Annotated in this window: 110 protein-coding genes and 1 pseudogene (1 of these 111 only partly in view); 34 read left to right on the forward strand and 77 right to left on the reverse strand. The window is 69.0% G+C overall.

All coding sequences use genetic code 11. From position 1 onward, the window contains the following. Positions 1-580: 580 nt before the first annotated feature. Positions 581-1,060, reverse strand: coding sequence for an RrF2 family transcriptional regulator (locus tag ACIA58_RS38430; RefSeq protein ID WP_396408800.1), 480 nt, complete (start codon positions 1,058-1,060; stop codon positions 581-583). Between the two features lie 461 nt (positions 1,061-1,521). Beyond that, complete coding sequence (locus ACIA58_RS38435) at positions 1,522-2,460, reverse strand: tyrosine recombinase XerC (RefSeq protein WP_396408801.1); 939 nt, start codon at positions 2,458-2,460, stop codon at positions 1,522-1,524. Between the two features lie 136 nt (positions 2,461-2,596). Between ACIA58_RS38435 and ACIA58_RS38440 the strand changes: the two genes are divergently transcribed. Beyond that, the gene (locus ACIA58_RS38440; protein ID WP_396408802.1) at positions 2,597-4,231 is read left to right on the forward strand and encodes an APC family permease; all 1,635 of its coding nucleotides are present in this window, start codon (positions 2,597-2,599) and stop codon (positions 4,229-4,231) included. 136 nt (positions 4,232-4,367) lie between these two features. Here the strand turns inward: ACIA58_RS38440 and dprA are convergent, their stop codons facing one another. From dprA to ACIA58_RS38510, 14 genes are all read right to left on the reverse strand, one after another. Beyond that, positions 4,368-5,588 carry a DNA-processing protein DprA gene (dprA, locus tag ACIA58_RS38445; RefSeq protein WP_396408803.1) on the reverse strand — a complete coding sequence of 407 codons (1,221 nt, stop codon included), beginning with the start codon at positions 5,586-5,588 and terminating at the stop codon, positions 4,368-4,370. Further along, a complete protein-coding gene (locus ACIA58_RS38450) occupies positions 5,585-7,162 on the reverse strand; it encodes a YifB family Mg chelatase-like AAA ATPase (RefSeq protein ID WP_396408804.1) in 1,578 nt (525 codons plus the stop codon). The genes dprA and ACIA58_RS38450 overlap by 4 nt, the downstream gene beginning before the upstream one ends. Further along, a complete protein-coding gene (locus ACIA58_RS38455) occupies positions 7,162-7,518 on the reverse strand; it encodes a YraN family protein (RefSeq protein ID WP_396408805.1) in 357 nt (118 codons plus the stop codon). The genes ACIA58_RS38450 and ACIA58_RS38455 overlap by 1 nt, the downstream gene beginning before the upstream one ends. Positions 7,519-7,594: 76 nt before the next feature. After that, on the reverse strand, positions 7,595-7,918 hold the full coding sequence (locus ACIA58_RS38460) for a DUF2469 domain-containing protein (RefSeq protein ID WP_012922325.1): 324 nt from the start codon (positions 7,916-7,918) through the stop codon (positions 7,595-7,597). Next, entirely contained in the window at positions 7,915-8,616 is a 702-nt protein-coding gene (locus ACIA58_RS38465; protein WP_396408806.1) for a ribonuclease HII, read from the reverse strand. The genes ACIA58_RS38460 and ACIA58_RS38465 overlap by 4 nt, the downstream gene beginning before the upstream one ends. 51 nt (positions 8,617-8,667) lie before the next feature. Beyond that, the gene (gene lepB / locus ACIA58_RS38470) at positions 8,668-9,432 is read right to left on the reverse strand and encodes a signal peptidase I (RefSeq protein ID WP_396408807.1); all 765 of its coding nucleotides are present in this window, start codon (positions 9,430-9,432) and stop codon (positions 8,668-8,670) included. Next, on the reverse strand, positions 9,429-10,058 hold the full coding sequence (gene lepB / locus ACIA58_RS38475; RefSeq protein ID WP_396408808.1) for a signal peptidase I: 630 nt from the start codon (positions 10,056-10,058) through the stop codon (positions 9,429-9,431). The genes lepB (ACIA58_RS38470) and lepB (ACIA58_RS38475) overlap by 4 nt, the downstream gene beginning before the upstream one ends. Positions 10,059-10,203: 145 nt before the next feature. Beyond that, positions 10,204-10,563: a 50S ribosomal protein L19 gene (rplS, locus tag ACIA58_RS38480; protein WP_396408809.1), complete on the reverse strand. Its 360-nt coding sequence runs from the start codon at positions 10,561-10,563 to the stop codon at positions 10,204-10,206. Between the two features lie 205 nt (positions 10,564-10,768). Next, on the reverse strand, positions 10,769-11,965 hold the full coding sequence (gene trmD / locus ACIA58_RS38485) for a tRNA (guanosine(37)-N1)-methyltransferase TrmD (protein ID WP_396408810.1): 1,197 nt from the start codon (positions 11,963-11,965) through the stop codon (positions 10,769-10,771). Beyond that, complete coding sequence (rimM, locus tag ACIA58_RS38490; protein ID WP_396408811.1) at positions 11,955-12,497, reverse strand: ribosome maturation factor RimM; 543 nt, start codon at positions 12,495-12,497, stop codon at positions 11,955-11,957. Before rimM ends, trmD begins: the two co-directional genes overlap by 11 nt. Before the next feature lie 226 nt (positions 12,498-12,723). Next, the gene (locus tag ACIA58_RS38495; protein ID WP_396409292.1) at positions 12,724-12,975 is read right to left on the reverse strand and encodes an RNA-binding protein; all 252 of its coding nucleotides are present in this window, start codon (positions 12,973-12,975) and stop codon (positions 12,724-12,726) included. 5 nt (positions 12,976-12,980) lie between these two features. Further along, positions 12,981-13,544, reverse strand: a complete 564-nt coding sequence (gene rpsP, locus ACIA58_RS38500; RefSeq protein WP_396408812.1) for a 30S ribosomal protein S16 — start codon at positions 13,542-13,544, stop codon at positions 12,981-12,983. 176 nt (positions 13,545-13,720) lie between these two features. Next, a complete protein-coding gene (locus ACIA58_RS38505) occupies positions 13,721-15,073 on the reverse strand; it encodes a 6-phospho-beta-glucosidase (RefSeq protein ID WP_396408813.1) in 1,353 nt (450 codons plus the stop codon). Next, positions 15,070-15,822: a DeoR/GlpR family DNA-binding transcription regulator gene (locus ACIA58_RS38510; RefSeq protein WP_396408814.1), complete on the reverse strand. Its 753-nt coding sequence runs from the start codon at positions 15,820-15,822 to the stop codon at positions 15,070-15,072. Before ACIA58_RS38510 ends, ACIA58_RS38505 begins: the two co-directional genes overlap by 4 nt. Before the next feature lie 126 nt (positions 15,823-15,948). Between ACIA58_RS38510 and ACIA58_RS38515 the strand changes: the two genes are divergently transcribed. From ACIA58_RS38515 to ACIA58_RS38530, 4 genes are read left to right on the forward strand one after another with little or no spacing between them, the layout of a single operon-like run. After that, positions 15,949-16,914 carry a carbohydrate kinase family protein gene (locus ACIA58_RS38515; protein ID WP_396408815.1) on the forward strand — a complete coding sequence of 322 codons (966 nt, stop codon included), beginning with the start codon at positions 15,949-15,951 and terminating at the stop codon, positions 16,912-16,914. A gap of 4 nt (positions 16,915-16,918) precedes the next feature. Further along, on the forward strand, positions 16,919-18,217 hold the full coding sequence (locus ACIA58_RS38520; protein WP_396408816.1) for an ABC transporter substrate-binding protein: 1,299 nt from the start codon (positions 16,919-16,921) through the stop codon (positions 18,215-18,217). Continuing rightward, a complete protein-coding gene (locus tag ACIA58_RS38525) occupies positions 18,214-19,158 on the forward strand; it encodes a carbohydrate ABC transporter permease (protein ID WP_396408817.1) in 945 nt (314 codons plus the stop codon). The genes ACIA58_RS38520 and ACIA58_RS38525 overlap by 4 nt, the downstream gene beginning before the upstream one ends. After that, a complete protein-coding gene (locus tag ACIA58_RS38530) occupies positions 19,155-19,982 on the forward strand; it encodes a carbohydrate ABC transporter permease (protein ID WP_396408818.1) in 828 nt (275 codons plus the stop codon). Before ACIA58_RS38525 ends, ACIA58_RS38530 begins: the two co-directional genes overlap by 4 nt. On the opposite strand, the gene ACIA58_RS38535 is transcribed toward ACIA58_RS38530, so the two are convergent. Both ACIA58_RS38535 and ACIA58_RS38540 read right to left on the reverse strand, forming a co-directional pair. Beyond that, entirely contained in the window at positions 19,948-22,116 is a 2,169-nt protein-coding gene (locus ACIA58_RS38535) for a caspase domain-containing protein (protein WP_396408819.1), read from the reverse strand. The two genes, ACIA58_RS38530 and ACIA58_RS38535, sit on opposite strands and share 35 nt — an antisense overlap. Continuing rightward, positions 22,079-22,462, reverse strand: coding sequence for a hypothetical protein (locus ACIA58_RS38540; RefSeq protein WP_396408820.1), 384 nt, complete (start codon positions 22,460-22,462; stop codon positions 22,079-22,081). The genes ACIA58_RS38535 and ACIA58_RS38540 overlap by 38 nt, the downstream gene beginning before the upstream one ends. A 128-nt stretch (positions 22,463-22,590) precedes the next feature. Between ACIA58_RS38540 and ACIA58_RS38545 the strand changes: the two genes are divergently transcribed. Both ACIA58_RS38545 and ACIA58_RS38550 read left to right on the forward strand, forming a co-directional pair. After that, on the forward strand, positions 22,591-22,785 hold the full coding sequence (locus tag ACIA58_RS38545; protein ID WP_141852289.1) for a hypothetical protein: 195 nt from the start codon (positions 22,591-22,593) through the stop codon (positions 22,783-22,785). 19 nt (positions 22,786-22,804) lie between these two features. Then, a complete protein-coding gene (locus ACIA58_RS38550) occupies positions 22,805-24,157 on the forward strand; it encodes a flotillin family protein (RefSeq protein WP_396408821.1) in 1,353 nt (450 codons plus the stop codon). A 48-nt stretch (positions 24,158-24,205) separates the two neighbouring features. Here ACIA58_RS38550 and ACIA58_RS38555 read toward each other — a convergent pair whose 3' ends face one another. The 9 genes from ACIA58_RS38555 to ffh all read right to left on the reverse strand — a co-directional run bounded on the left by ACIA58_RS38555 (position 24,206) and on the right by ffh (position 35,212). Next, positions 24,206-25,324, reverse strand: a complete 1,119-nt coding sequence (locus ACIA58_RS38555) for a S1 family peptidase (RefSeq protein WP_396408822.1) — start codon at positions 25,322-25,324, stop codon at positions 24,206-24,208. A gap of 103 nt (positions 25,325-25,427) precedes the next feature. Then, on the reverse strand, positions 25,428-26,120 hold the full coding sequence (locus ACIA58_RS38560) for a hypothetical protein (RefSeq protein WP_396408823.1): 693 nt from the start codon (positions 26,118-26,120) through the stop codon (positions 25,428-25,430). 67 nt (positions 26,121-26,187) lie between these two features. After that, the gene (locus ACIA58_RS38565) at positions 26,188-26,826 is read right to left on the reverse strand and encodes a response regulator (protein ID WP_396408824.1); all 639 of its coding nucleotides are present in this window, start codon (positions 26,824-26,826) and stop codon (positions 26,188-26,190) included. Then, complete coding sequence (locus tag ACIA58_RS38570) at positions 26,817-28,049, reverse strand: sensor histidine kinase (protein WP_396408825.1); 1,233 nt, start codon at positions 28,047-28,049, stop codon at positions 26,817-26,819. The genes ACIA58_RS38565 and ACIA58_RS38570 overlap by 10 nt, the downstream gene beginning before the upstream one ends. 60 nt (positions 28,050-28,109) lie before the next feature. Beyond that, on the reverse strand, positions 28,110-29,462 hold the full coding sequence (locus tag ACIA58_RS38575) for an N-acetylmuramoyl-L-alanine amidase (RefSeq protein WP_396408826.1): 1,353 nt from the start codon (positions 29,460-29,462) through the stop codon (positions 28,110-28,112). A gap of 110 nt (positions 29,463-29,572) precedes the next feature. Continuing rightward, the gene (locus ACIA58_RS38580; protein ID WP_396408827.1) at positions 29,573-30,658 is read right to left on the reverse strand and encodes an amidohydrolase family protein; all 1,086 of its coding nucleotides are present in this window, start codon (positions 30,656-30,658) and stop codon (positions 29,573-29,575) included. Positions 30,659-30,682: 24 nt separating this feature from the next. After that, positions 30,683-31,867 carry a lytic transglycosylase domain-containing protein gene (locus ACIA58_RS38585; RefSeq protein WP_396408828.1) on the reverse strand — a complete coding sequence of 395 codons (1,185 nt, stop codon included), beginning with the start codon at positions 31,865-31,867 and terminating at the stop codon, positions 30,683-30,685. Between the two features lie 225 nt (positions 31,868-32,092). Next, positions 32,093-33,445, reverse strand: coding sequence for a lytic transglycosylase domain-containing protein (locus ACIA58_RS38590; RefSeq protein WP_396408829.1), 1,353 nt, complete (start codon positions 33,443-33,445; stop codon positions 32,093-32,095). A 201-nt stretch (positions 33,446-33,646) separates the two neighbouring features. Continuing rightward, positions 33,647-35,212, reverse strand: a complete 1,566-nt coding sequence (gene ffh / locus ACIA58_RS38595) for a signal recognition particle protein (RefSeq protein ID WP_396408830.1) — start codon at positions 35,210-35,212, stop codon at positions 33,647-33,649. Positions 35,213-35,319: 107 nt separating this feature from the next. Here ffh and ACIA58_RS38600 point away from each other — a divergent pair, with 107 nt between their 5' ends. The 3 genes from ACIA58_RS38600 to ACIA58_RS38610 all read left to right on the forward strand — a co-directional run bounded on the left by ACIA58_RS38600 (position 35,320) and on the right by ACIA58_RS38610 (position 38,072). Further along, a complete protein-coding gene (locus ACIA58_RS38600; protein WP_396408831.1) occupies positions 35,320-35,766 on the forward strand; it encodes a hypothetical protein in 447 nt (148 codons plus the stop codon). Beyond that, complete coding sequence (locus tag ACIA58_RS38605; RefSeq protein WP_396408832.1) at positions 35,759-36,811, forward strand: hypothetical protein; 1,053 nt, start codon at positions 35,759-35,761, stop codon at positions 36,809-36,811. The genes ACIA58_RS38600 and ACIA58_RS38605 overlap by 8 nt, the downstream gene beginning before the upstream one ends. A gap of 352 nt (positions 36,812-37,163) precedes the next feature. Beyond that, entirely contained in the window at positions 37,164-38,072 is a 909-nt protein-coding gene (locus ACIA58_RS38610) for an arginase family protein (protein ID WP_396408833.1), read from the forward strand. Here the strand turns inward: ACIA58_RS38610 and ACIA58_RS38615 are convergent. From ACIA58_RS38615 to ACIA58_RS38630, 4 genes are read right to left on the reverse strand one after another with little or no spacing between them, the layout of a single operon-like run. Further along, complete coding sequence (locus ACIA58_RS38615; RefSeq protein WP_396408834.1) at positions 38,038-39,054, reverse strand: DUF2332 domain-containing protein; 1,017 nt, start codon at positions 39,052-39,054, stop codon at positions 38,038-38,040. The two genes, ACIA58_RS38610 and ACIA58_RS38615, sit on opposite strands and share 35 nt — an antisense overlap. Positions 39,055-39,064: 10 nt before the next feature. Continuing rightward, positions 39,065-41,323: a [protein-PII] uridylyltransferase gene (locus ACIA58_RS38620; protein WP_396408835.1), complete on the reverse strand. Its 2,259-nt coding sequence runs from the start codon at positions 41,321-41,323 to the stop codon at positions 39,065-39,067. A gap of 11 nt (positions 41,324-41,334) precedes the next feature. Then, positions 41,335-41,673 carry a P-II family nitrogen regulator gene (locus tag ACIA58_RS38625; protein WP_344188166.1) on the reverse strand — a complete coding sequence of 113 codons (339 nt, stop codon included), beginning with the start codon at positions 41,671-41,673 and terminating at the stop codon, positions 41,335-41,337. Beyond that, the gene (locus ACIA58_RS38630; RefSeq protein WP_396408836.1) at positions 41,670-43,040 is read right to left on the reverse strand and encodes an ammonium transporter; all 1,371 of its coding nucleotides are present in this window, start codon (positions 43,038-43,040) and stop codon (positions 41,670-41,672) included. Before ACIA58_RS38630 ends, ACIA58_RS38625 begins: the two co-directional genes overlap by 4 nt. A gap of 377 nt (positions 43,041-43,417) precedes the next feature. On the opposite strand from ACIA58_RS38630, the gene ACIA58_RS38635 reads away from it, so the two are divergent. After that, positions 43,418-43,981 carry a TetR/AcrR family transcriptional regulator gene (locus ACIA58_RS38635; RefSeq protein ID WP_396408837.1) on the forward strand — a complete coding sequence of 188 codons (564 nt, stop codon included), beginning with the start codon at positions 43,418-43,420 and terminating at the stop codon, positions 43,979-43,981. Here the strand turns inward: ACIA58_RS38635 and ACIA58_RS38640 are convergent. Genes ACIA58_RS38640 through ACIA58_RS38650 form a run of 3 tightly spaced genes read right to left on the reverse strand, consistent with a single transcriptional unit; the run spans position 43,910 to position 46,608 of the window. Continuing rightward, positions 43,910-45,160 (reverse strand): hypothetical protein, encoded by a 1,251-nt coding sequence (locus ACIA58_RS38640; protein WP_396408838.1) that lies wholly within the window; start codon positions 45,158-45,160, stop codon positions 43,910-43,912. The genes ACIA58_RS38635 and ACIA58_RS38640 overlap by 72 nt on opposite strands. Beyond that, positions 45,157-45,600: a sigma factor-like helix-turn-helix DNA-binding protein gene (locus tag ACIA58_RS38645; protein ID WP_396408839.1), complete on the reverse strand. Its 444-nt coding sequence runs from the start codon at positions 45,598-45,600 to the stop codon at positions 45,157-45,159. Before ACIA58_RS38645 ends, ACIA58_RS38640 begins: the two co-directional genes overlap by 4 nt. A 48-nt stretch (positions 45,601-45,648) precedes the next feature. Continuing rightward, entirely contained in the window at positions 45,649-46,608 is a 960-nt protein-coding gene (locus ACIA58_RS38650; RefSeq protein ID WP_396408840.1) for an NAD(P)/FAD-dependent oxidoreductase, read from the reverse strand. Between the two features lie 73 nt (positions 46,609-46,681). On the opposite strand from ACIA58_RS38650, the gene ACIA58_RS38655 reads away from it, so the two are divergent. The 5 genes from ACIA58_RS38655 (at position 46,682) to ACIA58_RS38675 (ending at position 50,629) form a co-directional block, all read left to right on the forward strand. Further along, positions 46,682-47,266, forward strand: coding sequence for a helix-turn-helix domain-containing protein (locus ACIA58_RS38655; RefSeq protein ID WP_396408841.1), 585 nt, complete (start codon positions 46,682-46,684; stop codon positions 47,264-47,266). 12 nt (positions 47,267-47,278) lie between these two features. Beyond that, the gene (locus ACIA58_RS38660) at positions 47,279-48,238 is read left to right on the forward strand and encodes an asparaginase (RefSeq protein WP_396408842.1); all 960 of its coding nucleotides are present in this window, start codon (positions 47,279-47,281) and stop codon (positions 48,236-48,238) included. A gap of 186 nt (positions 48,239-48,424) precedes the next feature. After that, the gene (locus tag ACIA58_RS38665; protein ID WP_396408843.1) at positions 48,425-48,814 is read left to right on the forward strand and encodes a group 1 truncated hemoglobin; all 390 of its coding nucleotides are present in this window, start codon (positions 48,425-48,427) and stop codon (positions 48,812-48,814) included. 7 nt (positions 48,815-48,821) lie between these two features. Beyond that, entirely contained in the window at positions 48,822-49,967 is a 1,146-nt protein-coding gene (locus ACIA58_RS38670; RefSeq protein WP_396408844.1) for a globin domain-containing protein, read from the forward strand. Then, complete coding sequence (locus ACIA58_RS38675; protein ID WP_396408845.1) at positions 49,964-50,629, forward strand: DivIVA domain-containing protein; 666 nt, start codon at positions 49,964-49,966, stop codon at positions 50,627-50,629. Before ACIA58_RS38670 ends, ACIA58_RS38675 begins: the two co-directional genes overlap by 4 nt. On the opposite strand, the gene ACIA58_RS38680 is transcribed toward ACIA58_RS38675, so the two are convergent. From ACIA58_RS38680 to ACIA58_RS38710, 7 genes are all read right to left on the reverse strand, one after another. After that, the gene (locus ACIA58_RS38680) at positions 50,622-51,833 is read right to left on the reverse strand and encodes an RNA polymerase sigma factor (RefSeq protein ID WP_396408846.1); all 1,212 of its coding nucleotides are present in this window, start codon (positions 51,831-51,833) and stop codon (positions 50,622-50,624) included. The genes ACIA58_RS38675 and ACIA58_RS38680 overlap by 8 nt on opposite strands. After that, complete coding sequence (locus ACIA58_RS38685; protein WP_396408847.1) at positions 51,811-52,218, reverse strand: YciI family protein; 408 nt, start codon at positions 52,216-52,218, stop codon at positions 51,811-51,813. Before ACIA58_RS38685 ends, ACIA58_RS38680 begins: the two co-directional genes overlap by 23 nt. A 74-nt stretch (positions 52,219-52,292) precedes the next feature. Next, positions 52,293-53,501 carry a signal recognition particle-docking protein FtsY gene (gene ftsY, locus ACIA58_RS38690; protein WP_396408848.1) on the reverse strand — a complete coding sequence of 403 codons (1,209 nt, stop codon included), beginning with the start codon at positions 53,499-53,501 and terminating at the stop codon, positions 52,293-52,295. Between the two features lie 43 nt (positions 53,502-53,544). Continuing rightward, entirely contained in the window at positions 53,545-55,182 is a 1,638-nt protein-coding gene (cydC, locus tag ACIA58_RS38695; RefSeq protein WP_396408849.1) for a thiol reductant ABC exporter subunit CydC, read from the reverse strand. Further along, positions 55,179-56,804, reverse strand: coding sequence for a thiol reductant ABC exporter subunit CydD (gene cydD / locus ACIA58_RS38700; protein WP_396408850.1), 1,626 nt, complete (start codon positions 56,802-56,804; stop codon positions 55,179-55,181). The genes cydC and cydD overlap by 4 nt, the downstream gene beginning before the upstream one ends. Continuing rightward, a complete protein-coding gene (cydB, locus tag ACIA58_RS38705; RefSeq protein WP_396408851.1) occupies positions 56,801-57,790 on the reverse strand; it encodes a cytochrome d ubiquinol oxidase subunit II in 990 nt (329 codons plus the stop codon). The genes cydD and cydB overlap by 4 nt, the downstream gene beginning before the upstream one ends. 10 nt (positions 57,791-57,800) lie before the next feature. Further along, complete coding sequence (locus ACIA58_RS38710) at positions 57,801-59,204, reverse strand: cytochrome ubiquinol oxidase subunit I (protein ID WP_396408852.1); 1,404 nt, start codon at positions 59,202-59,204, stop codon at positions 57,801-57,803. Positions 59,205-59,286: 82 nt separating this feature from the next. On the opposite strand from ACIA58_RS38710, the gene ACIA58_RS38715 reads away from it, so the two are divergent. Together ACIA58_RS38715 and ACIA58_RS38720 are read left to right on the forward strand one after the other, a co-directional pair. Continuing rightward, a complete protein-coding gene (locus ACIA58_RS38715) occupies positions 59,287-59,679 on the forward strand; it encodes a BlaI/MecI/CopY family transcriptional regulator (protein WP_396408853.1) in 393 nt (130 codons plus the stop codon). After that, positions 59,676-60,581 (forward strand): M56 family metallopeptidase, encoded by a 906-nt coding sequence (locus ACIA58_RS38720; protein WP_396408854.1) that lies wholly within the window; start codon positions 59,676-59,678, stop codon positions 60,579-60,581. Before ACIA58_RS38715 ends, ACIA58_RS38720 begins: the two co-directional genes overlap by 4 nt. On the opposite strand, the gene ACIA58_RS38725 is transcribed toward ACIA58_RS38720, so the two are convergent. The 5 genes from ACIA58_RS38725 to ACIA58_RS38745 all read right to left on the reverse strand — a co-directional run bounded on the left by ACIA58_RS38725 (position 60,574) and on the right by ACIA58_RS38745 (position 64,232). Beyond that, the gene (locus ACIA58_RS38725; RefSeq protein ID WP_396408855.1) at positions 60,574-61,143 is read right to left on the reverse strand and encodes a dihydrofolate reductase family protein; all 570 of its coding nucleotides are present in this window, start codon (positions 61,141-61,143) and stop codon (positions 60,574-60,576) included. The two genes, ACIA58_RS38720 and ACIA58_RS38725, sit on opposite strands and share 8 nt — an antisense overlap. 166 nt (positions 61,144-61,309) lie before the next feature. Then, a complete protein-coding gene (locus ACIA58_RS38730) occupies positions 61,310-62,401 on the reverse strand; it encodes a threonine aldolase family protein (RefSeq protein ID WP_396408856.1) in 1,092 nt (363 codons plus the stop codon). A 31-nt stretch (positions 62,402-62,432) separates the two neighbouring features. Beyond that, positions 62,433-63,125, reverse strand: coding sequence for an anti-sigma factor family protein (locus ACIA58_RS38735; RefSeq protein WP_396408857.1), 693 nt, complete (start codon positions 63,123-63,125; stop codon positions 62,433-62,435). Next, on the reverse strand, positions 63,122-63,652 hold the full coding sequence (locus ACIA58_RS38740; RefSeq protein WP_396408858.1) for a sigma-70 family RNA polymerase sigma factor: 531 nt from the start codon (positions 63,650-63,652) through the stop codon (positions 63,122-63,124). Before ACIA58_RS38740 ends, ACIA58_RS38735 begins: the two co-directional genes overlap by 4 nt. Before the next feature lie 46 nt (positions 63,653-63,698). Beyond that, positions 63,699-64,232 (reverse strand): hypothetical protein, encoded by a 534-nt coding sequence (locus tag ACIA58_RS38745; RefSeq protein ID WP_396408859.1) that lies wholly within the window; start codon positions 64,230-64,232, stop codon positions 63,699-63,701. An 85-nt stretch (positions 64,233-64,317) separates the two neighbouring features. Here ACIA58_RS38745 and ACIA58_RS38750 point away from each other — a divergent pair, with 85 nt between their 5' ends. After that, the gene (locus ACIA58_RS38750; RefSeq protein WP_396408860.1) at positions 64,318-64,641 is read left to right on the forward strand and encodes a nuclear transport factor 2 family protein; all 324 of its coding nucleotides are present in this window, start codon (positions 64,318-64,320) and stop codon (positions 64,639-64,641) included. On the opposite strand, the gene smc is transcribed toward ACIA58_RS38750, so the two are convergent. The 10 genes from smc to ACIA58_RS38800 all read right to left on the reverse strand — a co-directional run bounded on the left by smc (position 64,638) and on the right by ACIA58_RS38800 (position 76,295). Next, complete coding sequence (smc, locus tag ACIA58_RS38755; RefSeq protein WP_396409293.1) at positions 64,638-68,210, reverse strand: chromosome segregation protein SMC; 3,573 nt, start codon at positions 68,208-68,210, stop codon at positions 64,638-64,640. The genes ACIA58_RS38750 and smc overlap by 4 nt on opposite strands. 274 nt (positions 68,211-68,484) lie before the next feature. Continuing rightward, positions 68,485-68,640, reverse strand: coding sequence for a hypothetical protein (locus ACIA58_RS38760; protein WP_233715190.1), 156 nt, complete (start codon positions 68,638-68,640; stop codon positions 68,485-68,487). 188 nt (positions 68,641-68,828) lie between these two features. Beyond that, positions 68,829-69,683 (reverse strand): bifunctional DNA-formamidopyrimidine glycosylase/DNA-(apurinic or apyrimidinic site) lyase, encoded by an 855-nt coding sequence (gene mutM / locus ACIA58_RS38765; protein ID WP_396408861.1) that lies wholly within the window; start codon positions 69,681-69,683, stop codon positions 68,829-68,831. A 13-nt stretch (positions 69,684-69,696) separates the two neighbouring features. Further along, a complete protein-coding gene (gene rnc, locus ACIA58_RS38770; RefSeq protein WP_396408862.1) occupies positions 69,697-70,428 on the reverse strand; it encodes a ribonuclease III in 732 nt (243 codons plus the stop codon). Between the two features lie 14 nt (positions 70,429-70,442). Continuing rightward, on the reverse strand, positions 70,443-70,634 hold the full coding sequence (gene rpmF, locus ACIA58_RS38775) for a 50S ribosomal protein L32 (protein ID WP_130387616.1): 192 nt from the start codon (positions 70,632-70,634) through the stop codon (positions 70,443-70,445). A gap of 62 nt (positions 70,635-70,696) precedes the next feature. Then, entirely contained in the window at positions 70,697-71,218 is a 522-nt protein-coding gene (locus ACIA58_RS38780; RefSeq protein ID WP_396408863.1) for a YceD family protein, read from the reverse strand. Positions 71,219-71,347: 129 nt separating this feature from the next. Continuing rightward, positions 71,348-71,815 carry a pantetheine-phosphate adenylyltransferase gene (coaD, locus tag ACIA58_RS38785; RefSeq protein ID WP_396408864.1) on the reverse strand — a complete coding sequence of 156 codons (468 nt, stop codon included), beginning with the start codon at positions 71,813-71,815 and terminating at the stop codon, positions 71,348-71,350. Between the two features lie 12 nt (positions 71,816-71,827). Then, positions 71,828-72,388 carry a 16S rRNA (guanine(966)-N(2))-methyltransferase RsmD gene (gene rsmD / locus ACIA58_RS38790; protein ID WP_396408865.1) on the reverse strand — a complete coding sequence of 187 codons (561 nt, stop codon included), beginning with the start codon at positions 72,386-72,388 and terminating at the stop codon, positions 71,828-71,830. Further along, positions 72,385-74,631, reverse strand: coding sequence for an ATP-dependent DNA helicase RecG (gene recG / locus ACIA58_RS38795; protein ID WP_396408866.1), 2,247 nt, complete (start codon positions 74,629-74,631; stop codon positions 72,385-72,387). Before recG ends, rsmD begins: the two co-directional genes overlap by 4 nt. After that, on the reverse strand, positions 74,628-76,295 hold the full coding sequence (locus ACIA58_RS38800) for a DAK2 domain-containing protein (protein ID WP_396408867.1): 1,668 nt from the start codon (positions 76,293-76,295) through the stop codon (positions 74,628-74,630). Before ACIA58_RS38800 ends, recG begins: the two co-directional genes overlap by 4 nt. 127 nt (positions 76,296-76,422) lie before the next feature. Between ACIA58_RS38800 and ACIA58_RS38805 the strand changes: the two genes are divergently transcribed. Beyond that, positions 76,423-77,430, forward strand: a complete 1,008-nt coding sequence (locus ACIA58_RS38805; RefSeq protein ID WP_396408868.1) for an SAM-dependent methyltransferase — start codon at positions 76,423-76,425, stop codon at positions 77,428-77,430. Between the two features lie 502 nt (positions 77,431-77,932). Here ACIA58_RS38805 and rpmB read toward each other — a convergent pair. From rpmB to ACIA58_RS38830, 5 genes are all read right to left on the reverse strand, one after another. After that, positions 77,933-78,154, reverse strand: a complete 222-nt coding sequence (gene rpmB, locus ACIA58_RS38810; protein WP_130449155.1) for a 50S ribosomal protein L28 — start codon at positions 78,152-78,154, stop codon at positions 77,933-77,935. Positions 78,155-78,226: 72 nt separating this feature from the next. Then, on the reverse strand, positions 78,227-80,215 hold the full coding sequence (locus ACIA58_RS38815; RefSeq protein ID WP_396408869.1) for an aldo/keto reductase: 1,989 nt from the start codon (positions 80,213-80,215) through the stop codon (positions 78,227-78,229). Positions 80,216-80,247: 32 nt separating this feature from the next. Continuing rightward, positions 80,248-81,075, reverse strand: a complete 828-nt coding sequence (locus ACIA58_RS38820; RefSeq protein WP_396408870.1) for a carbohydrate ABC transporter permease — start codon at positions 81,073-81,075, stop codon at positions 80,248-80,250. After that, the gene (locus ACIA58_RS38825; RefSeq protein ID WP_396408871.1) at positions 81,065-82,093 is read right to left on the reverse strand and encodes a carbohydrate ABC transporter permease; all 1,029 of its coding nucleotides are present in this window, start codon (positions 82,091-82,093) and stop codon (positions 81,065-81,067) included. Before ACIA58_RS38825 ends, ACIA58_RS38820 begins: the two co-directional genes overlap by 11 nt. Position 82,094: 1 nt before the next feature. Continuing rightward, entirely contained in the window at positions 82,095-83,375 is a 1,281-nt protein-coding gene (locus ACIA58_RS38830) for an ABC transporter substrate-binding protein (RefSeq protein ID WP_396408872.1), read from the reverse strand. A 119-nt stretch (positions 83,376-83,494) separates the two neighbouring features. On the opposite strand from ACIA58_RS38830, the gene ACIA58_RS38835 reads away from it, so the two are divergent. From ACIA58_RS38835 to ACIA58_RS38845, 3 genes are all read left to right on the forward strand, one after another. After that, positions 83,495-84,115 carry an HAD family hydrolase gene (locus ACIA58_RS38835; protein ID WP_396408873.1) on the forward strand — a complete coding sequence of 207 codons (621 nt, stop codon included), beginning with the start codon at positions 83,495-83,497 and terminating at the stop codon, positions 84,113-84,115. A gap of 87 nt (positions 84,116-84,202) precedes the next feature. Beyond that, the gene (locus ACIA58_RS38840; RefSeq protein WP_396408874.1) at positions 84,203-85,849 is read left to right on the forward strand and encodes a GxGYxYP domain-containing protein; all 1,647 of its coding nucleotides are present in this window, start codon (positions 84,203-84,205) and stop codon (positions 85,847-85,849) included. 123 nt (positions 85,850-85,972) lie between these two features. Then, positions 85,973-89,119 (forward strand): DUF222 domain-containing protein, encoded by a 3,147-nt coding sequence (locus tag ACIA58_RS38845; RefSeq protein WP_396408875.1) that lies wholly within the window; start codon positions 85,973-85,975, stop codon positions 89,117-89,119. 575 nt (positions 89,120-89,694) lie between these two features. Here ACIA58_RS38845 and ACIA58_RS38850 read toward each other — a convergent pair. The 6 genes and pseudogenes from ACIA58_RS38850 to ACIA58_RS38875 form a co-directional block, all read right to left on the reverse strand. Continuing rightward, entirely contained in the window at positions 89,695-89,928 is a 234-nt protein-coding gene (locus ACIA58_RS38850) for a peptidoglycan-binding protein (protein WP_396409294.1), read from the reverse strand. A 142-nt stretch (positions 89,929-90,070) separates the two neighbouring features. Continuing rightward, positions 90,071-90,433 (reverse strand): annotated as a pseudogene (locus ACIA58_RS38855) (CHAP domain-containing protein); the annotation flags it as partial. A 199-nt stretch (positions 90,434-90,632) separates the two neighbouring features. Further along, positions 90,633-91,115 carry a GNAT family N-acetyltransferase gene (locus tag ACIA58_RS38860; protein ID WP_396408876.1) on the reverse strand — a complete coding sequence of 161 codons (483 nt, stop codon included), beginning with the start codon at positions 91,113-91,115 and terminating at the stop codon, positions 90,633-90,635. Positions 91,116-91,241: 126 nt separating this feature from the next. Continuing rightward, positions 91,242-92,084 carry an SMP-30/gluconolactonase/LRE family protein gene (locus ACIA58_RS38865; RefSeq protein ID WP_396408877.1) on the reverse strand — a complete coding sequence of 281 codons (843 nt, stop codon included), beginning with the start codon at positions 92,082-92,084 and terminating at the stop codon, positions 91,242-91,244. 38 nt (positions 92,085-92,122) lie between these two features. After that, positions 92,123-93,409, reverse strand: a complete 1,287-nt coding sequence (locus ACIA58_RS38870) for an MFS transporter (RefSeq protein WP_396408878.1) — start codon at positions 93,407-93,409, stop codon at positions 92,123-92,125. Then, positions 93,406-94,026 (reverse strand): HAD-IA family hydrolase, encoded by a 621-nt coding sequence (locus ACIA58_RS38875; RefSeq protein ID WP_396408879.1) that lies wholly within the window; start codon positions 94,024-94,026, stop codon positions 93,406-93,408. Before ACIA58_RS38875 ends, ACIA58_RS38870 begins: the two co-directional genes overlap by 4 nt. Positions 94,027-94,090: 64 nt before the next feature. Between ACIA58_RS38875 and ACIA58_RS38880 the strand changes: the two genes are divergently transcribed. Beyond that, complete coding sequence (locus ACIA58_RS38880; protein ID WP_396408880.1) at positions 94,091-95,248, forward strand: ROK family protein; 1,158 nt, start codon at positions 94,091-94,093, stop codon at positions 95,246-95,248. Here ACIA58_RS38880 and ACIA58_RS38885 read toward each other — a convergent pair. Genes ACIA58_RS38885 through ACIA58_RS38895 form a run of 3 tightly spaced genes read right to left on the reverse strand, consistent with a single transcriptional unit; the run spans position 95,245 to position 97,677 of the window. Continuing rightward, positions 95,245-95,898 (reverse strand): DinB family protein, encoded by a 654-nt coding sequence (locus ACIA58_RS38885; RefSeq protein ID WP_396408881.1) that lies wholly within the window; start codon positions 95,896-95,898, stop codon positions 95,245-95,247. The genes ACIA58_RS38880 and ACIA58_RS38885 overlap by 4 nt on opposite strands. Beyond that, on the reverse strand, positions 95,895-96,713 hold the full coding sequence (gene thiD, locus ACIA58_RS38890) for a bifunctional hydroxymethylpyrimidine kinase/phosphomethylpyrimidine kinase (RefSeq protein WP_396408882.1): 819 nt from the start codon (positions 96,711-96,713) through the stop codon (positions 95,895-95,897). Before thiD ends, ACIA58_RS38885 begins: the two co-directional genes overlap by 4 nt. Before the next feature lies 1 nt (position 96,714). Continuing rightward, the gene (locus ACIA58_RS38895; protein ID WP_396408883.1) at positions 96,715-97,677 is read right to left on the reverse strand and encodes a thiamine-phosphate kinase; all 963 of its coding nucleotides are present in this window, start codon (positions 97,675-97,677) and stop codon (positions 96,715-96,717) included. A 156-nt stretch (positions 97,678-97,833) separates the two neighbouring features. On the opposite strand from ACIA58_RS38895, the gene ACIA58_RS38900 reads away from it, so the two are divergent. From ACIA58_RS38900 to ACIA58_RS38915, 4 genes are all read left to right on the forward strand, one after another. After that, entirely contained in the window at positions 97,834-98,067 is a 234-nt protein-coding gene (locus ACIA58_RS38900; protein ID WP_198682133.1) for an Lrp/AsnC family transcriptional regulator, read from the forward strand. A gap of 30 nt (positions 98,068-98,097) precedes the next feature. Beyond that, positions 98,098-98,553 carry a DUF3515 domain-containing protein gene (locus tag ACIA58_RS38905; RefSeq protein ID WP_396408884.1) on the forward strand — a complete coding sequence of 152 codons (456 nt, stop codon included), beginning with the start codon at positions 98,098-98,100 and terminating at the stop codon, positions 98,551-98,553. A gap of 121 nt (positions 98,554-98,674) precedes the next feature. Continuing rightward, entirely contained in the window at positions 98,675-99,091 is a 417-nt protein-coding gene (locus ACIA58_RS38910; RefSeq protein WP_396408885.1) for a YciI family protein, read from the forward strand. Between the two features lie 193 nt (positions 99,092-99,284). Further along, positions 99,285-100,487, forward strand: coding sequence for an RNA polymerase sigma factor (locus ACIA58_RS38915; protein WP_396408886.1), 1,203 nt, complete (start codon positions 99,285-99,287; stop codon positions 100,485-100,487). Between the two features lie 115 nt (positions 100,488-100,602). Here ACIA58_RS38915 and ACIA58_RS38920 read toward each other — a convergent pair whose 3' ends face one another. Beyond that, complete coding sequence (locus tag ACIA58_RS38920) at positions 100,603-101,736, reverse strand: D-alanine--D-alanine ligase family protein (protein WP_396408887.1); 1,134 nt, start codon at positions 101,734-101,736, stop codon at positions 100,603-100,605. 58 nt (positions 101,737-101,794) lie between these two features. Continuing rightward, a complete protein-coding gene (locus ACIA58_RS38925) occupies positions 101,795-103,012 on the reverse strand; it encodes a cytochrome P450 (RefSeq protein ID WP_396408888.1) in 1,218 nt (405 codons plus the stop codon). 108 nt (positions 103,013-103,120) lie between these two features. On the opposite strand from ACIA58_RS38925, the gene ACIA58_RS38930 reads away from it, so the two are divergent. Then, complete coding sequence (locus tag ACIA58_RS38930) at positions 103,121-103,756, forward strand: TetR/AcrR family transcriptional regulator (protein WP_396408889.1); 636 nt, start codon at positions 103,121-103,123, stop codon at positions 103,754-103,756. Further along, on the forward strand, positions 103,746-104,849 hold the full coding sequence (locus tag ACIA58_RS38935; RefSeq protein ID WP_396408890.1) for a trans-sulfuration enzyme family protein: 1,104 nt from the start codon (positions 103,746-103,748) through the stop codon (positions 104,847-104,849). The genes ACIA58_RS38930 and ACIA58_RS38935 overlap by 11 nt, the downstream gene beginning before the upstream one ends. A gap of 9 nt (positions 104,850-104,858) precedes the next feature. On the opposite strand, the gene ACIA58_RS38940 is transcribed toward ACIA58_RS38935, so the two are convergent. Together ACIA58_RS38940 and ACIA58_RS38945 are read right to left on the reverse strand one after the other, a co-directional pair. Next, entirely contained in the window at positions 104,859-106,040 is a 1,182-nt protein-coding gene (locus ACIA58_RS38940) for an MFS transporter (protein ID WP_396408891.1), read from the reverse strand. After that, on the reverse strand, positions 106,037-106,774 hold the full coding sequence (locus ACIA58_RS38945; protein ID WP_396408892.1) for a DeoR/GlpR family DNA-binding transcription regulator: 738 nt from the start codon (positions 106,772-106,774) through the stop codon (positions 106,037-106,039). Before ACIA58_RS38945 ends, ACIA58_RS38940 begins: the two co-directional genes overlap by 4 nt. 76 nt (positions 106,775-106,850) lie before the next feature. Here ACIA58_RS38945 and ACIA58_RS38950 point away from each other — a divergent pair, with 76 nt between their 5' ends. Both ACIA58_RS38950 and ACIA58_RS38955 read left to right on the forward strand, forming a co-directional pair. Further along, on the forward strand, positions 106,851-108,032 hold the full coding sequence (locus ACIA58_RS38950; RefSeq protein WP_396408893.1) for an MFS transporter: 1,182 nt from the start codon (positions 106,851-106,853) through the stop codon (positions 108,030-108,032). 112 nt (positions 108,033-108,144) lie between these two features. Beyond that, positions 108,145-108,687, forward strand: a complete 543-nt coding sequence (locus ACIA58_RS38955; RefSeq protein ID WP_396408894.1) for a GNAT family N-acetyltransferase — start codon at positions 108,145-108,147, stop codon at positions 108,685-108,687. Here ACIA58_RS38955 and ACIA58_RS38960 read toward each other — a convergent pair. Beyond that, complete coding sequence (locus ACIA58_RS38960; RefSeq protein ID WP_396408895.1) at positions 108,650-109,336, reverse strand: FadR/GntR family transcriptional regulator; 687 nt, start codon at positions 109,334-109,336, stop codon at positions 108,650-108,652. The two genes, ACIA58_RS38955 and ACIA58_RS38960, sit on opposite strands and share 38 nt — an antisense overlap. Before the next feature lie 81 nt (positions 109,337-109,417). On the opposite strand from ACIA58_RS38960, the gene ACIA58_RS38965 reads away from it, so the two are divergent. Beyond that, positions 109,418-110,599 carry an MFS transporter gene (locus tag ACIA58_RS38965; RefSeq protein WP_396408896.1) on the forward strand — a complete coding sequence of 394 codons (1,182 nt, stop codon included), beginning with the start codon at positions 109,418-109,420 and terminating at the stop codon, positions 110,597-110,599. Positions 110,600-110,602: 3 nt separating this feature from the next. On the opposite strand, the gene ACIA58_RS38970 is transcribed toward ACIA58_RS38965, so the two are convergent. Continuing rightward, a complete protein-coding gene (locus tag ACIA58_RS38970; protein WP_396408897.1) occupies positions 110,603-111,610 on the reverse strand; it encodes a sugar phosphate isomerase/epimerase family protein in 1,008 nt (335 codons plus the stop codon). 9 nt (positions 111,611-111,619) lie between these two features. Continuing rightward, positions 111,620-112,726 carry a Gfo/Idh/MocA family protein gene (locus ACIA58_RS38975; RefSeq protein WP_396408898.1) on the reverse strand — a complete coding sequence of 369 codons (1,107 nt, stop codon included), beginning with the start codon at positions 112,724-112,726 and terminating at the stop codon, positions 111,620-111,622. Between the two features lie 75 nt (positions 112,727-112,801). Between ACIA58_RS38975 and ACIA58_RS38980 the strand changes: the two genes are divergently transcribed. Further along, positions 112,802-113,083: the beginning of an ROK family protein gene (locus ACIA58_RS38980; RefSeq protein WP_396408899.1), read on the forward strand. 834 nt of this gene lie beyond the right edge of the window; the window shows 282 of its 1,116 coding nt (coding positions 1-282); the start codon lies at positions 112,802-112,804; the stop codon falls past the right edge of the window.

A 113,083-nucleotide genomic window follows, 5' to 3' on the forward strand; every position in this document is an offset into this window, starting at 1 on the left:
GCCGCCTCCGCCTGCCCCTTGGCCTGCCGCCTCCGCCTGCCCCTTGGCCTGCCGCCTCCGCCTGCCCCTTGGCCTGCCGCCTCCGCCTGCCCCTTGGCCTGCCGCCTCCGCCTGCCCCTTGGTCTGCCGCCCCACCTGCCCCTTGGCCAACTGTCTCCGCCTGCCCCGCCACATAGAAGCCTGCCGTGCCGCGCCGCCTGCCGCCCGGCCTGGCCCGCCTGCCGCCCCGTGCCGCCTGCCTTGGCCCGCTGGCTTGGCCCACCTGGCTGCCTAGCCCACTACCTCCGCCCACCCTGCTGGGCCCCCACTACCTCCGCCCACCCTGCTGGGCCCCCACTACCTCGCCCACCCTGCTGGCCCGCTTGGCCCGTCTGGCCTGCCCGCCGCGCTGCCAGCGCCTGCCCTGGTGGCCCCTACTTCGGCCGCCCTGCTGGCACCATCTCCTGGCCAGCCCTGCCGCCTGCCCTGCCGGCTCCACTACCTCGCCCGCCGTGCCGGCCCTGCTACCTCCGCGCTCTGCTGGCCCCGCTACCTACAACTGACCCGCCCGGTCCGCTGCCCGTGCTCGCCGGAAGGGCGGTTAGCTGCCGGGGACGCGGGCCTGCCAGGCGTCCTCGTCGCGGGAGCGGCGCTCGACGCCGGCCGGGAGTTTGTTCTTCGCGAGATCGACCAGGGTCGTGTTCTCGAGTACGTCCCGCAGGCTGGCACGCGCCGCGATCCAGACCCGTTGGAGGACCACTGCATGTTCGTTGTAGGACACGCTCTCCGGCCGGACACCGGAGATGCTCACGATCGGACCGTCGACCGCGCGCATCACGTCGGCCACGGAGATCTCGTTCGGGTCGACGGCGAGCCGCCATCCACCCGACTGCCCGCGCTGGCTGGACAGCACGCCGGCCCGGCGGAGGTCGGCGAGGATTCCCTGCAGGAAGCCGTGCGGAATGCCCTGCGCCCGGCTGAGCTCCTCGGCCGACACCACCGAGGGATCGTCGGCCGCCCACCGCTGGGTGATCTCGATCAGAGCTCGCAACGCATAGTCAGACTTCGCCGAAACCCGCATGTCCCGCAGTCTGCCGCATCCGCCCACTCACGCGCCGCATCCCCCGCACACAGCCCCGAGTCCGAGAGGCTGGACGATCTCCAGGCGTCGCCACCGGCCGTCACCGAGCCGAGATCGCGCAAACGAGCGGATTTGCCCACCCGCCGCACCTTCGCCCAGGCGAGGCCGCCCACTCAACCGCTCGCACAACTGCCCGGACAACCGCCCGCACAACCGCCCGGACAACCGCCCGGACAACCGCCCGGACAACCGCCCGGACAACCGCCCGGACAACCGCCCGGACAACCGCCCGGACAACCGCCCGGACACCGTCGGGAAAAGCGCGCGGAAGAGCGCCCGGACAAGGGGGCCCGACAAGCGCCCCGACAAGCGCCCCGACAAGCGCCCCGACGAGCGCCCGGACAAGCGCCCGGACAAGGACCTAGGTGTGGATCCAGGTAAGGACCTGGGCGAGCGCGTGGTCAGGCGCGCGGATGCGCCTGCTGGTAGGCCTTCCGGAGCCGATCGCTGGAGACATGCGTGTAGACCTGCGTCGTCGCCAACGACGCGTGCCCGAGCAACTCCTGCACGCTCCGAAGATCCGCGCCACCTTCGAGCAGATGCGTGGCCGCCGTATGCCGCAGACCGTGCGGAGCCAGATCCGCATCGACGACCGCCATCCGCTCGTGCACCATCCGCCGTACCGCCCGCTGATCGATCCGTCCGCCACGGGCGCCGAGGAACACGGCCGGCCCACTCCCTTCGCGCGCCAGCTTCGGCCGCGCCTCGGCCAGCCATCGCTCAAGGGCCTCCCCGGCCGGTACGCCGTACGGGACCGACCGCTCCTTCCGGCCCTTGCCGAACACGCGGACCACTCGGCGCGACCGATCGATATCGTCCACATCGAGCGCACACAGCTCACCGACGCGGATCCCGGTCGCGTACAGGAGCTCCATGATCGCGAGGTCACGCAGCCCGATCGGACTGCCGTCATCCGCGGCGACCGCTGCCGCATCGAGCACGGTTCGCGTATCGGCCTGCCCCAGCACGCCCGGCAAACTCTTGTGCGCCTTAGGGCTGACGAGCAATGCTCCCGGATCCGTACCGACCCGGCCGGTCCGTTGCGCCCACGCCGTGAACACCCTTGCGGCCGTGGCCCGGCGAGCCATCGTGCTGCGGGATTTCCCCAGACTTTGCTGTTTTGCCAGCCAGGACCGCAGACCTCGGATGTCCAGCCCGGCAAGATCATCGTGACCAAGCCGAATCAAATGTTCGAGTAAATCCGCGACATCTCCGATGTAGGCTCTGACCGAGTGAGTGCTGAGGTCTCTCTCCGCCGTCAGATGCCGTTCGTAGTCAGCCAGTAACTGAGTGAAACCTTCCGGCCAGGAAGGGTTTCCACTGACATCGTCCGGCGTCATGTGTCGACGATGCGTGAGGCGGCCCGGCATCGCAAGCCACCGCGCGGAGACCGGCGAGAGGAGGTCTGGTCGATAGCCCGACGGTCGACTACTGTTCGGCCCGATTGCCCTAGTAGCAACGGAGGCACCCCTGACCATGGCCCCCTCAGCGAACGGACAGACCGTAGGCCGGCGTTTGCCGGTCGAGTCGGCGTTCACTCGAGTCGAGGACGCGCGGCACCGTCTGCCGCGTTTGTTCGGTCGTCGCGATCTGGTCGTTCTCGGCCTTGGCGTGATGATCGGCTCCGGCATCTTCAGCATCAGCGGCGTCCAGGCGGCCAATGTCGCCGGACCGGCAGTGATCCTGTCGTTCGTGATCGCCGCGATCGTCTGTCTGCTGGCCGCGGCCTGTTACGCCGAGCTGTCCTCCACGATCCCGGTCTCCGGTAGCGCGTACACCTTCAGCTACGTGACTTTCGGCGAGATGTGGGCCTGGCTGGTCGGCTGGGCGCTCGTGCTGGAACTCGTCACGGCGGCGGCGATCGTCGCGCGCGTCTGGTCGGCGTACTTCCTGGCCACGCTGGACGGATTCGGAGTCACGCTGCCCAGCGGGGTGGCGCAGTTCTTCGGTCCCGAGGCCAAGATCAACCTTGTTGCCCCCTTGCTGCTGCTGGTCCTGACTGCGCTGATCGTGACCGGCACCAAGCTGTCGTCCCGGGTGCTGACCGTCGTCGTGATCGCGAAGGTCGCGGTGATCCTGCTGGTCGTGATCGTCGGCGCCGCCCACGTGAACGTGTCGAACTACCACCCGTTCGTGCCGCCGGCCCGGGCCGCGCCCGCGACAGCGAGTCCGACGTTGCTGGGCTGGATCCTGGACTCGTCGTTCGGTTCGTTCGGGACGATGGGCATCTTCACGGCCGCGAGCACGATCGTGTTCGCCTACATCGGCTTCGACCTGATCGCCACCGCGTCGGAGGACGCCCGGAGCCCCCGCAAGACTGTCCCGCAAGGGATGCTGCTCGGCGTCGGCGCCGTGACGATCCTCTACATCGCAATGGCTGTCGTCCTGGTCGGCATGCGTCCGTTCGGCAAGCTGGGCGGAGCCGCACCCGTCTCCGAGGCACTCGCTGCGGTCGGCGTCGGCTGGGCTGCGAAGGTGGTCAACCTAGGTGCCTTGCTCGCGTTGATGACGGTGATCATGGTCGTCCTCATCGCGCAGAGCCGCGTCCTGTTCAACATGGGCCGCGACGGCCTGCTGCCGAAGAGCCTCGGCCGGGTCAGCCGGGTGTACTCCTCCCCCGCCCGCGCCGCCGCCTTCGCAGGTCTCGCCGCGCTGGCGCTCACGCTGTACCCGAAGGTCCTCGAGCTCGAGGAGCTGCTGGTCATCGGTGCCCTGTTCTGCTTCGCATTCTGTGCCGTCGGCGTACTCACGCTGCGTCGCTCGGAGCCCAACCTGGAGCGCGGCTTCCGGGTGCCGATGGTCCCGTTGATCCCGCTGCTGTCGCTCGCCGCGACCGTGTGGCTGATGCTCAACATGAAGACGAGCACCTGGACCAAGTTCGGCGTCTGGATGGTCATCGGCATCGCGATCTACGGCCTGTACGGCCGCTGGCACAGCCGCCTCGCCAACGAGGACAGCTGGGACTTCGACCTAGGCGACACCGACCCCGGCACCGGAGGCCTCCAAGCCATCCGCGCCGACCAGGACCGCCCACCCGAGCTCCGCGCCATCCGCACCCCACCCGAACAACAGCCCCAAAAACCCACCCGCGGCAAACACATGCGCAACTAGCCCAACCACACAAACCCCCTGGCCAACTGGAGCATCGCGGGGATTGACAGCTGGTGCCGGGCGGCATGCCTGCGCCGCAGCTGTCGTGGGTGGGGCCTTGCTGACGGCTGTTGAGCGCTATCTCGGGCCCTGAGGGTTACGCGAGTGGGGTCGGTGGTGGGAGGCGCCAGCCGGTTGGGGTTTGGGTTATTAGGGCGTGGGCGGCTAGGGATTCTAGGGACTGTTGGGTGGTGGGGAGGTCAAGGCCTGCGGTGACGGCTATGCGGGTGGCGGGGGCTGGGTGGTGGACGGGGACGGCGTCCAGGGTGCGTTGGAGGTCGGGGGCCAGGGTGTCGGCGAGGGTTTGGGGGGCTCGTGGGGGTTCGGTGAGGTGGGCGCCGAACGGGGAGATTGCTTCGACGATGTCGGCGACGCTGGTGGCCAGTAGGGCGTTGCGCTCTCGGACGAGTAGGTGGCTGCCGGCGGACATGCGGGACGTGATGGGGCCGGGGACGGCGAGGACGGCGCGGCCGCATTGTTCGGCCCAGCCGGCGGTGTTGAGGGCGCCGCTGCGGATCGCGGCTTCGATGACGACTGTGCCTTGCGTGGCTGCGGCGATGAGGCGGTTGCGGGCGAGGAAGCGGAGCTTGGTGGGCGAACATCCGGGCGGGAGCTCGGCGACGACCAGGCCGTCCTCGGCGATGCGGCTGAGCAGGGCTGAATTGCTTTTCGGGTAGCTGACATCGACTCCACAGGCGAGGACCGCGATCGTCAGACCGGAAGCGGCCAGCGCGCCGCGATGGGCGGCTGCGTCGATGCCGAACGCGCCACCGGACACCACAGTGACACCGGTGTCGGCGAGGCCGGCGGAAAGCTCGGCTGCGACGTGATCGCCGTACGACGAGCAGGCGCGGGCGCCGACGATCGAGGCGGACTGCTTCAACGCAGCACGGAGATTGGCCCGGCCGCGGACCCACAGGCCGAACGGCGCGCCGGCGCGGCGGGTCAGCTGACCCGCGTCGGCCAGAACGTCCACGGCGTCGGGCCATTCCTCGTCGCCGGGGATGACGAACCTGGCCCCAGCGGCTGCGGCCCGCTCGAGATCTCCTTGTGGGTCGACCTCGGCGAGGCGGGTGGACCAGCGCTCAAGGCCACGTGACTTCCGCTGGAGGCGGTCCCAGATCTCGAGCGCGGACATCCCGTCGAAGGCCTTCAGCGCGGCGAGGTCGCCCGGCTCGACGACGCGGGACAAGCCGGCGCGAGCCAGGCGTTCGCGGTCGTCGTTGCTGTCGGCAAGGGGCTCTGAGCCGGCTGCTCCTCCGCCGGAGCCGATGGTGTCGGTGGTCAGGGCGAGGTTTGTCAGTGCATGGTTCGTCATCGGGTGAGTCCTTTGAGAGGGCGGAGGTCGGAGAGCTGGGCTAAGGGTTCGCCTGCGCGCAGCTGGAAGGCTTCGTGGGTCAGCTCGACGGTTGGCCTGGCGACACCGGCCAGGTCGGCCAGGGTCCAGGCGAGTCGGACGACGCGGTCGAAGCCTCGGGCGGTGAGGCGGCCGGTCGCGTAGTGGTCCTCGAGGAGTTTGTTGCTCGCGGCATCCAGGGGATGTTCGCGACGAAGGATGGGACCCGGGACCTCGCTGTTCAGGATCCAGGCGGTGCCGCGGTAGCGGTGGGCCTGGCGATCACGAGCGTGCTGCACGCGGCCGGCGACGACGGCGGTCGACTCGACGGGCTCGCCGTCGGTGATGGTGCGCGCTGCCGGGAGGATCTGGCGTTGGATGTCCAGGCGGTCCTTGATCGGGCCGCTGATTCGTTGGCGATACCGCGCCAGGGCCTGCGGTGTGCAGCTGCAGACTCCCTGATTGGTGCCGGACAGGCCGCAGGGGCACGGGTTCGCCGCCAGGACGAGCATGAATCGGGCCGGGAACTTCGCGACCGCGGCGGCCCGGTGGACTTCGACGAAACCGGACTCGAGCGGCTGCCGGAGGGTGTCGAGAGTGAGCGGGTGCATCTCGGGCGCCTCGTCGATGAACAGGATGCCGCGATGCGCGCAGCTGATCGCGCCAGGCCTCGGCACGCCAGACCCGCCACCGACAAGGCTGACCAGGGACGCCGTGTGATGGGGCGCGATGAATGGGGGCCGGACGACGAGCTCGGCGTCGTTGGTCAGGAGGCCGGCGAGTGAGTGGACGGCCGACACCTCGAGCGAGTCGTCCGTGCTCAGGTCTGGCATCAGCCCGGCCAGGCGCTCGGCGAGCATCGTCTTGCCGGAGCCCGGCGGCCCGTGCAGGAAGAGGTGATGCCCGCCCGCGGCCGCGGCCTCGATCGCGCGGCGGCCTTCGCGCTGGCCGATGACGTCGTCGAGATCGACCGCCGGAACGCGGGTCAGCGACTCCGACACCAGCCGTGGCTCGGCGCGGGGTGGGGCTTCGTCGGGGATCTCGACGCCGCGGAGCAGAGCGAGGACCTGACGGAGCGAGCGCGCGCCGTACACCTCGATGCCTGGGACGAGGCGTGCTTCGCCGACGTTGAGGTCCGGGACGACGATGCGGTCGAAGCCGGCCCGGGCGGCGGCCAGGGTCATCGCGAGCGCACCGCGGACCTCGCGGATGCGGCCGTCGAGGCCGAGCTCGCCGATGATGGCCGTCTGGCGGAGCGCGGTCGGATCGACGACGCCTGCCGCGGTCAGCAGACTGAGGGCGATGGCGACGTCGTAGTGCGAGCCGGTCTTGGGCAAGGTGGCGGGTGAGAGGCCGATGGTGACCTTGCGGTCGGGGAATCGCTCGCCACTGTTCACCACGGCGGCGCGGACGCGGTCGCGGGCTTCGGACAGGGACGTGTCCGGGAGACCGATCAACGTCGTCTTCGGCAGGCCTTGGGCGATATCAGCCTCGACCTCGACGAGATGGCCCTCCAGGCCGACCAGCGCGACCGACCAGGTCTGTGCGAGAGCCATCAGGCGACACCCCGCACATGGTCGACTCTGGGTCGCGTGTCGTGGTCGAACAGGACGGCCACGGCGTCGATCCGGACCGCCGCCGGTCTGAGCTGATGGGCCTGCAACCAGCGGCCCGCCAGCTTCCGCAGGGTGGTCAGCTTCTTGTAGGTGATCGACTCCAACGGACTGCCGTAGTTCAGCCCGCGGCGCGTCTTCACCTCACAGACGACGAGCGTGTCGCCTTCGCGCGCGACGATGTCGATCTCGCCGAGCTCGCAGCGCCAGTTGCGCTCGAGCACGGCGAAACCGTGCGCGCTGAGATACCTCGCGGCGAGATCCTCGCCGTACCGCCCGACTGCGTTCTTGGTCCGCATCGATGACCACCTCCGGCAGAGAACATGCCGGGATCAGGCCTCGATGCGGGCCCTCAGTTCGAACTTGTGGAAAACCTCAGCGGCCGAAGTCGGAGTCCTTCGGGACTTCCAGGTCGGACTTGGCGAGCTCTTCGATGTTGACGTCGCGGAAGGTGACGACCTTGGCGTTCTTCACGAAGCGGGCCGAGCGGTACACGTCCCAGACCCACGCGTCGGCCATCGTCACCTCGAAGTACACGTCGCCGCCCTCGGTCCGCACCTTGAGGTCGACCGCGTTGCACAGGTAGAAGCGCCGCTCGGTCTCTACGACGTACTTGAAGATCCCGACGACGTCCTTGTACTCCCGATAGAGCTGTAGCTCCATATCGGTCTCGTACTTCTCGAGGTCGTCAGCGCTCATGCCTGGCTCTCCACTCCGGTGGGACTGGTCACATTCTGTCCCATATCGGGTCGCAGACTGCGGCGGACATTCTCGAACCGCCGTCGATGTTGTGGGCACGGACCGTATTCGTCCAGTGCCGCCTGGTGCTCGGGGGTGCAGTATCCCTTGTGGATCGCGAACCCGTACTGCGGGTACACGGTGTCCCAGTGCTGCATCACCCGGTCCCGCGTCACCTTGGCGATCACGGAGGCGGCGGCGATGCAAGCCGCCACGCGGTCGCCCTTCCAAATCGCCAGTCCCGGTACGCCGAGACCGTCGACACCGAAGCCGTCCGTCAGCACGTACGACGGGCGCACGTCGAGGCGGAACAGCGCCCGGCGGAGCGCCTCAACGTTCGCGACGTGCATGCCGAGCCGGTCGCACTCGGCGGCCTCGATCGCGACCACCGACCAGGCGAGGGCGCGCTTGCGGATCTCGTCGTAGCAGCGATCCCGGGCCTTGGCCGTCAACAGCTTGGAGTCGGCCAGCTCCGGGATCTGCCCCCGTTTACCCTCCGGCAGGATCACCGCGGCCGCCACCAGCGGCCCCGCACACGGTCCACGACCGGCCTCGTCGACGCCGGCGATCGGGTCCAGTCCGACGCGGCGCAGGGCACGCTCGTACCCGTACAGTCCGGCGTCCCGCCGTACCGTGCTCCCGCGCGGCAGCGCGCTCATTCAGCCCTCCGCATCACACAACTCACCCTAGGCGTCAGGGGCGACAGGTTCTCACTTAGGTGGTGGTGTGAGGGATATCGAAGGTTTGTCCGGGGCCGGGCCAGGGGCCGGCACCGCCTTGAACGTGTCGGGTACGCCGAGTTTGCTCCAGCGACCCGCCGGCCAGACGATCGATATCGCCCGCCCGGTGACCTTGTCGAGCGGCACGAACGCCGCGTCGCCCTGGTTGCCGCCGTTCGCGTCGACGTCCTGGAGGTGGACCCGCGAGTCCCCGGAGGCAGACCTGTGGTCACCCATCACGAAGATCCGGCCGGCCGGGACGGTGACCTGGAACTCCATCTGCGACGGGGCATCGCCTGGATACAGGTACTTCGTTTCGTCGAGGGGCTGACCGTTCACGAGCAGGCGGCCCTTGGAGTCGCAGCAGGCGACCCTGTCGCCGGGCATGCCGATCAGGCGCTTGATCAGGTGGCCGTGACTGGAGTCCGGCAGCAGGCCGACGACCTCGAAGAACCGGCCGACGGAGCCGCGCTTCTGGCCGCTCTCCTCCGGGCCGAGCCAGCCGCCCGGGTCCTCGAACACGACCACGTCGCCGCGCTTGACGTCGGTGAGCTTCTCCACCACGACCCGGTCACCGACCAGCAGCGTGTTCTCCATCGACTCGCTCGGGATGATGAACATCTGCCCGACGAACGCCCGCAGGATCGACGAGACGATCAGGGCCCCGACCACGATCAGCACGAACTCACGGGCGGCTGCCGCGAAGCCCGAGCGAGGGGCGGGTTTGGGGTCCGTCTTGGTCGGTGTATCTGTCACTTCTTCAGCCCCGGCTTCTTGAAGGTTTCCGGAGGACGCAGCATCGTCATCCGGTCAGACGGCCAGATTATGCAACAGGCCCGGCCAACCACGTTCTCGACCGGCACGAATCCGCCTCCGGGGCCACCCATATGGGCACGGGAGTCGGCGGATTCGGCCCGGTTGTCGCCCATCACCCACAGGTGACCGGCCGGCACCAGCACGTTGAACGGCACTTCCGACGGTTTGGCGTCCTTCAGAAGGTACTCGCGCTCGTCCAGCGGGATCCCGTTGACGGTGATCTGGCCCTGCTTGTTGCAGCAGACCACTCGGTCGCCGCCGATACCGATCACCCGCTTGACCAGGTGACCCTCGCCGCTGCGGGGCAGGATGCCGACGAACTCACCGACCCGGCGCAGCGTCCCCGGCTTGGCCTCTTCCTCGTTCAGCCAGTTGCCCGGGTCCTTGAACACGACGATGTCACCGCGGTCGACGTCCCGGTGCAGGTAGCTGACCTTCTCGGCGAGGATCCGGTCGTCCTTGGTCAGCGTGTCGTACATCGACTCCGACGGGACGTAGAACGCCTCCGCGACGAACAGCCGCAGGACGATCGTGATGACGAGCGCGAGCACCGTGACGGTGCTCATCTCGAGCAGCAGGCTGAGCAGCGGATTGCGCTGCTTCAGCCTGCGGTGACGTCCCTTGCTGCGACGTGCCCTCGTGGCTACCGGGCGAGGGCGAGCTCGAGTCGCGGTGCTCGGCGCCATAGGAGACCGTCGTCGTTACGCGACGTCAGGAGGCCGGGACTTCGCGCTTCTCCTTGATCTTGGCCGCCTTACCGCGCAGCTCGCGCAGGTAGTACAGCTTGGCGCGGCGGACGTCGCCGCGGGTCACGACCTCGATCTTCTCCACGATCGGGGTGTGCAGCGGGAACGTCCGCTCCACGCCGACGCCGAAGCTGACCTTGCGGACCGTGAAGGTCTCCTGCAGGCCACCACCCTGGCGCCGGATCACGACACCCTTGAACACCTGGACGCGGGACCGGTTGCCCTCGATGACCTTGACGTGCACATTGACGGTGTCGCCGGGCCGGAAAGCGGGGATGTCGTCACGCTTGCTCGCGTTGTCGAGCTCATTCAGGACGTTGCTCATCAGGTGTCTCTTCCTCGCGCGTGCCACAGGTCACCCACGAATCTAGGTGGTGATGAAGTCATCAGAATGCTGCCGGTCGGTGGTCACCCCCTGTGGCAGGAGCACCGAAGGGCAGCAGCAGACAATCTTGCCACACGCCCCACACCGTGACGAAATCCGCCCGGGACATCAGCGCAGGGTGAGCGTGGCTCGGACGTGACCACCGTCACTTTCGGCGACGGCGTTTGCTCAGGTGGACCAGGTCGACCTTCGGCGTCTGGGGCTCCCGGCCGACCTCCCGGTAGCCGGCCTTCCGGTACAGGGCCAGGTTGCGGTCGCTCAGCGCGCCGGTGTTCAAGGTGTACGACGTGACGTCGGCCGGAGCCAGCCGCTCGGCGGCGCGGAGGAGGCGGTCGCCGAGGCCGCGACCCTGCCAGTCCGGGGCGACGACGAGGCGCTCGATGTGCCCCAGCGAACCGTCGACGGTCAGTTGGACCGAGCCGACGATGCGGGCACCGGCCACTGCCTTCAGCGCGATGGAACGCTCCAGGCGACCCGCTGTGTCGGCGACGTCCGCGGTGAGCGGCGGGATCGTGAAGTCGTCGTACAGGCGGGCTTCGGAGAGGAAGGACGCCAGCTGCAGTACGTGAATCTCGCCCGCGTCGGCAGTCGTGGCCGGGAGGATGCGCACGGCGTCGGAGTCGTCCTTGCCCGCCAGTACGTCGCCCCAGGCTGCCAACAGGTCCGGCCGGCGTTCCGCAGTACGACGGACTGACTCCTCGTGGTGCCAATCGGCGATGAGGCCGTGGTTCCCAGACAGGAGCACCTCGGGTACGTCGTACCCGCGCCAGGTCGGCGGCTTCGTATAGACCGGGTACTCGAGCAGGCCGTCGCCGGAGTGCGACTCCTCAGCCAAGGACTCCGGGTTGCCGATGACACCGGGCAGCAGGCGCGCCACAGCCTCGACCATGACGAGTACGGCGACCTCGCCGCCGTTCAGCACGTAGTCGCCGATGGACACCTCGTCCACGCGCATCCGCTCGGCGGCGTACGACGCCACGCGCGCGTCGATGCCCTCGTACCTGCCGCAGGCGAAGGCCAGCCACGGCTCGGATGCCAGCTCGTACGCCAGCTCCTGCGTGAACGGACGGCCGGCCGGAGTCGGCACGATCAGCCGCGGCTGGGCCGGACCGTCAGCCGGTGCGATCGCATCGAGCGCCAGCCCCCAGGGCTCCGGCTTCATCACCATGCCCGCTCCCCCGCCGTACGGGGTGTCGTCGACGGTCCGATGGCGGTCGTGGGTCCACTCCCGCAGGTCGTGGAGGTGGACGTCCAGGAGGCCGCTCTTGGCCGCCTTGCCGACCAGGGAGACGTCTAGCGCGGCCAGGTACTCCGGGAAGATCGTGACAACGTCAAGCCTCATCGGTCGGGACCACCTCGGCACCGTCCGGGTCGAGCAGACCGGGCCGGTCGGCCACCACGACGTACTGCTTGTCCAGGTTGAGCTCCGGGACCAGCTGCTCGACCAGCGGAACCAGTACTGCGTTTCCGGCGGGGCGGCGGATCTCCAGGAGGTCCTGCGACGGGAGGTGGACGACGTCGATCACCTCACCGACCTCGGCGCCGTCGGTGGTGCGGACGGCGAGGCCGATCAGCTCGCGGTCGTAATACTCCTCGGGGTCCTCGGGACGCTCGTCCTCGTCGATCTCGGCCTGCACGAACAGGTTGCGCAGCAGCTCGGCGGCGGTCCGGTCCGGCACCTCGGCGAACTTCACCAGCAGCCGCCCGCTGTGCCAGCGGCTGGACGCCACCGTCAGCGTGCGGGACACCTTGGCGTCCGTCACCACCGTCACGCCGTCGGCGAACCGGCGGTCCGGCTCGTCGGTCCGTACGTCGATGCCGACCTCGCCCTTGATCCCGTGCGCGCGGCCGATCCGCCCAACAGTCACCAACACCTGCAAACGCCCTTCTGGGAGATCTCGATGGCCGCCTTGTCCAGTCAGACTGGTCAATTTGACCAATGCCACTGGTCAGTCTGCCAAGTATCGCTGGATGCCCCTTGCACACCACCAGACCGCCGTGAAGCGCGAGTTGGGCGGCGGGTGGGGGTGGGTGGGCGGGAAGAATAGGACGAAGGGCCGCACCCCAGACCGGGTGCGGCCCTTCGAAGGACTGCTGAGCTCAGCGGCGCGGGCGCCGGTTGAGCTCGTCGACGAAGTCGATGCGCAGCGAGGACTCCGAGCTGAGGGCGCCGACGACGGTGCGGATCGCGGTGGCGGTCCGGCCGTTGCGGCCGATCACCTTGCCGATGTCGTCGGGGTTGACGTGCACCTCGAGGGTGCGCCCGCGGCGCAGGTTCCGGGACCGGACACTGACGTCGTCGGGGTTGTCCACGATGCCTCGGACCAGGTGCTCGAGCGCCTCGGTCTCCATCATCGTCAGGCCTCGGTGGTCTCGGCCGCGGCCGGCGCCTCGTCGGCCTTGGCGGCCGGAGCCTCGTCAGCCTTGGCGGCGGGAGCCTCGTCAGCCTTGGCCGCCGGAGCCTCGTCAGCCTTGGCGGCCGCTGCCTCGTCAGCCTTGGCCGCGGGAGCGTCGTCCTTCTTCTCGGCCGTCTTCTTGGCCGCGGACTTCTTGGCGGTGACCGCCTCGGTCTTCAGCGAGCCGTGGGCCTCGGCCAGCGCCTCGTTGAAGATCTCCTGCTTGTCCCGCTTCGGCTCGGCGACCCGCAGCGGCGCCGGGGCATCCATGCCCTTGAACTTCTGCCAGTCGCCGGAGGCCTTGAAGATCGCCTCGACGGCCTCGCTCGGCTGCGCGCCGACGCCCAGCCAGTACTGCGCCCGCTCCGACTCGACCCGGATGAACGAGGGCTCGGTCTTCGGGTTGTAGATGCCGATCTCCTCGATCGCCCGGCCGTCCCGCTTGGTGCGGGCGTCCATGACGACGATGCGGTAGTGCGGGGTGCGCTTCTTGCCGATGCGCTTCAAACGGATCTTGACTGCCACTTTTGGGTGGTCTCCCTCGGAATTACATGTCTGGGTGAGCAGCACGGGTCGTCGTGGGGACAACGGGGTGACCGCTCGGATGGGCCGGCCGGGCAGTGGAGTTAGAGGGCTGCACGAACCTGGACGGACTCAGCAGGCCATTCTGCCAGATACGGCGTGTCTCAGACCAATCGGCCTCAGGACCGGAGGTACGCGAGGTCCGGCAGGCTCTCGACGTAGGTGTCAAGGAGGCTACGGGCCACCGTCACCGAGTCGATCAGCGGGTGGTACGCGAGGGCCTTCAGGGCTGCCGACCGCGAGGACGTCGTGGCGGCCTCGATCGTGGAGCGCTCGACGGCCTTCACCGAGCAGACCAGACCGGCCTGGTGGTCGGTGAGCTGCGACACAGCGACCGGGAGCGCGCCGTTGGCGTCCACGGTGCACGGGATCTCCACCACGGCGTCGTCGTCCAGGTGATGCAGCACTCCGCGGTTGCGGACATTCAGGATGAGTGAGGCCCGCTCGTTGTGGGCGATCGCCCGCATCAGCGACAACGCGACCTGCTCGTAGCCGCCCGCCTCCATGTCCCGCTCGTCCCGCTCCCCCGCGTCTGCGACCTCACGGCTCTCCACTCCGTACGTCGACTCGCGCTCGGCCCGCGTCTTCTGCCACAACTCGAGCGCCTCCTCCGGGCGCCTCCCGGTCTCGGCGTAGAACGCGGACTGCTGCTCGAGCAGGAACGTGCCACGCGTCTGCCGCACAGCCTGTACGGCGGCCAGCGTCTCGCGGGCGAAGTAGTAATAGTGCAGGTACTCGTTCGGAATCGAGCCGATCGAGCGCAGCCAGTCCGGGCTGAACAACCGCCCTTCCTCGAAGGAGCTCAGTGCGTCGTCCGACTGCAGGAGGTCAGGCAGCCGATCCACACCGCCGGACCGCAGGCCGCGGAGCCAGCCGAGGTGGTTGAGGCCCGCGTAGTCGTAGAACGCTGTCGACGGGTCCACACCGAGCGCCAGCGCCGCTCGGCGGCCGAGACCCGACGGTGAGTCGCAGATGCCGATCACCCGGTCGCCGAGGATCGGGATCATCGCCTCTGTCACCATGCCGGCTGGATTGGTGAAGTTGATGGTCCACGCGTCCGGTGCGACCGCAGCGATCCGCTGTGCGATCTTGACGGCGACCGGAAGGGTCCGCAGGCCGTACGCGATCCCGCCTGCGCCGACGGTCTCCTGACCGAGCACGTCGAGCCCGAGGGCGACCCGCTCGTCGATCGTGCGCCCCTCCAGGCCGCCGACCCGAATGGCGGAGAAGATGAAGTCGGTGCCACGCAGAGCGTCGTCCAGATCAGTTGTCTCCGTCACCACTGGGGGTGGCAGCGGGTGCTCGGTCGCCGTCGCCTGCTGACGGAGCACGGCGCCGATAGCCGCGAGACGGGTGCGGTCGGTGTCGAACAGGACCACCTCGGTGATCCGTCCGGCGCCCTGGTCGCCGAGCAGCGCGTGATACACGAGCGGAACCCGGAAGCCGCCCCCGCCCAGGATCGTCAGCCTCATGCCAGCACCACCTGCACTCCTGCCTCGGTCAGTTGGGTCCGGGTCGCCTCATCCGCCCCTGGCTCTGTCACCACCATGGACAGTTCCCCCGGCTCACACACCCGGGCCACTCCGTGCCCCGGGAACTTCGTCCTGTCGGCGAGCAGCACGACGTGGTCGGCCGCGTTGATCATCGCTCGCTTCACCGGCACCTCGATCATCGTGCTGTCCATCACCCGGCCGTCCGGCCGCACCCCACTGGTCCCCAGGAACAGCCAGTCGACGTGGATCTGCCGCAGACTCTCCTCGGTCAGATACCCGACCAGGGACCGGTAGCTGCGCCGCACGAACCCGCCGAGCACGATCAGCTCGATCTGCTCGTCGTTCTGCAATTCCTCCAGTACTGCGAGGTTGCTGGTCACCACGGTCAACGACCGGCCGTGCAGGTGCTGCGCCACCCGGAGTGCCGTCGTACCGATGTCGAGCAGCACGGACTCGCCGTCGCTCACCAGCTCGGCAGCTCGACGGGCAATCCGGTCCTTCTCCTCGGCATGGACGGCGTTGACGTCCGCGAACGGCTCGTCCCCGCCGTCGACCGCGAGGGCACCGCCGTACACCCGGGTGAGGCGGCCCTCGGCGTGCAACTGCTCGAGGTCGCGCCGGATGGTCGCCTCGCTGACGCCGAGTTTGGAGGCAAGCACCTTGACGCCCCCGGCCCCGTCGGCCCGGAGCGCGCGGACGATCTGATCCTGTCGCTGCTTCGGCAACACATCGCAGACAGTATCACGCAAACTCTGTCATTCTCCGTCAAATCTTTGATCAGGTATTGCGGATCTTGCGCAACCGACTTTAGATTCGTGAACGAGTTTGATCGACCCTGCAGGAGTGTGCTGATCATGCACGAACTGGACGAGGCGACCTTGGATGTCCTTGTGTCCGGTCTGGTCTTCCAGGACCTGGTGCTCGGCCTGCCCACTGCGCCCCGACCCGGCACCGAGGTGTGGGCCACCGAGTCGCACGAGAGCCCCGGCGGCATCGCGAACTTCGCGGTCGCGCTGGCCCGGCTCGGCCTGCGCACCGGGATGGCCGCCGTGTTCGGCGCCGACGATCTCGGCGACCGCGTCTGGCGCCGGCTCGTCGACGACGAGGGCATCGATCTGACGCCGTCCCGCAGACTCGCCGGCTGGCAGACCCCGCTGACAGTGGCCCTTGCCTACGACAACGATCGGGCACTGGTCACCCGGGGAACCCCTCCCCTGCTGTCAGCCGACGAGCTGATCACCACGCTGCCGACCGCCCGAGCAGTCGCCGCCCACATCGGCCCCTGGCCGAACGCGTGGCTGGCGAAGGCGAAGGTGGCCGGCAGCGTGGTGTTCGCCGACGTCGGCTGGGACCCGTCCGAGCAGTGGGACCCGGCAGTGCTCGACCAGCTCGAGCACTGCGACGTCTTCCTGCCCAACGCCGACGAGGCGATGGCCTACACGCGCACAGCGTCGCCCGCCGAGGCACTCGAGGCTCTGGCGGAGAAGGTCCCGCTCGTCGTCGTGTCGAACGGCGCCGACGGCGCAGAGGCCCTCGACGCGAGCACTGGCGAGCGTGTCGCCGTACCTGCGTATCCGGTCCCGGCGGCGGACACCACCGGGGCGGGTGATGTGTTCGCCGCCGGCTTCATCGCCGCGACGCTCTGGGAGCTGCCATTGGAGCAGCGGCTGCGGTTCGCCTCGCTCACCGCGGCCCTGTCGGTCACCCGGCTCGGCGGTGCGGATGCTGCACCGCGCTGGGACGACCTGGCGGCCTGGCAGGCGGCCCACCCCGAAGACCATCACCTCCACGCGCTGATCAGCGCACACTCAGGAAGGTAGAACCATGGAGCTCTCACGTCGGACCTTGCTCGGGGGCTTCGCAGCCGTGGCCGGCAGTATGGCAACCGGGACGCTCGTCGGCTGCTCGTCCGGGATGGACACCGGCAGCACGGCCAAGAAGAACACCACGACCGAGTTGACCATGTGGTGCTGGCCGGGCGGTCTGGGCAAGTCGGTGCTCGACGACACGATCGCGCACTTCCCGGACCCGAAGATCAAGTACTCCGAGATCGGCGGCGACTTCAAGCAGAAGCTGGTCACCACGTTCAACGGCGGCACCGGGATCCCGGACATCACCGGTATCAAGGGCGAGGACATCGCCTCGCTGCTCCCGCAGGCGTCGCGGTTCGTGGACCTGAAGAGCGTCGGGGCGGACTCCGTGCTCGGCGACTACCTGGAGTGGAAGGTCAACCAGGCGACGACGTTGGACGGCAAGGTGATCGGCCTGCCGATCGACGTCGGCCCGACCGGGCTGTTCTACCGCGAGGACATCTTCGCCGCCGCGGGCCTGCCCAGCGATCCGGCCAAGGTGGCCGAGCAGCTGAAGACCTGGGACGACTACTTCGCCGCCGGGGTCCAGCTGAAGGCGAAGAACCCGAAGGCGCTGCTGGTCTGGGATGCGACCGACCTCTACGACATGGTGGTCGGCCAGGGCACCGAGCGGTACATCTCCAAGGACCACAAGTTCATCGGCGACCAGGACCACATCCGCAAGGCGTGGGACACCTCGGTCAAGGCGATGACGATGAAGATCGACGGCAAGACGCCGAGCGGCAGCCCGGACTGGAACGCCGGTCTGGACCAGGGCACGATCCCGACCCACATCGGCGCCGCCTGGGTCGCGCTGGACATCAAGTCCGCGGTGAAGACCAGCGTCGGCAAGTGGCGGCTGGCGCCGACGCCGAGCGGACCGGCGAACTTCGGCGGCTCGTTCCTGGCCATCACGAAGAACGCGGCCGATCCGCAGAAGGCGTTCGACGTGATCAAGTACATGCTCAGCGCCGACAACGAGGCCAAGGCGTTCACCGACGCGCAGATCTTCCCGTCCGCGCCCGCGGCGTACGACAAGCCGGAGCTGAAGGCGGCGGACAAGTTCTTCGGCGGTCAGGTGCCGATCGACGTGTTCGGTCCGGCCGCGAAGGCGATCCCCGTCGCGTACCAGAGCCCGTACGACGACTCGGTCGCCGCGCCGTTCCACGACGAACTCAAGACCGTGCAGACCGGTTCCAAGACCTCGGACGCTGCCTGGGCGAGCGCAGTCTCCAAGGCCAAGGCAATCGCCAAACGCCAGGGAGTGCAGTGACCAGTACGGCGACGGTGTCTGCTGCCGCGACCGAGCCGCTGACCGGAAGGGGTCAGCGGCCCGGGCGGCGGATCTGGTCGTACTGGCGGTTCTATCTGGCGCTGTCGCCGTTCTACGTGCTGTTCGCGGTGTTCGGGCTGTACCCGATGGTGTCCACCATCGTGCTGGCGTTCCAGCGCTGGGACGGCCTCAGCGCCCGCAAGTTCACCGGGCTGGACAACTTCGCGTTCCTGATCCAGGACCCGACGTTCTGGACCGCGCTGGAGAACACCGTCGTGCTGTTCTTCATGTCGACGGTCCCGACGCTCGTCCTCGCGCTCCTGCTCGCGGTGATGCTGCAGTCGGCGGTCCGGTTCACCAACGTCTACCGGATCGCGTACTTCATCCCGAACGTCACCTCGCTCGTCGCGATGGCGATCTTCTTCAGCTCGGTCTTCAGCACGAACTTCGGCCTGGTGAACGCCGCGCTGCGCTCGCTCGGCATCCCGCAGCAGGACTGGCTCGGCCAGCCGTGGGGGATCAAGATCGCGATCTCGACGATGATCGTGTGGCAATGGGTCGGGTACAACACGCTGATCTACCTGGCCGGTCTGCAGGCGATCCCGAAGGACCAGTACGAGGCGGCCAAGGTCGACGGGGCCGGCGCCGTCCGGACGTTCTTCTCGATCACGCTGCCGCAGTTGCGTCCCGTCGTGCTGTTCACCGTCATCATGTCGACGATCGGCGGGCTGCAGACGTTCACCGAGCCGCAGGTGATGGTCGGCAACAGCGGCGGCACCGGGCAGAGCGGCATGACCGTGGTGCTGTTCTTCTACCGGGCCGCGTTCCTGGACAACGACTACGGGTACGCCGCCGCGATCGCGCTCAGCATCTTCGTGCTCGTGTTGTTGTTCACGGCAATCAATTGGCGGATCTTCCGGGGCCGGGGTGAGGACCGATGACGCGTTACCGGTTGCGCGGGATCGCGCTGCACGCCGCACTGGTGCTGGCGCTGCTGGTGTTCATGTTCCCGTTCGTGTGGACGATCATCATGGCGTCGAACACGACCGCGGACATCTACCGGTTCCCGCCGAAGTTCACCTTCGGCGGCCACTTCGGCGACAACGTCCGGCACGTGCTGGACAACGTCGCGTTCTTCCAGTCGATGGCGAACACCGCGACGGTGGCGATCTCGACCACGGTGCTGGTGCTGTTCTTCGACTCGCTGGCGGCGTTCACGTTCGCCAAGTTCCGGTTCCCGGGGCGGAACGCGTTGTTCGTCGTACTGCTCGCGACGATGTTGCTGCCGGCGCAGCTGGCCGCCGTACCGCAGTTCCAGACGATGGCCCTGCTCGGCTGGGTCGGCTCGTTGAAGGCGCTGATCATCCCCGGTGCGGCGAACGCGTTCGGCATCTTCTGGATGCGGCAGTACTTCCAGAACTCGATCCACGACGAGTTGATCGAGGCCGCGACGCTGGACGGCTGCGGCTTCTTCGGCACGTACTGGCACGTGGCGCTGCCGTCGGCCCGGCCGGCGCTGGCGTTCCTCGGCATCTTCACGTTCGTCGGCTCGTGGAACGACTACATGTGGCCGCTGATCGTGCTGACGAACCCGAACCACGTCACGCTGCAGGTCGCCCTGTCGACACTGAACCGGTCGCACGGCGTCGACTACAGCATGGTGATGACCGGTGCGTTGATGGCGATGGTGCCGTTGGTGATCGTCTTCGCGATCTTCGCCCGTCAGTTCATCAAGGGCGCGACGGAAGGGGCCGTCCGAGGTTGACGAGCACCCCGACGGCGACCAGCGCGTCGCCGAACAGCCCGGTGAGGAAGTCGGCCGCCGAGTGCCCCTGGGTCAGGGCGGGGACTCCACCCAGGATGCCGAGGACCGAGTAGGTCACGACCGCCGCGGTCAGCCAGGTCTTCGTCCTGGCGTCGACCGCGGCCAGGGCCGGCCACGCGAGCCCGACCGCCACGATCGGGTCGAGCAGCGCCAGCGGGGTGACCATGAAGAACGAAACGCCATCGCTGTGCGGGACGACCGCGCTCAGCACCAGCAAGATGCCCCCGGCAACGACCATGCCCGCGGCCGGCGGCCAGACCGGCCACAGCGGCCCGACCGACGGTTTCAGCACGACCACGAGTACGACGCCCATCGCGACCGCAGTCACGGCCGATACCAACCATGCGGAGGTCTCGTCGGCCGAGATCCCGCCGCCGACGATCAGCGCGGCGCCCTCGATCGCGGCCACCGCGCAGCCGGCGACGACGCCGAGCGCGATCGTCCCCGCCCAGCGCGCGACCACGGCGGCGAGGAGAGCGACGATCGCGCCCCAGATGGCCGGGTCGTACCAGTTCCGGTACAGGTACCAGCCTTGGTTCGAGTCGTACCAGAGCTTGCGGGAGTAGGGCGCGCCGGGCCAGTTCACGAGGACGAGGAACGCACTGCCCGCGATCAGCACGGCGATCAGCCACCACGGCGGGACAGGTGCGCTGTCGGTCAGGGACGCTGCCACCGGGTGAGGTCGCGCTGTCTTGGCCCGGGCCGGTTCGGCGTGTGGCGGTTCCGGGACGGGCCCCGGCTCGGGCCCGGGTTGCGGTTCGGGTTCGGGAGGAGGAGCCGGCGGCTCGGACTCGGTACCGGGGACCGTCAGATGCACGGGTACGATGCGCTCCCCGGCCGGCCCCGCGAGGGCAACCGACGCTTCGTGGACACCGGGGGCGGATTGCCCGGCGTGAACCCGGATGACGTCGCCTTCCTGGGCGAGCTTCAACCACGGATCGCTGGGAGACGCGGCCGCCGTCAACGCGATCGGCGGACCGGCCAGGCGTAGCTCGGCGGGAGTCGTGCCGACGAGGTCCACCGACGAGGGCGTGACCTTGAGTTCGGCCGTCGACAGCGCCTCGGATGCGGCCTCGGAGACCTTGCGGCTGTCGTCGTCGGTCATCTGGCGCAGCGCCTGCAAGGCGGCGTACGCCTGCCCCAGGTCGTTGTCGTACAGGCGCTCGCGCAGGTAGTCGACCACGCCGAACCTTGCCGCCGGCAACGGGCTCTCCATCGCCTGGGTCAGCTCCGGTGCGAGCGGCGCCGGCGTGATCCGGCGTACCCGGCTGCGGGCGATCAGCAGCTCGCCCTGCGAGCCGAACGTCCACATCTGCGGGTTCTGGTTCGGCGTGACCCGGTGGATCCGATCGGTGACGAACCCGACCAGCTCGGTCAGCCCTACCCAGCCGTCGCCGTCCCGGTCCGCCTCGCCGGTCGTCAGCCCGTCCACCACGGCACCGGTGAAGACCGACGGGCTCGGCGTCGAGGCGTCGGACGCCAACTGCCCGCCCTCGAAGGCGTACTCCATCGCGCTGGACGCGGTGATCACGACCCGCCCGCGTCCGCCGCCGACCTCGGCCTGCTTGGCGAACGCGTCCTGGACCTGCGCCTCACCGGCTGCCCGTACGACCATGCCGCGCGGGAACGCACCGCCGTAGCAACAGTCCAGGAACAAGGCGATCCGCTGCGCCCGGCTGTCGGCCATCTGCCGGTTGACGAAGTCCGCGGCCACCGCGGTCGATGCGAGCCGGGCCGGTTTGGTGTCGGAGAGCGCGAGGAACAGCTCCCCCGCCGAGTTCTTCAACCCGTGGCAGGAGAAGTGCAGCAACAGCAGGTCCTCCGGCTTACGGTCGGCGAAGAAGTCCTCGACCGCGAAGCGGATGTCCTGCGCGGGCGCGTTCCGCAGTACCTGGACCTCGAAGCCGCCGACCGCCGGATCCGCGAGTACGCCGGCCAGCGCGGCAGCGTCCTGCGCCGGCGCGACCAGTCGCTTCAGACCGGGATCGTCGTACTGGTCGTTCGCCACCACGAGCGCGACGCGCGAACCGTCCATCTCACACGTCCGCTCCGGAGTGCCGTCGTACGAAGGCATCGACCAATTGCTGCTGCAGCGCGTCGCTGGTGCCGGTCAGCTCGATCACGTCGTTGTCGATGGTCAGCTTCACCGTCCGGCCGTCGCCTGCGCGCCGCAACCACTCCCGCACCACAGCGACCACCGAACCGAGCACCTGCAGACCAGGGGCGAGCGAAACGCTCAGCACGCCCGCGATCGCGGCCAGCGCGCCGCGTGTCCCGTCCGGCGCCTCGCCGTCGCGGTACGGCTCGACCGCGCGCACGTCGAGGGAGAGCAACTCCTGCCGCAACAGCAGCGCCAGGTCCTCCAGGCGCGCCTCGTCGGCTCCCTCCTCGGTGACGCCAACCAGTACGTCGTCGCCCATGGCCCCCTCCCCATCCCCCCAGGCCGTGCCGACTCCTCCACAATCCTCCTGGACCGACCCGGCGACAAGACTCACGGCCAGCTAGCATTCGGGAACTGGAGCAGGCCGAGCCGCGTCGGAGGAACAACATGGTAGGCAAACGGGGGCGGGTGATCGGCCGGATCGCACCTGGGATCGTCGGCGAGGTCATGCTGCCGGTCCGCGGTGCCACCGAGGCCTTCTACGCTTACCCCGCGACCGACGAGGTGCTGGAGGTGGGGACGCAGGTGATCGTCGTCGACTTCGACCCACCCCGCACCGTTTACGTCGCTCGCGCTATCTAACTCATTCCCTGGAGGGGAAATGCTCTGGACGTACGTGGTCGTCGCCGCAGTCGCGGTGGTGGCCCTGCTCATCGTGTTCCGGATGGTCTGGCGGGTGGCGGAGCCGAACGAGGCGCTGATCATCTCCGGCCTCGGGGCGCACTCCAGCACCGAGCAGGTCAACGAGACCCTCGGCTTCAAGATCGTGGTCGGCCGCGGCACCGCGGTGCTGCCCGGCTTCCAGACGGTACGCCGGTTGCCGCTGGACATCCGCGCCACGCCGTTGACCGTGACGTGCGTGTCCAGCCAGGGCATCCCGCTGCACATCAAGGGCGTGACGGCGTACAAGGTCGGTGACGACTACGGCTCGATCGCGAACGCGGCCCGGCGGTTCCTGGAGCAGAGCGACGAGCAGGTGATGAGCACCATCCACGAGCTGTTCGCCGGACACCTCCGCGCGATCGTCGGTTCGACCACGGTCGAGGAGATGCTGCACGACCGGGAGACGCTGACCACGAACATCCGCGGCTCGCTGGCCGGCGACATGGAGAAGCTCGGGCTGGTGGTCGACTCGCTGCAGATCCAGGAGATCGACGACGAGTCCGGCTACATCAGGAACCTGGGCCGCCCGCAGGCCGCCGCGGTCGAGGCCGCGGCCCGGATCGCGCAGGCCGAGCGGGACCGGGAGGCGACCGAGCGCGAGCAGGTCGCCGCTGCCGCCAAGGCGGCCGCGATCCGGGAGAGCGAGATCGCGAAGGCCGGCTACCAGGCCGAGGTCGACCAGGCCACGTCGAAGTCGTTCCAGGCGGGTCCGCTCGCGGCCGCGCTGGCCAAGCAGGAGGTCGTCGTCGCCGAGACGGAGACCGCGAAGCTGAACGCGTCGCTGGCCGAGAAGCAGCTGGAGTCGTCGGTGCTGAAGCCGGCCGACGCGGAAGCCTACCGGCAGCGCACGCTGGCCCAGGCTGCCCGCGACGCGCAGATCGCGGCCGCCGAGGCGAACGCCCGGGAGGTCCAGCTGCGTGGTGAGGCGCAGTCGAAGGCGACCGAGCTGACCGGTAAGGCCGAGGCGTCCGCCGTCCAGGCGAAGGCGATGGCCGAGGCGGCCGGTATCAAGGCGCGCGCCGAGGCCCTGGCCACGAACACCGACGCCGTCGTCGCGCAGCAGCTCGCCGAGGCGTACCCGGAGATCGTCCGGGCCGCGTCGTCGTCGTTCGACAAGGTCGGCAACATGGTCGTGCTGAACGGCGCCCAGGGCATCGAGGACACCCTGGTCAAGACGATCACCATGGGTGGTTCGGGCTTCGCGCTGGCCAAGCAGCTGATCGAGTCGCTGGCCACCAAGAGGGACGACGAGAAGCCGCTCCTCGAGCCGGTGCCGGACAACCCGGCCTGATAGCAGACCTGTGGATCCCCTTGCACGCAAGGGGATCCACAGCCATTTCTATGCGGTCTGCAGAGTCAGGCCGTACGCCTGCAGGATCTCGTTGACCGGCTGGAACCAGGTCTCGCCGCCGCTGGTGCAGTCACCCCAGCCGCCGGAGGTTACGCCCTGGGCCTGGTCGCCGGTGATGAACGACCCACCAGAATCGCCACCCTCGGCGCAGACGTTGGTCTTGGTCGCGCCGTAGAACAGCTGGCCGTTGCCGTAGTTCACGGTCTCGTTCTTCGCCAGGATCGTGCCGCAGTGCCAGTGCGAGGTCGAACCACTCCGGCACACCGACGAACCGATTGGCGCCTCCGACGACCCGCGGACCAGCTGGTCACTCACCTGTCCCCAGCCGAGGACGACCGGGACGGTCCACCAGCCATAGCCGGTGGCCACCCAGGCGTAGTCGTTGCCGGGGAACGACCAGCCCTGGAACGAGCCCTGGTCGGTCCCGTCCCAGCCGCGCACCACGCCGCTGCGACCACAGTGCCCCGCGGTCACATAGCCGCCGTACACCGAGAAGCCGATCGAGCAGCGGATGTTGCTGACGTAGTACGGGTCGCCGCCGACCGTGCCGGCGGCGTACGTGCGTGGTGCTTGCGCTGCGACCTCTTTGACCGTGACCGCTTCGGTTTTCGCGAGCTTGGCGACGAACGCATCGACGGCCTGGGATCGCTTACCTGCTTGCACGTTGATCACGACGCTGCCGGTCCGCGGGTCCGCAGACCATCCGCTGACCGCAGCAGGCACAGCCTTACCTGCCAGCTTGTCCACGGCTGCCTTGCGCTGGTCCAGCGTCTTGGCTGTCACTGGTACGGCGGTGACCGTGGCGCCGACAGCTCGTACCGCGGCTGCCCGGTCCGGTCCCACCACGCCGACAACGAGCTTCTGCGTGGCAGCGTCGTACCAGGCTCCGCCGTAAGCGACGCCGGCTGCCTTCTGGGCCGCGGGCAACAGCTTGGCGGCCGACGTCTCAGCCTGGAGCCGCTGCTGCAGCTGCTGGTCGGTCAGCCCGAAGTCACGGTGCATGGCGGCCGACTGGCCGGCCACAGCGAGTGGTTCGGGCGCGGCTATCGCCTGTGCGGGCACGGTCAGTACACCCGCCGTGATCACGGCGGCCAGTAAGACTTTCATCTGAACTCTCCTCACCTAGGGGCGGTTCGGTGGATGAGAGCGCTCTCGCGATCGAGCGTGGCGTACCGGGGACGGTCCCGTCAAGGGCGAATGACCGACGTTGTCAGCCTGCGAGCGCCTGGAGGGTCGGCTGCTCGCGCTGGACGACCACGATGCGCGCCTTGGCGAGGGCGGTCCGGATGACGGCCGGCTCAGATGAACCTGACGACACGGTCCAGTTCGACCACAGCACGACCAGCAGCCGGTTCCCGACGGGTACGGCGTAGGAGTCTCCGCCTTGCCCGGTGCCGTGGGACGAGACCTCCATCGAGCCGGCCGGCAGCTTCGCGCTCGAAGGCGCCGGCCGTACACCGATGCGATCCGGGCAGATTGTGCCCGAAGTCAGCAGATCCTTCAGCGCAGCCTGTACGCCGCCTTGCTGGTAGACGATCCGCTCCTCGGACACGAACTGCGACGGGCCTGCGCTCCAGACGAGCTGTCGCCGGGCCATCCGCAACTTCTCGCTGGTCAACCCGGCGGCGGTCGTTCCGCACAAGGCTCCGATGGTCGGCGAGGTGAGCGTGGTGATCGGCGCGCCCAACGGCTGCATCCCGGGCACGTCGCGGACCCCGAGGCCACCGGTTGCGAGAGCGGCAGCCGCTCGGGCGGCGTTCAGTGGCAGAGGCGACGGCGTGGACGTGGTGACCACCATCGGCGAGGGGTCCGCAGTGTCCTTCTTCGGACTGCCGCAGGCAGTAACAGCGGCGAGGCTCGCCACGACAACCACGCCGCGGAACAAGCTTTTCTGCATCTTCACGAAGTCATCCACTCTCTCGTTGCCGACCTGGCCAGGTGGCGCGCCGTGAAGATAGCCGACTGCGGGTTCACAGCCCGAGGTAGGCGAGAACGGCGAGGACTCGGCGGTGACCCGAGTCGGTCGGTGGGAGGTCGAGCTTGAGGAAGACGTTGCCGACATGCTTGTGCACAGCGCCATCGGAGATGACCAGCTTCTCCCCGATCGCGGTGTTGCCGAGTCCCTCGGCCATCAGCGCCAGTACTTCGCGTTCACGTGGCGTCAGCCGGTCGAGCGGACTGCTCCGCTTGACCATGAGCTGACTGACCACCTCTGGGTCCAGCACAGTCCCGCCGGCCGCGACCCGGCGTACCGCTTCGAGGAACTCGTCGACGCGGGACACCCGGTCCTTCAGGAGGTAGCCGACACCCTCGCTGCCGGCGGCCAGCAACTCGGCGGCGTACACCTCCTCGACGTACTGCGAGAACACCAGCACCGGCAGGCCTGGCCGGACCCGGCGGGCCTCGATCGCCGCACGCAGGCCCTCGTCGGTGAAGGTCGGGGGCAGCCGTACGTCGACCACTGCGATGTCCACCTGGTGCACGGCGATCGCCTTGGCGAACTCGTCCGCGTCGGTGGCGACCGCGGCGACCTCGAAGCCGTTGTTGCCCAGCAGCAGGCCGAGGCCTTCGGCGAGGATCGGGTTGTCCTCGAGGATGATCACCCGCACGGAAGGATCACCTCGACGGTGGTCGGCCCACCGATCGGGCTCTGCAGTTCCATGTGGCCGTCGATCGCCTGCACGCGGTGGAGCATGCCATGCAGCCCACTCCCCCGGCCCAGCAGGTCGGACTCCTCGCTGATCCGCGCTCCGCCGATCCCGTCGTCCATGACTGCCAGATAGAGCTCCGAACCACGCTTTTCGAGCTGTACTTCGACGTGGCCGGCCGCACTGTGCTTGGTGACGTTGGTGAGTGACTCCGCAACCACGAAGTACGCGGCGGCCTCTACTGCGGCAGGGACCTCTCCCAGCTCACCGATGCGGAGCTGGACGGGCAGTGGGCACCGGGCGGCCAGTGCGGAGACCGCTCCGGCCAGACCGCGGTCGGCAAGGATCGGCGGGTACATGGTCCGCAGTACGCCGCGTAGCTCGGTCATGGCCTGCTCTGCGCCGTCACGGGCGTCGTCCAGCAGTTTGGCGGCCTTCTCCGGGTCCTCGACCATGGTCTGCTTCGCGATACCGATCCGCATTGCCAGCGACACCAGCTGGGCCTGCGTCCCGTCGTGCAGGTCCCGCTCGATACGCCGCAGCTCGGCACCGTGTGAGTCGACAGCACCCGCCCGGCTCTTGGTGAGCTCGTCGACGCGCTGCGTCAGCCGGTGCATCTCCACCTCGGCTCCGCTCGGCGCCAACAGGTGGCGGATCGCACGAGCATGCGCACGGGCCAGCGCCGGCGCTCCCCAACCGAGGACCGCGAGGCTGACCAGAATCTGCGCAGGACCGTTCGTGAGTGCCTCGGCCCAGCTGTCGACCCCGACACCCATCAGCGAGAAGTTGCCCGGGTCGAGCCTCCACAGCAGCATGCCGGCGACTGCAGCGGGCGCGCCGACCAGGCCGATGACCGCGACGAGCAGTTCGGGAACCATGGCCAGCGGCGTCAGCAGCAGCCACAGGCTGCGCTTGAACGACCTGTCCCTGAACAACGTGACGACGTCGCCCGGCGCACGCGGTGTGGCGGGCGGCAGCGGCGCGCCCTCCGGCAGGCCCAGGTACTTCGCGGCCCTGCGGCGCTCGCTGTTGGCCAGCTTCACCAGCGCGCCGGTGAAGGGCGTGATCAACCAACCGAGCAGCAGACCGTTCGGCAAGGCCAGCAACAGCAGGAGCGCTCGGACGTAGCGAACCGCCAGGTAGGCACATGCCCGTCCGCCCCGAGCCAGGATCTTGGTGATCATGGACTCAATCCTGCGGGACGGCCGGGCACGTGTCGGTACAGCAGGCTCTACCTTTCGGTCCTAGCAGTCTGGAACGCCAGGGAGCTTGGCGTTCGGGTCGTTGATGTAGATGTTGGTCATGTAGCCGTTCTGGTCGCGGAGTTTGGCCCACCAGTTGTTGGTGTAGCCGCCGGCGGTGACCGTGTCGCCCTGGACCTGGCACTCGACGAACACCTGGGTCGGGCCGGGCAGAGTGGTCACGACGGACGCGGACAGCTGCGGGGCGGAGCGGACGTTCACGCCGTTGCCCCAGGTGGTGAAGTTGTACTCCGGCGGGTTCGGGTCGCCGCCGTTCACCAGCTGCATGTAGTAGTCCCAGTTCCAGTTCGGTCCCGGGTCGGTGTGGTCGTTGCCTGGCATCTCGCTGTGACCCTTGATGTGGTTGCGGTCCTTCGGGATGCCACGGCGGTCGGCGATGTTGCTGGTCAGCGCGGCCGACGAGCGGTACATCGCGTCGGTGAACCACGACGGCTGGTCGATGTAGCCCTCGTGCTCGATGCCGATCGCGTACGGGTTCGCGCTGCGGGCGTGCCAGGCGGTGTCCTTCTCGGCGACCATCTGGGTGATCTGCCCGTCGCTGGACCGGACCACGTAGTGCGCGCTGACCTGAGCGGCCGGGTCCTTGAACCAGCTGATGGTTCCGGCGTACGAGCCTTGGGTCACGTGGATCACGATCGTGGTGATCGCCTGGGTCCGGCCGACCTGGTAGTTGCAGGTGCAGGCCGGGTTCCAGATCGCGCCCGGGTAGTCGGTTGCCTGGACCGACGACGACTTGGCCTTGGTGCCGAGCGGCGAGACCTTCGCATACGCGCCGAGGTCCGGCGTGACCTGCTTCGGGTCGGTCGAGACGCCGGCCGTACGGACGCCGCGGGCGATCACCCGGTAGACCTCGTCGGTGTACAGGCGCGCGGTCGGGCTGTCGGCCGAATGCGAGTACTTCGCGATCACGGAGTACCACTTGCCGAGATCCGAGCGGTCCTTCAGGCCGGCCTGATCGGCGTACGAGTCGAGGACCGCGGCGGCGCCGAGGATGTTCGACGTGTCGTCCTTGGTCAGCTGCGCGACCGGCAGCCCGGTGAGCTTGCTTGCCTCGGACATCGTCTTGTTGACGTTGTTGCTGGCCAGGTGCATGACGCCGTAGCCGTTCGCCTGGCTCGGCGTGCCGTTGTGGCCGTCGAGGTGCGTCTCGGCGAATCCGACGCTGACGAGCACCTCACGCGGTACGTCGTACTTCGTGGCCGCGGTCTGGAACGCGGACGCGAGATCCGGTTGACCGGTCGGCTGAGATGGCTGGGCTGCGTGGCTCGGGAGGGCCGTCAGCGTGAGTGCTCCGACAGCCAGAAGGATGGTGGGTATGCGGGCATACTTCCCCATGGGCGGTGGTCCTTCCCTCATCTGGTCCGCCGAGGGGCGTCGGCGGTCCCGGGAGCCACGCTAAGGGAAGATCTTCCGCGCTAGCCAGTGTTTGAGTGAATTTTTTCCCGTCACCGCTGGAACACCACGCGACCACGGAGTGCGATCAGCCGCGGATGCGTGAGCACGGCCGGATGCGCCCGCGGGTCCTCGTCGTACACGACCAGATCGGCTGGGTCGCCGGGCCGCAGCTCGCTCGGCGCGCCGAGCCAGGCCCGGGCCGCCCACGACCCTGCGGCGAGGGCCTGCTCCCCCGACATCCCGATCTCGACCAGCGCCTGGATCTCCTGGGCGACGAGGCCGTGCCCGAGGACGCCGCCCGCGTCGGTCCCGGCGTACACCGGCACGCCGGCCTCGAACGCGTCCCGCAGCCGGTGCAGGCGACGGTCGTACAGGTCGCGCATGTGCGCGGAGTACACCGGGAACTTCGCCGCGGCCTGCTCGGCGTACTCCGGGAAGTTCTCGAGCTGGATCAGCGTCGGGACGACCGCGACGCCGTTGCCGGCCATGTGGGCAAGCATGTCCGGCTCGATGCCGGTGCCGTGCTCGATGCAGTCGATGCCGGCGGCAAGCAGGTCCGGGAGGGCGTGCTCGCCGAAGACGTGCGCGGTGACGCGGGCGCCGAGCTCGTGCGCGCGGGCGATCGCGGCGTTCAGCGCCTCGGCCGGCCAGCACGGGGTCAGGTCGCCCGCCTCGCGGTCGATCCAGTCGCCGACCAGCTTGACCCAGCCGTCGCCACGGGCGGCCTCCTGCTCGACGTACGCGACCAGCTCCTCCGGCTCGATCTCCCAGCCGTAGTTGCGGATGTACCGCTTGGATCGGGCGATGTGCCGGCCGGCGCGGATGATCTTCGGCAGGTCCTCACGGCCGTCGATCCAGCGGGTGTCGGCGGCCGAGCCGGCGTCGCGAACGAGCAGCGCGCCGGCGTCGCGGTCCAGGATGGCCTGCTCCTCCTGGACGTCCTCGTCGACAGCGCCGTGCTGGTCGAGTCCGATGTGGCAGTGGGCGTCGACCAGGCCGGGAACGATCCAGCCACCGGTGTGCACTGTCGTCACCTCACCAGCGGTGGGCCGGTCGACGACCAGCCCACCGCTGAGATGAAGCTCCTGCTGCTCACCGGCCGGCAGCACCATGCCGATCAGCTTGAGTACGGTCATGGTGCGACCGTATCGGGGGAACTCTCAGCCGTGCGAGCCGCCGCCCGGCGTGCAGGTCGGGGTGGTGCTCTCGTTGCCGGCGCACGGCGTCCCGCTCGGGGTGTTCGTCGGGGTGTCCGTGGGCGTCGGGGTCGGAGTCGGGGTCGGCGTGTCCGTCGGCGTCTTGGTCGGGGTCTTCGTCGGCGTCTTGGTGGGTGTCTTAGTCGGCGTCGACGTCGGCCGGTGCGTCGGCGTAGCGGTCGCGGTGTCGATCGGCCTCGGCAGCGTCGGCTTGTCCCACTCCGTCGACGGCGGCGTGGACGGCGGCGCCGTCGGCGGCAGCGTGCTGGTCGGCGTCGGGGTCGCGGTGGTCTTGGTGTCGTCCGGGACGTCCGGGACCTGCCGCGGGTCGACCTTGCGGTCGGCGTTGCCGGTCCACTTCGCGGCCGCGATGTTGCCGGTCGCATTCGGGATCAGGACCGCGTTCTTGCTGTAGACCCGCATCCACTTCAGCACGGTGGCGACGAAGTCCTTGGAGTGCTGGTAGCGCAGCAGGGCCTCGACCAGGTCGCGCGGCTGCTTCAGGTCGTCGCCCTGCGCGCAGAGCACCACGGCGACGGTGGTGACCGCGTCGTACACGTTGTTGGGGTTGCGGAAGCCGTCGCCGTTGCCGTCGGCCCCGAACTCGCCCCACACCTGCGGGATGATCTGCATCGGTCCGACCGCGCGGTCGTACGTCGCGTCGCCGTCGAACTTGCCCTTGTCGGAGTCGCTGATCCGGCCGTTGCCGTGGCGTCCGTTGAGCACCGGGCCGAGAATGCGGCCCCGGGTCGTGCCGGCCACGTCGACGCGGCCACCGCTGGCATGGTCGGACTCGACCTTGCCGACGCCGGCCAGCAACGGCCAGGTCAGCCCGCAGTTCGGCCGGACCACCGCGAGGTTGGCGGTGGCGCGGCGGTACGCGGGAAAGACCCCGCGGGGAATGCCGTTCACAGCTCCCGGCCGGCCGGGACGGACGACCGACCGGCCGTCGGTGGCCCCCTGCACGGGGACGTCGGCACGGGCGGGCTGGTCGGATCCGAGCCGGCCGTCCACTCCTGGACGCTGCGGCACGATCATCGTCAGTTCGTCGAACTCACCGCTGTTCAGCCCGGCTCCAGGCGATGGGGCGACCGGGTTGGTGTCGGCGAGCTGGCCGGTGGCACCGGCCCCGCCCGAAGCAACTGTCACGATGGCCCCGACCAGGAGCGGGGCCGTGCACAGTGAAGCGATGATTATTTTGACCCGACGGTTACCACTACGGGTTAGGCGCATAGCCCACTCAACGAACCATGCGCCAGAAAGTTACATCAAGACGACGCAAAGTTACGCGCCACAGAAACACCTCGGAAAACCGGCACCGAGGTAACGATTGCGGCTACCTCTGGTGTCGAGGATGTCAGCGTACAACCAGGCTCAGCTGCCGGCCTTCGGGGCGTCGCTCGGAGTGGCCGCCGCACCGGACGGGTCGGACTCGCCGGTCGTGCCGCACGGGCTCGGCGTCGGCGACGGGGTGGGCGTCGGCGTGACCGTGTCGCTCGGCGACGGGGTCGGGGTGTCCGACGGGGCCGGAGTCGGCGTACAGCTCGGGTCACCCGGCGTGGTCGGCGGGGTCGTCGTCGGAGGCGTCGTCGGCGGCGTCGTGGGAGGCGTGGCCGGCGGCGTGTACGGCGGCTTGGTGGGCGTGGCCGTCACCGTGCCCGTCGGCCTCGGGATGCTCGGCTTCGACGGGCTCGGGTGAGTGCTGGACGGGCTCGGCGTGCTCGGGGCGACCGTCGGGCTCGTGGTCGTCGGCGCGGTGGTCGGGGCCGTCGTCGGGGCGCTCGTCGGGGCGCTCGTCGGGGTGGTGGGCGGCGGCGTGGTCCCTGTCCGGTCCCTGTCGTCGCCGTTGTTGCCGTCGTCACCCGGGGTGTCGATCGTGCCCGGCTCGTTCGGCACCGTCACGGTGTCGTTGCTGTACGACTGCATCCACCGGAGGACGGTCGACACGTACTCCATCGAGTGGTTGTAGCGCAGCACCGCCTGGACCAGCCCCTGCGGGTCGGACAGGTTCGCGCCGCCGGAGCAGAGGTAGTCCCCCGTCGCCCGGGCCGCGTCGAACACGTTGTGCGGGTCCTTGATCCCGTCGCCGTTGCCGTCCGCGCCGAACGCCCGCCACGTGCCGGGGATGAACTGCATCGGCCCGACGGCACGGTCCCAGCTCGCGTTCCCGTCGTACACGCCCTGGTCGGTGTCGGCGATCGCCGCCATCCCGGGGCTGCCGTCGAGGACCGGGCCGAGGATCTTGCCGCGGGTGTTGCCGTTCGCGTCGACCTTGCCGCCGCTGGCGTGGCCGGACTCGACCTTGCCGATGCCGGCCAGCAGCGGCCAGGTGAGGTGGCAGCCGGGCATCGAGAGCGCGAGGTCGCGGGCGGCCTTCTGGTACGCCGCCAGCACCGTCCCCGGGATGCCCGAGGTGTCGCCGATCGTGCCGGCGATGGGCTGCACGGTGCCGTCCGTCGTCCCGGTGAGCGGGACCTGGATCGTGGACTTCTCCTGCGTCGGCAGGCTGCCGTCCACGCCGGGCTGGTTCGGCACGTTGTTGGCCAGGTCGTCGAAGACCGCGTCCTGGCGCGGAGCGGCCAGCGCGTGGGCGTCGACGATGAACGTGTTCGAGGTGACGCCGCCGACCACGAACACGGCGACCATGGCAGTAGGCGGCGCCAAGCAGGTACAAGCGGCGGACAACTTGCCCCGCCACGTGTCCAGGTTCTTGAACTGCTGCCTCATCCGAACCGTCCTCGACGCATTCCGCAGGTGGTGTGTCTCTCGGGCGTAGGCACGATCTTAGCCGCCGAGAGGTCGTGATCAACCGGTCACGGTGCGCCCCTACGCGCTGTGAACGGTTTTCCGGTGCCGTGTGCAGCCTGCGGTCGCAGAAAGTTCGCACTGCGGACACTGCCCTTTCGGGAAGGGCAGCGCCGTCAGGGGTCAGTTGCCGCCGAGCATCTTCTTCAGGTCGTCCGGCAGCTCGAAGTCGCCGCCGTCCTGCCCGCCGCCGCCGAACGCGGCCGGCAGCTGGCCCGGCTGCTGCGCCTGCGGCTGCGGGCTGCCCTGGTTCGCCCGCTTGGCGGGGTTGCCGGAGCCGCGCTTCTTGCCCTTCTTCGCCTGCTGCTTGGCCTTCCGCGCGCCGCCGGCGCCCGCGCCTGGCATGCCCGGCATACCGGGCATCCCCGGGATGCCCTTGCCGGACGCCATCGCGGCCATCATCTTGCGGGCCTCGAAGAACCGCTCGACCAGACCGCTGACGGTAGCGACCTCGGTGCCCGAACCCCTCGCGATCCGGGCCCGGCGGGAGCCGTTGAGGATGTTCGGATCGTTGCGCTCGGCCGGCGTCATCGAGTGGATGACCGCCTCGATCCGGTCGATCTCGCGCTCGTCGAAGTTCTCCAGCTGGTCCTTGAACTGGTTCGCGCCCGGGAGCATGCCGAAGATCTTCGTCAGCGGGCCCATCTTGCGCACCGACTGCATCTGGGCGAGGAAGTCGTCCAGAGTGAAGTCCTTGCCGCCCTTCTTCTGCAGCTTGGCCGCGGTCTTCGCGGCCTCCTCGGCGTCGAAGCTGCGCTCGGCCTGCTCGATCAGGCTCATCACGTCGCCCATGCCGAGGATGCGCGAGGCCATCCGGTCGGGGTGGAAGACGTCGAAGTCCTCGAGCTTCTCGCCGTTGCTGGCGAACATCACCTGGCGGCCGGTGACCTGCGCGATCGACAGCGCGGCGCCACCACGGGCATCACCGTCGAGCTTGGACAGCACCACGCCGTCGAAGCCAACGCCGTCCAGGAAGGCCTGCGCGGTGGTGACCGCGTCCTGGCCGATCATCGCGTCGACGACGAACAGGATCTCGTCCGGGCTGACCGCGTCGCGGATGTCCGCGGCCTGCTTCATCAGCACCTCGTCGACACCCAGCCGGCCTGCGGTGTCGACGATCACGACGCTGTGCTGCTTGGTCCGCGCCTCGTCCATCGCCCGGCGGGCCACCTCGACCGGGTCGCCGACGCCGTTGCCCGGCTCGGGCGCGAACACCGGCACGCCGGCGCGCTCACCGACGACCTGCAGCTGGGTCACGGCGTTCGGCCGCTGGAGGTCGGCGGCGACCAGCATCGGGGTCTGGTGCTTGATCTCGCGCAGCCACTTGGCGAGCTTGCCGGCCAGGGTCGTCTTACCGGCGCCCTGCAGACCGGCGAGCATGATCACCGTCGGCGGCCGCTTCGCCATCCGAAGTTCACGGGTCTCGCCGCCGAGGATCTTGACCAGTTCCTCGTTGACGATCTTGATCACCTGCTGCGCCGGGTTCAGCCCGCCGCGCACGTCGGCTCCGCTGGCGCGTTCACGCACCGCCGCGATGAACTCCCGCACCACCGGCAGCGCGACATCGGCCTCCAGCAACGCGATCCGGATCTCCCGGGTCGTCGCGTCGATATCGGCGTCGGTCAGCTTGCCCTTGCCCCGCAGATTCTTGAACGCGGTGGAGAGCCGATCGGAAAGCGTGTCGAACACGAGAAACAGTCCGTTTCCTCGAAGCGATGAACTCCCCGAGTCTACCGGCCCGACAACCTGTGGATAACTCCACCGGCCAGAGACCCTTTCTCGCTACCGTGAACGCCATGCCCCTCGACATCCCCGCCTTCAACATGGCGTTCAACCGGGCCTACGACCGGCTGCACCGGAGCGGTCAGCCGGCCGACGTGGCAACCGAGCAGGAGAAGCTACGAGCCCTCGTGCCGGAAGACGCTTCCGAAGACGACCGCAGCTGGACGACCCAACTCATCGACGAGAACCTTCCCGAGCCGCCGCCCGCGCCACCCGAGCGCAGCGAGCTGTACCAGGAGGCAGTGCGGATCCACGTCGCCGTCTATCCACCGAAGGGCACCACCGAGGAACAGATCGAGATGCTGGCCGACGGACGCCGGCGCATCTGGGAGATCGCCGATCGCGCGGACGAGGACGAGGACTGGGCCATCCGCGCGATCACGGAGGATCTCGAGTCCATGGAGAACTTTCTTCGCAACCCGCCCCTGACCGACGCCCCGGTCCCCGCCTCCGATGGCTGAGTCCGCCGAGCGCATCACCGAGGATTCGCCGACATACCGCGAATTCAGCCGGCTGTACGACGTGGCGCGGCAGCTCCGACCGACCGGCGTCAACCGCTGGAACGGCGAGCTCTACGCGACGGGTGGACACGGTGGCTTCGATCAACAAACCGGTGCGATCGGCGTGTATGCGCCGCTGCTTCGTGAAGGGCTGTCGAGGGATGGGACAGCCCGATCTCGGTGGCGAGCGCCGGCATTGGCGGCAGTTCTCGACCGGGCCACGCGCGCAGGGATGCCGGTGGGGTCGCGAGGCGAGGTCGATGCCGACAAGCTCTCGTGGGGTCTGCATGACGGGGTGGCCTCGGTCCGTGCCGCCACCGACTTCCAGGCGTTCACCGCGAAGGCTGGGTATGGACGCTTGGCGCCCGACGACACTCAGCACTCGGGCGCGTACTCCGCAGCGAACGGCCTGATCGAGCAGTCGTCCGGCCTCAGCGTCGACCGCCACGAGCTCATCGCCCGCCTCAACCAGGGGCCTGCGATGGCGCATTTTGATCAGCTGGCGGAGGCGGTACTGCGGAATCGGTTGGGGGAGATTGCGCCTCCTGAGGGGGTTGATCGGGAGGCGGTGCGGCGGGAGTTGGTGGCAACGATGTTGCATCCGCAGTGGGAGTCGTTGGCGGGGCGATCGCCTGAGGCGGGGCGGCATGTGGCCGAGGAGATCGGCCGAAGCGTCAACGCGAAGGTCGAGGAGATTCGGCGGCGGGGGCCGCATCCGGCGCTTGGGTCGGACAGTGGCAACGTGCCGCGAGAGGTATCGGGTCGGCAGCAGCGTGGCGAGGAGGGGCGGGCGGCGCAGGTGAAGGGCGATGAGGTGCCGGCCGCTCAGGTGAAGGGGGATGAGGTGGCGGCGGCGAGGTTCTTGAGTGGGATGGCGGCGGCCGCGGGGGCGGGGCGGGCACCTTCGCTCGGGGATGGTTCGCGGGCGGCGGCTCGTCCCTCGGCGCCCGCGCGTACTGCCTCACAGCCACGACCCACCGCTCCCAGCCGATCCACCCGCACCTAGTCCTGCGCCGACCACACTTCGTCCCATTGCGCTGCGACCACCTGGGGAGGATTTTGTCCCGATACGGGCAGGAAATCCTCCCCACCTAAGCGGCGAGGCGCACAGAGCCCGGGGGATGACCTACCCGCACAACCACACCGCCGCTGCCCTGCCCCCACCAACTCCGACCGCAGTCAGCGGTCTCACCTCGTATCGGAGTACCCCCTTCCAGATCAGCACTCCTCCGAGTCCTCGAGCGCGGTACCCCTTCCGCCGTCCAGCGCAGTACACCGTTCGCTGTGGGATTGACAGGTGTGGGCGGGGCGTTGAGGATCTAACCGATTCAGTGCAAGTTATCGGTTAGGGGTGGGTTGTGCGGGTTGTGGTGGATGGGCCGTCCAACTTGGGGTTGCGGCCGCCGGCGGACGGGGTCGTGCCGGGGTGTTACAAGTTGGCGGGGGCGCTGCGGGATCAGGGGTTGGTGGGGCGGATCGGGGCTGAGGACGGCGGGTGTGTGACGCCGCCGCGGTACGACCGGGCGGGGTGGAAGCCGGGCGACGGCGTGTTCAACGCGGCGGGGATGGCGGCGTACACGCTGAGGCTGGCGGATCGCGTCGGGCGGTTGGTTGCTGACGGCAAGTTCGTGGTGCTGCTGGGTGGGGAGTGCAGCAATCTGCTCGGTCCGGCGTTGGGTTTTCGGCGGCTGGGGCGGTACGGCGTGGTGTATCTGGATGGGCACTCGGACTTCCGGACGGTCGACAACGCTCCGTACGTCGGAGCCGCGGGTGGTGAGGCGCTGGCGTTGGTCACCGGCCGCGGGCAGGCGGATCTGACCGATCTCGACGGGCTCGGCCCGTACGTGCAGGACACCGATGCGGTGCTGCTGGGGATTCGCGAGGACGACGAGTACGTCGGGGACGTGGAGCTGGCCGGGATCCCGGTGTGGCGCGCGTCGAAGATAGCCCCCGACCCCGGCAAAACAGCGCGGGCGACCCTTGAGCATCTCGAGAAGGACGAGTTGGACGGGTTCTGGGTACATCTGGATGTCGACATCCTGGACGCAGCGATCATGCCCGCGGTGGACAGCCCTGATCCGGGTGGAATCGACCACGAGCAGCTGCGGACTCTCCTACGGCCGCTCCTCGCCTCACCGAAATGTGTGGGGATCGACGTCGGCATCTACGATCCGGACCTCGACCCGGACGGCGTCTACGCGAGCGAACTGACCGACACCCTCGTCGACGCCCTCAGTCCCACACCAGACCTTGGCCGTGCGCGCTGACACGGGCGAGGGTTCGCCGTACGCCGTCAGGCCAGGTCTGGAGCTCGACCTGGAACGTCCGCGGGAGCGGTTCAAGCCGCAGCCGGGCCAGTGGCGCATCCGAGGTGGCCTGGGCGCCCAGCTCCTCCAGCCGGTCCTCGATCGTCGCCCGGTCGTCCTTGGACAGGTACTGCCACATGATCGAGTGCCACACGACCGTCACGTGGCCCTCCGACAGCTCCAGCCCGCGCAGGAACGAGACGGCGTCCTCTCGGTGTACGTCGGCCGGCACCTTCCGCGCGACCTCGATCGCCCCACGCAAGCGGGTCAACCGCTCGGCCTGGTCCGGCCACACGTACGACGTGAGCGTGCGCGCCCCCTCGTCCGTCAGCGGATTCAGCGGCGCGATGTCGCACCCGACCCGCTCCGCGATCCGCACCTCGGCAGCAGGCAGGTGCCCGACCCACGCCGGGTCGAACACCACCGGACTGTCGACCGGGCCGTACGACGCCCCGTCGGCGACGTACCGGAAGTGGTCCGCGCGCAGATTCAACCCGGCTGATGCACCGATCTCGAACAACCGCACTGGTAGTGGCACGGCTTCGGCCAGCTGCAGCAGGCCGCCGAACAGGGCAACAGACCGGTTGACCTCGTTCGTCTGCGGGGGCTGGGTCAGAAGCGAGCGGACCTCCCCCACCCGTGACTGGAGCACCTGCTCGAACGCCTCCCAGCCGAGCACCGGGTCCCAGGTGCCGCCGACGCTCGGGTAGAACGCCGCGAGCTCAGGCGCCGTACCGGAGAGCACCAGACCGTGTACGGCGCCCAGCAGGCGCAGCCCGATCGCCTCGCCGAACGAACGGTCCTCGTACCCGTCCAGCACCTCGACGGACACACCACCGACCTCGTAGTCGTCAACGATCAGCCGGAGCAGTTCGGCGTACATCGGGGAGCCAAGATCCTCGCAGGCGACGGCTTGGCGCTGGAATGCCTCTACTACATGCACAGCGCTGAGACTAGAACGTCAGCCGATCCAGGACCGACTTTGCCGTCGTTCGCGCGTCCTCCGGTTCGAGTGGGGCGCCGTGGCTGTCGGTGAGGTAGAAGACATCCACGCACTCGGCACCGAGCGTGCTGACGTGGGCGGAGCGGATGTCCGCGCCAGTGGACGCGATCGCCGCAGTGATGTCGTACAACAGGCCTGGACGGTCATGCGCCCGCACCTGCAGGACGGTCGCGGTTTCAGACGCTCCCGGAAGCAGGTCCACTCTGCTGGCGACACGTGCTGCCGACGAGTCCCGTGCAGCCAAACGGCGTACGACGTCGCTGGAGTCTCGGAGCGCTACGGCGAGGCGGTCCCGCAACCGCACCGGATCGGGCGCTGATCCCGCGACAGTCCACTGCGAGATCCCCAGGCCTTCTACCGACGTGATGACCGCGGACCGCACCGCCAGCCGCTCCACCGCGAGTACGGCGGCGACGGTCGACAGCGTGCCCACCTGGTCAGGTACGGCGACGTTGATCCGCAGATCGCCATGGTGGTCGGACACTGTGACCCCCAACCGCCCCACACCGACCACCTGCTGCAGCACAGGCACCGGAACGGGCGGCGCCTCCGTCCACATGCCCTCGCCGCCACCCGACAGCTCACCGCGCACCCGGCGGCACAGCTCGCCCACCAGTCGCATCCGCCAGGGTGAAGACGCAGCCGGCCCGGCCGCACGCGCATCGGCGTACGTCAGAGCTTCCAGCAGGTCCAGCGTCTCGGTGCTGCGCACGATGCCGGCGACCATGTCCACCGTCATCGGATCGTCCAGGTCCCGGCGGGTGGCGACCTGCGCGAGCATCAGGTGCTGCCGCACAAGCAGAGTGATGGTGTCAGAGTCCGCCTCGCTGAATCCAAGCCGTCGGGCCACCTTCGCGGCAATGGCCGCTCCGGTGACGCTGTGGTCGCCGTCAAGCGCCTTGCCGAGGTCATGCAGCAGTGCGGCGACCAGCAGCAGGTCAGGACGCCGTACGTCGCGGACCATCGCCGCTGCCTCGACACAGGTCTCCAGCAGATGCCGGTCGACGGTGAAGCGGTGGATCGCCGACTGCGGCGGACGGAACCGCACCGAGTCCCACTCCGGGAGGATCCGGGAGATGTACCCGGCCTGGTCCAACGCCTCCCACACTTCGAGCAGTCCGCTGCCCGCACCGAGCAGAGCGCACAGCAACCGCCGCGCCTCGCCCGGCCATGGGTCCGGCAGGTCAGCAGCCGATGCGGCCAGCCGGGCACACACAGCAGGCGACAGCACGAGCTCACGGTCCGCTGCGACCGCTGCAGCACGCAGACCGAGCACCGGGCTCCGGTCCGGCCGTGCGTCCGGCATCAGCACGACCTCGCCCTCGTGCTGCCCCACTCCGTCGTCCAGCGCGAGCAGCAACGGCCCACCGGTCCGCTGCCTGCGCCGGGACCGCGGTGGCTTGGTCATCAGGCTCTCGACGCGTCGCCAGGACACGTCGCACACATGCGCCAGCGTCCGGCCCGTTGCGTACACGTGCCGCAGCAACTCGTCCCGCCCGGACAGACCGAGGCCGGCAGCCACCTCGCCCGCCAGGTCCGCCACCAATCGATCCGTCGCCCGACCGGCCACCCCATGCAGTACGTCGCGTACCTCGAGCAGATCGCGCCGCGCCCGCTCCAGCACCGGATGCGGTACGTCGATCAACCAGGACGCCACCAACGCACGCAGTACGACGGCATCACGCAAACCGCCGTACGCCTCCTTGAGGTCGGGCTCCGCGAGGTGCGCGAGCTCTCCGACCGTGGACGCCCGGTCGCGGCACGCCTGCGCCAGTCCGGGCAGCCTGGAACGCGCAGTGCGCCGCCAATCCGCCATCAGCACGGACCGCAGCTGCAGCGTCAGGTGCGAGTCTCCTGCGACGTGCCGTGCGTCCAGCAGACCGAGCGCGACCCGGTCGTCCGCGGCCGCCGCCTCACGCGCCTCGGCCAGCGTGCGGACGCTGTGGTCCAGCTTGGTCCGCGAGTCCCACAGCGGATACCAGATCTGTGCGGCCAGCTCGTCCACCCGTGGGTACCCCTCGACGTGCACGAGCATCACGTCGAGATCGCTGTACGGCGACAGCTCCTCCCGGCCGTAGCCGCCGACCGCGACCAGCGCGACGCCCTCGGTAGGTACACCGAGGGCGTCGCAGGCCTTGGAGAGGAGCAGGTACAGCAGCGCGTCGGCCTCCTCGGCACGAACGCGCCGCTGCTCCGCTCGATCAACCATCTACCAGATCCTCACAGGGCGTCTCCGTCCAATTCACCCGTGCGAACGCGGACGATCGTCTCGACGGGCGTGACCCACACCTTGCCATCACCGATCTTGCCGGTCTGCGCGGCCTTCACGATGACGTCGACCACGTCGGCGCTGTCACCGTCCTCGACGACCACCTCGAGCCGGACCTTCGGGACCAGGTCCACCTCGTACTCCGCGCCGCGGTAGACCTCGGTGTGGCCCTTCTGCCGGCCGTAGCCGCTCGCCTCGGTGACCGTCATGCCGGTCACGCCGAACGTCTCCAGCGCGGCCCGGACGTCCTCCAGCTTGTGCGGCTTGACCACCGCGGTGACCAGCTTCATGCCTTGACACCTTCCTTCTCCGACGGCTCAGTGGCCTCAGTGGTCCCATTCTCGGTCCCGGCCGCGACGGGCGCAGGAGCCGGGCGGTGACCCGACAGCGCGCCGCGCAGTCCGGCCGCGCTGAGGTAGTCGTACGCCGTCTCCGCGTGCTCGACCTGGTCGACGCCGGTGAGCTCGTCGTCCTCGGTGAGCCGGAAGCCGATGGTCTTGTCGATCACCTTGCCGAGGATGAACGCGACGGTGAAGGAGTAGACCCCGACCACCAGGTTGGCCAGCGCCTGCTTGCCCAGCTGGGACACGCCGCCGCCGTAGAACAGGCCGTTGACCGCGGACGGCGCCGCCGCCGAGCCGAGCAGACCGATCGCCAGCGAACCGAACAGACCGCCGACCAGGTGTACGCCGACCACGTCGAGCGAGTCGTCGAAGCCGAGCTTGTACTTGAGCGACACCGCGAAGGCACAGATCGCACCGGCGAACAGGCCGAGGATGATCGCGCCGATCGGGGTGACCGCACCACACGACGGCGTGATGGCGACCAGGCCGGCGACCGCACCGGACGCCAGGCCCAGTGTGGTGGCCTTGCCGTGCGTGATCCGCTCGATGATCAGCCAGCCGATCACCGCGGCCGCAGTGGCGACCTGGGTGTTCACGAAGGTGACCGCGGCGGTGGTACCGGCGCTCAGCGCGGAGCCGGCGTTGAAGCCGAACCAGCCGAACCACAGCAGGCCGGCGCCGAGCAGCACCAGCGGCAGGCTGTGCGGCCGCATCGGGTCCTTCTTCCAGCCGATCCGCTTACCGAGCACGATCGCCAGCGCCAGCGCGGCAGCACCGGCGTTCACGTGCACCGCCGTACCGCCGGCGAAGTCGACGGCCTTCAGCTTGTCCCCGATCCAGCCGCCGTTGCCGTCGTCGAGGAACCAGACCGAGTGCGCGACCGGGAAGTAGACCAGCAGCGTCCAGCCGACCACGAACACGATCCAGCCGCGGAACGTGGCCCGGTCGGCGATCGCGCCGGAGATCAGCGCGGGGGTGATGATCGCGAACATCAGCTGGAAGGCGACGAAAGCGAGCGTGGGCGTCGTCCCGCTCACCGCCTCCGGCGCGAGCAGGCCCTTGAGGCCCACCTCCGAGAAGTCCCCGATCACGTGCCCGGAGTCACCGGCGAACGTCAGCGAGTAGCCGACCACCACCCAGAGGATGGTGACGACGGCGATGGTGACGAAGCTCATCATCATCATGTTCAGCACGCTCTTCACGCGCACCATGCCGCCGTAGAAGAAAGCCAGGCCCGGGGTCATCAGCATCACCAGGGCGGCACTGGCCAAGACCCAGGCGGTATCGCCGGCGTTGATCTCCATCAACGTCATCCCTTCCATCGAACTGGGGGTGGCCGGCGTCCTCAGTCGGGAGGTCTCCACAACGCCGGGGAGCCCGCCGCTCGGCCACACCGCACACGGTGTCGGCGTGCCGTTTCAGCCGATCGGTCCGTTTGTTTCCGGCATGTGACAAAGCGGGCTCCCAGGTGACATCGGGGTGACATCACCCCTGAATCGTTCAGGTGTGGCACTCTGGCCTGGACCACACGGGCCGCAGCCGCGCCACTGCACCCGTCCGAGCTGGGGACGACGAGATGGAGCCGATCTACGGGGTGAGGCCGCGCCGCGGCAGACCACGGGACCCGGAGGCAGAACCGAGGATCCGCCGGTACGCCGTTCAGCTGCTGCTGGAGCGGGGATTCGACGGAATGACGGTTGACGACGTTGCCGAGGCCGCGGGGGTCGGCAAGGCGACGATCTATCGCAGGTGGGCCAGCAAGGAGCTGCTGGCCAACGACGCCATGGCCGACCTGTTCGACATGGAAATACCAGACGCGGATACCGGCTCGATCGCGGGCGACCTGCTCGGGGTCTACCGGACCGCACTGGCCTTCGCCAACAGCGAAAGGGGACTCGCACTGATCCGCCTCGCAGTCGCCGAGGCGAACCGCGACCCGCGGTCCGCGCAGACCTACCGGGACCTCCTGGACCGGCGGATCGAGCTGACCAGGGACGCGCTGGACCGGGCCAGAGCCCGGGGAGAACGGATTCGCAGCACCGCGGATCCGGTCGTGATGGTGGAGTGGATGGCGGGTGTGTTCGTCGTCCGGGCGCTGACCGGGCGTCAGATGCCACCGCCGGAGGACGCCGAGCGCCTGGCCGACGTCACCCTGCGGGCCATCCTCGACGGCTGGGACGGCTCATGGCCGCACCCCCGGCCCGAGAGCGACCTGATCCACCGCGAGTTCGGTAACTCGACGAACCCGTCCTGAGTCCAGGTCCCAGGCCAAGACCCAGCCTCGGACCTGCACCAGTACGTTCTGCTGGTCGTACCAGCCCAGTACCGCGCAGCAGCCGGGCTGCCGCACGAAGGCGGGGTCCCCGGCGCCGACCGGCGTCTGCGCGGAACCCGCGAACGGTTCACCCAGGATCAGCAGCCGGCTGGGAACCGTCCGCAAGGTCGAAACAGCCACCACGCCCTGTGGTTGCGACCTCATCGTCGGCACCTCCGGCAGCTTGTCGCCGATGAACAGCCGGGCCACGCCGCCGCCGGACGAGAAGGTCTGGCCGACCCACGAGCGAACCGGCAGTGTCAGCGTGCTGTCCTCGGTCCACTCGCCCGTGACGAGGTAGCGCATGACGTGGCCGGTCTCGATCCGGAACGGCGCGGTCACCGCCTCCGGGTCGTTCGAAGCCTCGATCCCGGCCAGTGGCGGCTCGCCGTCGCCGCCCTCCCCGACCAGCACCCGGTACGCGACACCTGGTCCGCCGACAAGGATGTACTGCGCATCCTCGACCCAGGACACGCTCTGGAAGTCGCCGGCGGGCAGCTGGTACTGCGAGACCTCGGCCGTCGAAGCGTCGACGGTGACGAGTTTCCCGGGCTGCGCGAAGGCGACGACCTTGCCGTCGGGCGATACCGCGCCCGGGCTCAACGGTGACCGACCGCCGACGGGAACCAATTCCACCGGGGCCTGCGACCACGAGGAGTCGCGGCCGAGCAGGAGCGGCGCGTAGACGCCGCCGTTCTTCACCAGCACCACGGCGGCGATGCGGTCGAGCTTGTGCTTGGACAACGAATGCACCTTGCCCGGCAGCTCCAGGCGGTCACCGAGCGGAGTTTCGAGCCGATCGAGGAACCGCTCGCTACCAGGCGGCGGCGCGACCCAGAAGTCGATTCCGGCGATCTGACCGGCCGGTGCGAGGTAGCCGGGCGGGGTGTTGAACAGCCTGTTCGGAGGGGTGATGTCCGCGTTGCCGCCCGAGCCCACCTCGATCGAGATCGAGACGATGAGCAGTGCGACCAGGAGGACGATGCCACTGACCAGTGCGATACGGCGCCGGCGCCGGCGTACCTTCAGCCCGGCTGCCCACGCCGCGTCGGCCAGATCCGGCTCGGGCAGCCGGTCGGCTGCCTGGACCAGCAGCGGCGGAACGTCTTCCCTCCTCATCGGGCATCACGCCAGTCCCCTGCGCCCAGCGCCGCACGGAACCTGCCGAAGGCGGTCAGACCGTGCGCGTGCACGGCGGTGTGCGACATCCCGAGCAGATCGCCCACCTCGAACTCGGTGAGCTCCTCCACGTGCAGCAGAACGAACACAGTGCGCTGCGCGGGCGTCAACTCGCCCAGTGCGGCCTTCACCTGGTCGTCCTCGTCCGGGAACGCCGCCGTCCGGTTCCACGGCTTCAGCGCGGGCAGGTACAGCATGCGCTGCACGAATGCGTCCGGGTCGTCCACCCGGGTCCACTGCAGCGACAACAGCGTGAAGGCGCGCAACAGCACCTTCTCGGCTCGTTCCAGGTCGCCGTACACGAGGTACGCCGTACGGAGCCATCTGCCCTGTCGTGCATCCACGAACGAGGCGAAATCCGGGTCGACCGTGTCGCGCATCCAGCCTCCCGCCCCAACCCTCGCTCCCTCCCCTATTCAACTCCTCAACTACTCCAGGCGGCCAGAGCCGGCGGCTGATCGCGCCAGACGCGTCTCCTCGGTGATCAGGTCGAAGTTGATCCCAGCACCCGCCATCAGGCCGGCAGCAGCAGACGGCATCACCTGAGCCATCGGATTGGCCACGTTGCCGGCCGCGAAGACACCCGTCACCTGTGTCGCACCCATCCCGTCGACCTGGACCGCAGTACCGACCTCTACGCCGTTGGACTCGACCATGGTCGGCTCCAGACCCAGATCGGCCAGGAAACCGGCCCGTGCGCGCACGGTGGTCTGAACCGCCAGCGCCTGGCGCGGGATGACCTTGCCGCCCTCGAGCCGTACACCGGTGATCCGGTCGTCGGTCACCTCGATCTGCTCGACCTTTCCCTGTACTACGGAGATTCCGCGCGCAGCCAGCTCTTCCCACTGCTCATCGGTCGGCTCCGGCGCAGTGTGCAGGAACAGCGTCACGTCGTCACTCAGCTGCCGGAACAGCTGCACCTGGTGCAGCGCCATCGAGCTGGTCGCCAGTACGCCGATCGCCTGGTCCCGCACCTCCCAGCCGTGGCAGTACGGGCAGTGGATGACGTCCCTCCCCCACCGCTCGGCCAGTCCGGGTACGTCCGGCAGTACGTCGGTCAGCCCGGTCGTCACCAGCAGACGCCGGCCGCGGTACGTCGTACCGTCTGCCAGCTCGACCGTGAAACCGTCGGCGTCCTTCCTTGCGGTCGTCACGGTGCCCTCGGCGATCTCACCGCCGTACCCGATCACCTCCTGGCGCCCGAGCGCGTAGATCTCACCCGGCGGCACGCCGTCGCGGGTCAGGAAGTTGTGCACGCCCTCCGCGGGCGCATTGCGCGGCGTACCGTCGTCGACCACCAGTACCGAGCGGCGGGACCGGACCAGGGCCAGCGCTCCACTCAGCCCGGCGGCGCCGCCACCGATCACGATCACGTCGTACTTCGTCATGTCCAGGACTCCTCTTCTCGTGTGATCCGAGGATGCGTCGTGGTTTTCATTTTCGACAAGTAATGTTGCTGGTATGGCAAACACGGAATCGCTTGAGGACGTGCTCGAGTCGGTCGGGCCCCGGCTGCGGGCACTGCGGATCGAGCGCGGGACGACGCTGGCCCAGCTGTCCGAAGGCACCGGCATCTCGGTCAGCACGCTGTCGCGGCTGGAGTCCGGTCAGCGCCGGCCGACGCTTGAGCTGCTGCTGCCGCTGGCCCGCGCGCATCAGGTGCAGCTGGACGAGCTGGTGGATGCGCCGCCGACCGGGGACCCGCGGATCTACGCGAAGCCGATCAAGCGGCACGGCACCGTGCACATCCCCCTGAGCCGGCGGCCGGGTGGGCTGCAGGCGTTCAAACAGATCCTGCCGGAGGGTTATCCGGGCAACGACCTGGCACAGAAGACGCACGAGGGCTACGACTGGCTCTATGTGCTGTCCGGGCAGGTCCGGCTGAAGCTCGGCGACAAGGACTTCGTCCTGAAGGAGGGCGAGGTGGCCGAGTTCGACTGCCGGGTGCCGCACTGGTTCGCCAATCCCGGCCCTGGACCGACCGAGGTGCTATGTCTTTACGGCCCGCAGGGGGAGCGGATGCACGTCAGAGCACGCACCAACTGAAGGAGAGACCACGTGAGCGTCGCGTTGTTCACACTGGGCGGCACCATCTCGATGGCAGGCACGCATCGCCTGACCGGTGACGACCTCACCGCCGCGATGCCCGGCCTCTCCGATCTCGGCCACCCGGTGGAGATCCAGGACATCGAGAAGATCCCCAGTGCCAACCTGACCACGGCCAAGGTGCTCGAGGTCGTCGACGCCGCCTCGAAGGCTGTTGCTGCCGGCGCCGCGGGCGCAGTGGTCACGCAAGGCACCGACACGCTCGAGGAGAGCGCCTTCCTCGCCGATCTGGTCTGGCCGCACGCGCAGCCGCTCGTGTTCACCGGTGCGATGCGCAACCCCACGCTCGCCGGCCCCGACGGGCCGGCCAACCTGCTGGCCGCCCTGCGCGTCGCCTGCTCCCCGACCGCCCGCGACCTCGGCGCACTGGTCGTCTTCAACGACCAGATCCACGCGGCCCGCTGGGTGCGCAAGACACACAGCACGAGCACGGCGACCTTCGTCTCGCCGAACACCGGCCCGATCGGCCATGTCGTCGAGGACCAGGTCCGCATCCTCACCCGTCCGCTCCGGCTGGACGGCGTACAGGGCAGCGCGGAGCCTGCCGAGCTCGACGATCTCAGAGTGGCGCTCTACACGGTCACGATGGACGACGACGGCCTGCTGCTGCGGGGGCTGGCCGACACCCACCAGGGCCTCGTGGTCGCCGCGTACGGCGTCGGACACGTGCCGGCCGCCCTCGCGCCGGTGCTCGGCGACCTGGCCGCCCGGATACCGGTAGTCCTGACATCGCGCACCGGCGCCGGCTCGGTCGTCCGCAACACGTACCACTCCCCCGGATCGGAAACCGATCTGTTGGGGCGCGGCCTGATCGACGGCGGTTTTCTGGACCCGTTCAAGGCGCGGGTGCTACTTCGGTTGCTCTTGGCAACAGATGACGACGTCGCCGCGGCGTTTGGACAATACGTTTGATTATTGCCCTTGGCAACGTTCTTTCCGGCTTGCCTTTTACCCCTGGACCTGGCCGCCAAACCGGACGGCACGAAGATCGGACGAATTACGGGAATTACGCGTCTCGACCTTGACGTTGACACCGCAGAGTGCTCGGATCGTCACCGCTCGGGGCCCGATTTTCGACGGTTTGGAGATGGTTGCGCCGTGGTCGATCAGACACAGGCGGGGACAGCGGGGGACAGCGATTACGACGCGGTGGGCGGTGGACCCGCTGTCGCCTCGGTGGTGGACCTCTTCTACACCCGGGTCCTCGCAGATCCGCAGCTGTCCGGGTACTTCACGAACAGCGATCTGGTCCGCCTCAAGCGGCACCAGGTGCAGCTGGTCTCCCAGGTGATGGGCGGCCCGGTCACGTACGAAGGCCAGGAGCTGGCCGACGCGCACAAGGGCCGCGGCATCACCGGCGGCGACTTCGGCAAGGTGGTCGTCCACCTCGTCAGCGCCCTGGAGGCGCATGAGGTTCCCGACGACATCATCGGCCGGGTGGTGAAGGCCCTGGGCGCGACTCAGGACGACATCGTCACCGCCAACTGATCCGGGGATGGACCCGGACGCACTGAAGAACAGCTGGGCCCTCGTCGCGAAGGCCGGCGACGAGGTACCGCTGTTCTTCTACTCACACCTGTTCCTGTCCCACCCCGAGGTCCGGGAGATGTTCCCGGTCTCGATGGCCGCGCAGCGCGACAAGCTGGTCGGCGCCCTCGGCGCCGTGGTCAGCAACGCCACGCAGCTCGACCAGGTGGTGCCGTTCCTGCAGCAGCTCGGCCGCGACCACCGGCGTTTCGGCGCCGTGGCCGACCACTACTCGGCAGTGGGCGCATCCCTGCTCGCGACGCTGCAGCACTTCCTCGGTGCTGCCTGGACGTCCGAGCTGGCCGCCGACTGGGCCGAGGCGTACGGCGTGGTGTCGACCGTGATGGTCCAGGCCGCCGAGGAGTCGGCGGCCGACGACGCGCCGGCCTGGTGGTCCGGAGAGGTGCTCGGCGTCGACCGGCGCACCATGGATGTGACGGTCGTGCAGATCCACCCGGAGCGGCCGCTGGACTACCAGCCCGGTCAGTCGGTGGCGATGGAGATCCCGTACCGGCCGCGGCGCTGGCGTTACTACAGCCCTGCGAACGCTCCACGGCAGGACGGCTCGTTCGAGCTGCACATCGGCCTGATCCCGGGCGGCCAGGTCAGCGGACCGGCGGTCCGGTCGCTGAAGCGCGGCGACCCGGTCCGGATCGGCGCGCCGGTCGGTGACTCGCTCAAGCTGCCGGTGGACACCGGCCGCGACGTTGTGATGATCGCCGGCGGCACCGGGCTGGCGCCGTTCCGGGCAATGCTCGAGCAGCTCGACCGGCAGCCGTCAGCTGCCCGGGTGCCACGGGTGCACCTGTTCCACGGGGCCCGGATGCCGTGGAACCTGTACGAGCACAAGCAGCTGACCAACCTCACCCAGCGGCCTTGGTTCAGCTACACGCCGGTGGTGTCGGACGACACGTCGTACCCCGGGAAGCAGGGCCGGGTCGGTACAGTCGCGGCCGCCACCGAAGGCTCGTGGGCCGACTGCACAGCCCTGGTGTGCGGTGGACCCGCGATGGTCCGCAACACCGTCGCCGAGCTCACCGCCGCCGGGATGAAGCCGACCGATATCCACACCGAATCCTTGGGGATCACGACCTCGGCAGGGAGTCAGCAGTGACGCGCCAAGACCCGTTCACCCGGAGAGCGGCCCAGTCGCCGTACGCCATTCGGCACCAGACCTTCGCCACTCGCCGGAAGGGCTACGACCCGAGCGAGGTGACGGAGTACCTGGGCGACCTCGCCGAGCAGGTCGAGTACGCCGACGCGGACCGGGCCGCGCTGCGTGCCGAGGTGGAGCGCCTGCGGGAGAGCACGACGGACGCGGAGCAGCGGGCCCACATCACCGCTCACGCGGTCGGACTGCTCAGTCAGGCGCAGCAGATCGCGGACAACCTGGTGGGCGAGGCGGAGCAGTACGCCAAGGACCTGATCGAGACCGCGCGGTTGCAGCAGCGCGATGCGTTGAAGCAGGCGCACGACTCGGTGGAGTCCGCCGTACAGCACATCCCGGTCGCCGATGCCCCGGTGGCCGAGCTCGAGTACGTGCGGACGTTCACCCGGGTCGCTCACGTCCAGCTGCGGTCGGTGCTCGACGCGTTGGCCGAGCAGGTTGATCGGCTCGGCAAGCTGCCGGAGAAGGCTGCCGGTCCGGAGCCGAAGCCGGAGCCGGAAACCGACGGGGACGCCGACGTGCTGTGGTGGACCGATCTGTCGGCCGCGGCCGACGACTCGATCCTGGACGTGGGAACGCCGGTCGGAGGCCATCGACGGCCTAACTGAGCGAGGCGGCCTTGGTTATCAGGTAGTCGCGCTCGGGCAGGCTCGTCGTACCACGGGCCGCCGCACGGAAGTGTTCGGCGGCGGTCGCGTGGTCGCCGCGCATCTCGTAGAGGTGTCCGCGCGTGGCGTCCAGGCGGTAGTGGCCGGGCAGCTCGTCGTCCAGGTGTTCCAGGAGCTTGAGGCCCGCGTCAGGACCGTCGACCATCGCGGCCGCGATCGCCCGGTTCAGCTTGACCATCGGGTTGCCGGACAGGTCCTCGAGCAGCCCGTACAGCCCGAGGATCTGCGGCCAGTCGGTGTCCTCGGCGCGGTCCACCTCGTCGTGCAGTGCGGCGATCGCGGCCTGGAGCTGGTACTCGCCCAGCGGCGGGGTGTCGAACGCTTCGACCGCGAGCGCGACGCCTTCGGCGATCTGGTCGTGGTCCCACAGCGACCGGTCCTGCTCGGCCAGCGGGATGATCTCTCCGCCCTGACCGGTCCGGGCCGTGCGGCGGGCATCGGTCAGCAACATCAGAGCGAGCAGTCCGGCCACCTGCCCGTCGTCGGACAGCTGGGCGCGTACGGCGCGGGTCAGCCGGATCGCCTCGGCGGACAGGTCGCTGCGGTGCAGCTCCGGGCCGCTGGTGCTCGTGTAGCCCTCGTTGAACATCAGGTACAGGACGTGCAGCACATTGCGCAGCCGGCCGGGCTCGGCGTCCAGCTCGAAGCTGGCGCCCTTCAACTTCTGCTTCGCCCGGCTGATCCGCTGCGCCATCGTTGCCTCGGGCACCAAGTACGCCGTGGCGATCTCGGCCGTGGTCAGACCGCCCACTGCTCGCAGGGTCAGCGCGATCGCCGAAGCCGGCGTGAGCGCCGGGTGGCAGCACAGGAACAGCAGCCGCAGCGTGTCGTCGTGCTCCTCGGTCTCCCCGGCCGGCACCTCACGCAGCGCGGCCCGCTCCTCGCGGCGACGGCGTGCCTGCTGCTGCCGCACCTCGTCGATCAGCCGGCGCGAGGCCGTCTGGACCAGCCAGGCCTTCGGCTTGTCCGGCCGGCCGTCGCGGGGCCAGGTCGTGGCGGCGGCCAGCAGGGCCTCCTGCACCGCGTCCTCGGCCGCGGCGAAGTCACCGGACCAGCGCACGACCGCGCCGAGGACCTGCGGCGTCAGCTCCCGCAGCAGGTCCTCGAGGCCGTGGCCCGGGTCAGAAGTCGTGGAGATCGGCATCGCCCTCCATCACCCGGCGGACCTCGATCGGCTGCTCGAGCGGGACGCCGCCGGGACCCGGAGCGGCAGACTGCTCGGCCGCGATCTCCAGCGCCCGCTCCTCCGACTCGACGTCGACCATCGTGTAGCCGGCCAGGACCTCCTTGGACTCGGCGAACGGACCGTCGGTCAGCACCGGCGCGCTCACACCGGTCGCCCGGACCACCTTGGCGTGCTTGGGCCAGGTCAGCGCGTTCACCTCGACCAACTCGCCGCTCTGCCGCAGCCGCTCGATCTGGTCTCCCAGGTGCTTCATGTGGGCGTTCCTGTCGGCCTCGTCCCACTCCAGCATCGGGATGTCGGTGTTACCGCCATCGTTGGTCATCAGCAGCATGAACTTGGTCATGTCATCTCCTTCTAGATCGACTTCTTACCCGGAGACGAAGCCGGCGCCGGCTGTTCTACATCAGTCCGGCAGTGTCAATCCAGCAGGGCGTCGACGAACTGCTCGGGGTCGAACGGCGCCAGGTCGTCGGGTCCCTCGCCCAGACCGACCAGCTTCACCGGTACGCCGAGCTCCCGCTGCACCGCGATCACGATGCCGCCCTTCGCAGTACCGTCGAGCTTGGTCAGGACCAGTCCGGTGACGTCGATGACCTCTGCGAACACGCGGGCCTGGGTGAGCCCGTTCTGGCCGGTGGTGGCGTCGATGACCAGCAGTACCTCGTCCACCTCGGCCGACTTCTCGATGACGCGCTTCACCTTGCCGAGCTCGTCCATCAGACCGGTCTTGGTGTGCAGGCGGCCCGCGGTGTCGACCAGTACGACGTCTGCCTCCTCCGCGATGCCCTCCTTGACCGAGTCGAACGCGATGCTGGCCGGGTCGCCGCCCTCAGGTCCTCGCACGGTGCGGGCGCCGACCCGCTCACCCCAAGTCTGCAGCTGGTCGGCGGCGGCCGCACGGAAGGTGTCAGCAGCGCCGAGCACGACGTGCTTGTCCTCGGCGATCAGCACGCGGGCCAGCCGGCCGACGGTCGTGGTCTTGCCGGTGCCGTTCACTCCGACCATCAGGATGACGGCGGGCTGGCCGTCCTTGCGGCTCGCCTTGAGCGACCGGTCCATCGACGGGTCGACCAGGTCCACCAGCTCCTCGCGGAGGATCTCCCGGGCCTGTGCGGCGCCGACACCCTCCACGCGCATCCGGGTGCGCAGCTTCTCGACCAGCTCCTGCGTCGGCGCGACGCCGACGTCCGCGGTGATCAGCGTGGTCTCGATGTCCTCCCACGCCTCCTCGTCGAGCTTGTCCCGCGACAGCAGGGCGAGCAGGCCCTTGCCGAGCGAGCCCTGGGACCGCGCCAGGCGGGCCCGCAGCCGGACCAGCCGGCCCTGCGCGGACTCCGGCTTCTCGAGCGTGGCAGCGGCGCCGCTCCCGGTCTCGGGCAGCTCGGTGTCCTCGAGCGTCCGGGTGGGCGTGTCCCTGGGTTCCTCGGCGTCCTCACCGACCTTCGGCTCCGGCGCCTCCACGGCAGCGGGCTTGGCGGCCGGAGGCAGCTCGGAACGGCGCCGCCGGGCGACGACGAGACCGGTGGTGCCGACGACGAGAACGACCGCGATCACCACGACGATCGTGATCAGAGCCTGGTCGGTGATCAGCGGCAGGAGGAGCGAGACGAGCAGTGGGGTCAACACGATTCCCAATCTTGACAGACGCCCGGCCCGCCGCCCGCATCTGTCACGTCAGGCAAACCAGTTGTCGCGGTACGTGATCAGGTACCAGCTCGGGCCGGTGCGTCAGCAGGACCACGGTCCGGTCGCCGGCGGCCGCGAACAGGTCGGCGAGCAACGCCCGGCCGGTCTCCTCGTCGAGGTGCTCGGTCGGCTCGTCCAGGACCAGTACGTCGCGATCGGCAAGCAGGAGACGCGCGAACGCGAGCCGCTGACGCTCACCACCGGACAGCCGGGCACCGTGCTCCCCGACCATTGTGTCGAGGCCGGCCGGCAGCTTCTCGACGAACATACCGAGCCGGGCCCGATACAGCGCCTTCCACAGCTGCAGGTCACTCACGCCCGGCTTTGCGAGCAGCAGGTTCTCCCGGATGGTCGTGTCGAAGACGTGGCTCTCCTGGGTCAGCAGGCCGACGACCGAACGCACTTGGTCACCTTCGAGCCGGGCCAGGTCCACTCCGTCCAGCAACACCTCTCCCCCGCGTGGCTGGAGGAACCGCAGCAGCACCGCGGCCAGGGTGCTCTTGCCCGAGCCGCTCGGACCGGTGATCACCACGCGGCTCCCGGCCGGCATTTCCAGGCTGAGGCCGTCCAGTACATCGGTGTCGTCGTACCCGACGCGCAGAAGCTTGACCTGCAGGTCGCGGCCGGTTGGGAGTGGGAGCGGATCTGATGGTTCGGTGACCGGCTCAGGGGTGTCGACGAGTTCCTGGACCCGGGTCAGGGCGGCTCGGACTCGGATGGCTAGCTGAGCGGCCGCGGGGATGCCTCCGAGGACGTCAGCCAGGGCCAGTGGGGTGAGGACGAGTACCGCGAACACTGCGCCGGTGATGTTCGCCGTACTGCCGAGGAGGAGAGCGGCGACGCTGGCGCCGCCGACACACAGGACGAGGAGGGCGCTGCCGAGGCCGGTGCTCCAGGCGGAGCGGCGTTCGGCGGCGGCCAGTCGGGCGTCATGGCGGCTGAAGGCGTCCAGCACTGAGTCGATCGCGTTGTAGGCGACAACGTCAGCCGCGGTGAGCAGGGTCTCGGTGGTAGTCGCAGCCACATCGCCGCGGGCACCGGTGAGATTGCGTTCGGCCTTCTGGACGGTGCGTGCGGTGAGCCACGGTACGACGGTGCACGCGATGAGGACTGCCAGCGCTACTGCGGCGCCTGCTGCTGGGAGTAGGAGCGCGAGGAGGGCTACCGTGGCGGCGGCTGTTACGGCTGCGACAGCTACTGGCAGGAGTACTCGCAGCCAGAGGTCGAGGACCGCATCTACGTCCAGTACGAGCCGTGCGAGCAAGTCGCCCTTGCGCCGCGAGGTCAGCCCACCCGGTGCGATCTTCTCGAGCCGACCAGTGATGCGGGCCCTGGTCTCTCCCAGCACTCGGTACGCCGCATCGTGGCCGACCAGCCGTTCGACGTACCGGAAGACACCACGCCCGACCCCGAACGCGCGCACGGCCACAATCGGGACCAACAACAGCAACACCGGGGGCTGAGCCGAGGCCGCCGTGATCAACCAGGCCGACGTCGCGAGCAAGGCGACCGCCGACCCTGCGGCTGCAACGCCCAACACCAACGCAAGCACCAGTCGCCACCGGACTCCCACCGCAGGCCGCACCAACTGCCACCAGGCTGATCGGCTTGATTCGGTCATGCGGTCACCAGCTCCCGGGCTCCTAGGGTGACTGTGCGGTTGGCGGCTGCGATGAGGGCGGGGCGGTGGGCGACCATCAGGACCGTGCGTCCTGTGGACCGGAGGCCGGCGACCACGGTGGCTTCTGCGTCGGGGTCGAGGCCGGCGGTGGGCTCGTCCAGCAGGAGGACTGGAGCGTCCGTGATGAGAGCGCGGGCCAGGGCGACTCGACGTTGCTGGCCGCCCGACAGGAGCTGGCCTTGCTCTCCCACTGCTTTGTCCAAGGCCAACTCGCCGGCTCCGGCGGTGATCAGTGCCAGGCGGATCTCGTCGTCCGATGCGGACGGTCGGCCCAGCCGCACGTTGTCGGCCACGGTTCCCAGCCGCAGGCCGGGGCGCTGCGGCACCCAGGCAAACTGGCGCCGCCACTCGACCGGGTCGAACTCGTCCGCCGCACTGCCACCAGCCACGACCACACCACGCTCCGGCTCGACAAAACCGAGCAGCACCGCCAGCGCGGTCGACTTCCCAGCACCACTGGGCCCGGTCAGCGCGACCACCTCGCCCGGCCGCAGCTCCAGGTCGAACCCGTCCAGCGCCGGCTCGTCACGCCCCGGGTAGCGCACGGTCACGTCGTACATGTGCAGCGGACTCACCCGCAGGTCAGGCACATCGGTCCGATCCCCTCGCACCGGCAACGGCGTCTCCAGCACCCGGAACACCTCTTCGCTCGCCGCCACCCCGTCAGCACTCGCGTGGAACTGCAGACCGACCTGCCGCAGCGGCAGGTACGCCTCCGGCGCCAGGATCAGCACCATCAACGCCGTCTCCAGCCCGAGCTTCCCGTCGACCAGCCGCAGACCGACGCCCACGGCAACCAACGCCACCGAGATGCTGGCCAGCAACTCCAACGCGAACGACGACAAGAACGCCAGCCGCAGGCTCCCCATCGACGCAGCCCGGTGCTGATCGGTCACCCGGCGTACGGCGGACTCCTGAGCCTTCGCGCGTCCGAACAACTTCAGCGTGGTCAGCCCACCGACCACATCCGCAAAGTGATGCGCCAGCACAGCCAGCGCGTGCTGACGCCGCCGGCTCCGCGCCTGCGTCGCCCAACCGATCAACGCCATGAAGATCGGAATCAACGGCAGCGTGACCAGCACGGTCCCCGCGGCGATCAGATCGCCGGTAGCCATCCAGCCGATCACTCCGGCCGGCACTGTCGATGCCAGGACCAGTTGCGGCAGATACCGAGCGAAGTACGGGTCCAGATCGTCAAGGCCCTTGGTGAGCAGCGTTGTCAACGCACTGCTGCGTTCACCACTCAGCCACACCGGTCCGAGCTTCAGCGAGTGCTCCAGCACCTGTCTCCGCAGCGTCGACTTCACTGAAGCCGCAGCGCGCTGCGCGACCACCTCCTGCGCCCACACCAGCAGCGCCCGCCCCGCAACGACCAGCACCAACCTCCAAGCGACATCAGTGACGGCGCTGCCCCGCAGTACGACGCCTGCTATGCCATGCGCCAGCAGCACTGCCTGTACGACGATCAGCACGCCACTGGCCACACCGATGAGTACCGACGCGGCCAAGAAGACCCGGGCGCCCCGGGCCCTCCGCAGCAGCCGCGGGTCGAGCGGCTTCACGATGCCGCCACCATCACGCGCTTCCGGAAGACCCAGTACGTCCAGCCCTGGTAGAGCATCACCAGCGGCAGGAAGATCGCGGTGATGATCGTCAGCGCCTTCAACGTGTACGCCGAGGACGCTGCTTCGACCGCGGTCAGCGTCGTCCCCGGCTCCAGCGTCGACGGCATCACGTCCGGGAACAGAGCGATGAACAGCGACACTACGGCCAGTCCGATCGCGAACGTCGTACCGATGAACGCCCAGCCCTCGCGGCGCAAGAGGTTCGCCACCAGGCCGCCGGCGAACGCGACCACCGCGGCGATCGTCACGACGACCGAGACAGTATCGCCGCGCAGCACCTGCGCCCAGGCGAGGAAGGCGATCGTCAGCACCGCGGCAACGACCCCGGTGCGCGTGGCCAGCCGGTTGGCGCGGACGCGCAGGTCGTCGGTGGTGCGCAGCGCGAGGAAGATCGCGCCGTGGGTGACGAACACCGCGACGAAGGTCAGCCCGCCGAGCAGCGCGAACGGGTTGAGCAGGGTCCCGAAGCTGCCGACGTACTCGTGATCGGCATCCAGCGGCACACCCCGGACGATGTTGCCGAAGGCAATGCCCCAGAGCAGCGCCGGCAGCAGCGAGCCGATCGTGATCATCCAGTCCATCCGCGCGCGCCAGACCGGCTCGTCGCGCTTGCCGCGGTACTCCAGCGCGACGCCGCGGACGATCAGCCCGACCAGGATCGCGAACAGCGGCAGGTAGAACCCGCTGAACAGCGTCGCGTACCACTCCGGGAACGCGGCGAAGGTCGCCGCGCCGGCCATGATCAGCCAGACCTCGTTGCCGTCCCAGACCGGCCCGATCGTGGTGATCGCGGCCCGCCGCTCGGGCTCGTTGCGGCCGAGCACGCGGAACAGCATCCCGACTCCGAAGTCGAAGCCCTCGAGCACGAAGTACCCGGTCCACAGCATCGCGATCGCGATGAACCACACAGTCGTCAGTTCCATCTCGAACCCCTCAGTACGCGAACGACAGCGGCTTGTCGGGCTGATCCGGCTCGGTCTCGGGTGGATCGTCCGTCCCGGCCAGGCCGCCGCGGATCGTCCGCAGCAGCAGCTTGGTCTCGACCACCGCGAGTACGCCGTACAGCAGGGTGAACCCGACCAGGGAGGTGATCACCTCGCCCCCCGTCGTACCGGGCGACACACCTGATGCCGTGGGCAACAATCCGAACGCCAGCCACGGTTGCCGACCGGTCTCGGTGAAGATCCAGCCGAACGTGTTCGCGGCCAGCGGCAGCAGCGGCAACGGAGCCGCCAGCCAGACCAGCCAGTGACTCGGCGCCCGGCCGCGGCGGGTCACCCACAGCAGCCACAACGCGACCGCCGCGGACGCCATCCCGACCCCGATCATCAACCGGAACGTCCAGTACGTCAGCGGGATGTTCGGCTTGTACGACCCCGGGCCGTACAGCTGCTCGTACGCCTCCTGCAGCGAGTTGATCCCCTTCACCTCGCCACCGAAGTGCCCGGTCGCGAGGAAGGACAGCAGGTCCGGCACCTTGATCGAGAAGATCTCCTTCGACCCGTCCAGCGTGCCGACGGTGAACACCGAGAACGACGCCGGCTTCTCGGTCTCGTACAGCGCCTCGGCCGCGGCCATCTTCATCGGCTGCACCTCGGTCATCACCTTGCCCTGCAGGTCGCCGCTGATCGCGACGCCGACGCTGGCCACGAGCACCACCGAGGCGCCGATCTTCAACGCCGACCGGAACACGTCCTTGTCCACCGAAGGCCGCCGTACCAGGTGCCACAACGCGACGCCGGCGACGAACGCGCCGCCGACCATGAACGCGGCGAAGATCGTGTGCGGGAACGTCACCAGCACGACCTTGTTGGTCAGCACCGCCCACAGATCGGTCAGCTCCGCCCGGCCCCGCTCGGCGTTGTAGCGGAAGCCGACCGGGTTCTGCATCCAGGAGTTGGCCGCGAGGATGAAGTACGCCGACAACTGCGTGCCGAGCACCACCATCCAGATACAGCCCAGGTGCACCAGCCGGGGCAGCCGCTCCCAGCCGAAGATCCACAGGCCGATGAACGTCGACTCGAGGAAGAACGCGAGCAGCCCCTCCAGCGCCAGCGGGGCGCCGAACACGTCCCCGACGAACCGCGAGTAGTCGCTCCAGTTCATCCCGAACTGGAACTCCTGCACCAGGCCGGTGACCACACCCATCGCGATGTTGATCAGGAACAGCTTCCCGTAGAACTTGGTCAGCCGCAGGTACTTCTCCTTCCCGGTCCGGTACCACGCGGTCTGCAGGCCGGCCGTGATCGCGACCAGCGAGATCGTCACCGGCACGAAGAAGAAGTGGTACACGGTGGTGATCGCGAACTGCCACCGCGCCAGATCCAGCGTGTCCATCGGAAGGCCTCCCCAGCCATCTACGACGTTTCGTAGTAGATGTTACCGCGGATCTACTACAACGCGTAGTTATACTGGTCACGTGGCGAGCGAAGACAAGGCACCGAGGCCCCTGGGGGACCTGGAGCGCCTGGTGATGGAGCAGTTGTGGGCCGCGCCGAGGGCGATGACCGTGCGCGAAGTGCATGAGCAACTCGCCGGCACCCGCGAGCTCGCCTACACCACCGTGATGACCGTTCTGGACCGGCTGGCGAAGAAGAAGCTGACCGAGCGCGAGCGCGACGGCAAGGCCTGGCGCTACCGCTCCGCCGCGCCCCGCGAGGAGCTGGCCGCTGACCTGATGCGGGACGCCCTCGACCGCGCCGGCGACCGGCGGGAGGCGCTGGTCCGCTTCGTCGGCCAGGTCTCCGACGAGGAAGCAGCACTGCTGCGCGAGGCCCTGTCCCGGCTGGACGGTCAGGAGCAGACGGGGTGATCGCCCCGGTCCTGCTGGCCGTCCTGGCGCTGGTGCTCACCGGCCCGGCACCGGCCGTGCTGGCTCGCTCCAGCTGGCCCTACCGAGTCCCCCGGGCGGCAGTCATCCTCTGGCAGGCGATCGCGCTGGCCGCCGTACTGGCCGCGCTGGGTGCCGGTATAGCGCTCTCGTACTCGATCGCCGGCGAGCCCGGTAAGCCGAAGTTCGACCCGTCCTCGCCACGGGACCTCGTGGCCGCACTGATCCTCGCGATGACTGCCTCGGTGGTCATCAGGCTGCTCTGGGCTGTCGGGAAAGTCGCAGTCGGTACGCGGGCCCGTCGCAAGCGACACCGCGATCTGGTCGACGTACTGGCCACACCGGACGGGCTGATCCCCGGACTGCGCGTGCTGGCGGAGGAGACGCCGCTTGCGTACTGCCTGCCGGCACTGCGCGGCGCACGGGTCGTCGTGTCGGTCGGTGCACTGGACCGGCTGGACGACAGCGAGCTGACGGCTGTGCTGGCCCATGAGCAGGCGCATCTGCGGGCGCGTCATGACCTGGTGCTGGAGGAGTTCACTGCGCTGCACCATGCCTTCCCGCGGTGGGTGCGCAGCGACGTCGCGCTGGAGCAGGCCCGCACGCTGGTTGAGCTGCTCGCCGACGACGACGCCCGTCGCCGCAACGGCCCGCGCCCGTTGGCCCGCGCACTGGTAGCGCTGGCCGGGTCACCGGCCCCCGAGGCGGCTCTGGCGGCAGCAAAGTCCGCGACAGTACTCCGAGTCGAGCGTCTGGCGAATCCGGCGCCCAACGAGCGAGCGCTGTCCACGCTGACCTACGCCGGGGCAGTGACGCTCCTGGTCCTGCCCACGATCACCATCGCCGCCCCGATCGTGAAGGCGATCCTGGACGCGGTCAGCTAGCCGGCCGGTAACGCACCAGTACGCCACCGTTGGCCCACGGGCGCGCTTCGATCAGCGCCAGCTCAACCGGTGACTCGCCACTGGGGAACGCGCTCTTGCCCGCGCCCAGAAGGATCGGGCAGATGCGCAACTGGACCTCGTCGACCAGTCCGGCGCGCAGTAACGACTGGAACAGCGTGATGCTGCCCCACAGGATGATGTCCTTGCCGGTGTCCTCGACCTTGAGCGCACGCACCGCATCGAGGTCGCGGATCACCAGACCCGGCTCGTAGGAGCCCCACGGCGCACTGTCGAGCCTGGTCGACACGACAACCAGACGCAGCGCGTTCAGCATCGGCGCGACCGGCTGGTCCGCGGAGGCGTCGGTCGGCCAGTAGCTCGCGAACAACCGGTACGTCTCCGCGCCGAGCAGCATCGTGTCGATGCTCTCCAGCAGGTGGAGATTGTCGTCGTCGGCATCGTCGGCATGGTCGGCGATGGAGTCGAAGAACTCCAGTCCCCCGTCAAGTCCGGCGGCGTATCCGTCGAGCGTCACGTACTCCTGGAAGATGAGTCGCCTCATGCTGTGCGACCTTACAGCGCCACTACCCGAAGCGCTTGCCTTCTCCCCTTGCCACAGCGAGCAGCACCAGGCCCGACAGAACCAGCAGAACGACCATCGTCACAACGAATGTCAGCACTTCTCTCCCCGAATCCCCACACCTGCCCCAACACAGGGCCTGACGCTCTCAGCGGGTCAGAAGTTCCCCGAACGCCTTGGCGATTTCGTCGACCGGCGAGGACAGCGAGTGCGGCGTCACCACCACCTCGATCCACGACCAGCCCGGTACGTCGGCCGGCTGCCACGGCGAGCACAATGCCTCGCGGGTCCGCTCCATCCGCTCGACAGCGGCGCGCTCGATCGCGTCCGCGGCGCGCGGTGCGTACAACCGGAACGAGTTGGTGTGCGGCGGCTCCGGGAAGACGCGGAAACCCTCGCTCTGCAAGGCCATCGCGACCTCGACCGCCCGCTGGTGCAGGTCGTCCATCAGTGGCAGCACCGTCCGCAGGCCGTCGCGCGCGGACACGGCGTACGGGAACAGCGAGAAGAGATTGCCGCCCAGCCGCCGCTGCCACCGCCGTACCTCGGCGATCACGTCCTCGGGGCCGGCCAGAGCGGCACCGCTGATCCCGCCCAGCACCTTGTAGAACGACACGTACACGGTCGAGGCGAGCGCAGCGATCTCAGCCAGGCTGTGCTCGAGGTACGGCGTGCTCTCCCACAGCCGCGCCCCGTCCAGGTGCAGCGGTACGCCGCGCTCCGCACAGGACTCGGAGAACACGACCAGCTCATCCCACGTCGGCAGGACATACCCGGCATCGCGCAGCGGCAGCTCCAACGTCACCGCGGCCAACTTGCCCGGGATGGCGGCCAGCTCGTCCGGCCGGGGCTGGCGCGGCTCTGACGTCAGCCGCTCGATCCGCAGGTGATGCACCTCTTCCAGTGCGTTCAGCTCGTGCACCAGGAGGTGAGACAGGCCGTGTACTGCGACCCGGCCCGTACCCGCGCGGTCGGCGTACACGCGGAGCACACTCTGCTGCGCCATGATGCCGGTCGGCAGGAACACCGCCGCCGGTTTGCCGAGCAGCTCGGCCACCTCCTGCTCCAGCGCCGCGACCTCGCCGCCGCTGCCGTACATGTCGACAAGGTCGTCCGTGGCCACCTCCGCAAGCCGCCGCAACCTGTCCGGCGCCGGCACTCGCCGGTTGAACAGCCAGTGCTCGCAGTTGTCCGCCGCGTTCTTCCGGCGCTCCCGCAGGTCCTCGGAGGTAGTAGCCACGGCTCCATCCTCTCGTGTCCCGCAACTACATTCAGATCGTCGCTGTGACTACATGCTTTCCCTGCAGGGTCCTGATCTCCACTGAGTGGACCTGATCGAGCGGCACCAGCACACCGCCGCCGAACGTGCTGCCGTTCTTCGCAGCCTTGTCCGACACCACCCAACTGCCCGCCGTCCACGTCTTACCGGTCCTGTCGGTGACGAGAAGCTGGCACTGGTCTCCGGACTTCAGTCCCGTGACCTGCACCTGCACCCAGCTCCAACCGGTCCGCGGCTCGACGGTAGTAGCCATCTTCGCGCCGGTGGATGTGTCGATGGCGGTGACTTCCTTGTAGCCGGCCGCGGGTTCGGTTGCCTGCGGTGCGGTCGACCGGCCCAGTGCAACACCGCCGCCGAGCGCACCGCCGACCACGACGAGTGCAGCGGCCACCATCAGCCAGCGGGAGCGACTGCGCTTGACGGGGACCGGTAGCGGCGGCTCTGCCGACGACTCGCGGACCTCCCGCAGCGTGCGCTGCAGCAACAGGTCACCACCCTCGGGCGGCCCTTCCAGGAACGCCTCCGGCGGCACCTCACCGAGGAAGTCCTTCATCTCGCTCAGCTCCGCCAGCTCCGCACGGCACTCCGCACAGGTAGCCAGGTGCTCGTCGACATCGGCGGCCTCGCCGGGTTCCAGTGCACCCAGTGCGTAGGCGCCGAGTTGCATACGGTCGTGCTCAGTCATCGGGACACCTCCGCTTCTGATCCGGCCATCACCGCGCGCAGAGCTCGGAGGGCGTAGTACGAACGCGATTTCACGGTACCGGGTGGAACACCCAGCTCCTTGGCAGCCTCTGCCACGGACCTGCCGCGGTAGTAGATCTGCACGAGTACTTCACGATGCTCGGGCGACACCTTGTCCAGGGCATCCATCACGACCATGGTGTTCACCACGGACTCGGAGTGGTCGCCCTGGATCGGCGGCTTGTCCACCACGTCGGCCACCTCGGCCGGACGCACCGCCTTCGCCCGGGCGCGGTCGGTGACGATGTTGCGCGCCACCGTCAGCAGCCAGCCCCGGACCGATCCTCGGCCGGAGGTCAGGTCGGCAGCGTGCTTCCACGCCCGTACCAGCGTCTCCTGTACGACGTCCTCGGCAGCGGCCCGGTCTCCGGTGAGACGGGTCGCGTAGGCGAGCAGACTGCGCCCGTGTTCGGCGTACAGCGTGCGAATCAGCGACTCGGCGTCGTGCGGCCCTGGGGTATCACCCACCGACCGCACGATACCGGGATTCGCCGGTGCCAACACCAGCAGAGGTTCAGTAGCCGTTGCCATTTCCGGAGCCGCTCGGTTGGGTGGTGATCTTCTTGCCGTCCGCGCCGACGACCCACCACACACCGCCGACGGCCTGGCCCTTGGCCTCGCCGGCCTGGCTGTCACTGGCGAACAGGTAGAGCGGCAGTCCGTTGATGGCCAGCTGCTTGGAGCCGTCCGACCGGGTGACCGTACTGACCAGGGACGCGTCGATCCCGGTCAGCTGCGGCGTACCGTCGCCCGCGGCCACCACCGGCCACTTGTCCAGGCAGCCGCCCTCGCAGGTGGATTTGCCCGAAACGTCCTTGTCGAACACGTACACCGTCCGCCCGTTGCCGTCGACAACGACGTTGCCGAGACCGCTGATGTCCGCGGTCGCCAGCTTCGCCCCGGCAGCAGCCGGCTGGCTGGCCGGCGCCGAGCTGCTGGAGCCCGAGCCGGAGGATGAACTGGAATCGTCACCACCGCACGCGGTCAGCCCCGACAGGCCGAGCACGGCTACGCCGACCACTCCGACCAGACTGCTCAGTCGCTTCATCAGGCCCTCCTTGGTTGACCGTTCGTCACTTGTCACACGTGCGGATCCGGGGACCGGTTCAACCGGGAGGGCTATCGTCGCCACTATGAGTCAGGAGATTCCCGCAGCGGTCCAGCGCGCGCTCACCGCGATCGACGAGCAGGACAACGACGCGTTCGTGGCGGCGTTCGCCGCGGACGGCTACGTCAACGACTGGGGCCGGGAGTTCCACGGGCCCGACCAGATCCGCTCCTGGAGCCAGAACGAACTGATCGGCAAGCAGGCCACCTTCACCGGCACAGAGGTCACCGTCGACGGCAACCCGCTGACGATCCTGACCCAGGTAGGCGGGAAGGGCTTCAACGGCCCCTCCCACTTCACCTTCGCCATCAAGGACGAGCAGCTCGCCTCGATGACGATCACCGCCTAGACGGGCTCCGGTTCGCGGATCCGCTGGGAGATGACGGACGAGACGCCGTCGCCGCGCATGGTCACGCCGTACAGCGCGTCGGCGACCTCCATGGTGCGCTTCTGGTGGGTGATGACCAGGAGCTGGCTGTTCTCGCGCAGTTCTTCGTAGATCTCCAGCAGGCGGCCGAGGTTCGTGTCGTCCAGCGCGGCCTCGACCTCGTCGAGGATGTAGAACGGCGACGGACGGGCCTTGAACAGGGCGACCAGGAACGCGACCGCGACCAGGGACCGCTCGCCGCCGGACAGCAGCGACAGCCGCTTGACCTTCTTGCCGGGCGGACGGGCCTCGACGTCGATACCGGTGGCCAGCATGTCGTCGGGGTCGGTCAGGACGAGGCGGCCCTCACCACCCGGGAACAGCCGGCTGAAGACGTGCTCGAACGCGATCTCGACGTCGCGGTACGCCTCGGTGAAGACCTGCTCGACCCGCTCGTCGACCTCCTTGACGATATCCATCAGGTCGCGGCGGGACTTCTTCAGGTCGTCGAGCTGCTCGGACAGGAAGCGGTGCCGCTCCTCCATCGCGTCGAACTCCTCGAGCGCGAGCGGGTTGATCTTGCCGAGCTGGTTGAGCGCCCGCTCGGCCTGCTTCAGCCGCTTCTCGACCTTGGTCCGGTCGAACGGCTCGCCCTCGAGCTCCAGCGTGCCGTCGTCGCCGTCCTTGGGCTGTGTGGGCACTGGCGGCACCAGCTGATCCGGTCCGTACTCCGTGACGAGCGCGTCGACCTCGATCCCGAGCTCGCCCAGCGCCTTCTCGTACAGCTGCTCGAGCCGCATCTTCTGCTCGGCCCGGGCCAGCGCGTCGCGGTGGACGGTGTTCGTCAGCTGCTCCAGCTCGGAGCTCAGGTTCCGCGTCGCGGAGCGCGCCTGTGAGAGCGCCTGCTCCCGGTCGGCCCGCTGCGCCTGGATCGCCGACCGCTCGGCCGCCGCCTGCTGCAGGGAGGACTCGAGCCGGGCCAGCACGTGGCCGGCGGCCAGGTGGACGGCCTGCGCCGCTTCTGCCTGCCGCGCCCGCCGCGCCGCCCGGGCGATCGCCCGTGCCCGCGCCTCGCGCTCCTGGCGGGCAGCGCGCTCCAGCGAGTCGGCCCGTCCGGACAGCGCCCGGGCCCGCTCCTCGGTGGTACGCAGCGCGAGCCGCGCCTCCATCTCGGTCGCACGCCCTGCCTTGGCCGCCTCGGCCAGCCGGTCGCGCTCCGACGTGTCCGGCTCGTCGCCGTCGTCGTCGAACGCCTCGGCGTCCATCAGCCGCTCTTCGAGCTCGGCCAGGCCGGACAGGTTCTTGTCGCGCTCCTCCTCGGCCGCGGCGATCGCCTCGGCCATCCGCTGCGCCTCACCGCGTGAGGCCTTCGCCAGCGACCCGAAGTGCGCCAACTGCTCCGCCACCGCGGCCATCGCCGCGTCGGACTCGTGCAGCCGGGCCAGGGTGATCTCGACGGACTCCTTCTGCCGGGCCCGCTCGTCCTCCAGCCCCTGCAGCTCGAACCGCAGCCGCTCGCTGCGCGCCGTCGCCTCGGTCAGCTTCTCCGCCGCCTCGTCGACCGCGGACTGCACCTCGATCAGGCTCGGCGCCGCATCCGACCCGCCGTACGCGAAATGCGCACCCAGCACGTCGCCGGCACGCGTCGTACACATGATGTCGGGCAGATTGCGCACCAGGGACCGCGCGGCCGGCACGTCGTCCACCACGGCAACCTTGCGGAGCAGCCGTCGCAGCGCGGGGCGGAGCGTCGCCGGGCAGTCCACGACGTCCACGGCGTACGACGCCCCGTAGGGCAGCGCCGGCCACAGGTCGTGGTCGTCCGCGGGAGCGTCCCCGAGCAGCATCCCGGCCCGGCCCAGATCGTGCTGCTTGAGGTGACCGACAGCGTGCAGCGCCGCGTCGGTGTGGGTGACCGCGACTGCGTCGGCGGCCTCGCCCAGGGCGGCCGCGATGGCGGTCTCGTACCCCGCGCGCACGCTCAGCAGCGCGGCGACCGAACCCATCAGGCCGTTGACCTGCTCGGACGCGGCCAGCAGGGCGCCGGCGCCGTCCTTGCGGTTCAGACCCAGCTCCAGCGCCTCCTTGCGCGCGGCCAGACCGGTGCGCTCACGCTCGGCGTCGCGCTCCTCGGCGCGCAGCTTCGCCAGCCGCTCGTCCATCTCGTCGAGCACCGCCTGGGCGGCCTCGAACTGGTCGTCGAGCCCCTTCTCGCCTGCGTCCAGCCCGGCGACCTGGGTCTCCAGCGCGGTGAAATCGTGCTGGGCCTTCGCGGCGCGGACCTCGGCCTCGTTCATGTTGCTGGCCAGACGGCCGATCTCGGACTCGGCGGCGGCCGCGCGGCTCTTCAGCGCGTTCACCTGGCCGGTCAGCCGGGCCAGTCCCTCGCGGCGGTCGGCGGCGGCCCGGATCAGCGCGGAGATCCGGCGCTCCTCCTCGGCCTCCTGCGACTCCAGCTGCTGGCGGCGCTCGACGGACTCCGCGAGCAGCTCGGAGTGCGCCTCGACCTCGGCCTCGATCTGCGCCTCGGTCTCACGGACCCGGGCGGCCTCAAGCTCCAGCTCCTCGGGGTCGCGGCCGGAGCGCGGCCCGTCGTCGGCCTCGTCGTTCAGCGAGCGGATCCGGTCCGCCGCGATCCGCGCCGTACCTTTGACCTTCTCGCCGAAGCCGGACAGCTGATACCAGGTGTCCTGCGCGGCCTGCAGGGCCGGCGCGTCCTCGCGGAGTGCGTCCTCGAGCTCGGCCTCCAGCTCACGGGCCTCCCGCAACTTCGCCTCGGTCTCGGACCGGCGCTCGGTCAGCGCGGCCTCGTCCCGCAGCTCGGCCTCGAGCGCGGACTGGGCCTGGACGATGTCGTCGGCGAGCAGCCTGGCCCGGCCGTCGCGAACCTCCGCCTGGATCGTCACCGCCCGGCGCGCCACCTCCGCCTGGCGCCCGAGCGGCTTCAGCTGGCGGCGGATCTCGGCGATCAGGTCCCCGAGCCGGTGCAGGTTGCCCTCGGTGGCCTCCAGCTTCCGGATCGCCTTTTCCTTGCGCTTGCGGTGCTTCAGGACGCCGGCGGCCTCCTCGACGAATCCGCGCCGGCCCTCGGGCGTGGCGCGCAGGATCGAGTCCAGCTGGCCCTGGCCGACGATGACGTGCATCTCGCGGCCGATACCGGAGTCGCTGAGCAGCTCCTGGACGTCGAGCAGGCGGCAGTTCTGGCCGTTGATCTGGTAGTCGGACCCGCCGTTGCGGAACATCGTCCGGCTGATCGTCACCTCGGCGTACTCGATCGGCAGCGCGCCGTCGGTGTTGTCGATGGTGAGCACCACCTCGGCGCGGCCCAGCGGGGCACGGCCGGAAGTGCCGGCGAAGATGACGTCCTCCATCTTGCCGCCGCGCAGCGACTTCGCGCCCTGCTCACCCATCACCCAGGCCAGCGCGTCGACGACGTTGGACTTGCCGGAGCCGTTCGGCCCGACGATGCAGGTGATGCCTGGTTCGAAGTTCATCGTCGTCGCGGACGCGAACGACTTGAAGCCCCGGAGCGTCATGCTCTTCAGGTACAAGGCGAAGCTCTCCAACCCGTGAAAGGACAGACGATACCGAAAGGAACCGTCGTAACTGCTCGTGCCGCTACCCGGGGGAAGTAGTTCCGCTGTGCAGTCTAGAGGCAGATGCGCGCGAACTTGTGGAGGCCGACCGGCGAGAGGGCCGACTCAGGGCAACAGAAGCTGAACATTCACTGCTTGTATACACAGGCGGCGGAGGCCCGGACGGGGGCCACCGCCGTGGTTGTGCGGACGGTCGAGATGCAATTCTCTGTTGTCGCGGCTAGGGTCCTCAGACCGAAGCGGGGGCGCGCAAAGCCTCGTCGACGGTCAGCAGGCGACCCTCGTGAATCTGTGCGACGAGGTGGTCGTTCTCTGCCTGCAGACGCATCACGTGCGCCTCCAGGTCGGCGACACGCCGGTTGAGCAGACGAACCTGCTCGAGCATGCGCGGGTCAGTGCCTCCAAGATGCCCTAGAAGAGCCTTGGCCATTGTGCTGTCCTCCGGAAGGGTTCTGGCCGGGTGCGCTCCAGGTCCTGGTCATGAAGGAGCGCCGAAAATGTGTGCCGTCTTTCAGGGTGACACCGGCGGGGGCGACGGGTCAACCTGGGCCACATTTATTAACGATACCTCGCTCACCAGCGAACGTGGCGTGGAACCGGCTGACATTTCGGGCACCGGTACGACGAACGGTTCATGAACGGCTCGCGACGGATCGGCCTGCCGTCCCGCGGGCACGGCGATCCCTCCTGTCCGTAGACGTTCAGGCCGCGCTCGAAGTACCCCGATTCCCCGTTGACGTTGACGTACAGCGCGTCGAAGCTGGTGCCACCAACGTTCAGCGCCTCGGCCATCACCTCGTGCGCCTGCTGCAGAATCCCCTGTATCTGCAGGGGTTTCAGCGTTTCGGTTGCCCGGGCGTAGTGCAGCTTCGCCCGCCACAACGCCTCGTCGGCGTAGATGTTGCCGATCCCGCTGACCACGGTCTGATCCAGCAGCGCCCGCTTCAGACCGGTCCGCCGGCGCCGGATCTTCGCCGTCACGGCGGCCGGATCGAACAGAGGATCGAACGGGTCCCGGCCGATGTGGGCGATCTCGGCGGGCAGCTCCGCGCCGCCCTCGGAGTACGACAGACCACCGAACATCCGCTGGTCCACAAAACGGACCTCTCCGAGGTCGTCCGCAAAGCGGAACCGGACCCGGAGATGCGGCTCGTCGGGCGCGCCGACCGGCTGGACCCGGAACTGGCCGCTCATCCCGAGGTGGGTGAGCACGGCGTCGCCGGAGACCAGCGGGAGCCACAGGTACTTCCCGCGGCGGGCCGGCTCGGCGAACACCTGGCCCTTGAGCCGGGCCACGAAGTCGTCCGGCCCGGCGGCGTGGCGCCGTACCGGACGGGGGTGCAGGACTTCGACCGCGTCGATGATCCGGCCGGTGGTGAACTCCGCGAGACCCCGGCGGACGACCTCTACCTCAGGAAGCTCAGGCACTCAGGGCTGCCGCTCAGGGCTGCTGAGAGGGGTCCGTGCTGTCGGGGTGCGCGGCGCGCAGGGCCTTCCAGGCGGTCTCGGCGGCCTGCTGCTCGGCTTCCTTCTTGCTCCGGCCGATGCCGTGACCGTACGTGTCGGAGCCGATCCGGACCCGGGCCTCGAACGTCTTCGCGTGGTCCGGTCCGGACTCGGCGATCACGTACTCCGGGACGCCGACGCTGAGCTGGGCGACCAGCTCCTGCAGCGACGTCTTCCAGTCCAGGCCGGCGCCGAGCCGGGCCGACGACTCCATCAGGTCGTCGAACAGCCGGTGCACCACGCTGCCCGCGGTCTCGAAGCCGCGGTCCAGGTAGACGGCGCCGATCAGCGCCTCGACGCAGTCGGCCAGGATCGACGACTTGTCCCGGCCGCCGGTGGCTTCTTCGCCGCGGCCGAGCCGCAGGTACTTGCCGAGCTTGAGCTCGCGGGCGACACCCGCGAGCGCACGCATGTTGACCACCGCGGCCCGTAGCTTGGCCAGTCGGCCCTCGGACAGGTCCGGGTGGTTCCGGAACAGCGACTCCGTGACGATGACGCCGAGCACGGAGTCCCCGAGGAACTCCAGCCGCTCGTTCGTCGGCAACCCGCCGTTCTCGTACGCGAACGAGCGGTGGGTGAAGGCGTGCTCCAGCAATTCGTCAGCCAGCGATACGCCGAGCCGCTGGTTCAGCTCGGCGTAGAGCCCCGTTTCGTTGGCAGAGTTCACTGGGTTGGTGCCGTTTAGCTCTCGACGACCTGGCGGCGCTCGCCCTTGGCGCCGTACTGGCCGCAGTTGGGGCAAACGGTGTGCTGCAGGTGCTTCGCGCGGCAGGCGGGGTTCACGCAGGTCACCAGCGACGGGGCAGTGGTCTTCCACTGGGCCCGGCGGCTACGGGTGTTGCTGCGCGACATCTTCCGCTTCGGAACGGCCACGGTTATGACTCCTCGGTTCGGCCGGGGGCTGGTGGACCCGGCCGGCTAGCTGACGTTGGTGTTCAGTTGTGGTGCGGTGGTTCATCCTGCTGGAGCAGGCCGCCGAGGGCGGCCCAGCGCGGGTCGACGCCGTCCTCGTGCTGATGGCCGGGCTCGTCCGCCAGGCGCACCCCGCACTCGGGGCACAGACCCGGACAGTCGTCCGTACACAGCGGCTGGAACGGCAGTGCGAGCACCACCTGGTCCCTCAGCACCGGCTCGAGGTCGATCAGATCGCCCTCCATCCGGCTGGCCTCGTCCGGCTCGGCTTCGCTCTCCGGGTAGACGTACAGCTCCTGGACGTCAGCGAGGAACTCGTCCTCGATATCGACCAGGCACCGCGCGCACTCCCCGACCAGACGGCCGCGGGCCGTACCGGTGACGAGCACCCCTTCGACCACCGCTTCCAGTCGTAGATCGAACTGGATCGGGTCGCCTTCGGGGACGCCGATCACGTCGATTCCGAGATCCGCCGGCGCCGGTGCCGTAAAGGTGACTTCGCGTTGGGACCCGGCGCGGCGCGACAGCTCGTGCGTATCGATCACGAGTGGGGACCGCGGGTCCAAGACGCTCAGAGCAGACCTTTCAGGCGTGGGCAGGCAGGAACTCGGTCTCGTCGAGACCGGTGATCTACACTACCAACTCCCCGGCCGCTGGCCCAATTCGGGGTGATCCTAGAACTTGTGCAGTAACCGGGAGTGAACAGCCGGCGTCACGAACGTGCTGACGTCGCCGCCCAGGCGGGCGATCTCCTTGACCCAGCTGGAGGAGATGAAAGCGTTCTCCGGCGCGGTCGGGAAGAAGATCGTATCGACCCCGGTCATCCGCCGGTTCAGCTGGGCCATCTGCAGCTCGTAGTCGTAGTCGGCGGCCGAGCGCAGGCCCTTCACGATGACGCCGGCGCCCTCGGCCCGGCAGTAGTCGACCAGCAGCCCGTCGAAGGTGCCGACCCGCGCGTTCGGGAACGGCGCGACCAGCTCGGTGAGCATCTCGATCCGCTCCTGCGGCTCGAACAGCCGGTTCTTCGACTGGTTCACGCCGGTCGCGACGATCAGCTCGTCGAAGGCGGCGGACGCCCGGGTGACGATGTCGAGGTGCCCCACCGTGGGCGGGTCGAAGGTCCCTGGAAACAGTGCTTTCATTTTCGGCCAGCCTTAGCCATGGCGGTGACCGTACCAAAGGCGGGCCTCGCCGTACTTGCGATCCCGCAGCGCGGCGAACCCCTCCGGCCACTCCCATGGCTCCCGCTTGCCCCGCTCGACGACCACCACCGCGTCGTCGGCGAGCCATCCACCGGCGGCCAGGCTGGTCAGCACGTCCTGCAGCTCGGCGGTCTCCAGCTTGTACGGCGGGTCCGCGAACACAAGATCGAACCGCGCCGGCGCATCACTCGCAGTGATCTTCTCGACCGGGCGTGTCACGAGCTTCGCGCCCGGCAGCCCCACGACCTTGATGTTCGCGGCGATCACGTCGGCGGCCCGCCGGTCCGACTCCACCAGCACCACGTCCGCGGCGCCACGCGACAGCGCCTCCAGCCCGATCGCGCCCGATCCGGCGTACAGGTCGAGCACGGCCAGCCCGTCGAAGCTCCCGAACTCCGACTCCAGCGACGAGAACAACGCCTCCCGCACCCGGTCCGCCGTCGGCCTCGTCCCGCTCCCCGCCGGCACGGTGATCCGCCGCCCACCGGCCGCTCCCCCGACGATCCGGCTCACGTCTTCTCCAGGTACTCGGTGGTCTCGGACTCCAGAGCCGCCCGTACGACGGCCTTGAGCACCGGGTACTCGGCGAGGTCCGCGTCGACCGAGACGATCGAGTTCGCGACGTGGCGGGCGGCGAGGATGATGTCCTCGTCCCGGAGCACGCTCAGCAGCTTCAGACTGGTCCGCCGGCCGGACTGCGCCACGCCGAGCACGTCGCCCTCCCGCCGGGTCTCCAGATCGATCCGGGACAGCTCGAACCCGTCGGTCGTGGACGCGACGGCGTCGAGTCGCCCGTACGAGCGCGATCCCGGCCACAGATCAGTGACGAGCAGGCACAACCCGGGCACCTTGCCCCGCCCGACCCGGCCACGCAGCTGGTGCAGCTGGGAGATGCCGAACCGGTCAGCGTCCATGATCACCATCGTCGAGGCGTTCGGCACGTCGACACCGACCTCGATCACGGTGGTCGCGATCAGTACGTCGATGTCGCCGGCCGCGAACCGGGACATCACCGCGTCCTTCTCGTCGGCGGGCAGCCGCCCGTGCAGGATTTCGACGCGCAGGTCGTACAGGATCTCGCCGAGCGCCTCGGACACCTGCAGGACGGAGATGGGCGGCCGTGCCTGCTGCTTCTTGCCGCCCTTCTCCTCCTCGCCCGCGACGAACTCGCCTTCCTCGTCGCCGGCGTTCTTGACGTCGTCGCCGATCCGCGGGCACACGACGTACACCTGATGACCCTTGCCGACCTCCTCGCGAACCCTGGTCCAGGCGCGTTGCAGCCACTCCGGCTTCTCCTTGGCAGGGACGACCGACGACTGGATCGGTGACCGCCCGGCCGGGAGCTGGGTCAGCGTCGAGACCGCGAGGTCGCCGAACACCGTCATCGCCACGGTCCGCGGGATCGGCGTCGCGGTCATCACCAGCACGTGCGGGGTGTTGTCGCCGGACTTCGCGCTCAACGCGGCCCGCTGCTCGACCCCGAACCGGTGCTGCTCGTCGACCACGACGAGCCCGAGATCGGCGAACTGGACCTTGTCCTCGAGCAGCGCGTGCGTCCCTACGACGATCCCGGCCGCACCGCTGGCCGCGTCGAGCATCGCCGTACGGCGTCCTGCGGCGTTCAGCGAGCCGGTCAGCAGGCCGATCTTGGTGGCATGCTCTGCGCCGCCGAGCATGCCCTGCTCCGCGAGGTCGCCGAGCATCTTGGTGAGCGTCTTGTGGTGCTGGACGGCCAGCACTTCGGTCGGAGCGAGCAGCGCCGCCTGACCCCCGTTGTCGACCACGGACAGCATCGCCCGCAGCGCGACCACGGTCTTGCCGGAGCCGACCTCACCCTGCAGCAGCCGGTGCATGGGGTGCGGCCGGGCCAGGTCGGCGAAGATCTCCTCCCCCACCTCCGCCTGTCCCTCGGTCAGCTCGAACGGCAGCCGCTGGTCGAACTCGTCGAGCAGACCGCCCTCGACCCGCGGCCGCGGTACGGCGTTCAGCGCATCCGTCACCGCTCGGCGCTGGGCCAGGATCGTCTGCATCACCAGTGCTTCCTCGAACCGGAATCGCTGCTGCGCGTCCTGGATGTCCTTCTCGGTATCGGGGAGATGCACCTTCTGCAGGGCTTCGCGCAGGCCGAGCAGCTTCTCGTTGCGCAGGATCAGGTCCGGGACGGGGTCGTCCAGCCGGTCGTCGAGGCTGTCCAGGACGATCTTGACGGACCGCTCGATCGTTGCGGTCGGCAACTTCGCGGTCGCCGGGTAGAGCGGCCGGAACGGCCGGGCCCGGCGCTCGATCTCGGCCTCGGTGAGGTCCTCCTCGTCGAGGATCTCGGTGCCGGGATTCTTCAGCTGCATGGTGTCGCGGAACATCGTCACCTCGCCCCAGAACAGGGCGGAGGTGCCGGGGGTCAGCTTCGTCAGCAGCCAGGGCTGGTTGAAGAAGGCCGCTTCGAGGTCCCTGCGGCCGTCGGTGACGACGACCTTGGTGATCGTCCGCCGCTTGCGGAACTTGTGGACCTCGTCCGGCCTGATCTCGACCTTGCTGTCCAGCGAGCGGGCGGTGACCTTCTTGACCCGCCCGTTGACGGTGGCCTGGTCGCCGACCTCGAGCTCGTCGAACGGGGTCAGCTCGCCCTTCTTCAGGTACCGCCGCGGGTAGTGCCGCAGCAGCTCGCCGACGGTCTCGATCTCGAGCACGTCGGCGAACGTCTTGGCCGTCTTCGCCCCGAGGAAGTCGCGGAGCTTGCGGTCAATGTCGGTCCTCATTCCACCCCGATCAGCAGCGGGTACCTGTCCTGTCCTCCGTCGTACACCACGACGTCGACATCTTTGCGCTGCCGGCGTACGTGCCGCTCCACCGCCTCGGCCAGGGCCGGGTCCGCGTCCCGGCCGGTGACGATCGTCAGCAGCTCGCCTCCGCCGCCGAGCAGCCGGTCGACGACGCCCACCGCGGCCGTCGCCAGGTCCTCGGTGATCAGCGCGAAGTCGCCGTCGACCACGCCGAGCGCGTCGCCGATGCGGCAGCGGCCGGCCATCGTCCAGGCGTCCTTGATCGCGATGGTGACCGCGCCGTGGCGGGTCTGGCCGGCGGCCGCGGACAGGTGGACGACGTCGTCGTCGAAGCTGCGTTCCGGGTCGTGGACGGCGATCGCGGCCAGGCCCTGGACCTGCGCGCGGGTCGGGATCACGGCGACCCGGATCCCGTCCTGGCGGGCGGCGGTGGCGGCGGCCTCGGCGACCGCGATCGAGTCCTGGTCGTTGGGCAGGATCACGATCTCGGGTGCCTGGGACTGCTCGATCGCCTGCAGCAGTTCGCCGGTCGAGCAGCGCCGGCCGGGGCCGCCGCGGATGACCCGGGCGCCCGCCTCGGCGTACAGGTCGGCCAACCCGTCGCCGGCGACGACCGCGATCACGGCGCGGCCCGGGGCGGGTTCGTGGTGGAGCGCCTGGTCGGCGAAGTGGGTGACGCGGATGCGGTGCGGGCGTCCGATGTCGATGCCGTGCTCGATCGCGGCGCCGACGTCGTCGGTGTGGACGTGGACGTTCCAGAGCCCGTCGCCGCCGACCACGACGACCGAGTCGCCGAGAGCGGCCAGGGACTGCCGGAAGTCTCCGACCTTGTCGTCGGGCGCGTCGAGCAGGTACATGACCTCGTACGCCGGTCCGTCCTCGCTCTCAGCGCTCTCGCCTTGCGGTTCGACCCTGGCCGGTACGTCGACTCGCACGTGCTGTCCGGTGAGCACCGACTCCATCGCGCCGAGGATCACCACCAGGCCGGCTCCCCCGGCGTCGACGACGCCCGCGCGCCGCAGTACGTCGAGCTGCTCGGTGGTCCTGGTGAGGGCCTGCCGGGCGGACGCGACGGCGGCCAGGCAGACGTCGGCGAGGGTCTTGCCGTCGTTCGCGGCAGTCATCGCGCCGGTGGCCGCGGCGCGGGCGACGGTCAGCATGGTGCCCTCGACCGGCTGGGCGACCGCTCCGTACGCGGCGTCGGCGGCGTACTTGAGCGCGTCGGCGAAGGCGGCGGCTTCGCTCATCCGCGGGTCCGCGAGCACGCCGCTCGCGCGGTCACTGCGGTCGCCGCGGTTGTTGCGGTCGCTGCGGTCACTGCGATCACTGCGGTCGCGTGGGAGGTTCTCGTCGAGGCGGAGGCCGCAGGCGCGGATGAGCTGGGAGGTGATCACGCCGGAGTTCCCGCGGGCACCGAGCAGGGCGCCGCGGCCGAAGGCCTGGATCGCCTCGGTGAAGGTCAGCTCGCCCTTGGGCAGCGCGTCGCAGGCGGCTTCCCAGGTCAGGTAGAGGTTGGTACCGGTGTCGCCGTCCGGCACCGGGTACACGTTCAGCTCGTCGATCTCGGTCCGGGCCCGCGCCAGCTCCGCCAGCGCCGTCCGCGCCCAGGCCCGCAACACCTCGACCGTCAATTCCTCCACGCCCGGAAGGCTAACGCGTACCGAAGGACAGGTGGTGGTGCCCTCCGGAGCGGATTCGGCCCGCTCGCCACGCGTGCACCGGCGTATACGTAGTCGACTACGTCCTGTCGTTAGGTACGGTTCCGGGGTGAGCGGCGTCCGGAGTGTGTTGTTCTCGTTCGCGTCTGACAGTTACCGGTACGCGGTTCGCGAGATCCGGGAGGCATTTCCGGGTGAGCACCGGTTCGAGCGGCTCGGGGCCGAGGTGGCGCGGCTGGCGGACACCGCGGTCGGTGTCGGGGAGTTCGCGGCGGCGTGTGACGAAGGCCGCATCATGTTCGTCCGGCATCTGACCCGCGAGGTCGCCGGCTATCCACTGGACGACCTGCCGACCGAGTCCGAGCTCGCGACCACGCTGGTCGAGGAGATCCAGGCCAGGTCGGTCGCCGTCCAGGCCTGGATCGACGGCGCCGGCACCGGCGGCTCGTACCGCCGCTTGATCGCCGACGCGCTCGGGACCCGTGGGATCAGCACGGAGCTCGCCGGGCAGGACGTCGTCGTGTCCGGCGTCGCGGCCGGCAAGCAGTTGCTGATCGGTGTGAACCGGCTGGCGGACAGCTTGTCGGACTGGCCCGGCGGGCGGATGCGGTTGGCTCGTGGGGAGGAGCGGGTGTCGCGGTCGGAGTTCAAGCTGGAGGAGGCGATCGCGACCTTCGGGCTGGAGCTGCCGGCGGGCGGGAAGGCGCTCGACCTGGGCGCCTCACCGGGCGGCTGGACGCGCATCCTGCGGCAGCACGGGCAGGAGGTGTGGTCGGTGGACCCGGGTTCGCTGGACCCGCGGCTCCGCGGCGATCGGCGGATCCACCACGAGGCGACGACCGCGGGCCGCTTCTTCGCGGCCAACCGGGTCCGCTTCGACGTGGTGGTCAACGACATGCGGATGGACCAGGTCCTGAGCGCCCGGATGATGCTCGACGCGGCGGCCCATCTCCAACGCGGCGGCCTGGCGATCGTCACGTTGAAGGGCGGCGGCAAGAACCCGCTGGACGGGGCCCGCCACGGCATCGACGTCCTCCGCGAGCAGTACGCCGTACTCCACGCCCGCCAACTCCACCACAACCGCAACGAGATCACCATCATCGCCCACCGCCACTGACCCCACCCCCACCACCCCACCCACCGGCCCCACCCACCGGCCCCACCCACCGGCCCCACCGCCGGCGCGACCGCCGGCGCGACCACCTGCCCCCACCACCTGCGCCGACCACCTGCCCCAACCACCCGGGCCCCACCACCGGGCCCCACCGCCGGCGCCGACCGCTGTTCCAACCAGAGGGGTTATCCCCTCCTGCTGGGGGTTATGCGCTGGTAGACCACCGAAGAACCCCCAACCCGAGTGGATATCCCCTCGAACGCGGCAACGCCGGCGCGAGGCACGGCCGGCGCGAGGCACGGCCGGCGCGAGGCACGGCCGGCGCGAGGCACGGCCGGCGCGAGGCACGGACGGCGCGAGGCACGGACGGCGCGAGGCACGGACGGCGCGAGGCACGGCCGGCGCGAGGTGAGGTGCGGGACGGGCGGGGTCCGGGCGCACGAATAGGCGCCCGGGGCGAACCCGGGCGCCTATCGAAAGGCCCTACACGGAGTAAAGCTGGGGATCAGCCGACGACGCGCTGGACCTTGCCGGCCTTGATGCAGGACGTGCACACCTTCAGCTTGGTCGGGGTGCCCTTGATGAGCGCCCGGACGGGCTGGATGTTGGGGTTGAACCGCCGGGGCGTGCGAGCCTTGACCCGGCGGATCATCGCGCCCTTACCCAAGCGGGCAACGCTGTTGCCGAACGTCGGCTGCTTGCCGCAGACATCGCACTTCTTAGACATGATTCTCCGTGTTCAGGGTCGTGACACCGACAGACCATGTTACATGGGTGTCAGCGAGCCACCAATTCGGCTTCAGGACGTGAGGTAGGCCACTTCGTCCTCGGTCAACGACACCGACAAACCTGGTGTCGAGGTGCGGGTTTCGCTGACGTGCCGCGGCCCGATCAGCGGAAATACAGGATACGGCTGGTGCAGCAGCCACGCCAAAGCGATGGCGGTCGGCTCGACGCCCTTGGCCTTCGCCAGCTCCCGCGCGCGGTCCAGCCGGCGGAAGTTCTCGTCGGAGTAGAAGCAGCGCACGAGCTCGGCGTCCGAGGTGTCTTCCGGCTTGGCCCGGCCGGTGAAGAATCCGCGGGCCTGGCTCGACCACGGGAACAGCGCGACCTGCCGCTCCCGCAGCCACGCCTGCGATTCGTCGTCGGACACGTGCCGGCAGCCGGCCCACGGTACGTCGTACGCGCGGGCGAGGCTGAGGTGGTTGCTGAGCAGCGTGAACGGCTGCTTGCTGTTCGCCTCGGCGTACGCGTTGGCCTCGTCGAAGCGTCCCAGCGACCAGTTGGAGCCGCCGAACGCCTTGATCCGGCCGGCTTTGAAGTGCTCGTCCAGCACGTCGACGAATTCGGAGACCGGGATCTCCTCGTTGTCGCGGTGCATCAGGTACAGGTCGACGTGGTCGGTCTGCAGCCGCTCGAGGCTCTCGTGCAGCTGGCGGGTGATCGACTCGGGGTCGCAGTGCGGCGTGTGCGCGCCCTTGCCGATGACAACGACCTCGTCCCGGTTGCCGCGGGACTTCATCCACTGCCCGAGCAGCTTCTCGCCGCGTCCGCCGCCGTAGATGTACGCCGTGTCGAACGTCGTACCGCCGCGCTCGACGAAGTCGTCGAAGATCACCGCGGCGTGCGGCAGCGTCTGCTGATTGTCGACGCCCATGACGAGCCGGGACACCTGCTTATCCAGCCCGGGCACCTTCCCGTACGTCATCGGGGCGTCGTCGCGCCGGGTGAGGGGCCGCCCGGTCGCGGTCGGGACCGTCGCGTCGTCCCGCTCGCTCGCGTACTGCTGCCCGATCGCGGCCCGCCACTGGTCCTGGACGGTGAGGTTGCCGATCGTGTCGGCCCAGCTCATCTCCGGGGCTTGCTTGGCGCCGGACTGGATCGCCGCCTGCACCGCCTCGGCCTCGGCGGTGTAGATGAGGGCCGGCTCGGCGGAGATGTCCCGCGGCTCCTCCCCTACCTTGTGCAGGGTGACGTGGCTGGGCTTGCCGTCGCCGCCGAACCACGGGTCCTCGACGACGAGGTATCCCTCGCTGCCGAAGATCCGGACCTGGTTCTGGTCGGACAGGCGTACGCCGGTGCTGACCTGCGCGGTGACGCCGCCGTCGAAGAACAGCGTCGCGACGGTCCATTCGTCGACGCCGGTCTCGCCGACGTGTCCGACAGCGCTGACCGCGGCCGGGTCGGCGAACGGCTGTCCGGCGGCGATGCCGGCGATCAGCCGCGCGTACGAGACCGGGTAGCCGCCGACGTCGAGGATGCCGCCGCCGGCCAGTTCGTCGGCGAAGATCCGCGACTCGGGCCGGAAGCCGGCGGCGAACGCGAAGGTGGCCTGGATCTGGTGGACCGTGCCGATCTCGCCGTCGCGGACCAGCTGGGTGACCAGCTTGGTCTGCGGCAGGCACCGGTACATGTACGCCTCCATCAGGAAGACGTCGTTGCGGACCGCGGCCTCGATCATCGCCTCGGACCAGGCCCGGTTGATCGCGAGCGGTTTCTCGCACAGCACGTGCTTGCCGGCCTCGGCGGTCTTGATCGCCCACTCGACGTGCATCGGGTGCGGGGTGGCGATGTAGACCGCGTCGACGGTGTCGTCGGCCAGCAGATCGTCGTACGAGCCGTGCCGGTGCGCGATGTCCCACTTGTCGGCGAAGGCGTTCGCCGAGTCGAGGGAGCGGCTGCCGACGGCGACGACCTCGTTGGTCTTCGACGTCGGCACCTGGCTGGCGAACCGGGAAGCGATGTTGCCGGTGCCGAGGATGCCCCAGCGGAGCGTGTGGTCAGTCAAAAGAGATCCCGTTGTTTGTTTGTGGTTTCAGGTCAGAACTTCATGGCGCCTGCCGCGAGATCGGCGATGAAGGAGCGCGCGCCGATCAGGAAGACGCCGATCAGGGGGATGACGCTCATCAGGGCGCCGGCCATCACCATCGAGTAGTCGGTGCCGTAGATGCCGTTCAGCTGGTCGAGGGCGACCTGCAGGGTGAGGCGGTTCGGATCCGTCATCACGATCAGCGGCCAGAGGTAATCGTTCCAGACGTTGATGAACGTGAAAATGCCGAGGAAGGCGAGCCCGGGCCGCAGGACCGGCAGGCCGACGGTGAGGTACTGCCGGAAGAATCCCGCGCCGTCGACCTTGGCGGCGGAGATGAGTTCGTCGGGGATCGCGCCCTTGGCGTACTGGCGCATCCAGAAGATCCCGAACGCGTTCGCGGCGCCGGGGATGATGAGCGCTTTCAGCGACCCGATCCAGCCGAACTCGGCGAGCGTGACGAACTGCGGCACGAGCGACAGCTGGGTCGGGATCATGAAGGTCGCGAGCAGGATCGCGAACAGCACGTTCCGCCCGGGGAAGTCGTACTTCGCGAACGCGAACGCGGCGAGCGAGTCGAAGAACAGCACCAGCACGGTGACGCCGAGCGAGGCGATCAGCGTGAGCAGCATCGAGCCGAAGAAGTCGATGTTGTCGAGCACCTTGCCCATGTTCTCGAACAGGTGCGACCCGATCAGGAGCTTGGGCGGGTAGGTGAAGATGTCCGGCGTGGTGTTGGAGGCCATCACCACCATCCAGTAGAAGGGGAACAGCGAGACCAGGACGCCGAGCATCAGCACGACGTGACCGATGGCGGTGCGAATGCGCTCAACGGACATCTGCGGCCTCCCTCTTGGCATTCTGGGCTGCGATCTTGCGTTCCACCCGCCGAGCGGCGCGTCGGGTCAGGCGTTCGTCGTCGTTGCCGCCGATCAGCCGCCAGTTGATGATGCTGAACAGCACGATCAGGATGAACAGGGCCCAGCCGATCGCGGCGCCGTACCCGAACTGGTTCTTGATGAACGCCGACTGGTACAGGTACGAGACGATCGTGAGGCCGGCGTCGCCGGGGCCGCCGATACTGCTGGTATCACCGAACAGCACGCGGGACTCGGTGAAGATCTGCAGTCCGCCGATGGTCGAGGTGACCGCGGTGAACAGGATGACCGGGCGCATCATCGGCACGGTGATCCGCCAGAACGTCTGCCGCGGACTCGCACCGTCCACCTTCGCGGCCTCGTACACGTCGGCCGAGATCGCCTGGAGTCCGGCGAGGTAGATGATCGCGTTGTAACCGACCCAGCGCCAGGTGACGATCGTCGCGATCGCGATCTTGATGCCCCACGGAGAGGTCAGCCATGCGACCTGGCCGACTCCGATCGACTGCAGGAAGGCGTTCAGCAGACCGAAGTTGTTGCTGAAGATCGAGCCGAACACGAGGGTGATCGCGACCACCGACGTGACGTTCGGGATGAAGTACGCGATCCGGTAGAAGGTGCGGAGCCGGGTCGCATTGTGCAGCGCGTTGGCGATGACCAGCGCGAGCAGCAGCATCGGCACGGTGGACAGCACCCAGATGATCAGGGTGTTGCCGATCGTCTTCCAGAACGTGGCGTCGGTGAGCAGGTAGTGGTACTGCTCCAGCCCGACCCACTTCATCTGGCCGATGCCGTCCCAGGAGTGGAACGAGATCCAGATCGAGAACAGCACCGGGAACGCGCCGAAGATCGCGAACAAGATGAAGAACGGCGAGACCGCGGCGTACTGCGGCAGTGCCTGCTTGTACTTGTTCGGCGGCTTCTCGCTCGGGTCGGTGGCCGCCGTGACCGCTGTGACGGACTTGGTGGTGACAGCCATGTCAGATCGCCCCCGCTCGGGTGAGTTCGCGCTGCACCTGGCGCTGGGCGTCGGCCCAGGCCTGGTCGGGGTCCTTGCCGGCCGCCTCGACGTTCACGAGCTCGGCGCTGATGGGCGTGTCGATGATCGAGTCGTACGGCGAGAAGAACGCGCCCGGGTACTTCTTCGCGGACTCCGCGAACACGTCGACGATCTGCTGACCGCCGAAGAACGGGTCGGGCGCTGTCAGCGTCTTATCCGTGTACGTCGCGGGAGTGGACGGGAACAGCACCGGGTCGAGGAACGCCTGCGCCTGGTTCTTCGCCGACTCCAGCCAGCTGATGAACGCGAACGCGGCCTTCGGGTTCTTGCAGTACTTCGTGATCGCCAGGAAGGAGCCGCCCCGGTTGCCGGCGCCACCAGGAGCCGCCGTCACCCGCCAGAGTCCCTTGGTCTTCGGGGCCGCGTTCTTGGGCCCGAGCTGCGCCCACCAGACGGCCGCGTTGTATGCGACGAGCTTGCCGTTGGTGACGACGGCGTTCTTGTCGGTGGAGTTCTGCGCGTTGGCCGACAGCCCTTCCTTCACCACTCGGACCGCTAGGTCGAAGGCCTGCCGGACGTGGTCCTGGTCGCCGATGTACTGCCCGTCGGCGGTCATGTAGCGCTTGGACTGCTGCGCCATCCGATAGCTGTAGATGCCGGTGATGTTGTCGGTGATCGACGAGCCGGGCACGGCCTGCTTGAGCTTCTTGCCGAACGCGATGTAGGTGTCCCAGTCAGGCGCCAGCTCCGCGACGGCTGCCGGGTCGATGTCGACTCCGGCCTTCTGGAGGATGTCGGTCCGGTAGAACAGCGCGGTCGGGCCGGTGTCCATCGGGTAGGCCATCATCTTGCCCGTCTGGGTGATGCCCAGCTTCCACTTCCAGGGCAGGAAGTCCTTCTCGAGATCCTTGGCGCCGAGGTCGTTGAGGTCGTGGAACTGGTCGGCGTTGGGGAAGTACGTCGCGACGTCGTCGTTGATCGCGACGATGTCCGGGACGAGCGACTTCCCGGCCAGGGCGGTCAGCACCTTGGTCTTGTAGTTGGAGCCGATCCGGGTCATCGCCAGCTTCATGCCGTCGTACCCCGGGATCGACTTCTCCGCCTGACCGATCAGGCCGTCGTTGACGGACCCGACCCAGGTCCACATGCTGAGCTCGTTCGATCCGCCCAGTGAGCTGCGGGAGCCGCAGCCGGTGAGTCCCGCGGCGGCAGCGGCTGCGGAGCCGCTCGCTGCGAGGAAGTGCCTTCTGCTCAAGGTCATAGCCTCACCTGGCGCTTTCTGTTGGATTTCGCCGGAAGGTGTCCAGATATGTTTACGTTGCCATTAGGTAAGCGCATACCGACTGAACCGGTCAAGGCTCCGATGACAAGATTGGTCTCATGATGATGCGAGCCGTCACCGCCGTCCTGTTCGACGCCGACGGGGTGCTCCAACGCCCCAGCTCCGATTGGTGGGCGCGGTTGAGCTCGCTCGTCCCCGCTGACGGGGAGGCGTTCGTCGCGGACCTCATGGCCGCGGAGAAGCCGTCGCTGGTCGGGAAGGGCGACTTCCGGGACGCGGTGGCCGACGTACTGCGCCGGTGGAACTCGCCTGCGTCCGTCGAGGAGGCGGTCGAGCCGTGGAGCTGGTTCATGGCGGAGCCTGAGGTCGTTTCGTTGATCGGGTCGCTGCGGTCTGCCGGTGTCGGGTGCCACCTGGCGACCAACCAGCACGCGTACCGGCGGGCGATCATGCAGGACGAGCGCGGGTACGGCGAATGGTTCGACCGCACGTTCTACTCGTGCGATCTCGGCCTGGCCAAGCCGGATCCGGCGTACTTCCGGGCGATCCTGGGCTCGTTGGGGGTGCCCGCTTCGTCGGTGTTGTTCATCGACGACAACGTAGCCAATGTCGAGGGGGCGTTGAGCGTTGGACTGCGGGCGGAGCATTACGACCTTTCGGCCGGCGTGCCGGCGCTCGCTTCGCTGCTTCGGCGTTATGAGCTGCCGATTCCGGGCTGAGGTCTTGTGATGGGGTAACGACTGTGGCATCGTCGCCGGTCAGTTGACAACGTAGGACATCCACCAGCCGCTCCCTGGAGGCCGCTCATGTCCGATCGCTTCTCACTCTCTCGTCGGCGCCTTCTCGGCCTCACCGCCGGCCTCGGTCTCACCGCGGCCGTTTTGCCGTCCCTCGCCTTCGGCTCTTCAGTTGCGTCGGCGTACCCGAAAGGCCAGCGGCCACGGATGCTGAACGTCCTGACCGAGGACTCACTCTCGTCCGCTGAGCGGACGCTCGCGACGACGCTGCAGGGTCTGATGGCGCGACGCGGCGGCGAATCCCTGTACCTGAACCTGCCCACTCTCGGCTACCAGCACTGGCTCGACGGCCTCGTCTGGCAGTACGGCGTCCGGGTGCGGACCGAAGACCTGTGGAAAACCGTCGGGCGGTCCGGCGTACGCGGATATGTTCTCTTCCGTACAGGCACTCCGTCGGTCAACGTCGCGACCACGCTCGCCGGCGTGACGGGTGCAGTGGCAATCGAGGAAAGCTTGGAGGCACTCGCGATCCAGCACGGATTGCGCAAAGTCCTGGATGTGCGGGACAAGGACGACCGCTGGGTGTTCGACACGTACTGGCCCCGGCTGCGGCACGACGTCGCGGTCGAGCAGCGCGCCGACTTCCCGGAGCGGCTCCGGGACTACGTCACGATGGCGGGGACGCTCGCCTTCTTCGACGGCAACTCGGACTTCCGCGCCGAGGTGGTCGACGCACTCACCGACGACGGCACAGTCATCGGCTGGGGCGACGCATCGAACGGCGAAGACGCATTCATCGGGGTCAACTCGAGCACGGGCGTAAAAGCCCTGCCCGCCGACCACGCACGCAACCTGTCCGTGCTCTCAGGAATCCAAGAGGACCACCTGACCCAACGAGGCCGCGCGTACGACCCCGCCCTGCGCCCAGCGACGTCCACCGCTCAACCGACAAACGGCACACAGAGCGGAGGGGGTGGGGGGAGGGCCCTCGAACCAGCCCCGGACCCCAACGCCCACTACGTCAGCTTCCTGATCACCGACGGCGACAACATCCAATGGGCGCTCGGCGATTTCCCGACCGACCCACGCTGGTTCGGCAGCCCGCGCCGCGGCGAGGTCGACCTCGGCTGGGGCATCTCACCTTCACTGATCGACCTGGCGCCATCGGTCATGCGCTGGTTCTACGAACAGTCCGAGAAGGACCGCTGGGTCGTCGGCCCATCCGGCGGCGGCTACATGTACCCGAGCCGCTACCCCACCGCAGCCCTCGAGAAGCACACCGCCTCACTGGCGAAGGCAATGGGCCGAGCAGACCTCTCAGTTGCCCAGATCATCGATTTCGACGCCTTCGAGAACACCACCCTCTGGTCCTCGTACCTCAAGCGCCGCGAGATCGACGGCCTGATCTACCTCGAGTACTCCCGGTACGACGGCCTGAAGGGCAAGGTCGTCTGGTCCGAAGGCAAGCCCGTCATCTCGGCACGAACGATGCTCTGGGACGGCCTGGACGGCGCCGACGAGGCCTCCGTCACCGCCGAACTGAACGCCGCGACCCGCAACCCGCACTCCACCGCCGGCTACTCGATCGTGGTCTGGCACGCCTGGAGCAAGTCGGTAGACAACGTGCTGTCCGTCGTCAACAACCTCGCCCCGCACGTCAAGGTCATCCCGCCGGACACCCTGGTCCGGATGGTTGGCAAGTACGCCAAGCCATAAAGTTGCCTACAGCAACTGTATGGGTGTCGTCCACAGGCTCAAATCTGTGGATAACCGAATCCCCTTGAAATAAAGGGCTTTCGCGTTTGAGAACTGTCGGTGGCCGTGTCTACAGTCATGGGCATGGAACAGTTGGGCGAGCGACCGGCATGGTCGATGAGCGGCGCAGAGGTGCTGTCGACTCTCGACCAGCTGGACGCTGCCCTCGCCCGCCAGGAGACGTATCGCCTCCAGCTGATCGCCAGGATGGACGTCCTCGGCCACGCGCAGGAGATCGGTGCACACAACACCGCCCAACTGCTCGAGTTCCGCTACCGCCTGGACCGCTCCCGAGCCCTCCGCGACGTACGCCTGGCCCGTCTCCTGTCTAAGTACGACGCGGTGTCGACGGCCCTGCCCGATCCCCACGACGACCCCACGGACGGTGATGTCGCGACCGAGGACGAATCGGCAGAGGTCGTACTGCGTCCCGCGCAGGCCGAGGCAATCGTCTCAGCGCTCGAACAGGTCCCGTCCACGGTCCCAGCCGAGGATCTCGCCGTCGCCGAACGCGAACTGGTCGGACTTGGCCGCCACCTCTCCCCGTTCGAGTTGCGCCGAGCTGGTCAGCGAGTGCGAGATGTCCTCGACGCCGACGGCCCCGAACCAGAAGAGCACAAAGCCTTCGCCCGCGAAACGCTGACGATGTCCACCGCGGACCGAGGCGTGAAGTTCCGCGGCTACCTCGCCAACGAAAACGCCGAACTCCTCCGCTCCCTCATCCACGCCGGCGCCCGCCCCCACAAAACCGCCGACGGCGAACCCGACCCCCGCTCCCGCGAAAAGCGCCAAGCCGACGCCCTGACCACCACCCTCACCATCGCCGCCACGGCCCTAGACGCAGGCGCCCCCACCCCACGCACACCCCGCCCCCAATCCAGCACCCCATCACCATCCCCAGACCACTCCCCGCCCCCGCCCCACACAACCGACCCAACCGACCCAACCGACACGGGCACCACATCACCACCCCCGCCGAGATCACCGAGTCAGCCACCCACAACCGAGACAGCCAGCGCTGCCGCCAATTCGCCAGTGCCGTCCCAACCCCCACCGCCGCCCCACACGACCAGTCCGACCGCCGAAGCCACCACACCCAGCTCACCCGCTACCCGCACCACGACCGGCCTGACCGGCCTGACCGCCACGACCGGCGCGACCGGAACGACCGGCGGCAGCGGCAGCATGCCCGGCCCGAACAGAGCGAGCGGTGAGAGCCCCGCGACCAGCACGAGCCCTGCAAACGGCACGAGCATCAGCAGCCGTTCGAACGGCACCGCCAGCACCGGCCCCACGAACGGCGCAGGCATCGCGCACGGCGCGAGCAGGGAGGCACCTCAAGGTCCCGGCATGCGCGTGGCCGGCCGCGGAGGCGCGACAGGCGGCGTCGACCGGGGAACTGATGGAGCCAGCGACGTGCCCGGCTTCGGGGCGAAGGCGAACATCACCGTCACGATTGACCTACAGGACCTGAAGTCCGCAGCCGCCGACGCAATCGGCGACACGGTCTACGGCGACGGCTTGTCAGCGGCGGCGATCCGCCGTCTCGCCTGCGACGCCAAGATCATCCCGCTCGTCCTCGGCACAAACTCCGAACCCCTCGACGTCGGCCGCGCCGAACGCCTCGTCACCCGCGCCATGCGCCGCGCCCTCAACACCCGCGACAAAGGCTGCGTCGTCTGCGGCGCCCCACCCATCCAATGCGACGCCCACCACCTGACCTCCTGGATCGACGGCGGCGAAACCAAGATCTCCAACCTCGTACTGCTCTGCCGCAGACACCACATTGACCTACACGCCGGCGACTGGACCATCACCATCACCAACGGCCAAGTCCACGTAGCCCGCCCCACCTGGGCCGACCCTCCACGCCACAACCCGACTACCCTCAATACCCCCAACGCGCCGGGATCCCATGCCACGCGCAACTCGTCCACGTCCGACAGACCGCCCGCCAACACGTCACCACATCACAACCACCCCGACCACGGCCCAGCCCACGCCTTCGCCGACCACTCCCCCACCAAACGCCCAACACACGCCGTCGCCCCCACCGCCGCACCACACAGCCGCCCACCGACACCGCGTGCACCCGCCAACCACCCGCCTTCAGGGCAAGCACCAAACAACCGCACACCGGCCGAACGGCCGAAGGACACCCGCACACGCACAGCGCGGGTAACACCCAAGCGCATGCCCATGGCGCAGGCGGCCGAAAACCGCACGCCCATCGAACAGACGCCAGGCAGCGGTGCGCGCGACAAGCACCCGGCAGACCGTCGAACGCAGGTCGAGCAGGCGACAGAGGACCACGCCCGCGCAGGACAGCCGACCGGCCAGCGCGTAGCCGCAACGCAGCCGTCGCGCCAGGCCTCACCTACGCACCAGCCACAAGCCGACTGCGAGTCGAGCAACCAGGGGTCGAGCCAGGACGACCCAGCCGATCACAACCCGTACGACGGCTTGGACGAGCACGAGGACCACGATCACGGCTCGTACGACCACGGATCGACCGACTCCGAATCGCACGACCGCCAGCCGGACGACGACAGGTCGGCCGGCCACGGCCTGTACGACGGATCGGACCACCACGAGGACCACGATCACGGCTCGTACGACAGCGGGTCGACTGACTCCGAATCAGACGACCGCCGACTGGACCGCAACCAGTCCGCCGGCGACAGCCCGTATGACGGACCGGACCACCACGAGGACCACGATCACGGCTCGTACGACCGCGGCTCGGCCGACTCCGAACCAGACGACCGCCGACTGGACGACCACTGGCCAGCCGACCGCGGCCTGGATGACGGGTCAGACGACCAGGGCGACCACGATCGCGCCGCTTATGACCGTGGGGCGACCGGCTGTGGGGCGGACGACCGTGGGCCGACCGGCTGCGGAGCGGACGACCGTGGGTCAGTTGGGCGGCGTTCTGCGGCTCGGGCTGCGGTGGCTTCGGTGGTTCGGCGGTCTGGGCTTGGGCGTGAGCTGGTTCGGCGGGTGCGGGCGGCCGGGGGCAGTGCTGGGGAGCCGAATGCCTCGTTCCGCGAGGCGGCGTACCAGGCGATCTGGGGTGAGACCACAACGCCGGAGGCCGACCATCTCACGGCCCCGGCGCACATCTCGATCATTGCTCCCCGCCCCGAGCACCCGCCCGAGTCAGACCCCGATCCGTCAGCGAAGCCGGCGGCCACTCGCGTGCCGGCAGGCTCCGACCGTTCGCCGTAGCTGGTTGCCCATAGCAACTCGTCCGCCGGAGTCCGCAGCGGTCTGACTTCACAAACCAGACGCTGGTTGGTGAGTGCTCCTTCTCAGGGTGCCACTCGACCAGGCGGTCGACAGCGCGTCATCCGGCGGCAGGAATCCAGCTCGTGGGCACGACACACGAACTGCCGCCACGAGACGAGACCGAGGTACGCGCGTTGCTCGCCCACGGAGTCAATCGACCACCACCCCACGAACCCACCGCTCATCGATCGGCTCACCGGCTGCTACTACACACCTGGCCCCGAGCCATCGTCTGGCTCCTGGCCCACCGTCACCACCTGGACTATGAGCGCAGCAGCGCTGCCCAGATTGGCTTCCCCGACGAGGCCCTGGCTTGCGGTGGCATTGAGAAGCAGGGGCGGGACTCGCAGGGGAGCGCTGGCCCCATCCCCCAAGCCGCCCACCGCAAGCTTCGGGATCGTCGACGAGTTCGGCTTGGGCCTGGCGGACGCGCCACCAACCTGGCCGCGCTCGCCCACTGGCCAGATCGGCAACAGACGTACCTCACGGCGTCAGCGACGTGCAGAAGGAGCGGCTCAGGTGCGTGGGACTTTGAGTTTGTCCCAGGTTTCTTGGCCTGGGATTCCGTCGGCGTCGCTGCCGGATTGGGCGACCGAGCCGTGGAAGCCGAGTTTCTGCTGCCAGCCCGAGTAGGACTTGAGATCCCCGGTCCCCCAGACGCCCTTGTTTGTCTGGGTTTCGTATCGGTTGCACCCAACAGCGACGAGCCGCGCGTGCATCGCCGCGATGGTCGGGCTCTTGCGTCCCATCACGAAGAACGACTTGCCGGGGAACGTGACGAACCCGGTGCGCGGTCCGGCCGAGTGCACGTACGACGGACGGCCGTACCCGGCGATCACCGTCGGACCGTCGCGTGTGGCGGTCGCACTTGTCGTCGAAGTTGCCCTCGATCGTGTAGATGTTCGAGCCGCTGACACCCGTCACGATGCCGACGTGGTCGATCTTCGACTTGACGTCGGTGCCGCCCCAGTCGAAGAACACGATGTCACCACGCTGGATGCCGGCGACGTCCTTGTGCCATTGACTGTGGGTCTTGAACGCGTGGGCGGTCGTGAGGACGTAGAAGCCCCCGTACGTCACGGCGTCCTGGTTGCCCGAATGCCATGCCCAGTACGTGATCGAGGCATCGCACCACGGGAAGTTGCCGCTGAAGGCCGAGCCGTTCTTGTCGCGGTACCACTTCTGGATCTTGTTCGGCTCGGTGAGGCCGAGGTCGAGCTCGGCCTGATTGACCATGTCCTCGACGCCGCTCATGCCGGCGCTCCCGCTGTACTCCGGCGCGTCAGCGGGCGGACGGCCGTACCCGCCGCACGTCGTCCTTGGTCACAGCTCCCGCTCAAGACGTTCTAAGCCCCCAGCCTTGATCTGTTCATCATGCTCCGGCCCACGGTGTTCGTCCACGGGCCGGAGCATGATCAAAGCGCTAGCTCAAGCGCTTCATCGACGGGCGGAGCTAGAGCTCGCGGAAGTACACCGCCACCGGGAGCTTCACGCAGCCGAGGCTCTCGTAGAACGCCCGGGCCGGGGCGTGGAAGTCGTCGCCGCCGGTGCCGATCTCGACGTACTCCGCTCCCTCGGCGCGCATCGCCTCGAATGCGTGCTCGCAGAGCGCGGTACCGGCGTTCGATCGACGGCACTGCGACGAGACCGCCAGCAGTTCGACTGTGCCTTTGGAGCGGGCCGGTTCGATGTTCCAAGCGATATACCCGAGGAGTACGCCGTTGTCCTCGGCGACTGCGACGTACTTGTGCTGGGCCGGGTCGTGCAGGCCGGCGACCTGCGTGCGGTAGTCGTCCCGCCAGTTACCGTGCTGGTGAGTGAAGATCAGTTCGCCAACGAGCGGCCGGAACGAGTCTTCGAAGAACGGACCGAAGGTGTCGATGGTCAGGTCGATGAGTCGAGCCAGGTCAGCGTCGACGTACGGGCGAAGGTGCATGGAGCGTGCCTCTCACAGAGAAGGTGGTATCCGGGCAGGCGTCACCGGCACGCCGCGCGGGTCGCGGCGGCGGGCCGGTGTCAGTGCCGAGTACGCCCGGCGGCGAAGCACTCCATGCGAGGGATCTTATCGGCCGGCCAGCGGGAGGCTGACGGGGACGGTGTAGATCTTGCCGGTGCGGGGGCCGTTCTTCAGCCGGTCGAGGTTGTCGGTGATGCTGTCGTCCGCCCGCCATTCCGCGGTCAGAATGCAGAGCGTCGGGCCGTCGAAGTCGGCCAGCGTCAGCGCGAACGGCGCGCGGTACTCGGGCAGGTCGATGTGCTGCAGGATCTCTCCACCCTCAGCGACGCGGACGACTGCCTCGTCGCCGGTCTGCGCCCAGATCATGCCCTCGGCGTCGAGGCAGATACCGTCCGGGCCGAGGTTCTCCGCGAACACTCGGCGGTTGGACAACCCGCCGTCAGGCTCGACGTCGAACGCGGTCAGCCGGCCGGCGAAAGACTCCGAGATCACCAGGGTCCGGCCGTCGGGGGTGAGGATCATGCCGTTCGGGAACTGGATCTCGTCGGCCACCTGGCGGACCTGACCGTCCGGCGTGACCAGCTTGATGTAGCCGGGTTTCGGCGCCTCGCCGCCGGCGAAGTTGAAGTCGGCGCCGTTGAGATAGATGTTGCCCTGCGCATCGAGCACGATCTCGTTCGCCTTCTGCTCGGCCAGTACCGTGACCGACCCGTCCGGCTCGTACCGTCGCAATTTCTCGCCAGTGGTCAGCATGCGGCCGTCCGGCAGCCACTCGATGGACCAGCCCATCAGCTGTTCGACGGGCACCGCGAAGTACTCCGCCTTGCCTTCGGCGTCGACGGCCACCACCTGCTGCTCGATCCAGTTGCAGAACCAGAGCCGCCCGTCGTGCCAGCGGGCCGACTCGGGCATGCCCAGGCCGTCCAGCAGAATCGTCGGTTCGGACATCACGCCACCTCATTCGTTGATTCGGGCTGTTTCACCCCCTACACGAACGAGGTCCGGGCAGATCGACGGCTCAGCAGAAAAAGTACGGCGATCAGCGGAAGCGTCACCAGGTACGCCGTACGCAGATCGACGGCCCGTGCGAGTACGGCGAGGACCGCGGGCGCGAGCAGGATCGCCGTGCCGGAGGCGAGCGCACCGATCGCGGACAGGCGGGCCGAGCTGAGGCCGGGTGTCGCGACGAGGGAGGCGAGGGTGACGGGATAGAGCGGCGCGACGCCGAGACCGGCGACCACCAGGCCGAGGGCGACCATCGCCGGGGAGTCGAACAGGCTGACCATCAACGTGCCGCAGGCCGCGAAAGCGCCTGAAGGCAGTACGGGCGACCAGCCACGCCATCGGATCGGACCGATCGCCCGGCCCGCGGCCATGCCGATCGGGAACGCGCTCCCGAGCAGTGCAGCCGTTGCCGTCGGCAAGCCGGTCGCCACCAATCGCGCCACGGCCCACACCACGAAGCAGAACTCGACCGAGACCGACAGCACGACCCGCAGCCATCCGATCCCCACGTCCACCACGACCTGCCGCCCCACCCGGCCCCGCCACTTCCGCCCCAATCCCACCGCCGGCGCAGAATCGATCAACACCGCCACCGGCTGCTCCACGCGCCCACCAACCACGTCGGTCGCGCCGGAGTCATCACGCGCGACGCGTGGCGACTCCACACGTCCGCCCGCAGGCTGGAACGGCTGACCTGCGGGTCGGGACTTCGGGGAGCGGGTCAGGACGGCCAGGAGGAGTAGCGGTGGCGCGGCGGCGAGCATGGCTAGGCGGCCGCTGGGGCCGAGGCCGTCCAAGGCGCCGATGGTGAGTGGCGCGAGGATGCCTGTCCCGCTGGCGACTGCGTTGACGCGGCTGAGGCGCGCGGCCGCGGTCGGTCCGTTGAGCATCAGCGGCGCGACCAGCACGAGCAGCGCCCCACCCAGCCCGACGCAGAGTCCCCCAGCGATCACGACCGGGTACACCGGGGCCACCGCGATCAGCACCGCTCCGACCGCGCAGACGACCGAGCCGAACGCGAGGACCGTCGGGATCGGCCACGACCGCAGCAGCCGCGGGCCGATCAGCGCGACCACCAGCAGACCGACCGCGAACCCCGACGACAACAACGCCAGCCGACCCGTCGGCTCGGAGAGATCGCGGGCGAGGATCGCGACGCATGCCCCGAGCCCGGCCAGCACGAACCCCATCGCCGACAGCGCGATGCCGATCCGGACCTCCTCGCCGCGAGTCCCGGACTCCGCAGGCGCCTCCGTACCCGCTGTCATTGCGAGCCTTTGAAGAGCCTGCCGAGCTGGTGCAGGTCGGCCAACTCGATGTCGGCGGCAATGCCCTTCAGCCCGGCAGTCAGCGCGCCCGCGGCCCGACCCGCCGTCAAACCGACCACGGTGTCCTCGACCACCAAGCACTGCACGGCAGGCACGCCGAGCAGCTCAGCGGCCCGCAGGTACCCCTCGGGATCCGGCTTGCCGCGGCTGACGTCGTCGAGCGTCACGAGGATCGACGGCGAGATCCCGACCGCGCCCAGCCGAACCTTCGCCAGCCTGGTCGACGCGCTCGTGTAGACGGCCCAGGGCAGACCCATCCGATCCAGCAGCGCCGTCAGCTCAACCGCTCCCGGCGTCGCCACGACATCGGAGACGTCGTCGCACTCGATGTCCAGCACCCGCGCGACCGCTGCCGCGCGCCCAGCCGGCGAGAGATCGGGCCGCATCCGCGTGATGGTCGCCTCGGCCGGGCTGCCGTGCGCGATCGCGAGCACGTCGGCGACAGGCACGCCGTACTCCGTCGCCCAGCGGCTCCAGCTGCGGTCAACGACCGCGTCGGAATCGACCAGAGTGCCGTCCATGTCGAAAAGGACGGCGCGGATGTCCCGGATCTCCATGACCCCTCCCATTAAACTCGTCCTACGAGCATAAGGTCATCCGGGGACAGAACGAAAGGCAGCTATGAATCCTGTGCGCCGGGGACAATGGCAGACGGCTTCGGATGTGCTGACCCAACTCAGCCGTCAGCCCGGGATCACCCGCGCCTCGGTGGCGCGGACGCTGCGGTTGAGCACGGGTTCGGCGACCGAGGTGACCGCTCGGCTACGCGACGTACACCTGGTGACCGAGGTACCAGCGCCGAGTCGGGGCCGTGGTCGGCCGACCACACTGCTGCGGGCGCATCCAGAGGGACCTGTGGTGCTTGCACTCGACCTACGGCAGAGCAGTTGGCGGAGTGCCGTGGTGACGCTCGACGGGTCGCTGCTGGACCTGCAGCACCGCCGTCACCGCAGCAGACGGCCGCAGGTCGTGCTGCACAACCTGCGGCGCCAGGTGGAGCAGACGCGGCAGCAGTACGGCGATCGACTGCGGATGGTGAGCCTCGCCGTACCAGGCACCATCCGGGACAACCACCTGATGCAGGCGCCGACGCTGGAGTGGGCGGAGCTGGACCTGGAGACAGTCACGGAAGGCACCGGCGTGCCGCTCCTGGCGGGGAACGACGCGACGCTGAGTGGTGTGGCAGAGGCACGTACGGGCGCTGCCGCAGGAGCCGGTACGGCGCTGCATCTCATCGTCGAGGTGGGCATCGGTGGGACGCTCCTGATCGACGGTGTGCCGGCGCAGGGCGCGTCGGGGGCAGGCGGCGAGTACGGCCACGTGCCCTTCGGTGACCGGTCCCGGTTGTGTCCGTGTGGCGCTCGCGGCTGCTGGGACCTGGAGATTGACGGTCGTGCGCTGGCGCGGCACCTGAAGCAGGGACGGCCCGACGACCCGTACGCGTACACCGAGGAGGTACTGCGGCGTACAGACCGGACTGCACGCGCCGCAGTGACCAAAGTGGTGTCAGCGCTGGGCGCCGGCATCGCAGGTCTGGTCAATGCGCATGACCCGGACGTGGTCACCATCGGAGGTCTGGCGATCCCCCTGCGTGCCGCTGATGAGCAGACCTTTACGGACGCGTACCGGGGCGGACTGATGACGTTCCATCGTGGGTCTCCCCCGCCTGTGCTGCCCGCTACCCACCAGCCCGACGGTCCGCTCCGTGGCGCGGCCGCACTGGCGCTCGACCAGCTCACCACCGAGCCCGCGATCGCCGCCTGGGTGGCGCAGCGCTAGTCGACTACCTCTTCGACAGCCCCTTCTTGGACAGCGCTTTCTTCGCCGACGACCTCTTCGCCGGCTTCTTCGGCCTCTTCGACCTTCGGCTTGGGGACGATCGGCGGCTCCACCTTCGCCAGGATCTCGACGATGTCGTGCCGGTGGTGCTGGATCTCGTGCGCGGTGTGCCGGATGATCCAGCCCAGCGTGCGCGGCGCCCGCACCGGGTAGTTGTACAGCCCCAGCTTCCCCAACTCCTGCGGCCGCAGTACCCGCGCCGCAGCACCGAAGTCCTTGGCGTTCCGCACCAGTGCGGCCGCCACCTCCATCGGGTCCTGGTTCTCGTACTTCTCCTGCTTCACCCGACCGGTCCGGTCCATCGGCGCGTACACCGGCCTGTCCTCGGCGAGGCACTGCGCGATCCGCAGCCGCTGCACCTCGAGTACGTCGCGCACGTGGCACGCGTACTCGATCGCGGACCACACGTCCGGCTCCGGCCGCAGCCGTACGACACTCGCGTCCGGTCCGGCCGCGGCTTTCGTCAAGGCCATGCTGCAGTCCGCCGATTGCCGGATCAGCAGGGTCACAGTCCCCTGCAGGTCACCGGTGTCGTAGTTGAAGCCGCACTGCTCGCAGTACCCGTCGACCGGGGGCTGCTGATTGGTCAACTGCTTCTCCCTCGAAATCTCCACGCATGATCGACCGGCCCGATGCCATCACCGAGTGCGAACCCCGCGGCGATCGCTCCGGTCACGTACTCCTTCGCAGCACCAACCGCACTCGGTACGTCGTACCCACGAGCAAGGTACGACGCGATGGTGCTGGCCAGCGTGCATCCGGTGCCGTGAGTGTGCCTGTTGTCGGCACGGACCGCGCTGTACGAGCGCCGTACCCCTGGGCCGTGCAGCACGTCCACAGCCGCCGTACCGACATCGTGACCGCCCTTCACCAACACCCACTGCGCGCCTGCGTCCAGCAGCACCTTTGCTGCGAGCTCGCGGTCCTCGATGGTCTCCAGCTCGACGCCGGCGACCGGTCCGAGCTCTGTGAGGTTCGGCGTGAGGACGGTGGCCAGCGGGACGATCTCCGACCGTACGGCGTCCATCGCGTCAGCGGCCAGTAGTGCGTCGCCGTGCTTGGACACCGACACCGGGTCGACCACGACCGGCACGTCCGGCGGCAGAGTGCGCAGCAGCGAGGCAACGACCCGGACCATCGACTCGGACGCCAGCATGCCCGTCTTGACCGCGTCGACGCCGATGTCGTCGACCACGCTGTGGAACTGGGCCCGCACCTGCTCCTCCGGCAGCTCCCAGGCGCCCTGGACGCCGAGGCTGTTCTGCGCGGTGATCGCGGTCAGCACGCTCATGCCGTGTACGCCGTTGGCGAGCATCGCCTTGAGGTCCGCCTGGATACCGGCCCCGCCACCGGAGTCGGAACCGGCGATCGTCAGCACTCTGGGCGGTGCGCTCCCGACCGGCATCTCAACTCCTGAAGTGGGCGTGTCCTGTCTCGTCAGCATACGGCGAGCCGTCCACCGTCACGGTCCCGGCCGGGCGTTCCTCGTTGCCCTCAGCAACCGAGCCGATGACGGTCCAGCCCTCGGGCACGTCGGCCGGCTCGAACGTACCCACCAGGGCGTGGTCCTCGCCGCCGGTCAGCACGAACTTCAGCGCGTCCACGCCGGTGGCGGCCGCAACCGCCTGGAGCGGTTCAGGCACGGTCAGCGCCTTGGTGTGCACGTCGATGATCACCTGGCTCGCAGCGGCGATGTGGCCGAGGTCGGACAGCAGACCATCGCTCACGTCGCACAGCGAGGAGGCGCCGGCGAGTGCCGCGCGGGGACCTTCGGCGTACGGCGGTTGGGGGCGCCGGTGTGCCTCGACGACGGCCCGCGGTGAGCGGAACCCGCGTGCGAGGACCGCCCAGCCTGCCTCGGCCCAGCCCAGCCGGCCGACGTACGCCACCTCGTCCCCCGGTCGGGCGCCGGACCGCAGTACCGGTGGACGACCGTCCAGGGAGCCGAATGCGGTCACAGACACGACGATCTTGTCGGACTGGACGGTGTCACCGCCGACGATGCTCGCCTCGACCAGCTCGCACTCGTCGACGAGGCCCTGGTTGAGCTCCAGCGCCCAGGCGGTCGGCAGGTCAGCGGGGCCGCCGAAGCCCACCACCAGCGCGGTCGGCCGGGCGCCCATGGCCACTACGTCGGCCAGGTTCTGTGCGGCGGCCTTGCGGCCTACGTCGTACGCCGACGACCAGTCCTGCCGGAAATGGTGGCCCTCGACCAGCAGGTCGGTAGTGATCACCATGCGGCCGTCCGGCACCGCCATCACGGCCGCGTCGTCACCGGGACCGACCAGGACGTCCTCACCTGTGGATTGCCCTTTGGTGACGGCCGCGATCAGGCCGAACTCACCTGTGCTCCCCAACGTCTCTGTCACGTCAGCAGACCTCCCATATCGCTGACCGGAGTCTAGGCGGTACCGTGACCGGGCAACTATGAGTACGCCCGGCTGTCTCGCAGTACCGCTGCACTGCGCAGCGTTGCACCACGGCAGCCGGAGCCAGCTGAGGACGACTGAGTGGAGAACGACGTGGTGGTCCAGGCCTACATCCTGATCCAGACCGAGGTCGGCCGCGCGGCCGACGTCGCCGCGCAGATCGCCGAGGTCCAGGGCGTCACCCTGGCCGAGGACGTCACCGGTCCGTACGACGTGATCGTCCGCGCGGAAGCCCGCAACGTCGACGAACTGGGCAAACTGGTGGTTGCCCGGGTCCAGAACGTGCCCGGCATCACCCGTACGCTGACCTGTCCCGTCGTCCATATCTGAGCCTCCCCCGGAGACAGGCCTGCTTTCGGTATGCCCAAAATCCTGCTAGCTGCACTCGGCGTGATCGTGCTCGCCGGGTGCAGCCCGGGTCCCACGCCGGTCCCGGTCCCCTCCCCCGCGCCCGAGGTCGTGGCCGCCTGCACGCAGCTCGTCCGGGCGCTGCCTGCGAAGGTTCTCGATCAGAAGCGCCGGAAGACGTCGCCGGAGAGCCCGCTGACCACGGCGTACGGCGATTCGCCCATCGAAGTCACCTGCGGCGTCGCGCCTCCCGCCGGCATGGCCGAGGCCCAGTCGCAGTGCTTCGAGGTCAACGGCATCGGCTGGTTCGCCAAGCAGGTGCGGAACGGCTTCATCTTCACCACCATCGGCCGCGAGCTCTACCTCGAGATCGCGGTCCCGTCGAAGTACTCCCCCGAAGCCAACGCCCTGACGGACGTCTCCGACGCTATCCACAACCACAACAAACTCGTCACGCCCTGTACCTGACGAGTGCATACTCCCTGGCGAGATCGAAAATCGTCTGTTGGTGGTGTCCGGTTGGGCGCCTCGGGGGCGACGTATCGGGTGGAGGCGCCCGCGGTGGGCGTCCGGACGATGGGAGACAGCTATGAAGTACATGATCCTGACGTATGCGTCGCAGCAGGACTACGACGGGATGGCGGGCAAGGACACGGGAAAGCCGGCCTGGACGCCGGAGGACTTCGCGGCGATGGGCGCGTTCATGGAGAAGTTCAACGGCGACTTGGCCGAGTCCGGTGAGCTGGTCGAGACGCGAGCGCTGGCGGCGCCGGTGCTCACGCGGCGGCTCGGGTCGAAGGACGGGCAGTCGCTGGTGACAGACGGCCCGTACGCGGAGACCCAGGAAGTGCTCGCCGGGTACTGGATCGTCGAGTGCGAGTCCTTCGACCGAGCCACCGAGATCGCCTCGAGACTCGCCGACACCCCCGCCCCCGAGTCCGTCCGCGCCACGGCCTACGCCGACATCCGCCCCATCATCGACGGCCAAGCCGAACTCCTGGAGTGACCGACCCCGGAGAATGAGCCGAGATGAGGTGACCAGTCATGCCTGTCCAACTCGACGCCCTGACCCCGGTCGATCCGGCCACTCGAGTAGTGCAGCTTGCCCAGGTCAACCTGGTTACTCGGGCCACCACGGTCGCTCGGGCCGCCCCAACCGGTGAGTGTGGTCCGGGGCTCGGGCGGGGTTGGGAGGGCTCGTGAGCGTTGGGCTTGGGGAGTTGTTGCGGGGGCTGGCGCCTCAGGTGTTGGGGGCGTTGGTGCGGCGGTACGGGCACTTTGACACGGCTGAGGATGCCGTGCAGGAGGCGTTGGTTGCGGCGGCTGAGCAGTGGCCGGTCGAGGGGGTGCCCGAGAATCCGCGTGGGTGGTTGATCACGGTGGCTTCGCGGCGGCTGACGGATCTGCTGCGGCGGGAGCAGGCTCGTCAGCGTCGGGAGGATCGGGTGGCGCACTGGGCGCCGCAGGGTGATCCGGTTGGTGAGGCGGATGACACGCTGGTGTTGCTGTTCCTGTGTTGTCATCCGTCGCTGACGGCGGCGTCGCAGATCGCGTTGACGCTGCGGGCGGTCGGTGGATTGACGACGACGGAGATCGCCCGGGCGTTCCTGGTGCCGGAGGCAACCATGACGCGGCGGATCACCCGGGCGAAGGCGAGCGTGAAAGAGAGCGGCGCGCGGTTCACGATGCCGGTTGATCGCGAGGAGCGGTTGGGCGCGGTGCTGAAGGTCGTGTACCTGATCTTCAACGAGGGGTACGCGAGTACGACAGGTTCCAGCCTGCAGCGGGTCGAGTTGGCGGCGGAGGGGGTCCGGTTGGCGCGGATGCTGTACCGGCTCCTTCCCGATGATGCCGAGGTGGCGGGGTTGCTGGCGTTGCTGCTGTTGACCGATGCGCGTCGGCCGGCGCGGACCGGTTCGCTCGGGGAGCTTGTTCCGATGGCGGAGCAGGACCGTTCGCTGTGGATCCCGGAGCTGATTCGGGAGGGCGTCGAGCTGATCACGGCGACGCTGCCGCGCGGGCCTGTCGGGCCGTACCAACTGCAGGCCGCGATCGCTGCTGTTCACGACGAATCACCCACTGCAGAGGAGACTGACTGGCCGCAGATCGTCGCACTGTACGAGGTGCTGCTCCAGCTCACCGACAACCCGATGGTCGCCCTCAACCACGTGGTCGCCGTCGCGATGGCCCGCGGTCCGGACGAGGGCCTCGCACTGCTGACGACGATCGAACACGACGACCACATCGCCGAGGACCACCGCCTGTCCGCGGTCCGAGCCCACCTCCTCGAGATGTCAGGCGACCCAGCCGGCGCCCGCGCGGCCTACGAAGAGGCCGCACGCCGCACAACCAGCCTCCCCCAACAGCGCTACCTCCGCACCCGAGCAAGCCGCCTCCAATAACCCAACCAACCACCCGAAGCGCGGGAGCCTCGGCCCAAGAGGCTGCACGGGACGGACGGCGCACACCCAGCGTGAACGGTCCGCCCAGACCTGCGTGGGTGGGCTGGGGTACGGGTTAGCGGAGGCCCGTGGGGCGGGTCATGGCCAGGGTTAGGAGGTGGTCTACGAGGGTGGCGTAGTCCTTGCCGGAGGCGGCCCAGAGGCGGGGGAACATGCTGGTGGGGGTGAAGCCGGGCATGGTGTTGATCTCGTTGATGATGACCCGGTTGTCGGCGTCGAGGAAGAAGTCCACGCGGGCCAGGCCTTCGGCGTCGATGGCGTCGAAGGCGGTGAGGGCCTTGGCGCGGACCTCGGCGGCGATGTCCTCGGGGAGGTCGGCCGGGACCGAGAGGGAGGTGTACTCCTCGCCCTCGGGCAGGTACTTGGTCTCGAAGTCGTAGAAGTCGTGGCCGCCGCCCGAGATCGCGATCTCGCCGCAGACGCTGACCTCCGGCTTGGCACCGTCGAGGCCGCCGAGGACGCCGACCTCGATCTCGCGCGGGTCCTTCGCGGAGGCCTCGACGATGACCTTCGGGTCGTGGGCGCGGGCCACCGCGACGGCCTCGTCGAGCTCGTCGAGGCTGTTCACCTTGCTGATCCCGAGGCTCGAACCGCCACGGCACGGCTTCACGAAGACCGGGTAGCCGAGCGCGTCGACCGCCTGCCGGCACGCGTCCTGGTCGCGGGTCCAGTCGCGGTCGCGGATGACGACGTACGGCGTGACGTCGAGCCCGGCGGCCTGGAAGACGACCTTCATGTAGTGCTTGTCCATGCCGACGGCGCTCGCGAGTACGCCGGCGCCGACGTAGCGGATGTCGGACATCTCGAGCAGACCCTGGATGGTGCCGTCCTCACCCCACGGGCCGTGCAGCAGCGGGAAGACCACGTCGACCTGGCCGAGCGTGCTCGGTACCTGTTCGGGTTCGCTGATCACGAGCTCGCGGTTGGCGCCGAAAAGCACCGGCATCGCGGTCACGTCGACCTCGGGGAGCTTGCCGTCGGTGATCGACAGCCGCTCGGGGTCGCCGCTCTCCAGCACCCAGTGCCCGCTGGTGCTGATGCCGACCGGGACGACGTCGTACTTGTCGCGGTCGATCACCTGCAGGACGTTGGCCGCGGTGACGCAGGAGATGGCGTGCTCGCTCGACCGGCCACCGAAGACGACGGCGACGCGGGGCTTGCGTTGTTCTTCCCTCGAGTACTCACTCACCGGCTCGACTGTAGCGGCCCGGGGATCAGGTTCCGACCAGGGTTCGGTTAAGAGCCGTTCAGATCGCACTCCGTAGCGGCTCGTCCCAGGTGACTGGCAGCGCTGTCACTCCGTACACGAGCGTGTTGTTCCGGTAGTCGATCTCCTCGAACGGTACGGCGAGTCGCAGCGTCGGGATCCGCGCGTACAGCCGGGTGAAGACCTCGTGCAGCTCGACCCGCGCGAGCTGCTGGCCGAGGCACTGGTGCGGCCCGAACCCGAAGGCGACGTGCGCCGCGTCCGATCGCCCCAACTCGAGCCGATCGGGATCCGGGAACACCCGCGAGTCCCGGTTCGCCGACGACAACGCCGCGATCAGGAAGTCGCCCGCCTGCAGAGTCCCGCCCTCGACCGGCAGTTCGTCCGTGACGTGGCGGAACAGTCCGAACTGGACGACAGACAGGTACCGCAGCAGCTCCTCGACGGCCGCCGGCGCCAAGCCCGGATCGGCTCGCAGCGCGTCGAGCTGCACAGGGTTCCGCAGCAGCGCGAGTGTGCTCAGGGCGATCATGTTCGCCGTCGTCTCATGCCCCGCGACCAGCAGCGTGATCCCGATCGAGACCAGCTCGGGCAGCGTGAGCGGCTCCCCCAGCTCCTCGCCGCGCGTGATCAGCCGCGACAGCAGGTCGTCCGAACGCGAGGCCTGCTTCGCCAGCACCAGCCCGACCATGTACTGGTTCAACTCGTCGCTCACCCGCATGATCTCGTCCCGGTCCCCGTCAACCCGGACCAGCGTCGCGCTCCGCTCCTGGAACTCGGCGCGGTCCGCATACGGAACGCCGAGTAGCTCACAGATCACCAGCGACGGGATCGGCAGCGCGAACGCCTGCACCAGATCGACCGGCCCGCCGGCGGCGAGCATCGTGTCGAGCTGGGTCTCGATCATCGCGCCGATCCGCGGCCGCATCGCTTCCATCCGCTTCACCGCGAACTCGGTCGCGAGCATCCGCCGCAGCCGCTTGTGCGCGGCGCCGTCGGCGTGCAGGATCGAGCCCGAATCAGCCTCCCGGTCCAGATCCGCGCCCGGTACGACGTGGTCCGACGGCGCCGACCGCGAGCTGAGCCGGCTGTCCCGGAGCAGGGTGCGGACGTCGTCGTACCGGCTGACCACGTACGCGTCGACGCCGGCCGGGGTGGAGACCTTCGTCGGGCCGTCCGTACGGCGGAAGCCGTCGTAGGCCCGCGCCGGGTCGAACGGGCACCCGGACGGCCGGTCGACGGGGAAGCTTTCGGTCATCAAACCCTCCCAGAAGATTTTGGTAGTGACTACCATATGGCTGAGTCAACCAAAGAGAAGCAACAACCGGCGAGTCGGCGAAACGGTACCCTGCCCGCGGAGGTGCTGATGGGACTGCGCGAAGTGAAGCGGGAGCGGACCCGCCGGCTGATCGCGGACAAGGCGTTCGAGCTGTTCAACGACAACGGCTTCGGACGGACCACGGTCGAGCAGATCGCGGCGGCGGCCGAGGTCGGGCCGAGCACGCTGTACCGGTACTTCCCGACCAAGGAGACGCTCGTCCTCGAGTTCGTCGAGGACTGCCTGGGCGACGCGGTCAGCTGGTTCCGCGAGCAGCCCGAGCTGGAGTTGCCGGCCGGGCTGCAGGCGGTGATCGAGCGGGTCCTGGAGCAGCTCGAGACCAACCCGGACCGGGTCAGGGCGGTGTTCGACCTGGCCGCGCAGACCGCGTCGGTGAGCGCCCATCTGAACGAGCTGATCTGGCGCTTCCGCACCGACCTCGCCGACGAGCTGGTCCTGCGGTTGCCGGCGGGCGACCGTCAGCAGGCCGAGTTCACCGGCGCGCTGGCGGCCGGGATCGCGATGAACATCATCGAGTCGGTGGTCCGCGTGTGGGTCGAGAGCCCCGGCACCACCGACGCGAGGTCGCTCGCCCGCCAGGCGATGACCCTGCTCCGCACCGGCGGCATCCCCCTGCCCGCGGCTACCTACCGCGTCAGCGACAATTCCAGGTATGACTCCTGAGCTTGATCCGTCCACGGTCGTCGTCCACGCCGGGCGGCCGGAGCGGGTGCCGAATGCTCCCGTCGGCGAGTCGCCGGTGTTCAGCTCGACGTACGTCGCGGGCGGCGATCGCGGGTACGGGCGTTTCGGCAACGACGCGTGGTCCGCGCTCGAGGAGACGCTCGGCGAGCTCGAGGGCGGCCGCGGGCTGACGTTCGCCTCGGGGATGGCGGCGGCAGCGGCCGTGATCGACCTGGTCCCGGTCGGCGGGCGGGTCGTGGCGCCGCAGCACGCGTACTCCGGCGTGGTGGCGCTGCTCGATCAGCAGACCGAGACCGGCCGGCTGACGGTCGAACACGTCGACATCGCGGACACCGAGGCCGTCAAGCAGGTCATCGACGGAGCCGACATGCTGTGGATCGAGTCTCCGACCAACCCCGCGATGGAGGTCGCCGACATCCCGGCACTGGCCGAAGCCGGGCACGCGGCCGATGCGCTCGTCGTCGTGGACAACACGTTCGCGACTCCCCTGCTCCAGCAGCCGCTGCAGCTCGGCGCGGATGTGGTGATGCACTCGGCCACCAAGTTCATCTCCGGCCACTCCGACGTCATCCTCGGCGCGGTCATCACCGCCGACGACGACCTCTGGTCCGCGATCGAGCTCCGCCGCCGCGGCCTCGGCGCGATTCCCGGTCCGATGGAGGCCTGGCTCGCCCTGCGCGGTCTGCGAACTCTCGCCCTCCGCCTCGAGCGCGCCCAGTCGAACGCCGCGTTCCTGGCCGAGCGCCTGCTGGCACACCCGCGCGTCAGCCGCGTCCGCTACCCCGGATTGCCGAGCGACCCTGGCCATGACCGCGCCGCCGCCCAGATGTCCGGCTTCGGCGCGATCCTCGCCGTCGAACTCGGCGGCGACGCGGCATTCGCCCAACAGGTCTGCGAGCGCACCGAACTCTGGGTGCACGCAACCAGCCTCGGCGGCGTCGAGTCGCTGCTCGAACGCCGCCGCCGCTGGCCGATGGAAGTCCCGACGATCCCCGAGGACCTGATCCGCCTGTCCGTCGGCATCGAGCACCCCGACGACCTGTGGGCGGACCTCGAGCAGGCCCTTACCTAGCGCCTGACTTCACCTAGCGCCTGACTTCTTGAGGACAGGTCCGCCGAAGAACGTCAGCACGCACAGCACGACCGGCAGGATGAACGCGATGTTCAGCGGCATCCAGTGCGCCAGTCCGCCGATCAGTGCGGGCCCGGCGAGCAGGCCGACGTACCCGAGGCCGACGACCCGTGCCATCAGCGCACCGGACGACCGTGGGTCGAGGTTGCCCGCGGCGGTGAACAACTGCGGTACGCCGCCCGCGAGGCCCAGCCCGAACACGGCCCAGCCGACCAGCGCGACCGGCACCCACGGTACGACGATCACCAGCGTCAGGCCGACCGCTGCCATCGCCGCGCCCCACCGCACGATCGCCGCCGGCCCGACGACGGCCGCGACCCGGTCGGTGAGGAATCGGCCCACCGTCATCGCGACCGCGAACGCACCGTACGCGTAGGCCGCCGTACTCACGGTCGTCCCGAGGATGTCGCGGAAGTGCAGCGCGGCCCAGTCGTTCGCGACGCCCTCGGACAGCATCAGCCCGAAGGCAAGTCCACCCAACGCCCAGACCAGCTTGGCCGACGGCTTCGCCCGCTCCTCCCCCTCGACCGGTTCGTCCTCCTGCGGAACCGTTGCCTCCAGCAAGAATCGGCTGGCGACGAGCGACAGCACGATGCACACGACGCCGGCGAGGGCGAGCGTGACCTCGGGAGGCACGTCGGCCCGCAGCGTCGCCGCGCCGACGACCGCGGCGATCGCGCCGCCGATCGACCACATCGCGTGGAAGGCCGCCATGATCGGCCGCGGGTAGCCGCGCTCGACGACCACTGCCTGCGCGTTCATGCCGACGTCGATCGAGCCGTTGCCGAAGCCGATCAGAATCAGCGAGAGGCCGAGCGTCCACCAGTTCGTCGCGAGGCCCGGTCCGGCCAGCGCGATCCCGAGCAGGATGCCGGCTGCCGGGACGAGCCGGCGCTGACCGAGCTTGTCGACGAGCGGACCCGCGACCTGCATGCCGGTGAACGCGGCACCGCCGAGCACCAGCAGGAGCAGCCCGAGCGTGCTGTGCGTGATGCCGGTCTTCTGCTCGATGCTCGGGATGTGCACGACCCACATCCCGACCGCGAACCCGTTCAGACCGAAGTACATCCAGGTAGCGACCCGGGCTGCGCGCGGCGGCGCGGTCTGCGGTCGCAGGTCAGTCGCGGTCAAGAGGCCACCTCTACGAGAACGCCGCGTTGGGTCAGGATGGTGCGTTGGTCTTCGGGGGCCGACTCGTCGGTGATGATCAGGTCGGGGCGATCCGCCGGGCAGACGTAGGCGAGGGCGGCGCGGTCCCACTTGGCGCCGTCAGCGAGTACGACGGTGCGCGTGGCGACGTTCATCGCCTCCTGCTTGACCTCGGCGTCGCCCAGGTCGAACGCAGTCAGCCCCGCGTCGAGACTGAACGCGCAGGGGCTCAGTACGGCGGCGTCGAAGCGCAGGGCCCGCAGCGAGGCGACCGTGAGCGGGCCGACCAGCGAGAGCTCGCCCTTGCGCGCCTCACCGCCCGGCATCAGCAGCCGGATCCGCGGCGCGTCGGCCAACTCGTGAGCGACCTGCAGCGACAACGGCATCACCGTCATCGCGCGGTCGTGCAGCAGCCGAGCCGTCTCCAGCGCCGTCGTACCGCTGTCGAGCACGATCGTCTCGCCGTCGTGGAGGTGCTCGACCGCGGCCTTGGCGATCGCCTGCTTGGCGGCGGTCGCGGCCTGCATGCGGAGCGAGTACGGCGGCTCGAGGCCGGACGGCATCGCGGACACGGCGCCGCCGTGGACGCGCTTCAGCACGCCCTGCGCCGCCAGGAAGTCGAGGTCGCGGCGGACCGTCATGTCGGACGCCTCGGTCGCTTCGACCAGTTCCTGGACCGACACTCGGTCGACGACTCGTAGTCGTTCTACGATCACTTGATGCCGTTGTGCACTTCTCACGCGCAAAAAACTACCATCCGCCTGATCGTTCAAACAGATAGCTTGTTTACTTGTGACTGAAGACACCACCCTCGTCAAGCGGTCCCGGTACGCCGTTGCCGCCGTCTTCTGCGTGCACGGGTCGGTGACGGGGTCGTTCGCGACCCGGGTCCCGTGGATCCAGGAGCACGCCGGAGTGTCCGCGGGCCAGCTCGGGCTGGCGCTCGCGTTCCCGGCGCTCGGAGCGGCGCTGATGATGCCGCTCGCCGCCCGGGTCACGCACCGGTTCGGGACGCGGAACGCACTGCGCGGTCTGCTGGCGCTCTGGACGCTCGCGCTGATCCTGCCCTCACTCGCGCCCGGCCTGCTGACGCTGTGCGCGGCCCTGCTGATCTACGGCGGTACGGCGGGTATGGCCGACGTCGCGATGAATGCGCTCGGGGTCGAGGTCGAGCATCGGCTGAAGAAGTCGATCATGGCGGGCCTGCACGGTCTGTGGAGTGTTGGGGCTCTGCTCGGTTCGGCGGTCGGAACGCTTGCCGCACATGCGAATCTCAGTGCGCAGATCCACCACGCGGCGGCAGCCGTCGTACTGACGATCGTCGGGGTGGTCGTGTGTCACTTCGTGCTGAACATTCATCCCGAGGAGGACGACGAGCCGCCGGCGCGGTTCGCGTTGCCGCCGAAGTCGGCGTTGCTGATCGGGGCGGTCGGGTTCTGCGCGGTCTTCGCGGAGGGCGCGAGCCTGGACTGGTCGGCCGTGTATCTGCGGGACATCCTCGGCAGCTCGGCGGCTGTCGCGGCCGGGGCGACGACCGGGTTCGCGTTGACGATGGCGATCGCGCGGCTCACCGGCGATGCGGTGGTGGACCGGTTCGGCACCGTACCGACGGTGCGGTGGAGCGGTGTGATCGCGACGCTGGGCGGTCTGCTGGTGGTCGTTTCGCCGACGGCCGTCGTGGCGATGATCGGCTTCGGCCTGATCGGCGTCGGGATCGCGGTCGTCGTACCGCTGGCGTTCGCCGCCGCCGGCCACACCGGGCCAAACCCGAGCCAGGCCATCGCGGGTGTCGCGACCATCACCTACGCGTCCGGCCTGGTCGCGCCGTCGATCATCGGCGGCATCGCGCAGGCCAGCAACCTGACGATGTCGTTCATCGTGGTCACCGCGCTGGCGGCTGGGCTGGCCGTGTTCGCGCGCGTGCTCGCACCGCGCCAGCCGACCACGGCAGGAGCTGGACCACTCCAAAGCTGATCTCCACGACGAGGAACAGCAGGAGCACTGATCCGGGGCCGGCTCGAGGCTGCCGGGTTCACCCTGCGGACAACCCCGGACGAGCAGCCACTCGGGTGATACGAATTCACAGGTGAATGAGCTGCGATTTCGGACCGGTGGGGCAGCGGACGCGGCGGCGGTGGCCGAGCTGCATGGTGACAGCTGGCGGCGGCACTACCGCGGCGCGTACGCGGACCAGTTCCTCGACGAGGAGTCGCCCGAGTACCTCGCCGCGATGTGGGCGGGGCGGTTGGCGGCGCGGGAAGGTACGCACACGACGCTCGCGGAGTACGACGGCAAGCTGGTCGGGCTGGCGCACCTGATCATCGACGCGGACCCCAAGTACGGAGCGCTCGTCGACAACCTGCATGTCCGCGCCCCGCTCAAGCGACAGGGCATCGGGACCCAACTACTCGCGCGCACGGCCAACGCCCTGCAGGAGGTCGCGCCGGGTTCCGGGCTCTACCTGTGGGTACTCGAGCAGAACACCGCCGCACAAGGGTTCTACGAAGCGCGCGGCGGCATCCGCGGAGACCGCAAGGACGTGCCGCCGCCCGGCGGGGAGCCGCGGCGGCTCAACGGACAGCCCGCCTGTTTCAGGTACTACTGGCCGGATCCTTCGCTTCTTGCTTGATGGTCTCGATCAACGCGTACGACGCCTGACTCGCCGCCTCGGGATCACCCGCCCGGATCGCCTCGAGTACGTCGACGTGCGCGTCGAGGATCCGGTGATCCTCGGGGAGCGTCGCGGTCTGGTGGATCGACTCGGTCAGGACCTCGGCGATCGCGTCGTACAGGCGTAGCAGCAGCGGGTTCCCGCTGGCGACCACGACGCGGCGGTGGAAGTCGGCGTCCGCGGACACGAAGGCGTCCAGATCACGCGCGGCCGCCCGGGACTCCAGCGCGGCAGCCAAGGCAGCCAGGCTGTCCGGGTCCGGCTGCTGTGCGGCCAGCCGAGCCGCTGCGGCCTCGATGCCGGCGCGGGCGTCGAGCACGTGGGTCAACGAAGCGGAGAGCTCGTCCCTGACCAGTACGCCGCTGATCTCGTTGGTCGCGCGGACGTAGGTGCCGTCGCCGACGCGTGGCTCGAGCAGGCCGGTCAGGCTGAGCGAACGCAGCGCCTCCCGCACGGTCCCGCGGCTGACGCCCAGCTCGGTGGCGAGCTGGTTCTCCCCCGGGATCCGCGTGCCGCGCGGCCATGCCCCGGACTCGATCTGCGCCCGGAACCGCTCCGACACCTGCAGCACGAGCGGCACCTGCCGCACCGGTCCTTCGATCGACACCCGCCCACCTCCGTTCCGGGATAGCGTACAGTGTGTAAATGTAGGACATCTGCAGAGAGCAAGAACTGGGAGGGGTGTGTCGTGGCAGTGGTGACCGAACCAGTGACTCGGGAACGGTCGGCGCTGATCACAGCGACCGCCTTCGTGGTCGCGCTGAGCCTGCGGCCGGCGCTGACCGCGGTCGGTCCGGTGCTGCCGCGGATCGGTCTCGACCTGCACCTCGGTGAGGCCGCGCAGGGTCTGCTCGGCACACTGCCGCTGCTCGCGTTCGCCGTCGCCTCGCCGCTGGTCCACCTCGCCTCGCGGCGCTTCGGCATGGAGCGGGCCGTCTTCGTCTCACTCCTGGTGCTGGCGCTCAGCAGCGCGCTCCGCCCGTACACGGGCCAGGCGGGCCTGTGGATCGGCACGGCCGTGGTCGGCGCAGCGATCGCCGTCGGCAACGTGCTCGTCCCGGTCATCATCAAGCGCGACTACGCCGGCCATGTCTCCCGGGCGACCGGCGTGTACACCGCCTTCATCACCGGCGGCGCGGCGATCGCCTCGATCCTCGCGGTACCGATCGCGGACGCCGTCGACTGGCGGCTGTCGCTCGCGGTGTGGGGTGGTCTGGCCGTGCTGGTCGCGGTGATCTGGCTGCCGCGGACGATCTGGCCGGAGCCGATGCCGGCGGCAAGTACCGCGGACGGCCCTCCCCCGGTGAGCGTGTGGCGTCAGCCGATGGCGTGGCTGGTCACCGGCTTCATGGGCCTGCAGTCCACGAGCTTCTACCTGTTCGTGAACTGGCTGCCCACGATCGAGATCTCGACCGGCGGCGTGTCCGAGCGCGCCACCGGCGTACACCTCTTCATCTTCCAGGTGTTCGGCCTGATCGGCGGCCTGACGATTCCGCTGCTGCTCAAGCACCCGACCAACCAGCGCGCCGGTCTGATGACCGCGAGTACGCCGATCCTGATCGCGCTGCTCGGTCTGCTGCTGGCACCGCACCTGGCCATCGTCTGGGCGATCGTCGGCGGTCTCGGCCAAGGCGCCGGGCTGGTCGCCGCGCTCTCGCTGATCAGCCTCCGCGGTCGCGGCCACCACGAGACCACGCAGCTGTCCGGGATGGCACAGGCCGTCGGCTACACGCTGGCTGCCGCCGGACCGGTCGTCGCGGGCTACCTGACCCAGGTGACCGGCGGCTGGAGTACGACGCTCGTCGTGTTCGTCGCACTCTCAGCCACGCAGGTCACGCTCGGATTCGTCGCCGGTCGCGACAACCGCTGAGGCCTACTTGTCGGTGGCGAAGGCCGCGTCGAAAGCAGCGGCCGGCTTGTCGAAGGCGAGCGCGCGGATCACGTTGACCGCCTCCGCGGCACCGACCTTGCGCTCCATGCCGGCGTCCTCCCACTCGACCGAGATCGGGCCCTCGTAGCCGATCGAGTTCAGCACGCGGAAGCAGTCCTCCCACTTCACATCGCCGTGACCGGTGGAGTAGAAGTCCCAGCCGCGCCGCGGGTCGCCCCACGGCAGATGCGAACCGAGCCGGCCGTTGCGGCCGCCGCCGACCCGCATCCGGGTGTCCTTGCAGTCCACGTGGTAGATCCGGTCCTTGAAGTCCCACAGGAACGCGACCGGGTCGATGTCCTGCCAGACCATGTGCGACGGGTCCCAGTTCAGCCCGAACGCCTCGCGGTGGCCGATCGCCTCCAGCGCCAGCGTGGTGGTCCAGTAGTCGTACGCGATCTCCGACGGGTGGACCTCGTGCGCGAACCGCACGCCCTCCTCGTCGAACACGTCGAGGATCGGGTTCCACCGGTCGGCGAAGTCCTGGTAGCCGGCCTCGATCCGCTCCGCCGGCACCGGCGGGAACATCGCGACGTACTGCCAGATCGACGAGCCGGTGAAGCCGATGACGGTGTTCACGCCGAGCTTCGCCGCCGCGCGGGCGCTGTTCTTCAGGTCCTCCGCGGCGCGCTGCCGGACGCCTTCGGCATCGCCGTCGGCCCAGATCCGCGACGGCACGATGGCCTGGTGCCGGAAGTCGATCGGGTCGTCGCAGACCGCCTGGCCGACCAGGTGGTTCGAGATCGCGAACACCTGCAGGTTGTACTTCTCCAGGATGTCCTTGCGGCCCTGGACGTAGGAGTCGTCGTCAACGGCCTGCTGGACGTCGAAGTGATCACCGGAGCAGGCGATCTCGACGCCGTCGTAGCCGGCCTCGGAGGCGAACTGGCAGACCTCCTCGAACGGCAGGTCGGCCCACTGGCCGGTGAACAGCGTGATCGGACGTGGCATCGTGAACTCCTAGGCGTTGTCGGCAGAGTTGTCTACCGCGATCCAGGCGCTGTCGTCCGCGGCCGAGCGCAGTACTGCGTCGACCACGCGAGCGGACCGCGCTCCAGCGGCGAAATCGGGCAGGCCGTCCGGGTGGTCCCCCAGTACGGCGGCATAGCTGTCGGCGACGAACGAGTCGAACGCGTCCTGGTACCCCTGCGCGTGCCCGGCCGGCAGCCGGTTGACCCGCGCCGCCGGCGGGCTCAGCGTCTCCGGGTCCCGGGTCAGCAACTGCGACGCGTCTCGGCGACCGACCCACAGCCGATCCGGGTCCTCCTGGTCGAAGCCGAAGCTCGACTCGGTGCCGGACACCTCGAGGTACAGGCGGTTCTTCCGGCCGGCCGCGACCTGGCTGACGACGATCGTCCCGACCACTCCGGCCTCGGTCCGGAACTGCGCCGTGGCCAGGTCCTCGGTGTGCACCTCGACACCGCCGCGCTGGGCTCGTACGGTCCGCAGTTGCGCGCTGATCGCCGCGATCCGGTCGCCGGTGACGAATTCGGTCAGGTCGCACCAGTGCGACCCGATGTCCGCGAACGTCCGCGACGGTCCACCGGTCGTGTCGTCAACACGCCAGTTCTGGTCGTCCGCACCGGCGAGCCAGTCCTGCAGGTACGACCCGTGCAGGCTGGTGATCGTTCCGGCGTCCCCGGCCGCGATTCTGGTCCGCAACTCGCGGACCATGGGGTGGTAGCGGTACACGAACGGCACGGCGCCGACGAGGCCCGCTTCCTGAGCCGCGGTGGAGAGCCCGGTCGCATCCTGGACCGAGGTGGCCAGCGGCTTCTCGCACACCACGTGCTTGCCGGCCTCGAGGGCCTTCAGCGTCACGTCGCGATGCGTGTTGTTCGGTGTACAGACGTGGACCACGTCGATGTCGGAGGCCAGCAGTTCGTCGATGGTCGCGAACCCGCGCTCGGCGCCGGTCGCCTCCGCGGCAGCCTCCGCCCGCCCGGGTGACGAGCCGACCGCGCCGGCCACCATCGCCCCCGACACGAGCGCGGCCCGGCCGTGGACCTGGCCCATGAAGCCGCCGCCAACAATCCCGACCTTGAGCTTGCGCGCAGTGGTGGACACGTCGAAGGACGCTATGGGACCCTTTTGAACCCTGTCAAGCAAAAGTCCACGGCTAGTACGACGAAAGTCCGACACATGAGCGATCTGGGTACGACGGACGCGGTCCTGCGTCTCCTGCTCGACGGGCAGGCCCGGACCCGCGCCGAGCTGATCGACGTCACCGGTCTGGCCCGCTCCACGGTTACCGGTCGGATCGAGGCACTGCTCGCGGCCGGTCTCGTCGTACCGTCCGGCGAGGCAGTGTCGACGGGCGGGCGGCCACCGGCGCGCTTCCGGTTCAACCCGACCGCGCGGCTCGTGCTCGCCGCGGACGTCGGCGCGACGCACCTGTCCGTCGCTCTCACCGACCTGGCCGGC

The organism is Kribbella sp. NPDC051586, assembly GCF_044453965.1.
Classification (GTDB): domain Bacteria; phylum Actinomycetota; class Actinomycetes; order Propionibacteriales; family Kribbellaceae; genus Kribbella.

Coding starts and splice junctions, on each gene's coding strand:
- ACIA58_RS38535 (WP_396408819.1), bottom strand. CDS start 22,116: ATGCCTTCGTACGACGGCACTCCGGAGCGGACGTGTGAGATGGACGGT.
- ACIA58_RS38450 (WP_396408804.1), bottom strand. CDS start 7,162: ATGGCTCTCGCACAGACCTGGTCGGTCGCGCTGGTCGGCCTGGAGGGC.
- ACIA58_RS38580 (WP_396408827.1), bottom strand. CDS start 30,658: ATGACCGTACTCAAGCTGATCGGCATGGTGCTGCCGGCCGGTGAGCAG.
- ACIA58_RS38620 (WP_396408835.1), bottom strand. CDS start 41,323: ATGGTTGATCGAGCGGAGCAGCGGCGCGTTCGTGCCGAGGAGGCCGAC.
- trmD (WP_396408810.1), bottom strand. CDS start 11,965: ATGAGGCTTGACGTTGTCACGATCTTCCCGGAGTACCTGGCCGCGCTA.
- ACIA58_RS38495 (WP_396409292.1), bottom strand. CDS start 12,975: ATGGAGACCGAGGCGCTCGAGCACCTGGTCCGAGGCATCGTGGACAAC.
- dprA (WP_396408803.1), bottom strand. CDS start 5,588: ATGACGAACCATGCACTGACAAACCTCGCCCTGACCACCGACACCATC.
- ACIA58_RS38555 (WP_396408822.1), bottom strand. CDS start 25,324: ATGAAAGTCTTACTGGCCGCCGTGATCACGGCGGGTGTACTGACCGTG.
- ACIA58_RS38515 (WP_396408815.1), top strand. CDS start 15,949: ATGCACGAACTGGACGAGGCGACCTTGGATGTCCTTGTGTCCGGTCTG.
- ACIA58_RS38655 (WP_396408841.1), top strand. CDS start 46,682: ATGGCAAACACGGAATCGCTTGAGGACGTGCTCGAGTCGGTCGGGCCC.
- coaD (WP_396408864.1), bottom strand. CDS start 71,815: ATGAAAGCACTGTTTCCAGGGACCTTCGACCCGCCCACGGTGGGGCAC.
- ACIA58_RS38860 (WP_396408876.1), bottom strand. CDS start 91,115: ATGCACCTTCGCCCGTACGTCGACGCTGACCTGGCTCGACTCATCGAC.
- cydB (WP_396408851.1), bottom strand. CDS start 57,790: ATGGAACTGACGACTGTGTGGTTCATCGCGATCGCGATGCTGTGGACC.
- ACIA58_RS38605 (WP_396408832.1), top strand. CDS start 35,759: ATGGCTGAGTCCGCCGAGCGCATCACCGAGGATTCGCCGACATACCGC.
- cydC (WP_396408849.1), bottom strand. CDS start 55,182: ATGACCGAATCAAGCCGATCAGCCTGGTGGCAGTTGGTGCGGCCTGCG.
- ACIA58_RS38670 (WP_396408844.1), top strand. CDS start 48,822: ATGGACCCGGACGCACTGAAGAACAGCTGGGCCCTCGTCGCGAAGGCC.
- rplS (WP_396408809.1), bottom strand. CDS start 10,563: ATGAGCAACGTCCTGAATGAGCTCGACAACGCGAGCAAGCGTGACGAC.
- ACIA58_RS38520 (WP_396408816.1), top strand. CDS start 16,919: ATGGAGCTCTCACGTCGGACCTTGCTCGGGGGCTTCGCAGCCGTGGCC.
- ACIA58_RS38640 (WP_396408838.1), bottom strand. CDS start 45,160: ATGAGGAGGGAAGACGTTCCGCCGCTGCTGGTCCAGGCAGCCGACCGG.
- ACIA58_RS38575 (WP_396408826.1), bottom strand. CDS start 29,462: ATGGGGAAGTATGCCCGCATACCCACCATCCTTCTGGCTGTCGGAGCA.
- ACIA58_RS38880 (WP_396408880.1), top strand. CDS start 94,091: ATGAATCCTGTGCGCCGGGGACAATGGCAGACGGCTTCGGATGTGCTG.
- ACIA58_RS38830 (WP_396408872.1), bottom strand. CDS start 83,375: ATGACCTTGAGCAGAAGGCACTTCCTCGCAGCGAGCGGCTCCGCAGCC.
- recG (WP_396408866.1), bottom strand. CDS start 74,631: ATGAGGACCGACATTGACCGCAAGCTCCGCGACTTCCTCGGGGCGAAG.
- ACIA58_RS38540 (WP_396408820.1), bottom strand. CDS start 22,462: ATGGGCGACGACGTACTGGTTGGCGTCACCGAGGAGGGAGCCGACGAG.
- ACIA58_RS38820 (WP_396408870.1), bottom strand. CDS start 81,075: ATGTCCGTTGAGCGCATTCGCACCGCCATCGGTCACGTCGTGCTGATG.
- ACIA58_RS38625 (WP_344188166.1), bottom strand. CDS start 41,673: ATGAAGCTGGTCACCGCGGTGGTCAAGCCGCACAAGCTGGAGGACGTC.
- ACIA58_RS38735 (WP_396408857.1), bottom strand. CDS start 63,125: ATGACTGAGCACGACCGTATGCAACTCGGCGCCTACGCACTGGGTGCA.
- ACIA58_RS38570 (WP_396408825.1), bottom strand. CDS start 28,049: ATGATCACCAAGATCCTGGCTCGGGGCGGACGGGCATGTGCCTACCTG.
- ACIA58_RS38870 (WP_396408878.1), bottom strand. CDS start 93,409: ATGACAGCGGGTACGGAGGCGCCTGCGGAGTCCGGGACTCGCGGCGAG.
- ACIA58_RS38750 (WP_396408860.1), top strand. CDS start 64,318: ATGAGTCAGGAGATTCCCGCAGCGGTCCAGCGCGCGCTCACCGCGATC.
- rpmB (WP_130449155.1), bottom strand. CDS start 78,154: ATGTCTAAGAAGTGCGATGTCTGCGGCAAGCAGCCGACGTTCGGCAAC.
- ACIA58_RS38760 (WP_233715190.1), bottom strand. CDS start 68,640: ATGCTCGAGCAGGTTCGTCTGCTCAACCGGCGTGTCGCCGACCTGGAG.
- ACIA58_RS38545 (WP_141852289.1), top strand. CDS start 22,591: ATGGTAGGCAAACGGGGGCGGGTGATCGGCCGGATCGCACCTGGGATC.
- ACIA58_RS38635 (WP_396408837.1), top strand. CDS start 43,418: ATGACGGTTGACGACGTTGCCGAGGCCGCGGGGGTCGGCAAGGCGACG.
- ACIA58_RS38835 (WP_396408873.1), top strand. CDS start 83,495: ATGATGATGCGAGCCGTCACCGCCGTCCTGTTCGACGCCGACGGGGTG.
- ACIA58_RS38840 (WP_396408874.1), top strand. CDS start 84,203: ATGTCCGATCGCTTCTCACTCTCTCGTCGGCGCCTTCTCGGCCTCACC.
- ACIA58_RS38825 (WP_396408871.1), bottom strand. CDS start 82,093: ATGGCTGTCACCACCAAGTCCGTCACAGCGGTCACGGCGGCCACCGAC.
- ACIA58_RS38845 (WP_396408875.1), top strand. CDS start 85,973: ATGGAACAGTTGGGCGAGCGACCGGCATGGTCGATGAGCGGCGCAGAG.
- ACIA58_RS38910 (WP_396408885.1), top strand. CDS start 98,675: ATGAAGTACATGATCCTGACGTATGCGTCGCAGCAGGACTACGACGGG.
- ACIA58_RS38465 (WP_396408806.1), bottom strand. CDS start 8,616: ATGAGCGCGCTGCCGCGCGGGAGCACGGTACGGCGGGACGCCGGACTG.
- ACIA58_RS38505 (WP_396408813.1), bottom strand. CDS start 15,073: ATGAGGCTGACGATCCTGGGCGGGGGCGGCTTCCGGGTTCCGCTCGTG.
- ACIA58_RS38935 (WP_396408890.1), top strand. CDS start 103,746: ATGACTCCTGAGCTTGATCCGTCCACGGTCGTCGTCCACGCCGGGCGG.
- ACIA58_RS38440 (WP_396408802.1), top strand. CDS start 2,597: ATGGCCCCCTCAGCGAACGGACAGACCGTAGGCCGGCGTTTGCCGGTC.
- ACIA58_RS38430 (WP_396408800.1), bottom strand. CDS start 1,060: ATGCGGGTTTCGGCGAAGTCTGACTATGCGTTGCGAGCTCTGATCGAG.
- ACIA58_RS38685 (WP_396408847.1), bottom strand. CDS start 52,218: ATGACCAAGTTCATGCTGCTGATGACCAACGATGGCGGTAACACCGAC.
- ACIA58_RS38550 (WP_396408821.1), top strand. CDS start 22,805: ATGCTCTGGACGTACGTGGTCGTCGCCGCAGTCGCGGTGGTGGCCCTG.
- ACIA58_RS38530 (WP_396408818.1), top strand. CDS start 19,155: ATGACGCGTTACCGGTTGCGCGGGATCGCGCTGCACGCCGCACTGGTG.
- ACIA58_RS38600 (WP_396408831.1), top strand. CDS start 35,320: ATGCCCCTCGACATCCCCGCCTTCAACATGGCGTTCAACCGGGCCTAC.
- ACIA58_RS38710 (WP_396408852.1), bottom strand. CDS start 59,204: ATGGACACGCTGGATCTGGCGCGGTGGCAGTTCGCGATCACCACCGTG.
- ACIA58_RS38725 (WP_396408855.1), bottom strand. CDS start 61,143: ATGAGGCGACTCATCTTCCAGGAGTACGTGACGCTCGACGGATACGCC.
- ACIA58_RS38930 (WP_396408889.1), top strand. CDS start 103,121: ATGGGACTGCGCGAAGTGAAGCGGGAGCGGACCCGCCGGCTGATCGCG.
- ACIA58_RS38650 (WP_396408840.1), bottom strand. CDS start 46,608: ATGACGAAGTACGACGTGATCGTGATCGGTGGCGGCGCCGCCGGGCTG.
- ACIA58_RS38925 (WP_396408888.1), bottom strand. CDS start 103,012: ATGACCGAAAGCTTCCCCGTCGACCGGCCGTCCGGGTGCCCGTTCGAC.
- ACIA58_RS38875 (WP_396408879.1), bottom strand. CDS start 94,026: ATGGAGATCCGGGACATCCGCGCCGTCCTTTTCGACATGGACGGCACT.
- ACIA58_RS38590 (WP_396408829.1), bottom strand. CDS start 33,445: ATGAGGCAGCAGTTCAAGAACCTGGACACGTGGCGGGGCAAGTTGTCC.
- thiD (WP_396408882.1), bottom strand. CDS start 96,713: ATGCCGGTCGGGAGCGCACCGCCCAGAGTGCTGACGATCGCCGGTTCC.
- ACIA58_RS38905 (WP_396408884.1), top strand. CDS start 98,098: ATGCCCAAAATCCTGCTAGCTGCACTCGGCGTGATCGTGCTCGCCGGG.
- ACIA58_RS38680 (WP_396408846.1), bottom strand. CDS start 51,833: ATGCCGATCTCCACGACTTCTGACCCGGGCCACGGCCTCGAGGACCTG.
- ACIA58_RS38645 (WP_396408839.1), bottom strand. CDS start 45,600: ATGCGCGACACGGTCGACCCGGATTTCGCCTCGTTCGTGGATGCACGA.
- lepB (WP_396408808.1), bottom strand. CDS start 10,058: ATGAGCACCGTCACGGTGCTCGCGCTCGTCATCACGATCGTCCTGCGG.
- ACIA58_RS38850 (WP_396409294.1), bottom strand. CDS start 89,928: ATGGGACGCAAGAGCCCGACCATCGCGGCGATGCACGCGCGGCTCGTC.
- ACIA58_RS38865 (WP_396408877.1), bottom strand. CDS start 92,084: ATGTCCGAACCGACGATTCTGCTGGACGGCCTGGGCATGCCCGAGTCG.
- ACIA58_RS38745 (WP_396408859.1), bottom strand. CDS start 64,232: ATGAAGCGACTGAGCAGTCTGGTCGGAGTGGTCGGCGTAGCCGTGCTC.
- ACIA58_RS38455 (WP_396408805.1), bottom strand. CDS start 7,518: ATGCGGACCAAGAACGCAGTCGGGCGGTACGGCGAGGATCTCGCCGCG.
- ACIA58_RS38460 (WP_012922325.1), bottom strand. CDS start 7,918: ATGAGCGCTGACGACCTCGAGAAGTACGAGACCGATATGGAGCTACAG.
- ACIA58_RS38435 (WP_396408801.1), bottom strand. CDS start 2,460: ATGACGCCGGACGATGTCAGTGGAAACCCTTCCTGGCCGGAAGGTTTC.
- ACIA58_RS38630 (WP_396408836.1), bottom strand. CDS start 43,040: ATGACGTTGATGGAGATCAACGCCGGCGATACCGCCTGGGTCTTGGCC.
- ACIA58_RS38970 (WP_396408897.1), bottom strand. CDS start 111,610: ATGCCACGTCCGATCACGCTGTTCACCGGCCAGTGGGCCGACCTGCCG.